This window comes from Escherichia sp. HH41S (assembly GCF_009820115.1).
Taxonomy (GTDB): domain Bacteria; phylum Pseudomonadota; class Gammaproteobacteria; order Enterobacterales; family Enterobacteriaceae; genus Escherichia; species Escherichia coli_F.
Genome location: NZ_VNXE01000033.1, coordinates 115,002 through 230,344 on the forward strand (window position 1 = coordinate 115,002; position 115,343 = coordinate 230,344).

At 50.8% G+C, this 115,343-nt stretch carries 107 protein-coding genes and 2 tRNA genes (2 of these 109 cut by a window edge); 46 read left to right on the forward strand and 63 right to left on the reverse strand.

All coding sequences use genetic code 11. The features are described from left to right. From nlpI to FQZ95_RS07100, 9 genes are all read right to left on the reverse strand, one after another. Positions 1–277: the start of a lipoprotein NlpI gene (nlpI, locus tag FQZ95_RS07060; RefSeq protein ID WP_000802080.1), read on the reverse strand. The gene continues 608 nt to the left of window position 1, outside the view; 277 of the gene's 885 nt are visible here — the first part of the coding sequence; it begins with the start codon at positions 275–277; its stop codon lies off the left edge, out of view. Positions 278–385: 108 nt separating this feature from the next. After that, a complete protein-coding gene (gene pnp, locus FQZ95_RS07065; protein ID WP_001296445.1) occupies positions 386–2,521 on the reverse strand; it encodes a polyribonucleotide nucleotidyltransferase in 2,136 nt (711 codons plus the stop codon). A gap of 245 nt (positions 2,522–2,766) precedes the next feature. Next, entirely contained in the window at positions 2,767–3,036 is a 270-nt protein-coding gene (gene rpsO / locus FQZ95_RS07070) for a 30S ribosomal protein S15 (RefSeq protein ID WP_000059466.1), read from the reverse strand. A gap of 148 nt (positions 3,037–3,184) precedes the next feature. Beyond that, positions 3,185–4,129: a tRNA pseudouridine(55) synthase TruB gene (gene truB, locus FQZ95_RS07075; protein ID WP_046081278.1), complete on the reverse strand. Its 945-nt coding sequence runs from the start codon at positions 4,127–4,129 to the stop codon at positions 3,185–3,187. Further along, positions 4,129–4,530 (reverse strand): 30S ribosome-binding factor RbfA, encoded by a 402-nt coding sequence (gene rbfA, locus FQZ95_RS07080; RefSeq protein WP_001040205.1) that lies wholly within the window; start codon positions 4,528–4,530, stop codon positions 4,129–4,131. Before rbfA ends, truB begins: the two co-directional genes overlap by 1 nt. 162 nt (positions 4,531–4,692) lie before the next feature. Continuing rightward, a complete protein-coding gene (gene infB / locus FQZ95_RS07085; protein ID WP_000133052.1) occupies positions 4,693–7,365 on the reverse strand; it encodes a translation initiation factor IF-2 in 2,673 nt (890 codons plus the stop codon). Between the two features lie 24 nt (positions 7,366–7,389). Further along, complete coding sequence (gene nusA, locus FQZ95_RS07090; RefSeq protein ID WP_160530043.1) at positions 7,390–8,877, reverse strand: transcription termination factor NusA; 1,488 nt, start codon at positions 8,875–8,877, stop codon at positions 7,390–7,392. A 27-nt stretch (positions 8,878–8,904) separates the two neighbouring features. Beyond that, complete coding sequence (rimP, locus tag FQZ95_RS07095) at positions 8,905–9,357, reverse strand: ribosome maturation factor RimP (RefSeq protein WP_001300397.1); 453 nt, start codon at positions 9,355–9,357, stop codon at positions 8,905–8,907. A gap of 206 nt (positions 9,358–9,563) precedes the next feature. Then, positions 9,564–9,640, reverse strand: a tRNA-Met gene (locus FQZ95_RS07100). A 347-nt stretch (positions 9,641–9,987) separates the two neighbouring features. Here FQZ95_RS07100 and argG point away from each other — a divergent pair. After that, the gene (gene argG, locus FQZ95_RS07105) at positions 9,988–11,331 is read left to right on the forward strand and encodes an argininosuccinate synthase (RefSeq protein WP_000207675.1); all 1,344 of its coding nucleotides are present in this window, start codon (positions 9,988–9,990) and stop codon (positions 11,329–11,331) included. Between the two features lie 7 nt (positions 11,332–11,338). Here argG and FQZ95_RS07110 read toward each other — a convergent pair whose 3' ends face one another. The 7 genes from FQZ95_RS07110 to rlmE all read right to left on the reverse strand — a co-directional run bounded on the left by FQZ95_RS07110 (position 11,339) and on the right by rlmE (position 19,013). Beyond that, a complete protein-coding gene (locus FQZ95_RS07110) occupies positions 11,339–12,964 on the reverse strand; it encodes a phosphoethanolamine transferase (protein WP_077760079.1) in 1,626 nt (541 codons plus the stop codon). A gap of 456 nt (positions 12,965–13,420) precedes the next feature. Beyond that, positions 13,421–13,507, reverse strand: a tRNA-Leu gene (locus FQZ95_RS07115). A gap of 14 nt (positions 13,508–13,521) precedes the next feature. Next, complete coding sequence (gene secG, locus FQZ95_RS07120) at positions 13,522–13,854, reverse strand: preprotein translocase subunit SecG (protein ID WP_001295556.1); 333 nt, start codon at positions 13,852–13,854, stop codon at positions 13,522–13,524. 227 nt (positions 13,855–14,081) lie between these two features. Beyond that, positions 14,082–15,419, reverse strand: coding sequence for a phosphoglucosamine mutase (gene glmM / locus FQZ95_RS07125; protein WP_000071137.1), 1,338 nt, complete (start codon positions 15,417–15,419; stop codon positions 14,082–14,084). Next, positions 15,412–16,260 carry a dihydropteroate synthase gene (gene folP, locus FQZ95_RS07130; RefSeq protein WP_000764731.1) on the reverse strand — a complete coding sequence of 283 codons (849 nt, stop codon included), beginning with the start codon at positions 16,258–16,260 and terminating at the stop codon, positions 15,412–15,414. Before folP ends, glmM begins: the two co-directional genes overlap by 8 nt. Positions 16,261–16,349: 89 nt before the next feature. Further along, positions 16,350–18,284, reverse strand: a complete 1,935-nt coding sequence (ftsH, locus tag FQZ95_RS07135; RefSeq protein ID WP_001107467.1) for an ATP-dependent zinc metalloprotease FtsH — start codon at positions 18,282–18,284, stop codon at positions 16,350–16,352. Between the two features lie 99 nt (positions 18,285–18,383). Continuing rightward, the gene (gene rlmE, locus FQZ95_RS07140; protein WP_000145975.1) at positions 18,384–19,013 is read right to left on the reverse strand and encodes a 23S rRNA (uridine(2552)-2'-O)-methyltransferase RlmE; all 630 of its coding nucleotides are present in this window, start codon (positions 19,011–19,013) and stop codon (positions 18,384–18,386) included. A gap of 125 nt (positions 19,014–19,138) precedes the next feature. On the opposite strand from rlmE, the gene yhbY reads away from it, so the two are divergent. After that, positions 19,139–19,432: a ribosome assembly RNA-binding protein YhbY gene (yhbY, locus tag FQZ95_RS07145; RefSeq protein ID WP_001054420.1), complete on the forward strand. Its 294-nt coding sequence runs from the start codon at positions 19,139–19,141 to the stop codon at positions 19,430–19,432. Between the two features lie 155 nt (positions 19,433–19,587). Here the strand turns inward: yhbY and greA are convergent, their stop codons facing one another. After that, positions 19,588–20,064 carry a transcription elongation factor GreA gene (greA, locus tag FQZ95_RS07150; protein WP_001148001.1) on the reverse strand — a complete coding sequence of 159 codons (477 nt, stop codon included), beginning with the start codon at positions 20,062–20,064 and terminating at the stop codon, positions 19,588–19,590. A gap of 247 nt (positions 20,065–20,311) precedes the next feature. On the opposite strand from greA, the gene dacB reads away from it, so the two are divergent. Continuing rightward, positions 20,312–21,745, forward strand: coding sequence for a serine-type D-Ala-D-Ala carboxypeptidase (gene dacB, locus FQZ95_RS07155; RefSeq protein WP_001212632.1), 1,434 nt, complete (start codon positions 20,312–20,314; stop codon positions 21,743–21,745). A gap of 40 nt (positions 21,746–21,785) precedes the next feature. On the opposite strand, the gene cgtA is transcribed toward dacB, so the two are convergent. The 4 genes from cgtA to rplU all read right to left on the reverse strand — a co-directional run bounded on the left by cgtA (position 21,786) and on the right by rplU (position 24,655). Then, positions 21,786–22,958, reverse strand: coding sequence for an Obg family GTPase CgtA (gene cgtA / locus FQZ95_RS07160; protein WP_000673561.1), 1,173 nt, complete (start codon positions 22,956–22,958; stop codon positions 21,786–21,788). Between the two features lie 15 nt (positions 22,959–22,973). Then, complete coding sequence (locus FQZ95_RS07165) at positions 22,974–23,939, reverse strand: DMT family transporter (protein WP_000813040.1); 966 nt, start codon at positions 23,937–23,939, stop codon at positions 22,974–22,976. 126 nt (positions 23,940–24,065) lie between these two features. Next, on the reverse strand, positions 24,066–24,323 hold the full coding sequence (gene rpmA / locus FQZ95_RS07170; protein WP_000940595.1) for a 50S ribosomal protein L27: 258 nt from the start codon (positions 24,321–24,323) through the stop codon (positions 24,066–24,068). 20 nt (positions 24,324–24,343) lie between these two features. After that, the gene (rplU, locus tag FQZ95_RS07175) at positions 24,344–24,655 is read right to left on the reverse strand and encodes a 50S ribosomal protein L21 (RefSeq protein ID WP_000271401.1); all 312 of its coding nucleotides are present in this window, start codon (positions 24,653–24,655) and stop codon (positions 24,344–24,346) included. A 258-nt stretch (positions 24,656–24,913) separates the two neighbouring features. On the opposite strand from rplU, the gene ispB reads away from it, so the two are divergent. Continuing rightward, positions 24,914–25,885 (forward strand): octaprenyl diphosphate synthase, encoded by a 972-nt coding sequence (gene ispB, locus FQZ95_RS07180; RefSeq protein ID WP_001047331.1) that lies wholly within the window; start codon positions 24,914–24,916, stop codon positions 25,883–25,885. A gap of 228 nt (positions 25,886–26,113) precedes the next feature. Then, a complete protein-coding gene (gene sfsB / locus FQZ95_RS07185; protein ID WP_000445413.1) occupies positions 26,114–26,392 on the forward strand; it encodes a DNA-binding transcriptional regulator SfsB in 279 nt (92 codons plus the stop codon). A gap of 47 nt (positions 26,393–26,439) precedes the next feature. On the opposite strand, the gene murA is transcribed toward sfsB, so the two are convergent. The 7 genes from murA to mlaF all read right to left on the reverse strand — a co-directional run bounded on the left by murA (position 26,440) and on the right by mlaF (position 31,270). Then, positions 26,440–27,699, reverse strand: coding sequence for a UDP-N-acetylglucosamine 1-carboxyvinyltransferase (gene murA / locus FQZ95_RS07190; protein ID WP_000357278.1), 1,260 nt, complete (start codon positions 27,697–27,699; stop codon positions 26,440–26,442). Positions 27,700–27,753: 54 nt separating this feature from the next. After that, entirely contained in the window at positions 27,754–28,008 is a 255-nt protein-coding gene (gene ibaG, locus FQZ95_RS07195; RefSeq protein WP_000429656.1) for a BolA family iron metabolism protein IbaG, read from the reverse strand. 159 nt (positions 28,009–28,167) lie between these two features. After that, on the reverse strand, positions 28,168–28,461 hold the full coding sequence (gene mlaB, locus FQZ95_RS07200; protein WP_000004488.1) for a lipid asymmetry maintenance protein MlaB: 294 nt from the start codon (positions 28,459–28,461) through the stop codon (positions 28,168–28,170). Further along, a complete protein-coding gene (gene mlaC, locus FQZ95_RS07205; protein WP_000476484.1) occupies positions 28,461–29,096 on the reverse strand; it encodes a phospholipid-binding protein MlaC in 636 nt (211 codons plus the stop codon). Before mlaC ends, mlaB begins: the two co-directional genes overlap by 1 nt. 18 nt (positions 29,097–29,114) lie before the next feature. Beyond that, positions 29,115–29,666: an outer membrane lipid asymmetry maintenance protein MlaD gene (gene mlaD, locus FQZ95_RS07210; protein ID WP_001296448.1), complete on the reverse strand. Its 552-nt coding sequence runs from the start codon at positions 29,664–29,666 to the stop codon at positions 29,115–29,117. A 4-nt stretch (positions 29,667–29,670) separates the two neighbouring features. After that, positions 29,671–30,453, reverse strand: a complete 783-nt coding sequence (gene mlaE, locus FQZ95_RS07215) for a lipid asymmetry maintenance ABC transporter permease subunit MlaE (RefSeq protein WP_000925795.1) — start codon at positions 30,451–30,453, stop codon at positions 29,671–29,673. Between the two features lie 7 nt (positions 30,454–30,460). After that, complete coding sequence (gene mlaF / locus FQZ95_RS07220) at positions 30,461–31,270, reverse strand: phospholipid ABC transporter ATP-binding protein MlaF (RefSeq protein ID WP_000438245.1); 810 nt, start codon at positions 31,268–31,270, stop codon at positions 30,461–30,463. Positions 31,271–31,479: 209 nt separating this feature from the next. On the opposite strand from mlaF, the gene FQZ95_RS07225 reads away from it, so the two are divergent. From FQZ95_RS07225 to yrbL, 12 genes are all read left to right on the forward strand, one after another. After that, a complete protein-coding gene (locus FQZ95_RS07225) occupies positions 31,480–32,457 on the forward strand; it encodes a calcium/sodium antiporter (RefSeq protein WP_032185194.1) in 978 nt (325 codons plus the stop codon). Positions 32,458–32,470: 13 nt separating this feature from the next. Further along, entirely contained in the window at positions 32,471–33,457 is a 987-nt protein-coding gene (gene kdsD / locus FQZ95_RS07230; RefSeq protein WP_001295557.1) for an arabinose-5-phosphate isomerase KdsD, read from the forward strand. A gap of 20 nt (positions 33,458–33,477) precedes the next feature. After that, complete coding sequence (gene kdsC, locus FQZ95_RS07235) at positions 33,478–34,044, forward strand: 3-deoxy-manno-octulosonate-8-phosphatase KdsC (RefSeq protein ID WP_160530044.1); 567 nt, start codon at positions 33,478–33,480, stop codon at positions 34,042–34,044. Then, positions 34,041–34,616, forward strand: a complete 576-nt coding sequence (gene lptC, locus FQZ95_RS07240) for an LPS export ABC transporter periplasmic protein LptC (RefSeq protein WP_160530045.1) — start codon at positions 34,041–34,043, stop codon at positions 34,614–34,616. The genes kdsC and lptC overlap by 4 nt, the downstream gene beginning before the upstream one ends. Continuing rightward, complete coding sequence (gene lptA, locus FQZ95_RS07245) at positions 34,585–35,142, forward strand: lipopolysaccharide ABC transporter substrate-binding protein LptA (protein ID WP_000669785.1); 558 nt, start codon at positions 34,585–34,587, stop codon at positions 35,140–35,142. The genes lptC and lptA overlap by 32 nt, the downstream gene beginning before the upstream one ends. A gap of 6 nt (positions 35,143–35,148) precedes the next feature. Continuing rightward, on the forward strand, positions 35,149–35,874 hold the full coding sequence (lptB, locus tag FQZ95_RS07250) for an LPS export ABC transporter ATP-binding protein (RefSeq protein ID WP_000224099.1): 726 nt from the start codon (positions 35,149–35,151) through the stop codon (positions 35,872–35,874). A gap of 47 nt (positions 35,875–35,921) precedes the next feature. Continuing rightward, the gene (gene rpoN, locus FQZ95_RS07255; protein WP_000809051.1) at positions 35,922–37,355 is read left to right on the forward strand and encodes an RNA polymerase factor sigma-54; all 1,434 of its coding nucleotides are present in this window, start codon (positions 35,922–35,924) and stop codon (positions 37,353–37,355) included. Positions 37,356–37,377: 22 nt separating this feature from the next. Then, positions 37,378–37,665, forward strand: a complete 288-nt coding sequence (hpf, locus tag FQZ95_RS07260; RefSeq protein WP_001176599.1) for a ribosome hibernation promoting factor — start codon at positions 37,378–37,380, stop codon at positions 37,663–37,665. A gap of 117 nt (positions 37,666–37,782) precedes the next feature. Then, positions 37,783–38,274 carry a PTS IIA-like nitrogen regulatory protein PtsN gene (gene ptsN, locus FQZ95_RS07265; RefSeq protein WP_000183679.1) on the forward strand — a complete coding sequence of 164 codons (492 nt, stop codon included), beginning with the start codon at positions 37,783–37,785 and terminating at the stop codon, positions 38,272–38,274. A 45-nt stretch (positions 38,275–38,319) separates the two neighbouring features. After that, positions 38,320–39,174, forward strand: coding sequence for an RNase adapter RapZ (gene rapZ / locus FQZ95_RS07270; protein WP_000243741.1), 855 nt, complete (start codon positions 38,320–38,322; stop codon positions 39,172–39,174). Continuing rightward, positions 39,171–39,443, forward strand: a complete 273-nt coding sequence (gene npr / locus FQZ95_RS07275; protein WP_000216791.1) for a PTS phosphocarrier protein NPr — start codon at positions 39,171–39,173, stop codon at positions 39,441–39,443. Before rapZ ends, npr begins: the two co-directional genes overlap by 4 nt. A 212-nt stretch (positions 39,444–39,655) precedes the next feature. After that, positions 39,656–40,288, forward strand: a complete 633-nt coding sequence (gene yrbL, locus FQZ95_RS07280; protein ID WP_000620388.1) for a PhoP regulatory network protein YrbL — start codon at positions 39,656–39,658, stop codon at positions 40,286–40,288. On the opposite strand, the gene mtgA is transcribed toward yrbL, so the two are convergent. The 4 genes from mtgA to FQZ95_RS07300 form a co-directional block, all read right to left on the reverse strand. Next, a complete protein-coding gene (gene mtgA / locus FQZ95_RS07285) occupies positions 40,285–41,013 on the reverse strand; it encodes a monofunctional biosynthetic peptidoglycan transglycosylase (RefSeq protein ID WP_160530046.1) in 729 nt (242 codons plus the stop codon). The genes yrbL and mtgA overlap by 4 nt on opposite strands. Next, entirely contained in the window at positions 41,010–41,663 is a 654-nt protein-coding gene (gene elbB / locus FQZ95_RS07290) for an isoprenoid biosynthesis glyoxalase ElbB (protein ID WP_001352908.1), read from the reverse strand. The genes mtgA and elbB overlap by 4 nt, the downstream gene beginning before the upstream one ends. Positions 41,664–41,892: 229 nt before the next feature. Beyond that, complete coding sequence (gene arcB, locus FQZ95_RS07295; protein WP_000809772.1) at positions 41,893–44,229, reverse strand: aerobic respiration two-component sensor histidine kinase ArcB; 2,337 nt, start codon at positions 44,227–44,229, stop codon at positions 41,893–41,895. 95 nt (positions 44,230–44,324) lie between these two features. Further along, positions 44,325–45,254, reverse strand: coding sequence for a TIGR01212 family radical SAM protein (locus FQZ95_RS07300; RefSeq protein ID WP_032303877.1), 930 nt, complete (start codon positions 45,252–45,254; stop codon positions 44,325–44,327). A 674-nt stretch (positions 45,255–45,928) separates the two neighbouring features. Between FQZ95_RS07300 and gltB the strand changes: the two genes are divergently transcribed. The 3 genes from gltB (at position 45,929) to FQZ95_RS07315 (ending at position 53,131) form a co-directional block, all read left to right on the forward strand. Next, positions 45,929–50,389, forward strand: a complete 4,461-nt coding sequence (gltB, locus tag FQZ95_RS07305; RefSeq protein WP_160530050.1) for a glutamate synthase large subunit — start codon at positions 45,929–45,931, stop codon at positions 50,387–50,389. A 12-nt stretch (positions 50,390–50,401) separates the two neighbouring features. Further along, positions 50,402–51,820 (forward strand): glutamate synthase subunit GltD, encoded by a 1,419-nt coding sequence (gene gltD, locus FQZ95_RS07310; RefSeq protein ID WP_000081682.1) that lies wholly within the window; start codon positions 50,402–50,404, stop codon positions 51,818–51,820. Positions 51,821–52,003: 183 nt separating this feature from the next. After that, positions 52,004–53,131 carry a PDDEXK nuclease domain-containing protein gene (locus FQZ95_RS07315; RefSeq protein ID WP_160530051.1) on the forward strand — a complete coding sequence of 376 codons (1,128 nt, stop codon included), beginning with the start codon at positions 52,004–52,006 and terminating at the stop codon, positions 53,129–53,131. 59 nt (positions 53,132–53,190) lie between these two features. Here the strand turns inward: FQZ95_RS07315 and nanQ are convergent, their stop codons facing one another. The 6 genes from nanQ to nanR form a co-directional block, all read right to left on the reverse strand. Continuing rightward, positions 53,191–53,655, reverse strand: a complete 465-nt coding sequence (gene nanQ, locus FQZ95_RS07320) for an N-acetylneuraminate anomerase (RefSeq protein WP_160530047.1) — start codon at positions 53,653–53,655, stop codon at positions 53,191–53,193. After that, complete coding sequence (gene nanK, locus FQZ95_RS07325; RefSeq protein WP_001559999.1) at positions 53,652–54,527, reverse strand: N-acetylmannosamine kinase; 876 nt, start codon at positions 54,525–54,527, stop codon at positions 53,652–53,654. Before nanK ends, nanQ begins: the two co-directional genes overlap by 4 nt. Then, entirely contained in the window at positions 54,524–55,213 is a 690-nt protein-coding gene (locus FQZ95_RS07330) for an N-acetylmannosamine-6-phosphate 2-epimerase (protein WP_000054239.1), read from the reverse strand. Before FQZ95_RS07330 ends, nanK begins: the two co-directional genes overlap by 4 nt. Positions 55,214–55,259: 46 nt before the next feature. After that, the gene (gene nanT, locus FQZ95_RS07335; RefSeq protein ID WP_000108455.1) at positions 55,260–56,750 is read right to left on the reverse strand and encodes a sialic acid transporter NanT; all 1,491 of its coding nucleotides are present in this window, start codon (positions 56,748–56,750) and stop codon (positions 55,260–55,262) included. A 108-nt stretch (positions 56,751–56,858) separates the two neighbouring features. Further along, the gene (gene nanA / locus FQZ95_RS07340; RefSeq protein WP_000224714.1) at positions 56,859–57,752 is read right to left on the reverse strand and encodes an N-acetylneuraminate lyase; all 894 of its coding nucleotides are present in this window, start codon (positions 57,750–57,752) and stop codon (positions 56,859–56,861) included. A 121-nt stretch (positions 57,753–57,873) separates the two neighbouring features. After that, the gene (gene nanR / locus FQZ95_RS07345) at positions 57,874–58,665 is read right to left on the reverse strand and encodes a transcriptional regulator NanR (protein ID WP_000523844.1); all 792 of its coding nucleotides are present in this window, start codon (positions 58,663–58,665) and stop codon (positions 57,874–57,876) included. Positions 58,666–59,044: 379 nt separating this feature from the next. On the opposite strand from nanR, the gene dcuC reads away from it, so the two are divergent. Next, positions 59,045–60,412, forward strand: coding sequence for an anaerobic C4-dicarboxylate transporter DcuC (dcuC, locus tag FQZ95_RS07350; RefSeq protein WP_088541789.1), 1,368 nt, complete (start codon positions 59,045–59,047; stop codon positions 60,410–60,412). 43 nt (positions 60,413–60,455) lie between these two features. Here dcuC and sspB read toward each other — a convergent pair whose 3' ends face one another. The 5 genes from sspB to zapE form a co-directional block, all read right to left on the reverse strand. After that, positions 60,456–60,953, reverse strand: coding sequence for a ClpXP protease specificity-enhancing factor (gene sspB, locus FQZ95_RS07355; RefSeq protein ID WP_000366126.1), 498 nt, complete (start codon positions 60,951–60,953; stop codon positions 60,456–60,458). Positions 60,954–60,958: 5 nt separating this feature from the next. Then, positions 60,959–61,597, reverse strand: a complete 639-nt coding sequence (gene sspA, locus FQZ95_RS07360) for a stringent starvation protein SspA (RefSeq protein ID WP_000257293.1) — start codon at positions 61,595–61,597, stop codon at positions 60,959–60,961. A 394-nt stretch (positions 61,598–61,991) separates the two neighbouring features. After that, a complete protein-coding gene (gene rpsI / locus FQZ95_RS07365) occupies positions 61,992–62,384 on the reverse strand; it encodes a 30S ribosomal protein S9 (RefSeq protein ID WP_000829818.1) in 393 nt (130 codons plus the stop codon). A 15-nt stretch (positions 62,385–62,399) separates the two neighbouring features. Further along, entirely contained in the window at positions 62,400–62,828 is a 429-nt protein-coding gene (rplM, locus tag FQZ95_RS07370) for a 50S ribosomal protein L13 (protein ID WP_000847559.1), read from the reverse strand. Between the two features lie 218 nt (positions 62,829–63,046). Further along, positions 63,047–64,174 carry a cell division protein ZapE gene (gene zapE / locus FQZ95_RS07375; protein ID WP_001192355.1) on the reverse strand — a complete coding sequence of 376 codons (1,128 nt, stop codon included), beginning with the start codon at positions 64,172–64,174 and terminating at the stop codon, positions 63,047–63,049. A 193-nt stretch (positions 64,175–64,367) separates the two neighbouring features. On the opposite strand from zapE, the gene zapG reads away from it, so the two are divergent. From zapG to degS, 3 genes are all read left to right on the forward strand, one after another. Continuing rightward, positions 64,368–64,766, forward strand: coding sequence for a Z-ring associated protein ZapG (gene zapG, locus FQZ95_RS07380; protein ID WP_001295270.1), 399 nt, complete (start codon positions 64,368–64,370; stop codon positions 64,764–64,766). Between the two features lie 153 nt (positions 64,767–64,919). Beyond that, positions 64,920–66,287 (forward strand): serine endoprotease DegQ, encoded by a 1,368-nt coding sequence (gene degQ, locus FQZ95_RS07385; RefSeq protein WP_001316675.1) that lies wholly within the window; start codon positions 64,920–64,922, stop codon positions 66,285–66,287. A gap of 89 nt (positions 66,288–66,376) precedes the next feature. Then, positions 66,377–67,444 (forward strand): outer membrane-stress sensor serine endopeptidase DegS, encoded by a 1,068-nt coding sequence (gene degS, locus FQZ95_RS07390; protein WP_000497723.1) that lies wholly within the window; start codon positions 66,377–66,379, stop codon positions 67,442–67,444. 62 nt (positions 67,445–67,506) lie between these two features. Here degS and mdh read toward each other — a convergent pair whose 3' ends face one another. Further along, positions 67,507–68,445 (reverse strand): malate dehydrogenase, encoded by a 939-nt coding sequence (gene mdh / locus FQZ95_RS07395; RefSeq protein ID WP_001352905.1) that lies wholly within the window; start codon positions 68,443–68,445, stop codon positions 67,507–67,509. 434 nt (positions 68,446–68,879) lie between these two features. On the opposite strand from mdh, the gene argR reads away from it, so the two are divergent. Then, positions 68,880–69,350 (forward strand): transcriptional regulator ArgR, encoded by a 471-nt coding sequence (gene argR, locus FQZ95_RS07400; protein WP_001257846.1) that lies wholly within the window; start codon positions 68,880–68,882, stop codon positions 69,348–69,350. Between the two features lie 364 nt (positions 69,351–69,714). Continuing rightward, positions 69,715–69,978: a peroxide/acid stress response protein YhcN gene (yhcN, locus tag FQZ95_RS07405; protein ID WP_000695690.1), complete on the forward strand. Its 264-nt coding sequence runs from the start codon at positions 69,715–69,717 to the stop codon at positions 69,976–69,978. 55 nt (positions 69,979–70,033) lie between these two features. Here the strand turns inward: yhcN and FQZ95_RS07410 are convergent, their stop codons facing one another. The 4 genes from FQZ95_RS07410 to aaeX form a co-directional block, all read right to left on the reverse strand. After that, positions 70,034–70,306, reverse strand: coding sequence for a barstar family protein (locus FQZ95_RS07410; protein WP_001029013.1), 273 nt, complete (start codon positions 70,304–70,306; stop codon positions 70,034–70,036). A 91-nt stretch (positions 70,307–70,397) separates the two neighbouring features. Next, entirely contained in the window at positions 70,398–72,365 is a 1,968-nt protein-coding gene (aaeB, locus tag FQZ95_RS07415; protein WP_000510964.1) for a p-hydroxybenzoic acid efflux pump subunit AaeB, read from the reverse strand. A gap of 5 nt (positions 72,366–72,370) precedes the next feature. Further along, the gene (gene aaeA / locus FQZ95_RS07420; protein ID WP_000854033.1) at positions 72,371–73,303 is read right to left on the reverse strand and encodes a p-hydroxybenzoic acid efflux pump subunit AaeA; all 933 of its coding nucleotides are present in this window, start codon (positions 73,301–73,303) and stop codon (positions 72,371–72,373) included. Between the two features lie 7 nt (positions 73,304–73,310). Then, entirely contained in the window at positions 73,311–73,514 is a 204-nt protein-coding gene (gene aaeX / locus FQZ95_RS07425) for a p-hydroxybenzoic acid efflux pump operon protein AaeX (protein WP_000051841.1), read from the reverse strand. Positions 73,515–73,696: 182 nt separating this feature from the next. On the opposite strand from aaeX, the gene aaeR reads away from it, so the two are divergent. Beyond that, entirely contained in the window at positions 73,697–74,626 is a 930-nt protein-coding gene (aaeR, locus tag FQZ95_RS07430) for an HTH-type transcriptional activator AaeR (protein WP_000440317.1), read from the forward strand. A gap of 127 nt (positions 74,627–74,753) precedes the next feature. On the opposite strand, the gene tldD is transcribed toward aaeR, so the two are convergent. The 8 genes from tldD to csrD all read right to left on the reverse strand — a co-directional run bounded on the left by tldD (position 74,754) and on the right by csrD (position 87,229). Then, entirely contained in the window at positions 74,754–76,199 is a 1,446-nt protein-coding gene (gene tldD / locus FQZ95_RS07435) for a metalloprotease TldD (protein WP_000055909.1), read from the reverse strand. A gap of 155 nt (positions 76,200–76,354) precedes the next feature. Continuing rightward, a complete protein-coding gene (yhdP, locus tag FQZ95_RS07440) occupies positions 76,355–80,155 on the reverse strand; it encodes an AsmA2 domain-containing protein YhdP (RefSeq protein ID WP_160530048.1) in 3,801 nt (1,266 codons plus the stop codon). Positions 80,156–80,222: 67 nt separating this feature from the next. Then, complete coding sequence (gene rng, locus FQZ95_RS07445) at positions 80,223–81,692, reverse strand: ribonuclease G (protein WP_000123197.1); 1,470 nt, start codon at positions 81,690–81,692, stop codon at positions 80,223–80,225. Then, complete coding sequence (gene yhdE, locus FQZ95_RS07450) at positions 81,682–82,275, reverse strand: nucleoside triphosphate pyrophosphatase YhdE (RefSeq protein ID WP_000203101.1); 594 nt, start codon at positions 82,273–82,275, stop codon at positions 81,682–81,684. Before yhdE ends, rng begins: the two co-directional genes overlap by 11 nt. 8 nt (positions 82,276–82,283) lie before the next feature. Further along, positions 82,284–82,772: a rod shape-determining protein MreD gene (mreD, locus tag FQZ95_RS07455; protein WP_000179409.1), complete on the reverse strand. Its 489-nt coding sequence runs from the start codon at positions 82,770–82,772 to the stop codon at positions 82,284–82,286. Further along, positions 82,772–83,875: a rod shape-determining protein MreC gene (gene mreC, locus FQZ95_RS07460; protein ID WP_000802511.1), complete on the reverse strand. Its 1,104-nt coding sequence runs from the start codon at positions 83,873–83,875 to the stop codon at positions 82,772–82,774. The genes mreD and mreC overlap by 1 nt, the downstream gene beginning before the upstream one ends. Before the next feature lie 65 nt (positions 83,876–83,940). Further along, on the reverse strand, positions 83,941–84,984 hold the full coding sequence (mreB, locus tag FQZ95_RS07465; protein WP_000913396.1) for a rod shape-determining protein MreB: 1,044 nt from the start codon (positions 84,982–84,984) through the stop codon (positions 83,941–83,943). 304 nt (positions 84,985–85,288) lie between these two features. Continuing rightward, complete coding sequence (csrD, locus tag FQZ95_RS07470; protein ID WP_001241406.1) at positions 85,289–87,229, reverse strand: RNase E specificity factor CsrD; 1,941 nt, start codon at positions 87,227–87,229, stop codon at positions 85,289–85,291. Positions 87,230–87,380: 151 nt separating this feature from the next. Here csrD and acuI point away from each other — a divergent pair, with 151 nt between their 5' ends. The 3 genes from acuI to accC all read left to right on the forward strand — a co-directional run bounded on the left by acuI (position 87,381) and on the right by accC (position 91,164). After that, positions 87,381–88,355: an acrylyl-CoA reductase (NADPH) gene (gene acuI, locus FQZ95_RS07475; protein ID WP_024247450.1), complete on the forward strand. Its 975-nt coding sequence runs from the start codon at positions 87,381–87,383 to the stop codon at positions 88,353–88,355. 978 nt (positions 88,356–89,333) lie between these two features. Beyond that, positions 89,334–89,804, forward strand: coding sequence for an acetyl-CoA carboxylase biotin carboxyl carrier protein (gene accB / locus FQZ95_RS07480; RefSeq protein WP_000354622.1), 471 nt, complete (start codon positions 89,334–89,336; stop codon positions 89,802–89,804). Between the two features lie 10 nt (positions 89,805–89,814). Then, on the forward strand, positions 89,815–91,164 hold the full coding sequence (gene accC, locus FQZ95_RS07485) for an acetyl-CoA carboxylase biotin carboxylase subunit (RefSeq protein ID WP_000884620.1): 1,350 nt from the start codon (positions 89,815–89,817) through the stop codon (positions 91,162–91,164). A gap of 91 nt (positions 91,165–91,255) precedes the next feature. Here accC and FQZ95_RS07490 read toward each other — a convergent pair whose 3' ends face one another. Genes FQZ95_RS07490 through FQZ95_RS07515 form a run of 6 tightly spaced genes read right to left on the reverse strand, consistent with a single transcriptional unit; the run spans position 91,256 to position 97,613 of the window. Then, positions 91,256–92,302: an aldose 1-epimerase family protein gene (locus tag FQZ95_RS07490; RefSeq protein WP_088541792.1), complete on the reverse strand. Its 1,047-nt coding sequence runs from the start codon at positions 92,300–92,302 to the stop codon at positions 91,256–91,258. Next, on the reverse strand, positions 92,299–93,261 hold the full coding sequence (locus FQZ95_RS07495) for a sugar kinase (RefSeq protein WP_021541366.1): 963 nt from the start codon (positions 93,259–93,261) through the stop codon (positions 92,299–92,301). The genes FQZ95_RS07490 and FQZ95_RS07495 overlap by 4 nt, the downstream gene beginning before the upstream one ends. Before the next feature lie 21 nt (positions 93,262–93,282). Further along, a complete protein-coding gene (locus FQZ95_RS07500) occupies positions 93,283–94,272 on the reverse strand; it encodes an ABC transporter permease (RefSeq protein WP_105287737.1) in 990 nt (329 codons plus the stop codon). Continuing rightward, positions 94,273–95,772: a sugar ABC transporter ATP-binding protein gene (locus FQZ95_RS07505; protein WP_088541794.1), complete on the reverse strand. Its 1,500-nt coding sequence runs from the start codon at positions 95,770–95,772 to the stop codon at positions 94,273–94,275. It abuts the gene before it with no gap. Between the two features lie 60 nt (positions 95,773–95,832). Continuing rightward, positions 95,833–96,723, reverse strand: a complete 891-nt coding sequence (locus FQZ95_RS07510) for a substrate-binding domain-containing protein (protein WP_000789631.1) — start codon at positions 96,721–96,723, stop codon at positions 95,833–95,835. 35 nt (positions 96,724–96,758) lie between these two features. Further along, complete coding sequence (locus tag FQZ95_RS07515; protein WP_160530049.1) at positions 96,759–97,613, reverse strand: tagatose bisphosphate family class II aldolase; 855 nt, start codon at positions 97,611–97,613, stop codon at positions 96,759–96,761. A gap of 340 nt (positions 97,614–97,953) precedes the next feature. Here FQZ95_RS07515 and FQZ95_RS07520 point away from each other — a divergent pair, with 340 nt between their 5' ends. From FQZ95_RS07520 to FQZ95_RS07560, 9 genes are all read left to right on the forward strand, one after another. After that, a complete protein-coding gene (locus FQZ95_RS07520; protein WP_000843960.1) occupies positions 97,954–98,784 on the forward strand; it encodes a DeoR/GlpR family DNA-binding transcription regulator in 831 nt (276 codons plus the stop codon). 31 nt (positions 98,785–98,815) lie between these two features. After that, positions 98,816–99,751: a sugar kinase gene (locus FQZ95_RS07525; protein WP_160530052.1), complete on the forward strand. Its 936-nt coding sequence runs from the start codon at positions 98,816–98,818 to the stop codon at positions 99,749–99,751. Positions 99,752–99,843: 92 nt separating this feature from the next. Then, positions 99,844–100,086, forward strand: a complete 243-nt coding sequence (locus FQZ95_RS07530) for a YhdT family protein (RefSeq protein WP_000381170.1) — start codon at positions 99,844–99,846, stop codon at positions 100,084–100,086. Further along, positions 100,076–101,527, forward strand: coding sequence for a sodium/pantothenate symporter (gene panF / locus FQZ95_RS07535; RefSeq protein WP_001175714.1), 1,452 nt, complete (start codon positions 100,076–100,078; stop codon positions 101,525–101,527). Before FQZ95_RS07530 ends, panF begins: the two co-directional genes overlap by 11 nt. Before the next feature lie 11 nt (positions 101,528–101,538). Next, the gene (prmA, locus tag FQZ95_RS07540) at positions 101,539–102,420 is read left to right on the forward strand and encodes a 50S ribosomal protein L11 methyltransferase (protein ID WP_032185218.1); all 882 of its coding nucleotides are present in this window, start codon (positions 101,539–101,541) and stop codon (positions 102,418–102,420) included. Positions 102,421–102,748: 328 nt separating this feature from the next. Continuing rightward, entirely contained in the window at positions 102,749–103,714 is a 966-nt protein-coding gene (gene dusB, locus FQZ95_RS07545) for a tRNA dihydrouridine synthase DusB (RefSeq protein ID WP_001219652.1), read from the forward strand. A 25-nt stretch (positions 103,715–103,739) separates the two neighbouring features. Next, complete coding sequence (fis, locus tag FQZ95_RS07550) at positions 103,740–104,036, forward strand: DNA-binding transcriptional regulator Fis (protein WP_000462905.1); 297 nt, start codon at positions 103,740–103,742, stop codon at positions 104,034–104,036. An 85-nt stretch (positions 104,037–104,121) separates the two neighbouring features. Continuing rightward, positions 104,122–105,006 carry an adenine-specific DNA-methyltransferase gene (yhdJ, locus tag FQZ95_RS07555; protein WP_088541795.1) on the forward strand — a complete coding sequence of 295 codons (885 nt, stop codon included), beginning with the start codon at positions 104,122–104,124 and terminating at the stop codon, positions 105,004–105,006. An 83-nt stretch (positions 105,007–105,089) separates the two neighbouring features. Further along, positions 105,090–105,269 carry a DUF2556 family protein gene (locus FQZ95_RS07560; RefSeq protein WP_001295275.1) on the forward strand — a complete coding sequence of 60 codons (180 nt, stop codon included), beginning with the start codon at positions 105,090–105,092 and terminating at the stop codon, positions 105,267–105,269. 2 nt (positions 105,270–105,271) lie between these two features. Here the strand turns inward: FQZ95_RS07560 and acrS are convergent, their stop codons facing one another. Then, a complete protein-coding gene (gene acrS, locus FQZ95_RS07565; protein ID WP_001129503.1) occupies positions 105,272–105,934 on the reverse strand; it encodes a multidrug efflux transporter transcriptional repressor AcrS in 663 nt (220 codons plus the stop codon). Between the two features lie 398 nt (positions 105,935–106,332). On the opposite strand from acrS, the gene acrE reads away from it, so the two are divergent. The 7 genes from acrE to FQZ95_RS07600 all read left to right on the forward strand — a co-directional run. Further along, positions 106,333–107,490 carry a multidrug efflux RND transporter periplasmic adaptor subunit AcrE gene (gene acrE, locus FQZ95_RS07570; protein WP_000160362.1) on the forward strand — a complete coding sequence of 386 codons (1,158 nt, stop codon included), beginning with the start codon at positions 106,333–106,335 and terminating at the stop codon, positions 107,488–107,490. An 11-nt stretch (positions 107,491–107,501) separates the two neighbouring features. Further along, positions 107,502–110,606: a multidrug efflux RND transporter permease subunit AcrF gene (acrF, locus tag FQZ95_RS07575; protein ID WP_001273306.1), complete on the forward strand. Its 3,105-nt coding sequence runs from the start codon at positions 107,502–107,504 to the stop codon at positions 110,604–110,606. Positions 110,607–110,858: 252 nt separating this feature from the next. After that, a complete protein-coding gene (locus FQZ95_RS07580) occupies positions 110,859–111,080 on the forward strand; it encodes a membrane protein (RefSeq protein ID WP_000825639.1) in 222 nt (73 codons plus the stop codon). 429 nt (positions 111,081–111,509) lie between these two features. Next, entirely contained in the window at positions 111,510–112,535 is a 1,026-nt protein-coding gene (locus tag FQZ95_RS07585) for an amino acid ABC transporter substrate-binding protein (protein WP_000738584.1), read from the forward strand. A gap of 67 nt (positions 112,536–112,602) precedes the next feature. Continuing rightward, the gene (locus FQZ95_RS07590; RefSeq protein WP_032185226.1) at positions 112,603–113,784 is read left to right on the forward strand and encodes an amino acid ABC transporter permease; all 1,182 of its coding nucleotides are present in this window, start codon (positions 112,603–112,605) and stop codon (positions 113,782–113,784) included. Between the two features lie 9 nt (positions 113,785–113,793). Next, positions 113,794–114,897, forward strand: coding sequence for an amino acid ABC transporter permease (locus FQZ95_RS07595; protein ID WP_088541796.1), 1,104 nt, complete (start codon positions 113,794–113,796; stop codon positions 114,895–114,897). 7 nt (positions 114,898–114,904) lie between these two features. Next, positions 114,905–115,343 carry the 5' portion of an amino acid ABC transporter ATP-binding protein gene (locus tag FQZ95_RS07600; protein WP_088541797.1) on the forward strand. The gene runs 320 nt beyond the window's last position, so the window shows 439 of its 759 coding nt (coding positions 1–439); the start codon lies at positions 114,905–114,907; the stop codon falls past the right edge of the window.

Here is a 115,343-nt window from a genome sequence, read left to right on the forward strand (position 1 = left end):
GTCGGATTGCCAGCGCTTGCGAAAAATCGTTACGCGCTAATGCCCTCAGACCGAGACTATCATACAACACTCCGCGCTCATATAAAAGCTGTGCGCGTTCGTCATCGGTTAAAGCCCGACTGGCAAGGATTTGTTCCATACGTGCCAGAATCACTTCCTGCTGTAAAGTCGGTTGCAATGGTACCGCGAGGACTTCACTTTTACGCCAGGAAGTATTACTGCATCCTGCAAGCGTAAGTGCTGTCGCAACGAAACACCAGCGCAAAAAAGGCTTCATTTCCCACTCCCGAAGACCACGGTTGAATGAACGTCCTGTTCCCGGTTGCTAACAAGGCGTCCTGCCCGGTTAAAAGCCCCCCGCCGCAGCGGAGGGCAAATGGCAACCTTACTCGCCCTGTTCAGCAGCCGGAGCTTCCGGTGCTGCAGCAGGTTGAGACTGCTCAGTCGCTTCTTTAATGCTCAGACGGATACGGCCCTGGCGATCGACTTCCAGAACTTTCACCGGTACTTCCTGACCCATCTGCAGGTAGTCGGTCACTTTCTCAACACGCTTGTCGGCGATTTGAGAGATGTGGACCAGACCTTCTTTACCGCCGCCGATGGCAACAAACGCGCCAAAGTCAACGATACGGGTCACTTTACCATTGTAGACGCGACCCACTTCGATTTCTGCAGTGATCTCTTCGATACGACGAATAGCGTTTTTCGCCTTCTCGCCGTCGGTCGCTGCGATCTTCACAGTACCGTCATCTTCGATTTCGATGGTGGTGCCAGTTTCTTCGGTCAGGGCACGGATAACAGAACCGCCTTTACCGATAACGTCTTTGATCTTGTCCGGATTGATCTTGATGGTATGGATACGCGGTGCAAACTCAGAGATATCACCACGCGGCGCGTTGATCGCCTGCTCCATGACGCCCAGGATATGCAGACGCGCACCTTTAGCTTGGTTCAGCGCAACCTGCATGATCTCTTTGGTGATACCTTCAATTTTGATATCCATCTGCAGTGCAGAGATACCGTCGCGGGAACCCGCAACTTTGAAGTCCATATCGCCCAGGTGATCTTCGTCGCCCAAAATGTCAGACAGTACAACGTAGTTGTCGCCTTCTTTCACCAGACCCATTGCGATACCCGCAACAGCAGCTTTGATTGGCACACCTGCGTCCATCAGCGCCAGAGACGCACCGCACACGGAAGCCATAGAAGAAGAACCGTTGGATTCTGTAATTTCAGACACTACACGTACGGTGTACGGGAATTTGTCCATATCCGGCATTACTGCCAGCACGCCGCGCTTCGCCAGACGACCGTGACCAATTTCACGACGCTTCGGAGAACCGACCATGCCAGTTTCACCTACGGAATACGGAGGGAAGTTGTAGTGGAACAGGAAGGTGTCAGTACGTTCGCCCATCAGTTCATCAAGAACCTGTGCGTCACGTGCAGTACCCAGCGTTGCGGTAACCAGTGCCTGCGTTTCACCACGGGTGAACAACGCAGAACCGTGAGTACGCGGCAGCACGCCAGTACGCACATCCAGACCACGGATCATATCTTTTTCACGACCGTCGATACGCGGTTCGCCTGCCAGTACGCGGCTACGAACAACATTTTTCTCGATAGCGTGCAGAATTTCACCCAGTTCGTTTTCGTCCAGGGTTTCGTCTTCAGCAAGCAGCGTCGCGATGGTTTCAGATTTGATGACATCAACCTGCGCATAACGCTCTTGTTTGTCGGTGATGCGATAAGCATCGCTCAGACGAGCTTCAGCCAGCGCAGCAACGCGCGCGTTCAGCGCTTCGTTTACCGGCTCCGGCTGCCAATCCCAACGCGGTTTACCGGCTTCTTTCACCAGTTCATTGATGTTCTGAATAACAACCTGCTGTTGTTCATGACCGAACACCACTGCGCCCAGCATCTGGTCTTCGCTCAGCAGTTCAGCTTCAGATTCAACCATCAGCACGGCAGCTTCTGTACCGGCAACAACCAGGTCCAGTTTGCTCTCTTTCAGCTCGTCCTGAGTCGGGTTCAGTACGTACTGGTCATTGATGTAACCTACGCGGGCAGCACCAATCGGACCATTGAACGGAATACCAGACAGAGAAAGTGCTGCGGAAGCACCAATCATCGCAACGATATCCGGGTTAACCTGCGGGTTAACAGAAACCACGGTGGCGATAACCTGAACTTCGTTGACGAAGCCTTCCGGGAACAGCGGGCGAATCGGGCGGTCAATCAGACGCGCAATCAAGGTTTCGCCTTCGCTTGGGCGGCCTTCACGACGGAAGAAGCTACCAGGGATACGACCAGCAGCGTAGGTACGCTCCTGATAGTTAACGGTCAGCGGGAAGAAGTCCTGACCTGGTTTGGCTTTTTTCTGACCAACAACGGTAACGAATACCGCGGTGTCATCCATGCTAACCATAACAGCGGCAGTAGCCTGACGAGCCATCATGCCGGTTTCCAGAGTCACGGTGTGTTGGCCGTACTGGAATTTACGAACGATCGGATTAAGCAATGTAATATCCTTTCTCTTTCTTAGACAGCACCTTACGGCACTGGTGTTAATACCCGATCTTCTGCGCATCCTCGCGACTAATGACAACCCTAACCCAGCCCAATGTGGGTAAAGCCTCTCATTAGCCGCGCGAACCTCTGCAACGGAAGATCATTCATAGCAACAATACATTAGTTTCCAGTGAATTGCTGCCGTCAGTTTGAAAAAAGGGGCCACTCAGGCCCCTTTTCTGAAACTCGCAAGAATTAGCGACGCAGACCCAGGCGCTCGATGAGCTGGGTGTAACGTGCTACGTCTTTACGTTTCAGGTAGTCGAGCAATTTACGACGCTGAGAAACCATGCGCAGCAGACCACGACGGCTGTGGTGATCTTTTTTGTGCTCTGCAAAGTGGCCCTGCAGGTGGTTGATCTGTGCAGTCAGCAGTGCTACCTGAACTTCGGTAGAACCGGTGTCGTTTGCGTCACGGCCAAACTCAGAAACGATTTTAGCTGTTGCTTCAGTACTTAGAGACATTTTAAAACTCCAAAGTATATAGAATGAAAGGACGCCGATCTCTAATTCAGCGATCCCAGTGTACGTTACGCAAAGTGTTAAACAATTTACGCGACGTTAAGCGGCAGTATTCTACTCGTAGCGACTTGTTATCGCAAGACGGTTAACATTACGCCGGGTATTCAACCACCAGGCGACGAGGCGCAACGCGGCCTTCATCGTCAATTTCGCCCATACCGATAAACTTGCCGTTCTCACCTTCTGTAACGCGAACCAGTCCTTCCAGCGGCGCACCGGATGTACGAACCGGGTTACCATTTTTGAAGTAAACAGAAGACGTTAACGGAAGATTCACCACCGGATAGTCCGAAGCTGGACTGTCCATTGGCATCAGTAATGGATCAAGTAACTCCGCTGCCGGAATATCCTGCTGTTCGGCTTGCTCAACCCGTTCACGCAGATGTTCCAGAGTCACCATCCGTTCAACCGGATATTTACTTACAGCCAGACGACGCAGGTAAATAACATGCGCGCCACAGCCGAGTTTTTCGCCGAGATCGTCAATGATAGTGCGGATATAGGTGCCTTTTGAGCAGTGAATTTCCAGCTCCAGTTCATTGCCTTCGTGGCGAATAAACAGCAATTCATAAACGGTAATCGGGCGTGCTTCACGCGGGACTTCAATTCCCTGACGCGCATATTCGTACAGTTTTTTGCCCTGGTATTTCAGTGCTGAATACATCGAAGGGATCTGTTCGATATCACCACGGAAAGTATCCAGTGCCGCCGCCAGTTGCTCTGCACTAAAGGTTACCGGACGTTCTTCAACGATTTGTCCGTCAGCGTCAGAAGTATCAGTACGCTGTCCAAGACGCGCAATCACCCGATAGCGTTTGTCGGAGTCCAGCAGATACTGGGAAAACTTCGTCGCTTCTCCGAGGCAAATCGGCAACATGCCGGTCGCCAGCGGGTCCAGCGCACCGGTATGCCCGGCACGATTAGCGTTATAAATCCGTTTCACTTTTTGCAGTGCATCGTTGCTGGACATACCCTGTGGTTTATCCAGCAACAAAACGCCGTTAATGTCGCGACCGCGACGACGAGGACGACTCATTAGTCCTCCTTGCTGTCGTCCGGATTAACACGACGTTCTTCGTCATGTTTGACCACGCTGGTCACCAGGTTTGACATACGCATCCCTTCAACCAGCGAGTTGTCGTAGAAGAAGGTCAGTTCCGGCACGATACGCAGACGCATCGCTTTCCCCAGCAGGCTGCGGATGAAACCAGAGGCTTCTTGTAACGCTTTGATGCCCGCTTTAACCGCATCTTCATCTTTGTCGTTAAGGAACGTCACATATACTTTTGCATACGCCAGGTCACGAGACATTTCGACACCGGAAACGGTGGTCATCATGCCCAGACGAGGATCTTTAATTTCGCGTTGCAGGATGAGAGCGATCTCTTTTTGCATTTCCTGCGCTACGCGCTGCGGGCGACCAAATTCTTTCGCCATAATAAATTCTCCTGACAAAAAAGGGGCTGTTAGCCCCTTTTTAAAATTAATTTCAGGTGGAAGGGCTGTTCACGTAGCCTGATAAGACGCGCCAGCGTCGCATCAGGCAATCCATGCCGGATGCGGCGTAAACGCCTTATCCCGCATAGAACCCTAAAAACCTTAAGCGATGGTACGTTGGATCTCGATGATTTCGAATACTTCGATCACATCGCCAGTGCGGACGTCGTTGTAGTTCTTAACGCCGATACCACATTCCATACCGTTACGGACTTCGTTAACGTCATCTTTGAAGCGGCGCAGGGACTCCAGCTCGCCTTCGTAGATAACCACGTTGTCGCGCAGAACGCGGATCGGGTTGTGACGTTTAACCACACCTTCAGTAACCATACAACCTGCGATGGCACCAAATTTCGGTGATTTGAACACATCACGAACTTCCGCCAGACCGATAATCTGCTGTTTCAGTTCCGGAGACAGCATACCGCTCATCGCCGCTTTCACTTCGTCGATCAGGTTATAGATGACGGAGTAGTAACGCAGATCCAGGCTTTCCGCTTCAATCACTTTACGTGCAGAGGCATCAGCACGTACGTTGAAGCCAACCAGGATGGCGTTGGACGCCGCAGCCAGGGTAGCGTCGGTTTCGGTGATACCACCTACGCCAGAACCGATGATCTTCACTTTAACTTCGTCAGTAGACAGTTTCAGCAAGGAGTCGGAGATCGCTTCCACGGAACCCTGAACGTCTGCCTTCAGAACGATGTTCACTTCGTGAACTTCGCCTTCGGTCATGTTAGCGAACATGTTCTCGAGTTTCGATTTCTGCTGACGTGCCAGTTTAACTTCACGGAATTTGCCCTGACGATACAGTGCAACTTCACGTGCTTTCTTCTCGTCACGCACTACGGTAACTTCGTCACCCGCTGCCGGAACACCGGACAAGCCAAGGATTTCTACTGGAATGGACGGACCTGCTTCCAGCACTTCCTGACCCATTTCGTTACGCATTGCGCGAACACGACCGTATTCGAAACCACACAGAACGATGTCGCCCTTGTGCAGAGTACCTTCACGTACCAGAACAGTAGCAACCGGACCACGACCTTTATCGAGGAAGGATTCGATAACCGCACCGCTCGCCATACCTTTACGTACCGCTTTCAGTTCCAGAACTTCTGCCTGCAACAGGATAGCGTCCAGCAGTTCATCGATACCGGTACCTGCTTTCGCAGACACATGTACGAACTGGCTTTCACCGCCCCACTCTTCCGGCAGGATGCCGTACTGAGAGAGTTCGTTCTTAACGCGATCTGGATCGGCTTCTGGTTTGTCGATCTTGTTCACTGCAACCACAACCGGCACGCCTGCCGCTTTCGCGTGCTGAATTGCTTCGATGGTCTGCGGCATTACGCCGTCGTCGGCAGCAACAACCAGGACTACGATGTCCGTTGCCTGCGCACCACGTGCACGCATTGAAGTAAACGCGGCGTGCCCCGGGGTGTCCAGGAAGGTGATCATGCCGTTTTCAGTTTCAACGTGGTATGCACCAATGTGCTGGGTAATGCCGCCCGCTTCGCCAGAGGCCACTTTCGTTGAACGAATGTAGTCCAGCAAAGAGGTTTTACCGTGGTCAACGTGACCCATGATGGTCACAACCGGCGCGCGCGGTTCAGCCGCAGCACCTGTGTCACGGTCGCTCATTACCGCTTCTTCCAGCTCGTTTTCACGACGCAGGATAACCTTGTGGCCCATCTCTTCAGCAACCAGCTGTGCGGTTTCCTGATCGATAACCTGGTTGATGGTTGCCATTGCGCCCAGTTTCATCATCGCTTTGATGACCTGAGAACCTTTAACCGCCATCTTGTTCGCCAGTTCGCCAACGGTGATGGTTTCGCCAATCACAACGTCACGGTTAACGGCCTGAGCTGGCTTCTGGAAGCCTTGCTGCAGCGAAGAACCTTTACGTTTTCCGCCTTTACCGCCACGTACTGCTGCGCGTGCTTCTTCACGATCAGCTTTTGATTCAGAGTGTTTGTTGCCTTTCTTCGGACGCGCTGCTTTCGCGTTACGACCACGGCCACGGCCGCCTTCGACTTCACGATCGCTTTCGTCTTCTGCCTGGCGAGCATGTTGAGAAGTAGTAACGTGATAATCGCTGGAATCTTCAGTCGGTTCCGCGTTATCAGTCCATTTGTTTTCTTCCGCCATACGACGTGCTTCTTCAGCAACGCGACGTGCTTCTTCTTCGAGTTTACGACGCGCTTCTTCTTCAGCTTTACGCTTGAGCTCTGCAGCTTCCTGCTCACGGCGGGCTTTTTCAGCCTGGGCGTTTTTAGTCATATCGTCTTGTTGATTGCTCACTTTGTCTTTTTCCGCAGCTTCACGTTTCGCTTGTTCAGCGGCTTCACGCTTAGCTTGTTCTGCGGCCTCACGTTCAGCTTTTTGTTGCGCCTCGCGTTTGGCCGATTCTTCTGCCTCACGACGGGCTTGCTCTTCCGCTTCACGCTGCGCCTGCTCTTCCGCAGCAAGGCGTTCAGCCTCTTGCGGATCGCGTTTCACAAAGGTGCGTTTCTTGCGGACTTCGATTTGTACCGATTTGCTTTTTCCACCGGTACCAGGAATGTTAAGGGTGCTGCGGGTTTTACGTTGCAGCGTTAATTTGTCCGGGCCTGAATTTTTCTGATTCAGGTGGTCAATTAAAGTCTGTTTCTCTTGTGCGGACACAGAGTCGTCAGCAGACTTCCGGATACCTGCATCAGCAAATTGCTGTACCAGGCGTTCCACGGAGGTCTGTCGCTCTGCGGCCAGCGTTTTAATCGTTACATCTGTCATGCTGTTCCTTCCTGCTACAGTTTATTACGCTTCGTCACCGAACCAGCAAATATTACGGGCAGCCATAATCAGTGCTCCGGCTTTTTCGTCGGTCAACCCTTCGATATCAGCCAGATCATCAATGCCCTGTTCGGCGAGATCTTCCAGCGTACAAACGCCACGGGCGGCCAGTTTGAATGCCAAATCACGATCTATCCCTTCAAGGTTCAGCAGATCGTCAGCCGGTTTGTTATCACCGAGGCTTTCTTCCTGGGCCTGTGCAATGGTGGCCAGTGCATTTTTAGCACGCTCGCGCAGTGCTTCAACGGTCGGCTCATCAAGGCCTTCGATTTCCAACAGCTCTTTCATCGGCACATAGGCCAGTTCTTCCAGCGTCGAGAAGCCTTCTTCTACCAGGACAGTCGCAAAGTCTTCGTCGATGTCGAGATATTTGGTGAAGGTGTCGATCGCTGCGTGCGCTTCTGCCTGATGCTTAGCCTGCAGGTCGTAAACGGTCATCACGTTGAGTTCCCAACCGCTCAGCTGCGAAGCCAGACGCACGTTCTGACCGTTACGGCCAATCGCCTGCGCCAGATTACCGGCTTCAACGGCGATATCCATGGTGTGTTTATCTTCATCCACCACGATAGAAGCAACATCTGCCGGTGCCATTGCGTTAATCACGAACTGCGCCGGGTTATCATCCCACAGGACGATATCGATACGTTCGCCGCCCAGTTCAGTAGAAACTGCCTGAACACGCGCGCCACGCATACCTACGCAAGCACCTACCGGATCGATACGTTTATCGTTGGTTTTCACCGCGATTTTCGCACGAGAACCCGGGTCGCGAGCCGCTGCTTTAATTTCAATCACTTCTTCGCCGATTTCCGGCACTTCAATGCGGAACAGTTCGATCAGCATTTCCGGCTTGGAACGGGTGACGAACAATTGCGCGCCACGCGCTTCCGGGCGAACGGAATAGAGCACGCCACGAACGCGGTCGCCAGGGCGGAAGTTTTCACGCGGCAGCATATCTTCACGCAGGATCACGGCTTCAGCGTTGTTGCCCAGATCCAGAGAGATGTTGTCGCGGTTCACTTTTTTCACCACGCCGGTGATGATTTCACCTTCGTGTTCACGGAATTGATCAACCACCATCGCACGTTCGGCTTCACGCACTTTCTGCACAATAACCTGTTTTGCCGTCTGGGTGGTGATACGGTCAAAGGTAACAGACTCAATCTGATCTTCAACGTAATCGCCCAGATTCAGGCTTTCATCTTCAAAGCGCGCAGCTTCAAGAGTGATTTCTTTCGTTGGCTGGGTGACTTCATCAACTACCAGCCAGCGACGGAAGGTGTCAAAATCACCGCTTTTGCGATCGATCTGTACGCGAACGTCGATCTCTTGTTCGTATTTTTTCTTGGTTGCTGTAGCCAGCGCGCTTTCCAACGCTTCGAAAATTTTCTCGCGAGGCAGCGCCTTTTCATTGGAGACGGCTTCAACTACAGCCAAAATTTCTTTGTTCATCGCGGGCTTTTCACCTCATCCAGACTATTAAAAGTGGGGAACCAGGTTCGCCTTCTGGATATTACTCAGCGCGAACACTTCATCTTTACCTTCGACGGTAACTGTGATCATTTCACCGTCTACCGCTTTGATAACGCCCTGCCATTTACGACGGTTTTGTACCGCCATACGGAGAACCAGAGTCACCTCTTCTCCGACGAAACGGGCGTAGTGTTCAGCCGTGAACAGTGGGCGATCGAGACCCGGTGAGGAGACTTCCAGGTTATAAGCAACGGTGATGGGATCTTCGACATCCAGCACAGCACTTACCTGGTGGCTCACATCAGCACAATCATCAACATTGATGCCATCTTCACTATCAATATAGATGCGCAGTGTGGATGTGCGACCGCGAATAAACTCGATGCCAACCAGTTCAAAACCCAGGGCCTCAACTGGCGCAGTAATCATCTCTGTTAATTTTTGCTCTAATGTGGACAAGCCCACCCCCAAGACATAAAAAAAGGGCCTAAAGCCCAGTTATTCTGTAGTCAGATAACAAAAAACCCCGATAAATCGGGGCTTTATATAACTGAACCCTATAACCGCAACTGCGGTCTGGAGCACTTTCCAGAAGGATTTTTTCAAATCCCACTACGAAGGCCGAAGTCTTCACAGTATATTTGAAAAAGGACTCTAAGGGAAAGTGGTTGCGGGGGCCGGATTTGAACCGACGACCTTCGGGTTATGAGCCCGACGAGCTACCAGGCTGCTCCACCCCGCGCCTGAAACGTGGCAAATTCTACTCGTTTTGGGTAAAAAATGCAAATACTGCTGGGATTTGGTGTACCGAGACGGGACGTAAAATCTGCAGGCATTATAGTGATCCACGCCACATTTTGTCAACATTTATTGCTAATCGCGTGAATGAATATCCAGTTCACTTTCGTTTGTCGAATACTTTTGCCCTCTACTGCTCCTCCTTAAGCGCATTATTTTACAAAAAACACACTAAACTCTTCCTGTCACCGATAAAAGATGATTAAATGAAAACTCATTTATTTTGCATAAAAATTCAGTGAGAGCGGAAATCCAGGCTCATCATCAGTTAATTAAGCAGGGTGTTATTTTATGACGACGATTCTCAAGCATCTCCCGGTAGGTCAACGTATTGGTATCGCTTTTTCCGGCGGTCTGGACACCAGTGCCGCACTGCTGTGGATGCGACAAAAGGGAGCGGTTCCTTATGCATATACTGCAAACCTGGGCCAGCCAGACGAAGAGGATTATGATGCGATCCCTCGTCGTGCCATGGAATACGGCGCGGAGAACGCACGTCTGATCGACTGCCGCAAACAACTGGTTGCCGAAGGTATTGCCGCTATTCAGTGTGGCGCATTTCATAACACCACCGGCGGCCTGACCTATTTCAATACGACGCCGCTGGGCCGCGCCGTGACCGGCACCATGCTGGTTGCTGCCATGAAAGAAGATGGCGTGAATATCTGGGGTGACGGCAGCACCTATAAAGGAAACGATATCGAACGTTTCTATCGTTACGGTCTGCTGACCAATGCTGAACTGCAGATTTACAAACCGTGGCTTGATACTGACTTTATTGATGAACTGGGCGGTCGTCATGAAATGTCTGAATTTATGATTGCCTGCGGTTTCGACTACAAAATGTCTGTCGAAAAAGCCTACTCCACAGACTCCAACATGCTTGGTGCTACACACGAAGCGAAGGATCTGGAATACCTCAACTCCAGCGTCAAAATCGTCAACCCGATTATGGGCGTGAAGTTCTGGGATGAGAGTGTGAAGATCCCGGCAGAAGAAGTCACAGTACGCTTTGAGCAAGGTCATCCAGTGGCGCTGAACGGTAAAACCTTTAGCGACGACGTAGAAATGATGCTGGAAGCTAACCGCATCGGCGGTCGTCACGGCCTGGGCATGAGCGACCAGATTGAAAACCGTATCATCGAAGCGAAAAGCCGTGGTATTTACGAGGCTCCGGGGATGGCGCTGCTGCACATTGCGTATGAACGTCTGCTTACTGGTATTCACAACGAAGACACCATTGAGCAGTATCATGCACATGGTCGTCAGTTGGGCCGTTTGCTGTACCAGGGACGTTGGTTTGATTCCCAGGCGCTGATGCTGCGTGACTCCCTGCAACGCTGGGTTGCCAGCCAGATCACTGGTGAAGTTACCCTGGAACTGCGCCGCGGGAACGATTACTCCATCCTTAATACCGTCTCTGACAATCTGACCTACAAGCCAGAGCGTCTGACGATGGAAAAAGGCGACTCGGTGTTCTCGCCAGATGATCGTATCGGTCAACTGACCATGCGCAACCTGGATATCACCGATACCCGCGAGAAACTTTTCGGTTATGCCAAAACTGGCCTGCTCTCCTCCTCTGCCGCTTCGGGCGTGCCGCAGGTGGAGAATCTGGAAAATAAAGGCCAGTAATTCGACATCAACCCTGCCCTTCAGGGGTGGGGTTACCTTGCTTATCCTCAGTAAACTCCTTTCTTAGCATCACAAAATCGAAAACATCATGGTTTGCATCTACAACCCGTGAGTCTCCTTTATAGTGTGCAATCACTTCCTCCAGCGTTTGCGGCTGTTCCGGCTTTGTTACCCCCATCCACGCATTAATAAGGTAATTATTGTAAGCAGTGGAAAAGATATCGTTTTCCGTTGTGCGATCCACGCCATCCCCAAGAACGGGGCTATACCAGATAAACATCGGAACATGATATGCCTGCTGGCTGGCCTCCCTGCCTCCATGAAAATAAATGTTCTTCTTCGTCGGGTCGCGTTCCAGGCCATGGTCGGCAAAATACATGACCGAGGCTCGGCGATCTTTTAATAATTCAAAAACCTGACCTAGCAAACTATCTGTGTAATGAATGGAGTTGTCATAGCAGGCATCCTGATCGTCCTGTGGTTGAAACACGGCGCTGGATTGCGGATAGGCGCTACAAGCCGGTTCATGGCTTCCATTTAAATGAAGAACAATCAGTTTCTTTTGCTGCGTCTTTTGCTGTAACGCTTGCGATAAATGCGGCAACAACAATTCATCAAATCCTCTGACATAGACTGTTTCCATGGCGCGCATGGCGATACTGGTAACTGCTGTACCATTCTGCCGAAAAGCGGATTGCGAGCTTAGCCAGAAAGTCTGAAATCCTGCTTGATTAGCCATATTAATAATGTTGTCCGGGTAATTATGAATGTCATGACTCAAAACAGAATCAGCAGTTAAAGAAAGGGGAACCGACAGCGCAGTGTAAGGTGCACCGCTTATTGCTTGATTAAACAGTTTGATCTGTTTTCTTTGTGCTTCGACTTGCGGTGTCGTAGAGCGTGTATATCCATACAAAGACATATTGTCGACACGTACAGACTCCCCCACAATCAACACGTAGGTATCAATACCTGTATCCCTGACTGATAATTGAAAATACGGCACCGTGTTTGCAATTGAGAGTAATCTTTGATGCTCTTTCGCTGCTAAAGCAAAATAATTGAGATTGAAAAACGGTGTATAGGTAGCAAATCGCGACGCTAGTATATATGGACTGAACGCTTTTTTATTTTTTGCATCTTTATAAGCAAATTGACAAGCGGAAAATAAACTGCCCGAAATGACAATCAGCAATAATATTCCTGTCACTTTTTTCGTCGGCAAGGAAACATCATATTTTATTATTACTGCCAAAAAAAGAAGGGATAAAAAGGCAAAAGCACATAGATAAGGGATATACATCCCCAGCATTTTGACAACTTCATCCGGATCACTCTGCAGCACACTAATCGCAAATCCATCATTGAAAGTTGTACCAAAGGTACACCATGAATAGAGGCTAATACTCATGTCTGCCGCTGTCAGTAACACAAATGGTGCGGCAACAAGCAGGCGAAGCGGAAGGGATGATATACGTTTAACAACCAGGATGGTCAGAACGAAGAACAGCAATCGCTGAACCATATGCGCTCCGGAAGAGGCGACTAAGTTCGTAATACCAAAAACAATAACACAAAGATACAACAACCAATGAGATTTAAAACTTCTAACAAATTTGTTGAATACTGTCATCCAGAAATCCAAGTTCACAACCAATATAAACAATTATCAACAATGTTCAATTTTATATCAGACATGTTTTTCAACGCTGATCCATATCAGACCGAAACACTGTTAGTTTTTTCTTTTTAAATGATGCGGCCATTGTTCTCAGTAATTAAATAACATTATCAATGCGTCTCTAAACATTACGCAGAACGTAGCCATCAGTAGTTATACTGACAGGAGCAGGATGGTTTATCGAGAAGTAAACATATCCGTATTCGTACCGGAACTGGAGTTGACACAATAAAGTGCCAATTATGTCAGCAGTAGGGAAAAGTTTATAACTAAGGCGTACCGGCACCATCGTTTCAAAGTACCAGCTACGAGTAAAGCAACTGGACGAGATACAGATACCTGACAACCATTCCTCAGACCAGGACCAAAACGAAAAAAGACGCTTTTCAGCGTCTCTTTTCTGGAATTTGGTACCGAGGACGGGACTTGAACCCGTAAGCCCTATTGGGCACTACCACCTCAAGGTAGCGTGTCTACCAATTCCACCACCTCGGCACGGATACTACTTTTTAGTTCGGGATATCGCTGGTCGGCTTAGCCGGAGCAGCTGGCTGAGTTTGTTCGGTTTTGGCCGGTGCACTCAGATTTTCCCATTCGCTACCTTTATTGGTTTTGTTGCTATTGATGTTACCCAGCACCAGACTGATGATGAAGAATAACGTTGCCAGCAGCGCCGTCATGCGGGTCATGAAGTTACCAGAACCACTTGAACCAAACAGCGTAGCGGAAGCGCCTGCTCCGAAGGAGGCTCCCATATCAGCGCCTTTACCTTGCTGCAGCATGATCAGACCAACAAGGCCAATTGCCACAATAAGGAAAACTACTAAAAGAGCTTCGTACATAATCAACCTGTTCCTTGCGGAGTTGCCGCGTACCAATGCTTCAACCAATAAAGCGGGAGTTTCTAATCTTTCCCACTGAAGCGGGTGTGAATACTAACCAAAGCGAATGACCTTCGCAAGGGCAATTTTATCGCATTGTATCAACTGCGGAAAAAAACAGCAAAACCGATGTGTTCGCTGAGAAAAAAGGCGACAATCGCCGCCTTTTTAGCCAGTTATATAACGCGTTAAACGGCTTTTACTGCATCGGCGATGCGGTGTGCAAATTCAGTCACCTGCGCTTCGTCTTCGCCTTCCACCATCACGCGAATTAACGGTTCGGTGCCGGATTTACGCAACAGCACACGTCCACGGCTACCCAGCGCCGCTTCAACTTCTGCGGTTACAGCTTTGACTGATTCATGCTCCAGCGGATCGCCACTACCTGCGGTGTAACGCACGTTAACCAGAATCTGCGGGAACATTTTCATACCACTGCAAAGGTCGTGCAGGCTCATATGGTTACGCGCCATCGCCGCCAGCACCTGCAAACCAGCAACGATGCCGTCACCGGTTGTGGTTTTATCCAGCAGGATCACATGACCAGAGTTCTCTGCACCGATACGCCAGCCTTTCTCCTGCATTTTTTCCAGTACGTAGCGATCGCCCACTTTCGCACGAGCAAACGGAATTCCTAGCTGTTTCAGGGCGAGTTCCAGCCCCATGTTGCTCATCAATGTACCCACCGCGCCACCACGCAGTTGGCCCTGACGCAGACCTTCGCGCGCGATGATATACATAATCTGGTCGCCATCGACTTTATTGCCTTCATGGTCAACCATAATCACGCGGTCGCCGTCACCGTCAAAGGCGATACCAAGATCTGCTTTTTCAGCCAGTACGCGCGCCTGTAACGCACGAACATCAGTTGCCCCCACTTCGGCATTGATGTTTACGCCGTTCGGCTCACAACCGATAGCGATAACGTTCGCCCCCAGTTCACGCAGTACGTTCGGCGCGATGTGATAAGTCGCGCCATTTGCGCAATCCACCACAATCTTCAGTTCACTGAGGCTAAGTTCGTTCGGGAACGTGGCTTTGCAAAACTCGATATAGCGACCCGCAGCATCAACGATACGGCTGGCTTTACCCAGTTCTGCCGAATCAACACAGCTGATCTCTTTTTCCATTTCCGCTTCGATGGCTTCTTCAACTGCATCCGGCAGCTTAGTACCGTCAATAGAAAAGAATTTAATGCCGTTATCGTAGAATGGGTTATGCGATGCAGAAATTACAATCCCGGCCTCTGCGCGGAAGGTACGCGTCAGATAAGCCACGGCAGGTGTAGGCATCGGGCCTGTAAAGAGTGCGGAAAGGCCCGCAGCCGCCAGACCCGCTTCCAGTGCTGACTCCAGCATATAGCCAGAAATACGCGTGTCTTTACCAATAATGATCTTACGCGAGCCGTGGCGCGCCAGCACTTTACCGGCGGCCCAACCCAACTTAAGTACAAAATCAGGGGTGATCGGCGCATCCCCTACACGACCACGAATCCCATCGGTACCGAAATATTTACGATTACTCATAGCGTTTGTTTTCCTTTGCAGACAGAGTGGCTTCCACCACCCGCATCGCTTCTACGGTTTCTTTGACGTCATGAACACGAATGATGTGCGCACCTTGCATTGCGGCAATGACCGCACAGGCCAAACTACCGCTCAGGCGCTCGGACGGCCCCACGTTAAGCAGCTGCCCAATCATCGATTTTCGTGACATACCCACCAACAGCGGCAGGTTGAAATGGTGAAATTCAGCCAGGCGCGCCAGTAATGAATAGTTATGGGAGAGATTTTTACCGAAACCGAATCCGGGGTCGAGCAACAATTTCTCTTTTGCGATACCCGCCTGCTCACAACGAGCTATCTGCTCAATAAAGTAGCGATTCACTTCCGCAAAGACATCATCATACTTCGGGGCTTCCTGCATGGTTTTTGGATTTCCCTGCATATGCATCAGGCAAACTGGCAAACCGGTTTCTGCAGCAGCTTCCAGAGCGCCAGGTTCGGAAAGAGAGCGAATATCGTTAATAATGTGAGCACCAACTTTCGCTGACTCACGGATGACTTCTGGTTTGGAAGTATCTACCGAGATCCAGACTTCGAAGCGTTGAGCAATTGCCTCAACCACAGGAATAACACGTTGCAACTCTTCTTCAACGCTAACTTCCGCCGCCCCTGGGCGCGTGGACTCGCCACCAACGTCAATGATCGTCGCGCCAGCGTTGATCATCAGATTCGCATGTTTCACCGCATCTATCAGCGAGTTATGCGTGCCACCATCCGAAAAGGAATCAGGCGTAACGTTGAGGATCCCCATTACGTGAGGATGGCTAAGGTCCAGTGAAGTGCCCTGGGCAAAGAGTTTCATGATGTTATCCCTGGTATGAATTGATAAGAAAAAACCCCGGAGCACGCCCCGGGGTTTTCAGTACAAATACAGTCATCTAATGCGGGAACTTACTTGTCGCCTAACTGCTCTGACATGGTGTTACCCGGGTTCGGCGTACGCGGTTCATCAACCGGACGCGGAGCCTTTGGACTACCATTGTCGCCAGAATTGTTAGAAGCGCCTGGTTCTTCCCAGCCCGCTGGCGGACGTACATCGCGACGTGCCATCAGGTCATCAATCTGCGGTGCGTCGATAGTCTCATATTTCATGAGAGCATCTTTCATCGCATGCAGAATATCCATATTGTCGGTCAGAAGCTGACGCGCACGATTATAGTTACGCTCGATCAGTGCTTTCACTTCCTGGTCGATGATACGTGCCGTTTCATCGGACATATGTTTCGCTTTCGCTACGCTACGACCGAGGAACACTTCACCTTCTTCTTCCGCATACAGCAGCGGACCGAGTTTCTCAGAGAAGCCCCACTGGGTAACCATGTTACGAGCCAGGTTGGTCGCAACTTTAATATCGTTGGACGCCCCGGTAGAAACATGTTCTGGCCCGTAGATGATCTCTTCTGCCAGACGACCGCCGTACAGTGTAGAAATCTGGCTTTCCAGTTTCTGACGGCTGGCGCTGATTGCGTCGCCCTCAGGCAAAAAGAAGGTCACACCCAGCGCACGACCGCGCGGGATAATCGTTACTTTGTGCACCGGATCGTGTTCCGGCACCAGGCGACCGATAATCGCGTGACCTGCTTCGTGGTAAGCAGTCGATTCTTTCTGCGCTTCCGTCATCACCATGGAGCGACGTTCCGCACCCATCATGATTTTGTCTTTCGCTTTCTCGAACTCAACCATCGACACAACACGTTTGTTGCCACGAGCAGCGAACAGTGCCGCTTCGTTCACCAGGTTCGCCAGGTCAGCACCGGAGAAACCAGGAGTACCACGGGCAATGATTGCCGCGTCGATATCGGGTGCCAATGGTACGCGACGCATGTGAACTTTCAGAATCTGCTCACGACCGCGAACATCTGGCAAGCCAACCACAACCTGACGGTCGAAACGGCCAGGACGCAGCAGCGCCGGGTCGAGAACGTCCGGACGGTTAGTCGCAGCGATAACGATGATACCTTCGTTACCTTCGAAGCCATCCATCTCAACCAGCATCTGGTTCAGAGTCTGTTCACGTTCATCGTGACCACCGCCCAGACCTGCGCCACGCTGGCGGCCTACGGCGTCGATTTCATCGATAAAGATGATGCACGGAGCCGCTTTCTTCGCCTGTTCGAACATGTCACGAACACGGGATGCACCCACACCGACGAACATTTCTACGAAGTCAGAACCGGAGATAGTAAAGAACGGAACTTTCGCTTCGCCTGCAATCGCTTTCGCCAGCAGCGTTTTACCGGTACCCGGAGGACCGACCATCAGGACGCCTTTCGGGATCTTACCGCCGAGTTTCTGGAAGCGGCTCGGCTCGCGCAGATACTCAACCAGTTCAGCAACTTCTTCTTTTGCTTCGTCGCAGCCCGCAACGTCAGCAAAGGTCGTTTTGATCTGATCTTCCGTCAGCATGCGCGCTTTGCTCTTACCGAACGACATGGCACCTTTGCCACCGCCGCCCTGCATTTGACGCATGAAGAAGATCCAGACACCAATCAGCAACAGCATCGGGAACCAGGAGATGAAGATAGAAGCCAGCAGGCTTGGTTCTTCAGGCGGTTCACCGACAACCTTGACGTTCTTGGTCAACAGGTTATCCAGTAATTTCGGATCCTGAACCGGAATGTAAGTGGTATAACGGTTACTATCTTTCTTGGTAACGTTGATTTCACGTCCGTTGATACGCGCTTCACGAACCTGGTCGTTATTGACCTCTTGTAGGAAGGTAGAGTAATCCACCTTACGGCCATTAGACTCGCTGGGCCCAAAGCTCTGGAATACTGACATCAGCACAACGGCAATGACCAGCCAGAGAATTAGGTTTTTCGCCATGTCACTCAAGGGATTAACCTCTTATTACAACTGTGTTAAAAACAGCGTCAGGATACTCTATATCCAGCATCTTTCAAACTTTCGTCTGAAATCTCCCGGTTAGGGTTTACGCCCGGTCGCTACAATATACACTTCCCGCGAACGTGCACGAGAAGAGTCCGGCTTACGAACTTTGACCTTCGTAAACAGGGAGCGAATTTCCCTTAGATACTCATCGAAACCTTCGCCCTGGAACACCTTCACTACAAAACTGCCACCTGGCGCTAATACATCACGACACATTTCTAACGCCAGTTCCACCAGATACATGGCACGGGGGATATCCACCGCCGGTGTTCCGCTCATGTTTGGTGCCATATCGGACATGACAACCTGGACTTTGCTGTCGCCAACGCGCTCCAGCAGTGCTTTCATCACCAGTTCATCACGAAAATCGCCCTGAAGAAAGTCCACACCAACGATAGGATCCATAGGTAAAAGATCGCAAGCGATGATGCGGCCTTTGCCGCCAATTTGGGTGACCACATATTGTGACCAACCACCCGGAGCAGCACCAAGGTCGACAACCGTCATTCCCGGTTTAAAGAGTTTGTCACTTTGCTGTATTTCATCAAGTTTAAACCAGGCACGGGAACGTAACCCCTTTTTCTGTGCCTGTTGAACATATTTATCGCTAAAGTGTTCCTGAAGCCAGCGGCTGGAGCTGGCAGAACGCTTCTTACCTGTCATTTAACTTTCCCATGGGGATAACTCATCGTAACCAATTGCGTAAATTTTTACGCGCCTATTTGGTGATATATGGGAGATGGCGGTAGAATGACCCGTTTTCAATCCCAACGTAAGCAAAAAATACGATGAATCTGAGTACTAAACAAAAACAGCACCTGAAAGGTCTGGCACATCCGCTCAAGCCAGTTGTTCTGCTTGGCAGTAATGGTTTGACCGAAGGGGTACTGGCCGAGATTGAACAAGCGTTAGAGCACCATGAACTCATCAAGGTGAAAATCGCCACCGAAGATCGCGAAACTAAAACCTTGATCGTGGAAGCTATCGTGCGCGAAACCGGCGCCTGTAATGTACAGGTCATCGGTAAAACGCTGGTGCTTTATCGCCCAACTAAAGAACGTAAAATCTCGTTGCCACGCTAAGATTATCCTAAAGTTACACACATTTGCTGTGTAAAACGAGGGGTTTTCCGCAGGCAGGAGAGCAAAATGCCACGCTCTGTTCGTTGATAAAAGGCCGCATAGCGGCCTTTTTCCTTTCTTTACAATACATCAACATCTTGAGTATTGGGTAATTCTTACAGGTATTCCACCTTAATTACTTCAAATTCTACTTCGCCGCCCGGCGTTTTGATGACCACAACATCATCTTCTTCTTTGCCGATCAGGCCACGGGCAATAGGCGAGTTTACAGAAATCAGGTTCTGTTTAAAGTCAGCTTCGTCATCGCCAACGATGCGATAAGTCTGCTCTTCGTCAGAATCCAGATTCAACACCGTTACGGTAGCACCAAAAATAACGCGCCCATTGTTAGGCATTTTGGTGACATCAATCACCTGGGCGTTCGACAGTTTGGCTTCAATATCTTTGATACGACCTTCGCAGAAACCCTGCTGTTCACGAGCTGCGTGGTATTCGGCGTTTTCTTTCAGGTCGCCATGCTCGCGCGCTTCCGCGATAGCAGCAATAATTTCAGGACGGCGCACAGATTTCAGAAAATCCAGCTCTTCGCGTAATTTTTCAGCGCCGCGTAAGGTCATCGGAATAGCTTGCATTTGTTATACCTCTTGAATATTCCTGATGGGGCGAGTCTCCACCCACCCCAGCTGTTCGGCCTGCCCGGCATAACTCCTCACCGGGACCAGAAGCAAAAAAATACCGACCCGGGTACAAGTCCCAGGTCAGCTGCAATTCACATTTTGATAGTCATTTTACCCTGAAGTTCCCGCAGGGTCATCGTTTACTTTATAGGGCGTTGCGCCGTAGTATGACGGCTCGATTCCAGGTTGTTAGCGCGAGATTATGCGATTTTCCAGATTTATCATCGGATTGACCAGCTGTATAGCGTTCAGTGTTCAGGCCGCGAATGTTGATGAGTACATTACTCAACTCCCCGCTGGTGCCAACCTTGCCCTGATGGTGCAAAAAGTCGGCGCATCGGCCCCCGCTATTGATTACCACAGTCAGCAGATGGCGCTGCCCGCCAGTACGCAGAAAGTGATTACTGCGCTGGCGGCGTTGATTCAACTCGGCCCCGATTTTCGTTTTACTACTACGCTTGAAACCAAAGGCAATGTGGAAAACGGCGTACTCAAGGGTGACTTAGTGGCGCGATTTGGTGCCGATCCGACGTTAAAACGTCAGGATATTCGCAATATGGTCACGACTTTGAAAAAATCTGGCGTCAACCAAATTGATGGTAATGTGTTGATAGACACCTCCATTTTTGCCAGCCACGATAAAGCACCCGGCTGGCCGTGGAATGACATGACACAATGCTTTAGCGCTCCGCCTGCCGCCGCCATAGTTGACCGCAACTGTTTCTCCGTCTCGCTCTACAGTGCCCAAAAACCCGGTGATATGGCCTTTATACGCGTGGCATCTTATTACCCTGTTACGATGTTCAGCCAGGTACGCACCCTCCCCCGTGGTTCTGCCGAAGCGCAATATTGCGAGCTGGATGTGGTGCCAGGCGACCTGAACCGCTTTACGCTGACCGGATGCCTGCCACAACGTTCTGAGCCGCTCCCGTTGGCTTTTGCCATACAGGATGGAGCCAGCTATGCCGGTGCAATTCTGAAAGATGAGTTAAAACAGGCAGGTATCACCTGGAGCGGAACACTGCTGCGCCAGACTCAGGTTAATGAACCCGGAACGGTAGTTGCCAGTAAACAGTCGGCCCCGTTGCACGATCTGCTTAAGATTATGCTGAAAAAGTCAGACAACATGATTGCCGATACGGTTTTCCGCATGATAGGCCATGCGCGCTTCAATGTGCCCGGAACATGGCGGGCCGGATCGGATGCCGTACGTCAGATCCTGCGTCAGCAAGCTGGTATCGATATTGGTAACACGATTATTGCCGATGGTTCAGGGCTTTCGCGGCATAACCTGATTGCACCTGCCACCATGATGCAGGTGCTGCAATACATTGCCCAACATGACAATGAACTTAACTTTATCTCTATGCTGCCGCTGGCAGGCTATGACGGCTCTTTGCAGTACCGTGCGGGCCTGCATCAGGCTGGCGTGGACGGAAAGGTCTCAGCAAAAACCGGCTCTTTGCAGGGGGTATATAACCTGGCGGGATTCATTACCACAGCGAGCGGGCAACGAATGGCGTTTGTACAATATCTTTCTGGCTATGCGGTAGAACCCGCGGATCAGCGTAATCGCCGCATTCCGTTAGTGCGTTTTGAAAGCCGTTTGTATAAAGATATTTATCAGAATAATTAGTCTAAAGAGAAACCCCGGCACATGGCCGGGGTTTAGCTGATTAACGCTTGTAAATGAACTCAACGCCTTCTTCGTCGTCTTCGTCCCAGTCGTCATCCCAGTCTTCATCATCCTCTTCAGCAATCTCTTCAAGCTGCTGACGGTGATAATCATCCCACATGAATTCGACTTTCTCTGGCTGTTTCGCTTCTTCGGCCTGCACAACTGGGTTTTCAATGATAAAAGTCATCACATCCCAGCAGAGATCTTTCACGCCCAGTCCGCTCGCCGCAGAGATCAGATAATATTTATCTTCCCAGCCCAGCGCCTCCGCGATCGCTTTGGCTTTCTCTTCAGCTTCTGCCTTATCCAGCAGGTCGATCTTGTTGAAGACTAACCAACGTGGTTTTGCCGCCAAATCCTGGCTGTATTTTTCCAGCTCGCTGATAATAATACGCGCGTTTTCAACCGGATCGGTACCGTCAATCGGATCGATATCGATGAGGTGCAACAAGACGCGGCAACGTTCCAGGTGTTTCAGGAAGCGAATCCCCAGTCCTGCACCTTCCGCAGCGCCTTCAATTAGCCCTGGAATATCGGCAACAACGAAGCTCTTTTCGTTGTCCATTCGTACCACACCCAGGCTCGGTACCAGAGTGGTAAACGGATAATCCGCCACTTTCGGTTTAGCCGCCGAAACAGCGCGGATAAAGGTCGATTTACCCGCATTCGGCATTCCCAACATACCGACGTCAGCCAGCAACATCAGCTCCAGCAGCAGCTCGCGCTTATCGCCCGGCGTACCGTTAGTTTTCTGCCGTGGCGTACGGTTAACGGACGATTTGAAGCGGGTATTGCCCAGACCGTGCCAGCCCCCCTTGGCAACCAGCAGACGCTGACCGTGTTTGGTCATATCGCCCATGGTTTCACCGGTACCCTGATCGATAACACGCGTACCTACCGGCACTTTAATCGTGACGTCTTTACCGCGCTTACCGGTACAATCGCGGCTTGCACCGTTCTGACCGCGTTCTGCACGGAAAGATTTTTCAAAACGATAATCGATCAGTGTGTTCAGGTTCTCGTCGGCTTCCATCCATACGTCACCACCGTCACCGCCGTCGCCGCCATCCGGGCCGCCTTTCGGAATATATTTTTCGCGGCGGAAACTCACGCAACCATTACCGCCATCACCTGCAACGACCAGAATCGATGCTTCATCAACAAACTTCATTTTATTCTCCGTAAATCATTCGCCTGCGCGGGGTTGCGATACCACCGTTGTATGCTTACGTAATCCGCCCCAAATACGATGACCAATGGCGGAATACATCGCGCCCGCAACCACGACAAACGCACCGAGATAACCTAAAAGGTTTAACATCGGTCTGGCGAAGAAATCGGGCCAGGCCAGTGATAAAAGATCTGAAAAAAACAGCGTAAACAGTGGGGTGAGCGTGATGATCGCGCTCACCTGCGCTGCCTGCCAGCGAGCCATCGCTTCCGCCAGGGCGCCATATCCTACCAATGTATTCAGTCCGCAAAAAATTAAACATGCGAGCTGCCAGTGGCTAAGCTGCGCTATCACTCCAGGATTTGCCAGAGGGAAGAGCGCAATTGTACATAAAGTGTACAGCAAAAACAGGATCTGCGGTGAGGCCAGCCGACGCAATAAAACCTTCTGCGCTACGCCATAACTCACCCAAACCGTCGCCGCACCGACCCCAAAGATAACTCCCCAGGTGTAATCGGTGAGCTTTGTAAATATCTCAACCAGACTGGTGTTAAAAAACATCACCAGGCCGCTCAGGAGCATCAATGCCCCCACGACCTGGGTGCTGCGCATTTTCTCTTTCAGGATAAATACGCTGGCAACCATCATGCCAACTGGCGAGAGTTGCCCAATCACCTGCGAAGCGGTCGGACTCAGGTATTGCAAGGATGAGCTGAACAGGATGAAGTTCCCAAACAGCCCGGCGGTCGCCACTGCCAACAAAATCAACCAGCGTGGCTTACGAAACACGCGTAATGGCGGCAACCTCTTCTTCACCGCAAGAATGGCGCCAAGGCCAATACTCGCCATCAAGAAACGGTAAAACACGATTGTCGGAGGTTCCATCACCTCCAGCACCTGCTTCATTGCAATTGGCAACGCCCCCCAGCAAATTGCTGTGGTGAGCGCCAAAAGAATGCCAATGCCTGCCTGCTGCTTCATACCGTATTCCCTACAAAACGCATTTGCGAGTTAACGCCGCACGATGCGAATTTTTACCGGTTATCGAATGTAAAAAGCCCCGCAACGTGTTGCGGGGCTTTCATCCGTTACCGGGACGCGAAAAACTTATTCAGCTTCGATGCTGATAAATTTACGGTTTTTCGGGCCTTTAACTTCGAATTTCACTTTACCGTCTGCTTTAGCAAACAGAGTGTGGTCACGACCGCAACCTACGTTAGCGCCTGCGTGGAATTTGGTACCACGTTGACGAACGATGATGCTACCCGCCAGAACGGATTCGCCACCGAAACGCTTAACGCCCAGGCGTTTAGCTTCTGAATCGCGACCGTTACGTGTGGAGCCGCCAGCCTTTTTATGTGCCATTTGAAATCTCTCCTCAGGTCTTAGGCGCTGATGCCAGTAATTTTCACATCAGTGAACCACTGACGATGGCCCTGCTGCTTACGATAGTGTTTACGACGACGAAACTTAACGATTTTAACTTTCTCGCCACGACCGTGAGCAACAACTTCAGCTTTGATTACGCCGCCATCAACGAAAGGAACGCCGATTTTGACTTCTTCACCGTTTGCGATCATCAGCACTTCAGCGAACTCAACAGTTTCGCCAGTTGCGATGTCCAGCTTTTCCAGGCGAACGGTCTGACCTTCGCTTACTCGGTGTTGTTTACCACCACTTTGGAAAACCGCGTACATATAAAACTCCGCTTCCGCGCACACCTTTTCAATGATTCAGAGTGCGCTATAAATATTCACAATAGGGCGCGAATATTACGCAAAACGCACGCCTTTGACAAGTGCTACAGTCAATACACGAAGAAAAAAAACACAACTTGTACGGTAACGTTTATCTGTGCCATTTTTTCAGTACAATCACCCTATATTCCTAACCATAAACCCTAAGTTGCCTTTGTTCACAGTAAGGTAATCGGGGCGAAAAGCCCGGCTTTTGCGATGAATTTAGAAAAAATCAATGAGTTAACCGCGCAAGATATGGCGGGTGTTAATGCGGCAATCCTTGAGCAGCTTAATTCCGACGTCCAACTGATCAATCAGTTAGGTTATTACATCGTCAGCGGCGGCGGTAAACGTATTCGTCCGATGATTGCTGTACTGGCTGCACGAGCTGTTGGCTATGAGGGAAATGCGCATGTCACCATTGCTGCCCTGATCGAGTTTATCCACACGGCGACTCTGCTGCACGACGACGTTGTGGATGAATCAGATATGCGCAGGGGTAAAGCTACCGCCAACGCCGCATTTGGCAATGCCGCCAGCGTGCTGGTAGGCGATTTTATTTATACCCGCGCGTTCCAGATGATGACCAGCCTCGGTTCGCTCAAAGTGCTGGAAGTGATGTCTGAAGCCGTAAACGTCATCGCAGAAGGTGAAGTTCTGCAACTGATGAACGTTAACGACCCGGACATCACCGAAGAAAACTACATGCGCGTTATCTACAGCAAGACCGCGCGTCTGTTTGAGGCTGCCGCGCAGTGTTCCGGGATTCTGGCAGGTTGTTCGCCGGAGGAGGAGAAAGGCCTGCAAGATTATGGGCGTTATCTCGGCACCGCTTTCCAGTTGATCGACGATTTGCTCGATTACAATGCCGATGGCGAACAGTTAGGTAAAAACGTCGGCGACGATCTGAACGAAGGTAAACCGACGCTGCCGCTGCTGCATGCAATGCATCATGGCACACCAGAACAGGCACAGATGATTCGTACCGCCATCGAACAGGGTAACGGTCGTCATCTTCTGGAACCGGTTCTGGAAGCAATGAACGCTTGTGGCTCTCTTGAATGGACGCGTCAGCGTGCCGAGGAAGAAGCAGACAAAGCCATCGCAGCGTTACAGGTGCTCCCGGACACCCCGTGGCGAGAGGCACTCATCGGCCTCGCGCACATCGCTGTTCAACGCGATCGTTAATCCCCTCCCCCTCATCCCGCGCAGTGCGCGGGATGATTCCAATAAGTTCCATAAAAACACTTATTCAGCGTAATAACGCCTGAAAAACCAGTGTATGTATCTTTATATATTCTGAATATTCACACTCTTTATAGGAACTTTTTAGAGCAATAGGCCATCAGGAGTATAGTGATGCTCGACAGAAGAAGTGTTCTGAATGAAAGCGACTAACTTAAGGAGTGAGGAAAGATGGAAAGTAATTTCATTGACTGGCATCCCGCTGACATCATTGCGGGTTTACGCAAGAAAGGAACGTCAATGGCGGCGGAATCTCGTAGAAATGGTTTGAGTTCCTCAACGCTGGCGAACGCATTATCGCGCCCATGGCCGAAAGGAGAGATGATTATTGCGAAAGCCCTGGGAACTGACCCCTGGGTTATCTGGCCATCACGCTACCATGATCCGCAGACCCATGAGTTTATCGACAGAACGCAGTTGATGCGTAGCTACACTAAACCGAAAAAATGAGTGGTCTGGCGGTAGCCCCGCGAACGGGGCTGCCAGCTCTCGGACGATTACTCGCCTTTCACACGCTCAATATTTGCACCTAAAGCGCGCAGTTTGTCTTCAATACGTTCGTAGCCACGATCGATGTGATAAATACGATCAACCACCGTTGTCCCTTCCGCAATACAACCAGCCAGCACCAGGCTTGCTGAAGCACGTAGATCGGTTGCCATAACCTGTGCGCCAGAAAGTTTTTCAACACCGTGACAAATAACGGTATTACTTTCAATTTCAGCATGCGCGCCCATACGACTCAGCTCTGGTACGTGCATAAAGCGGTTTTCAAAGACCGTTTCGGTGATGAATCCGGTGCCTTCTGCCACCAGGTTCAGCAGTGTGAACTGGGCCTGCATATCGGTCGGGAATGCCGGATGCGGCGCGGTACGTACGTTAACAGCTTTCGGCCGTTTGCCATGCATATCCAGGCTAATCCAGTCTTCGCCGACTTCAATGTCCGCTCCAGCGTCACGCAATTTCGCCAGCACAGCGTCAAGAGTATCTGGCTGTGCGTTACGGCAGATAATTTTGCCGCGAGAGATCGCCGCAGCCACAAGGAAAGTACCGGTTTCGATACGATCCGGCAGCACGCGATAGACACCGCCGCCTAAACGTTCCACACCTTCGATGATGATACGATCGGTGCCCTGACCGCTAATTTTCGCACCCAGCGTAATCAGGAAGTTCGCGGTATCGACGATTTCCGGTTCACGCGCTGCGTTTTCAATAATCGTGGTGCCTTCCGCCAGGGTTGCAGCACACATGATGGTCACCGTTGCGCCAACGCTGACTTTATCCATCACGATATGTGCGCCTTTCAGACGACCGTCGACGGAAGCTTTAACGTAACCTTCTTCCAGTTTGATGGTCGCGCCTAATTGTTCGAGGCCAGAAATGTGTAGATCAACCGGACGCGCACCGATCGTACAACCGCCAGGCAGTGAAACTTGCCCCTGCCCAAAGCGCGCTACCAGCGGCCCCAGTGCCCAGATAGAAGCACGCATGGTTTTAACCAGATCGTAAGGTGCGCAGAATACATTAACCTCGCGGGCATCAATATGCACAGAACCATTACGCTCTACTTTCGCACCCAGCTGGCTTAGCAGCTTCATTGATGTATCAACGTCTTTCAGTTTCGGGACGTTCTGGATCTCTACCGGTTCTTCCGCCAGTAGTGCGGCAAAAAGAATAGGCAGAGCAGCATTTTTAGCGCCGGAAATTGTGACTTCGCCCTGGAGCTTCGTTGGCCCCTGAACACGAAATTTATCCATTTAGTTTGTTCTCAGTTAACAATTCATATCCGCTACCGGCGAATCGCCCATAGCTCAAAAGCCGTTCAGTTTGCGATCGCGTGCCCACTCCGCAGGGGTATACGCTTTGATCGACACAGCATGAATGCGGTTATCCGCAATATATTCCATCAGCGGGCCATAGACCGTCTGCTGTTTTTTAACCCGACTCATGCCGTCAAACAACTCACCCACGGCAATAACCTGAAAGTGGCTGCCATCGCCGGAAACGTGGACTTCCTGGAGGGAGAGAGCGTTCATCAACACGCTCTGAATTTCATTATTTTCCATGGGATCTTCAATCATCAGTTAATAAACCAGCGAAACATCTTAGAGCAAAGTTGCGCTGGCATAAATAAGCAAAAAGCCTCGCTGATAAATCAGACAAGGCTCGACTTGCAGGCAGGATTGCCGGACAGGCGGTTAACGCCTTATCCGGCCTGAAAAAATTTAACGAGGCAGAACATCAGCAGGCAAATTATACAATTTCGCCAGGGTATACACTTTGTCGTTTACCCCCTGAAGCGTCACATTGTTGCCCTGCTTTTTCGCCAGATCGATAAGATGGAGCAGCAGCGCCAGTCCACCTGTATCAACGCGGGATACACGGCTAAGATCGATGCAGGTAATCCCCTTCACCGCCTCCTCACGCATTTCCCAAAGCGGTAGCAGAACGTCCTGATCCAGCTCTCCGGATAACGCCAGCGTGTCACCCGTCTGCATCCAGCTCAGTGACTCGCTCATTACTTTTTCTCTTCCAGAGTGATTTTCTGTTGAGAAATCGATTTCAGTTGCGCAGTCAGGCCGTCGATACCTTTGGTACGCAGCAGCGTCCCCCACTCATTTTGTTTGGTGGTGATCATGCTGACACCCTCTGCAATCATGTCGTAAGCCTGCCAGTTGCCCGTCTGGGAGTTTTTACGCCACTGGAAGTCCAGACGCACCGGCGGGCGGCCATTCGGGTCAATAATGGTCACGCGAATAGGCACAATGGTTTTATCACCCAGAGGCTGTTCTGGCGCGATCTGATAAGTCTGACCATGATACATCGCCAATGCCTGACCGTAAGCCTGCTTCAGATACTCACGGAAAGCGGCAAAGTAAGCATCACGCTGGGCGGGAGTCGCACTCTTGTAATACTGGCCCAGAACCAGAGCCCCGGCATATTTCACCTGTACATATGGCAGCAGTTCCTGATCAACAATGGTACGCAGATAATCCGGGTTAGCCCGAATTTGCGGTTGCTCATTCTTCAGGCGATCGAACGTTTTCTGCGCCGCCTCGTCCATCAGCTTATACGGATTGGTCTGGTCTGCCGCGGTTGCCGCACTCAGCGGTGCAATCACCAGCAAAGCGACCATCATTAAACGTTTAAACATGCGTCGGTTCTCCTGAAATTATTTCGTTGTACCCACAGGTTCAGTGGTTTCATTATTACCTGGCGCAGCAGCTGGCGCATCGCCACTATTCTTATTGTCATCGCCTTTACTACCGTAAAGGAACTGACCAATGAGATCTTCCAGCACCATCGCAGACTTAGTGTCCTGGATTGTATCGCCATCCTTCAGGATAGCAGTCCCCAGTTCCGGGTCTTCAAAACCGACGTTTAATGCCAGATATTGTTCCCCCAGCAGGCCGGAAGTACGGATGCTCAGCGAACTGGTATCAGGAATGTGGTTATAACGTTGTTCAATTTCCAGCGTTACGCGTGGCAGATAGGTTTTCGGGTCCAGCGTAATATCCGCCACCCGGCCCACAACAACGCCACCAATGCTGACCGGAGAGCGCGCTTTCAGGCCGCCAATGTTATCGAACGTCGCATAAAGCGTATAGGTCGGTTCAGTACGTATGGACGTCACGTTCGCCGCCTTCAGGCAAACAAACAGCGCCGCCAGCAGTGCTGCTAATAAAAAGATACCCACCCAAATTTCATTTTTTTTCGTTTGCATGAACTCAATTCCCAAACATCAATGCGGTCAGCACAAAATCCAGCCCCAGAACAGCCAGAGACGAGTGGACAACGGTGCGAGTGGTTGCCCGGCTAATCCCGGCAGACGTCGGGATGGCGTCGTAGCCGTTAAACAACGAAATCCACGTCACCGTGATGGCGAACACCACGCTCTTAATCAGACAGTTGACCAGATCCATACGCCAGTCGACGGCATTTTGCATTGCCGACCAGAAGAACCCGCTATCAATGCCTTTCCAACTGACGCCGACCAGAGATCCGCCCCAGATCCCCACGGCGACGAAGATAACCGTCAACAGTGGTAATGAAATAACCCCAGCCCAGAAACGGGGAGAAATAACCCGACGCAACGGATCCACCGCCATCATCTCCATACTGGAGAGTTGCTCTGTAGCGCGCATCAGGCCGATTTCTGCGGTTAGCGCCGAACCAGCACGCCCGGCAAACAACAACGCGGCAACCACCGGCCCCAGTTCACGCAGTAGCGATAACGCCACCAGCATACCCAGACTGGTTTCCGCACTATAAGTGGTCAGAACCAGATAACCTTGCAGCCCCAACACCATTCCGATGAACACGCCAGAAACCACAATAATCAGCATCGACAGGACGCCGACATTATAGAGCTGGCGCACCAGCAGCGGCGCATGTTTGCGAAATTCCGGTTTGCCGACCAGCGCATTGAATAACATTAACCCGGCCCGCCCGAACGTTCTCAGGGTTTTAATCCCTTTATGTCCGAGCGACGCCAGCGCATTTAACAGCATGAGTGGCTTAACTCCCTGGTAAAAGATCAGCGTGATAATCGCCGGCAGGATAGCGGAACGGAACAGGCCCGTCAGCTATCCCGTCCAGAAACTGACGTACGCGCGGATCAGGATTCGCCTGCAACGCCTGAGCACTGCCATGAGCGACAATTTTTTTGTCCGCCAGGATCCAGGCGTGATCCGCAATACTTAACACTTCCGGCACATCGTGAGAAACCACCACACAAGTCACGCCCAGCGCGCTGTTCAGCTCAGAAATCAGCTTCACCAGTACGCCCATGGTGATGGGATCTTGCCCAACAAAGGGTTCATCAAACATGATGAGATCCGGCTCCAGCGCAATTGCTCGCGCCAGCGCTGCACGCCGCGCCATCCCTCCGGAAAGTTCAGAAGGCATCAGTTTAGCCGCTCCGCGCAGCCCCACGGCCTCCAGCTTCATCATCACTGTGCTATGCAATAAAGGTGCGGGAAGTTGGGTATGTTCGCGTAGTGGATAGGCAACGTTGTCAAATACGTTCATATCTGTGAACAACGCCCCGGACTGAAACAACATGCTCATCCGTTTGCGCACTGTATACAGGCGCGAACGAGACATCGCCGGAATATTCTCACCATCGAAAAGGATCTCACCATGATCTGGTGCGATTTGCCCGCCAATCAGACGGAGTAGCGTCGTTTTACCGATGCCCGATGGTCCCATGATCGCCGTGATCTTCCCTCGCGGCACGGTCAGGGAAATATTATCGAAGATGCAGCGATTGCCACGCGTAAAACTGACATCGCGCATATCGACTAAATTCGCCACAGACTGCTCCATAATTCACCCTTCGTCTTGCGTTGATTTTCTAAGCATGGCGCTCAATTTAACCTTGAACCCAACATATTTACAGAATATTACCCGCCGTGGTTAGCGAAAGCTGGCATTTGTTTTACTTTTTAGCCGCATAAAGTCAAAATTAAGAATCCGTTACGGCTTTCTGAAAATCTTCAGCGGACCGGCGAGTATACCTGAAGAAAGGACGTTAGATGCTTTTAGCTACGGCACTGTTAATTGTTGGTTTACTTTTGGTCGTTTACAGTGCCGACCGCCTGGTATTTGCCGCGTCCATTCTTTGCCGATCCTTTGGCATACCGCCACTGATCATCGGCATGACGGTGGTCAGTATTGGCACATCGTTACCAGAAATCATCGTTTCGCTTGCCGCATCACTGCACGAACAACGCGATTTAGCCGTTGGTGTAGCCCTCGGATCAAACATTATCAATATTTTGCTGATCCTCGGTCTGGCTGCGCTGGTACGTCCTTTTACCGTCCATTCCGATGTTCTGCGCCGCGAATTACCCTTAATGTTGTTGGTCAGTGTGGTGGCCGGTTCCGTACTCTATGACGGACAACTTAGTCGCAGCGATGGTATCTTTCTCCTCTTTCTGGCTGTGCTATGGCTGCTGTTCATTGTTAAACTTGCACGTCTGGCTGAACGTCAGGGGACTGACAGCCTGACCAGAGAGCAGCTTGCAGAGCTGCCGCGTGAAGGCGGATTGCCCGTCGCGTTTTTATGGCTCGGCATTGCGCTGATCATCATGCCAGTGGCCACGCGGATGGTGGTTGATAACGCCACGGTGCTGGCGAATTACTTTGCCATCAGCGAGTTGACGATGGGTCTGACGGCAATCGCTATCGGAACCAGTCTGCCAGAGCTGGCAACCGCAATCGCGGGGGTTCGCAAAGGTGAAAACGACATTGCTGTCGGGAATATCATTGGCGCAAACATTTTTAATATTGTCATCGTGTTGGGTTTACCCGCGCTGATAACGCCTGGAGAGATTGATCCACTGGCGTACAGCCGTGACTACAGCGTGATGTTGTTGGTGAGCATTATTTTTGCGTTGCTGTGCTGGCGGCGCTCCCCGCAACCGGGCCGTGGTGTAGGGGTATTATTAACTGGCGGATTTATCGTATGGCTGGCGATGTTGTACTGGTTATCGCCAATACTCGTTGAATAACTGGAAACGCATTATGTCGCACGTAGAGTTACAACCGGGTTTTGACTTTCAGCAAGCAGGTAAAGAAGTCCTGGCGATTGAACGTGAATGCCTGGCGGAGCTTGATCAATACATCAATCAGAATTTCACGCTTGCCTGTGAAAAGATGTTCTGGTGTAAAGGGAAAGTTGTCGTCATGGGGATGGGGAAATCGGGGCATATTGGGCGCAAAATGGCGGCAACGTTTGCCAGCACTGGTACACCTTCATTTTTCGTCCATCCAGGTGAAGCTGCTCATGGTGATTTGGGTATGGTCACCCCGCAGGACGTGGTGATTGCTATCTCTAACTCCGGTGAATCCAGCGAAATCACGGCCTTAATTCCAGTGCTTAAGCGTCTTCACGTGCCGTTAATCTGCATCACCGGTCGCCCGGAGAGCAGCATGGCGCGCGCCGCAGATGTGCATCTGTGTGTTAAAGTAGCGAAAGAAGCCTGTCCGTTAGGGCTGGCACCGACCAGCAGCACGACCGCCACGCTGGTTATGGGCGATGCGCTCGCTGTCGCGCTGTTAAAAGCACGCGGCTTTACTGCTGAAGATTTTGCGCTCTCACACCCCGGCGGCGCACTGGGTCGTAAACTTCTGCTGCGCGTAAACGATATTATGCATACGGGCGATGAGATCCCGCATGTTAAGAAAACGGCCAGCCTGCGCGACGCGTTGCTGGAAGTTACCCGCAAAAATCTTGGTATGACGGTCATTTGCGATGACAATATGATGATTGAAGGCATCTTTACCGACGGTGATTTACGCCGTGTCTTCGATATGGGTGTGGATGTTCGTCAGTTAAGTATTGCCGATGTGATGACGCCGGGGGGAATACGTGTACGCCCTGGCATTCTGGCCGTTGAGGCACTGAACTTAATGCAGTCCCGCCATATCACCTCCGTGATGGTTGCCGATGGCGACCATTTACTCGGTGTGTTACATATGCATGATTTACTGCGTGCAGGCGTAGTGTAAAGATTCAAGGATAAACAACAATGAGCAAAGCAGGTGCGTCGCTTGCGACCTGTTACGGCCCTGTCAGCGCCGACGTTATGGCAAAAGCAGAGAACATTCGTCTGCTGATCCTCGACGTTGATGGCGTACTGTCAGATGGCCTGATTTATATGGGCAATAATGGCGAAGAGCTGAAAGCGTTCAACGTTCGTGACGGTTATGGCATTCGTTGTGCGCTCACCTCTGATATTGAAGTCGCTATCATTACCGGGCGAAAGGCTAAACTGGTAGAAGATCGTTGTGCCACATTGGGGATCACTCACTTGTATCAGGGGCAGTCAAACAAACTGATCGCCTTTAGCGATCTGCTGGAAAAACTGGCAATTGCCCCGGAAAATGTGGCTTATGTCGGCGATGATCTCATTGACTGGCCGGTTATGGAAAAAGTGGGTTTAAGCATCGCCGTGGCCGATGCGCATCCACTGTTGCTCCCGCGCGCCGATTACATAACGCGCATTGCTGGCGGTCGTGGCGCAGTGCGAGAAGTTTGCGACTTATTACTCCTGGCGCAGGGCAAACTGGATGAAGCCAAAGGGCAATCGATATGAGTAAAGCCAGACGTTGGGTTATCATTGTGCTATCACTGGCGGTTCTGGTGATGATCGGCATTAATATGGCCGAAAAAGACGATACCGCCCAGGTGGTCGTCAACAGCAATGATCCCACCTATAAAAGCGAGCATACGGACACGCTCGTCTATAACCCAGAAGGGGCACTAAGCTATCGATTGATTGCTCAACACGTTGAATATTATTCCGATCAGGCCGTTTCGTGGTTTACGCAGCCGGTACTTACCACGTTTGATAAGGATAAAATCCCGACATGGTCCGTAAAAGCAGATAAAGCCAAGCTAACCAATGACCGAATGCTCTATTTATATGGACACGTTGAAGTCAACGCACTCGTGCCGGACTCTCAACTTCGCAGAATCACGACGGATAACGCGCAGATCAATCTGGTGACGCAGGATGTTACCTCTGAAGACCTTGTCACGTTATACGGAACAACATTTAACTCCAGCGGTCTGAAAATGCGCGGCAACTTACGCAGCAAGAACGCCGAGCTGATTGAAAAGGTTAGAACATCCTATGAAATTCAAAACAAACAAACTCAGCCTTAATCTTGTGCTTGCCAGCTCACTTCTGGCCGCCAGCATTCCGGCATTTGCCGTAACCGGAGACACTGATCAGCCGATCCACATTGAATCGGACCAGCAATCTCTTGATATGCAAGGCAACGTGGTTACCTTTACCGGTAATGTCATCGTCACCCAGGGCACCATCAAAATTAATGCCGACAAAGTGGTCGTTACCCGTCCGGGCGGCGAACAAGGTAAAGAAGTGATTGACGGCTACGGTAAACCGGCAACGTTCTACCAGATGCAGGACAACGGTAAACCCGTTGAAGGTCACGCTTCCCAGATGCACTACGAATTGGCAAAAGATTTTGTCGTTCTGACGGGTAATGCTTATCTGCAGCAGGTCGATAGCAACATTAAGGGTGATAAGATCACTTACCTGGTGAAAGAGCAGAAAATGCAGGCGTTCAGCGACAAAGGCAAGCGCGTAACCACCGTTCTGGTGCCGTCGCAGCTGCAGGACAAAAACAACAAAGGCCAGACCCCGGCACAGAAGAAGGGTAATTAATTCGTTATGGCAACATTAACTGCAAAGAACCTTGCAAAAGCCTATAAAGGCCGCCGCGTGGTAGAAGACGTTAGCCTGACCGTCAACTCCGGGGAAATTGTCGGTCTGCTGGGGCCAAACGGTGCCGGTAAGACCACCACTTTCTACATGGTTGTTGGCATTGTGCCGCGCGATGCGGGCAATATCATTATTGATGATGACGATATCAGTCTGCTGCCTCTGCATGCGCGCGCGCGCCGCGGTATCGGCTATCTGCCGCAGGAAGCCTCCATTTTTCGTCGCCTCAGCGTTTACGATAACCTGATGGCGGTACTGCAAATTCGTGACGACTTGTCTGCTGAACAACGTGAAGACCGCGCGAACGAGCTGATGGAAGAGTTTCACATCGAACACCTGCGTGACAGCATGGGGCAGTCACTCTCCGGGGGTGAACGTCGCCGTGTAGAAATTGCCCGTGCACTGGCTGCGAATCCGAAATTTATTCTGCTTGATGAACCGTTTGCCGGGGTTGACCCGATCTCGGTTATCGACATCAAACGCATCATTGAGCACTTGCGCGACAGCGGCCTGGGCGTGCTGATCACCGACCATAACGTGCGTGAAACGCTGGCGGTTTGTGAACGCGCTTATATCGTCAGTCAGGGGCATTTGATCGCCCACGGCACGCCTACAGAAATCTTACAAGACGAACATGTTAAGCGTGTATACCTTGGGGAAGACTTCAGACTCTGATAGGGTAGAAGTTTGCGACGTTTTATCAGGAGAGTACGATTCTGAACATGAAGCAAGGTTTGCAACTCAGGCTTAGCCAACAACTGGCGATGACGCCACAGCTCCAACAGGCTATTCGTCTGTTGCAGTTGTCGACGCTGGAACTTCAGCAGGAGCTACAGCAGGCGCTGGAGAGTAATCCGCTGCTTGAGCAAATCGACACTCATGAAGAAATCGACACCCGCGAAACGCAAGACAGTGAAACACTGGACACCGCCGACGCACTCGAACAAAAAGAGATGCCGGAAGAGCTGCCGCTCGATGCCAGTTGGGACACCATTTACACCGCTGGTACACCCTCCGGCACCAGCGGTGACTACATTGACGACGAGCTGCCGGTCTATCAGGGCGAAACAACGCAGACCTTGCAAGATTACCTGATGTGGCAAGTCGAGCTGACACCGTTTTCCGACACAGACCGCGCTATTGCTACCTCTATCGTCGATGCCGTTGATGACACCGGTTATCTGACTGTTCCGCTGGAAGATATTCTCGAAAGTATGGGCGATGAAGAAATCGACATCGATGAAGTTGAAGCCGTCCTGAAGCGGATCCAACGGTTTGATCCGGTCGGCGTAGCGGCGAAAGATCTGCGTGACTGCCTGCTGATCCAACTCTCCCAATTCGATAAAACTACGCCGTGGCTGGAAGAGGCGAGACTGATCATTAGCGATCATCTCGATCTGTTAGCCAATCACGACTTCCGCACCTTAATGCGCGTCACGCGACTGAAAGAAGATGTGCTGAAAGAAGCCGTCAATCTGATCCAGTCGCTCGATCCACGCCCCGGACAGTCGATCCAGACTGGTGAACCGGAGTATGTTATTCCAGATGTACTGGTGCGTAAGCATAACGGTCACTGGACAGTAGAACTCAACAGCGACAGCATTCCGCGTCTGCAAATTAACCAACACTACGCCTCGATGTGCAATAACGCGCGCAACGACGGTGACAGCCAGTTTATCCGCAGCAATCTGCAGGATGCCAAATGGTTGATCAAGAGTCTGGAAAGTCGTAACGATACGCTACTACGCGTGAGTCGCTGTATCGTTGAACAGCAGCAAGCCTTCTTTGAGCAAGGCGAAGAATATATGAAACCGATGGTACTGGCCGATATCGCCCAGGCTGTCGAAATGCATGAATCGACGATATCTCGCGTGACCACGCAAAAATACCTGCATAGTCCACGAGGCATTTTTGAACTGAAGTATTTCTTTTCCAGTCACGTCAATACCGAGGGCGGCGGCGAAGCTTCCTCAACGGCAATTCGTGCGCTGGTGAAGAAATTAATCGCGGCGGAAAACCCAGCGAAACCGTTGAGCGACAGCAAGTTAACCTCTTTGCTGTCGGAACAAGGTATCATGGTGGCACGCCGCACTGTTGCGAAGTACCGAGAGTCTTTATCCATTCCGCCGTCAAACCAGCGTAAACAGCTCGTTTGACCCAACCGATAAGGAAGACACTATGCAGCTCAACATTACCGGAAATAACGTCGAGATCACCGAGGCACTGCGCGAATTTGTTACTGCTAAATTTGCCAAACTTGAGCAATATTTTGACCGAATCAACCAGGTCTATGTTGTTCTGAAAGTGGAGAAAGTCACCCATACCTCAGATGCAACACTGCATGTAAACGGTGGTGAAATTCATGCCAGCGCGGAAGGTCAGGACATGTACGCTGCCATTGATGGCTTAATTGATAAGCTGGCACGCCAGTTGACCAAACATAAAGATAAACTGAAACAACACTAATTGTCCGGGCAATTAGCATGTGCATGGCGGCCTGTTGTGCGGCACAACGGGCCATTTGTACAGTTAATGCTCCGAACCTGTTCCACCGTTTGAGTGAGCAGGTTCTTAGGTGAAATTATGACAAATAATGATACAACTCTACAGCTTAGCACTGTTCTTAACAGGGAATGTACGCGAAGCCGCGTCCACTGTCAGAGCAAAAAACGCGCCCTGGAAATCATCAGCGAGCTGGCGGCGAAACAACTTAGCCTGCCGCCTCAGGTGGTTTTTGAAGCTATCCTGACGCGGGAAAAAATGGGCAGTACCGGTATCGGCAATGGTATAGCCATTCCGCATGGCAAACTGGAAGAAGATACTCTGCGCGCCGTTGGCGTTTTCGTTCAGCTCGAAACGCCCATAGCTTTCGATGCCATTGACAACCAACCGGTAGATTTACTGTTTGCGTTGCTGGTTCCGGCTGACCAAACCAAAACGCACCTGCATACTCTGTCGCTGGTGGCGAAACGTCTGGCGGATAAAACCATCTGCCGCCGTTTACGCGCAGCCCAGAGCGATGAAGAGCTGTATCAAATCATTACGGATACCGAAGGTACTCCGGATGAAGCGTAGTTATTCGGTAATGTCTCTTTTAGACGTTGTGAGGAGAAACAGTACATGGTACTGATGATCGTCAGCGGACGTTCAGGTTCAGGTAAATCTGTCGCCCTTCGTGCGCTGGAAGATATGGGTTTTTACTGCGTGGATAACCTCCCCGTAGTGTTGTTACCCGATCTGGCTCGAACTCTGGCCGATCGCGAGATTTCTGCCGCCGTCAGCATTGATGTTCGTAATATGCCGGAGTCACCAGAAATATTCGAACAGGCGATGAGTAACCTACCTGACGCTTTCTCACCGCAACTCCTGTTCCTGGATGCCGACCGTAATACCTTAATTCGTCGTTACAGTGACACGCGCCGCCTGCATCCGCTTTCCAGCAAAAACCTGTCGCTGGAAAGTGCTATCGACAAAGAAAGCGATCTACTGGAACCACTGCGTTCGCGAGCGGATCTGATTGTCGATACCTCAGAAATGTCCGTTCACGAGCTGGCAGAAATGTTGCGTACCCGTTTACTGGGTAAACGTGAACGCGAACTGACCATGGTCTTTGAGTCTTTCGGCTTCAAACACGGTATCCCTATCGATGCAGATTACGTCTTTGACGTGCGCTTCTTGCCGAACCCGCACTGGGATCCAAAACTGCGTCCGATGACAGGTCTTGATAAGCCTGTCGCCGCGTTCCTCGACCGCCACACAGAAGTACACAATTTTATTTACCAGACGCGAAGCTATCTTGAGCTATGGTTACCTATGCTGGAAACCAACAACCGTAGCTACCTGACGGTCGCCATTGGTTGTACTGGCGGGAAGCACCGTTCGGTGTATATTGCAGAGCAGTTGGCAGACTACTTCCGTTCACGCGGTAAAAACGTCCAGTCACGCCATCGTACGCTGGAAAAACGTAAACCATGACCGTCAAGCAAACTGTTGAAATCACAAACAAGCTGGGCATGCATGCCCGGCCTGCAATGAAGCTGTTTGAATTAATGCAGGGTTTTGACGCTGAAGTGCTGTTACGTAACGATGAAGGCACTGAAGCTGAAGCCAACAGCGTTATTGCGCTGCTGATGCTGGATTCTGCCAAAGGACGGCAGATTGAAGTCGAAGCGACCGGTCCACAGGAAGAGGAAGCACTGGCCGCCGTTATCGCCCTCTTTAACTCTGGTTTTGATGAAGATTAATTTTCATCACTTTGACATACAAATCCCTTCAAGCTCCCCCCGACAATAAAAAAAGCGCGTACTGAAATCGTTATTAATGACGGAAATTGTACATTTTGTGCGCTTTTCACTTTCAGAAGAACCTTAAGAAAACCTTAAGAGGCATTGTTTAGGTTTTGTTTAAGTTATTCGACCATACTGGAGATCGTCAGAAAATATTTCCAGGAGATGGTATGATTCGCTTATCTGAACAAAATCCCCTGGGCACCGGAAGACATCGGAAATGTTATGCGCATCCGGAAGATGCCCAACGCTGTATCAAGATTGTCTACCACCGCGGTGATGGTGGTGATAAAGAGATCCGCCGTGAGTTAAAGTATTACGCGCATCTTGGTCGCCGGTTAAAAGACTGGAGTGGAATACCGCGCTATCACGGTACCGTGGAGACGGATTGCGGAACGGGTTATGTCTACGATGTGATTGCCGATTTCGACGGTAAGCCCTCCGTTACGCTGACCGAATTTGCAGAACAATGCCGTTACGAAGAAGACGTTGCACAGCTGCGCCAGTTACTGAAACAGCTGAAACGTTATTTGCAGGATAACCATATCGTGACGATGTCGTTGAAGCCGCAGAATATCCTCTGTCACCGCATCAGTGAGTCAGAGGTTATCCCCGTCGTCTGCGACAACATTGGTGAAAGCACGTTGATTCCACTGGCGACCTGGTCAAAGTGGTGTTGTCAGCGAAAGCAAGAGCGGTTATGGAAACGGTTTATCGCCCAGCCGGCACTGGCTATTGCCCTACAGAAAGATCTGCAACCACGTGAGAGCAAAACGCTGGCCCTCACTTCGCGCGAAGCTTAATTCAGCTGGTGTTGTTGCATAAACGACTCACCGCCTAACTGATACATCTGCCGTAAAATCCACGCCTGACGGCTACGCACATAGCCCGATGGCGCGGAGACTTTGAAACGCAGTGGATTAGGTAATACGGCAGCCAGTAACGCAGCTTCCGACCGGGTAAGTTTGCTCGCGGGTTTGTGGAAATAACGTTGTGCCGCAGCTTCGACGCCAAACACACCGTCGCCAAATTCGGCGATATTCAGGTAAACTATCAGGATACGCTTTTTGCTCCAGACTGTTTCTATCCCCAGCGTTAATCCGGCTTCCAACCCTTTTCGTACCCAGCTACGTCCATCCCATAAAAAGAGATTTTTGGCTGTTTGCTGAGAAATCGTTGATGCGCCGCGAATACGGTTTTCATTGCGCTCGTTGTGCGCCAGGGCTTGCTCAATGGAAGCGACATCAAAGCCCCAGTGCACAGGAAACTTCTGATCTTCTGCGGCAATCACCGCCAGTCCCATCCACGGCGAGATTTGATCCATACTGACCCAGTCAGAATGTGCCACGTAACGAAAATTGCCATGCAGCCAGGCGCTGACTTGTCGCTCGGCCATTACCGCTGAGAAAGGAACAGGCGCAACGCTAAACAACGCGATGCCCCCGCCCCAGAAAACGGCGAGGACAACCATTAACCGTAGAAGAAAACGGCGAACGAAACTAAACACCGTTAAGCGGCTTTTACTCATTCAGTCAGAACCAGCACGCGGGAAACCAGCTTATCAATGCCGCTCGCCGCTTCTGCAATGTTCTGCGCCAGCATATATGCCGGGGTGGTGACAATCTTATTGTCTTCATCAACCACGATATCATCGACCGGACACGGCACATGCTCTGCGCCCATCTCCTCCAGAACTTCTGCGGTATCGATATCAGTACCGATGGTCAAACGCAGCGGGAAATCGAAAATTTTCGGCAGCATCGCCGGGGCAATACACATAAAACCAAGCGGTTTTCCGGCCTGATGCATCGCTTGTGCCAGCGCCTTTAATTCACGGTCAACGGTGCATTCGCTACCAAGACTGGCAAAATTGCTTAAATTCTTCGCCGCGCCAAACCCCCCCGGCACAATCAACGCATCCAGTTCAGCGGCATCGGCCTGAGCCAGAGGACGGATTTCACCGCGCGTTATTCGTGCCGCTTCAATCAGCACATTGCGCGTTTCCGTCATCGCTTCGCCAGTTAAATGGTTGATAACATCAACCTGCTGCTTATCCGGTGCAAAGCAGACCGCCTGCGCACCGCTGCGTGAAATAGCTAACAACGTCAACACCGCTTCATGAATTTCAGAACCGTCATAGACGCCGCATCCGCTCAGAATTACGCCAATTTTCTTCATTGTGATCATCCTTTCGCAATTGACTGAAACACATTAATTTTTTTAATAAAAATGCTACGCATCACACATTTAACTGATTCATGTAACAAATCATTTAAGTTTTGCTATCTTAACTGCGTGCGGCCTGAAAAACAGTGCTGTGCCCTTGTAACTCATCATAAAAATTTACGGCGCAGCCAAGATTTCCCTGGTGTTGGCGCAGTATTCGCGCACCCCGGTCTAGCCGGGGTCATTTTTTTGTGGCTTTTGCCACCCACGCTTTCAACACGTCTACGTCGTGACGCCACTCTTCTTTCATCTCTTCAATCCATTCACCGACGTTATCTTCCCACGCAGGAAGGTCAGGAGACTGAATTTGCTGACCCAGCTGTTGCAGATGGCGTAACCCCACTGACCCCGCCGCACCTTTAATTTTATGTCCTTCCTCAACAATGCCTTTTTTATCCTGCGCCGTCAGATTCGACTCCAGCACGCTGACATATCCCGGCATCATCTTCTCAAACACCGCTAACCCATCGGTGATCAGCTTCGGTCCTACAAGTTCGAGATACTGTTCCAGCATGGGAATATCGAGCAATGCTTCTGATTTACTGTTCTCTTCTGTCGTCACCGTACTCTCCTCATCATCCTGGGTATCCCAGAATTTCTTGATCATCGCGGTTAGCGCCGGAACAGAAAGCGGCTTACTCAGCACATCATCCATTCCAGCATTGAGGTACTCTTGTTTGTCTTTCAGCACGTTAGCGGTTAAGGCCACCAGCGGCGGTAAATCCTCGCGCGGATAACGCTTCGTCAATTCACGAGAGATATCCAGCCCGGTCATATCTGGCAACTGAATATCCAGCAACACCAGGTCGTATTCACCCGGTTTAAACATCTCCAGCGCCGCCTTGCCGGTCATTGCGACATCAACGCTGTTACCTAATTTTTCCAGCACAGAACGCGCGACAATCACGTTCAGTTCAATGTCCTCCACCAGCAGCACATTCAGCGCCGGTAAAGGCATATCGTCTTCGTCAAACGCATCATCGACCTCTTCAGCCACCGACGGTGCGTGGATCGTCAACGTAAAGGTTGAACCTTTGCCCTGTTCGCTGGTAACCGTAATATCGCCGCCCATATTTTTCGCCAGACGACGAGAAACGGCCAGACCAATACCGGTGCCAGTGGCAGGTTTACCGCCATGACTGTCTTTCACCTGGTAATACATGGCGAAGATTTTATCCAGCTCATCCTGCGGAATGCCGATACCAGAGTCTTCCACTTCAAAATGCAGCATATCGCCTTCATCGTAGCGCACGCGCACGGTAACCTGGCCTTGCTGGGTGAATTTGACGGCGTTACTGATGAGATTCCACAGGATCTGCCGTAAACGCGTCCCGTCGGTAATGACCTGATGCGGTAATGGCAGCGTCGGCTCCAGATTAAAGCGCAATCCTTTCTGTTGCGCCTGCAATGCGGAGAGATTTTCCAGATCGGCAAGGAAGCTGGTGAAATCAACTGGCTGATTATCAAGCTGGACCTTGCGCCGCTCCATCTTATCCATGTCAATAATATCGTTGAAGATATTCCCCAGCGTGACGGCCGAAACATGGATTGTTTTGAGATATTTTTCCTGCTCAGCGGTAAGTTCAGTATCCAGCAGAATGCGGCTCAGGCCGACGATACCGTTCAGCGGTGTACGCAATTCGTGACTGATGGTGGAGATAAACGTCGTTTTGTCGCGGCTGGCGCGTTCAAGCGCATCCTGATACCGCTTACGCTCGGTAATGTCGCGACCAAAGCCCATCAAACCGTGACGTTTACCCACGCGGTCGTAGTACGGCACTTTACGGATTTCAAAGCAGGCTTTGCGTCCGTCGGGATAATCCAGCCACTGCTCATAGGTCAGTGACACATTATGACGGAACACTTTTTCATCGGTTTCAATGACTTTCGCAGCGGCTTCCGGTGAGTAAACATCAGCAGGTTTCAGGTGAACCAGTTGTTTTTCGCTTTTTCCGGTCAGCAGCTCCATCGCGCGGTTACAGCCGGAAAACTCTTTATCTTCGTTACGATAAAAAACCAGGTCGGGTGAAGCATCAAGGAAGGAACGTAAGAATGAGGATTGCTGCTCGAGCTGAATTTGTGTCTCTTCGCGCTCTTTAATTTCAATTTTCAGTTGGCCGAAGGTTTCCTGCAGTTCTGCTTCCGCTTTTTCACGAACGGCGATTTCCTGATTTAGCTGGGCAATATTATCTTTTAACTGAACGTTGAGGCTCAAATCGCGCTCGCGCATCTCCTCCAGTTTTTGCACCAGCCGTGACAGACGTTGTCGTGACTCCTCCAGTTGCTCGACGACCACCGATAGAAAGTAGACCGCCCACGGCGTAATCAGCAGACCAAAGAAGATAGAACGAATAACATCAATGCTTTCGACCTGACCATGCAGCACCATGGTCACTGCCATTTGTACCACAATGGCAAGAACGACGAGGGCCAGCGCCAGCAACATTGAGAAGCGCACCAGACCTAACTTCATCATCAGGTCAACATAATACTGCGCCAGCAGACGAATTTGCTTCATTAGGGAATTCCTTCACGACAACCTGCCCCAATAATACCCAATTCTGACAGTTACGTTATAAATTGTGTGAGAAATGCGGAATTCCCCTCAATGGCCTACGCCGTTGGAGGTAGCCACGGACGTCCCAGCGCCGATCCCTGTACGCCATGTTCATTCAGATAGCGATCCAGCTCGACCATTCCCGTCCATCGATTTTCGCACCACAGCGGAGCAAGCAGCGTCGGGCGACGGGCGCTGGCGGAAATGCGGTGGTAGATCACTTCCGGTGGCGTATGGCGAATCATTTCTCCGGCAGTGAGCGTGTAATCGTCCAGTTCAATACCGTTCAAACGCCCCGCTTCCCAGGCTTTCGCCATAATGCTGCCTTTTACTATATGTAGCGGATGCAGCTTTATGCCGTCCACGCCGGTTTCAACCACTCGCTCCAGCGTTTGCAAACATTCAGCCTGCCCTTCTCCAGGCAGGCCGACAATTAAGTGAGAACACACCTTCAGCCCGCGCTCACGCGCCAGCTGCGTCGTGCGCTGATAGCAGGCAAAATCATGACCGCGATTGATGCGATGCAGCGTTTTGTCGTGGGCGGTTTGTAGCCCCAGCTCCAGCCACACTTCGTAGCCCTGGTCTTTATATTCGCAAAGCAGATCCAGCACCGCATCCGGCACGCAGTCCGGGCGGGTACCAACACACAAACCGACAATATTGGCCTGGCTCACCGCCTGCTGATACATAGAACGCAGCACCTGAACTTCGGCAAAGGTGCTGGTATACGCCTGAAAGTAGGCCAGATAGCGTTTAGCGCGGTTAACTAAATTCGCCTGGTGCGCCAGTTGCTCGGCAATGGAATGATGCTGCTGCGCTTCATCGGCAAACGAGGCAACATTACAGAATGTGCAGCCACCACGCCCGATGGTACCGTCACGGTTAGGGCAGCTAAAACCACCGTGCAGCGTCAGCTTATGCACCTTTTGCCCATAACGACGGGTGAGATCACCACCAAACATATTGACTAATTTCTGTAACTGCATAATCTGATAGACCGCGCCTTGAAAAGAGGCCAAAGCCTGCCATTTTTAGCTCAATTCGGCGATGACCTGGATCAATCGTCCCAGCCTGCTTTTATCAATTGCATAATCAATCAAAATTACCGAAATTTCATGCATAATCACATAAATCACTTTTGCTTATCTTGTGTCAGATTTTTTTATCTCCTTATGGATTTTAGGCAAAAACAGTAGCATGAAACGTCATTACCAATTAATGCAGTATAAAATACTGCCTTTCTCGTCAGTTCAAGGCAGGATAAGGGTTAACACGCCTTTATGACAGTCAGGAATTGACTGTTTCCCTAACGACGCCTCTTTTCAACTTAATTAACAAATCCTTTTTAATTTCAATAAATTAATAAAGAATTTTGCGCTAAAGCACATTTCTGTACCAATAAGCTTGCCATTTGACCTGTATCAGCTTTCCCGATAAGTTGGAAATCCGCTGGAAGCTTTCTGGATGAGCAGCCTGCTCATCATATTTATGCAGTAATTGAGATCCCCTCTTCACCGTATTAATCGATGCGAAAAGGACAACAAGGGGGCGAATGCGAGGCGCGCGTATGAAACGCAAACCCCGTCGCCACGCTCTTTCTGTGCCCGTGCGCAGCGGTTCGGAAGTGGGGTTCCCGCAGAGCCTGGGGGAGGTTCACGATATGTTGTACGATAAATCCCTTGAGAGGGATAACTGTGGTTTCGGCCTGATCGCCCACATAGAAGGCGAACCTAGCCACAAGGTAGTGCGTACTGCAATACACGCACTGGCCCGCATGCAGCACCGTGGCGCGATTCTCGCCGATGGTAAAACCGGTGACGGTTGCGGCTTGCTGTTACAAAAACCGGATCGCTTTTTTCGCATTGTTGCGCAGGAGCGAGGCTGGCGTTTAGCGAAAAACTACGCCGTCGGGATGCTTTTCCTGAATAAAGATCCTGAACTCGCCGCGACCGCACGCCGCATCGTTGAAGAAGAGCTGCAACGCGAAACGTTGTCGATTGTCGGCTGGCGTGATGTCCCCACTAACGAAGGCGTGCTGGGTGAAATCGCCCTCTCCTCTCTGCCACGCATTGAGCAAATTTTTGTGAACGCCCCGGCAGGTTGGCGTCCGCGCGATATGGAGCGCCGTCTGTTTATCGCCCGCCGCCGTATTGAAAAGCGTCTCGAAGCTGACAAAGACTTCTACGTCTGTAGCCTGTCGAATCTGGTGAACATCTATAAAGGTCTGTGTATGCCGGCGGATCTGCCGCGCTTCTACCTGGACCTCGCGGACCTGCGTCTGGAATCGGCCATCTGCCTGTTCCACCAGCGCTTCTCCACTAATACCGTACCGCGCTGGCCGCTGGCGCAGCCGTTCCGCTACCTGGCGCATAACGGTGAAATCAACACCATCACCGGTAACCGCCAATGGGCGCGAGCGCGTACCTATAAATTCCAGACACCGCTGATCCCTGACCTGCACGACGCCGCGCCGTTCGTCAACGAAACCGGCTCTGACTCCAGTTCCATGGATAACATGCTGGAACTGCTGCTGGCGGGCGGGATGGATATCATCCGCGCCATGCGTCTGTTAGTGCCACCCGCCTGGCAGAACAACCCGGATATGGACCCGGAACTGCGTGCCTTCTTTGACTTTAACTCCATGCATATGGAGCCGTGGGATGGCCCGGCGGGCATCGTGATGTCCGATGGTCGTTTTGCTGCCTGTAACCTCGACCGTAACGGTCTGCGTCCGGCGCGCTACGTCATCACCAAAGATAAGCTCATCACCTGCGCCTCTGAAGTCGGTATCTGGGATTATCAGCCTGACGAAGTAGTCGAAAAAGGCCGCGTGGGGCCAGGCGAACTAATGGTTATCGACACCCGCAGTGGGCGTATTCTGCACTCGGCAGAAACCGATGACGATCTGAAAAGCCGCCATCCATATAAAGAGTGGATGGAGAAAAACGTCCGCCGTCTGGTACCGTTTGAAGATCTGCCCGATGAAGAAGTGGGTAGCCGCGAACTGGACGACGACACACTTGCCAGCTACCAGAAACAGTTTAACTACAGCGCGGAAGAGCTGGACTCTGTGATCCGCGTCCTGGGGGAAAACGGCCAGGAAGCCGTCGGTTCGATGGGCGACGACACCCCATTCGCCGTGCTCTCCAGTCAGCCTCGCATTATTTACGATTACTTCCGCCAGCAATTTGCCCAGGTCACCAACCCGCCAATCGACCCACTGCGTGAAGCGCATGTTATGTCGCTCGCCACCAGCATCGGGCGTGAAATGAACGTCTTCTGTGAAGCAGAAGGCCAGGCGCACCGTTTAAGCTTTAAATCGCCGATTCTGCTCTACTCCGATTTCAAACAGCTCACGACGATGAAAGAGGAGCACTACCGCGCAAATACGCTGGATATCACCTTTGACGTCACTAAAACCACGCTCGAAGCGACGGTCAAAGAGCTGTGCGACAAAGCAGAACAGATGGTGCGTAGCGGCACCGTGCTGCTGGTGCTCTCCGACCGGAATATCGCTAAAGATCGCCTGCCGGTTCCGGCCCCAATGGCGGTTGGCGCGATCCAGACTCGTCTGGTCGATCAAAGCCTGCGTTGCGATGCCAATATCATCGTCGAAACCGCCAGCGCCCGCGACCCGCACCACTTCGCCGTGTTGCTGGGCTTCGGCGCGACGGCTATTTATCCGTACCTGGCCTATGAAACGCTGGGCCGCCTGGTAGACACCCACGCGATTGCCAAAGATTATCGTACCGTGATGCTCAACTACCGTAACGGCATCAACAAAGGCTTGTACAAAATCATGTCCAAAATGGGCATCTCCACCATCGCGTCTTACCGCTGCTCGAAACTGTTTGAAGCGGTCGGTCTGCACGATGATGTAGTGGGCCTGTGCTTCCAGGGCGCGGTTAGCCGCATTGGTGGGGCAAGCTTTGAAGACTTCCAGCAGGATCTGCTGAATCTGTCGAAACGTGCCTGGCTGGCGCGTAAGCCCATCAGCCAGGGCGGCTTGCTGAAATACGTGCACGGTGGCGAATACCACGCCTACAACCCGGACGTCGTGCGCACACTGCAACAGGCGGTACAAAGCGGCGAGTACAGCGACTATCAGGAATACGCGAGGCTGGTTAATGAGCGTCCGGCAACCACGCTGCGCGATCTGCTGGCAATTACGCCGGGTGAAAACGCAGTCAACATTGCCGATGTTGAACCGGCAAGCGAACTGTTTAAACGCTTCGATACCGCTGCGATGTCTATCGGCGCGTTAAGCCCGGAAGCCCACGAGGCGCTGGCGGAAGCGATGAATAGCATCGGCGGTAACTCGAACTCCGGTGAAGGTGGTGAAGATCCGGCGCGCTACGGCACTAACAAAGTGTCGCGCATCAAGCAGGTGGCTTCTGGTCGCTTCGGCGTTACTCCGGCGTACCTGGTCAATGCTGACGTCATTCAGATTAAAGTCGCCCAGGGCGCGAAACCGGGCGAAGGCGGTCAGTTGCCGGGCGATAAAGTCACTCCTTACATCGCCAAACTGCGCTATTCGGTGCCCGGAGTGACGCTGATCTCTCCGCCGCCGCACCATGATATCTACTCTATCGAGGACTTAGCGCAGCTCATTTTCGACCTCAAGCAGGTTAACCCGAAAGCGATGATCTCCGTGAAGCTGGTTTCTGAACCGGGCGTTGGCACCATCGCGACTGGCGTGGCGAAAGCTTATGCGGACTTGATCACCATCGCAGGCTATGACGGCGGCACCGGCGCAAGTCCGCTTTCATCGGTGAAATACGCAGGCTGCCCGTGGGAACTGGGGCTTGTTGAAACACAACAGGCGCTGGTTGCCAACGGCTTGCGTCATAAGATCCGTTTGCAGGTCGATGGCGGCCTGAAAACAGGTGTCGATATCATCAAAGCGGCGATTCTCGGCGCAGAAAGCTTCGGCTTCGGCACTGGCCCGATGGTGGCGCTCGGCTGTAAATACCTGCGAATCTGCCATCTGAACAACTGCGCCACCGGTGTAGCAACTCAGGATGACAAGCTGCGTAAGAATCACTATCACGGCCTGCCGTTCAAAGTGACCAATTACTTTGAGTTTATCGCCCGTGAAACCCGCGAGCTGATGGCGCAACTGGGCGTAACGCGCCTGGTGGATCTGATTGGCCGTACCGACCTGCTCAAAGAGCTGGACGGTTTCACCGCCAAACAGCAGAAACTGGCGCTGTCGAAGCTGCTGGAGACTGCCGAGCCGCATCCAGGTAAGGCGCTCTACTGTACCGAAAACAACCCGCCGTTTGATAACGGCCTGCTGAACGCGCAGTTGCTGCAACAGGCGAAACCGTTTGTTGATGAACGCCAGAGCAAAACCTTCTGGTTCGATATTCGCAACACCGACCGTTCTGTTGGCGCGTCGCTTTCAGGCTATATCGCCCAAACGCACGGCGATCAGGGGCTGGCAGCCGATCCGATCAAAGCGTACTTCAACGGTACCGCAGGCCAGAGCTTCGGCGTGTGGAACGCGGGCGGCGTGGAGCTGTATCTGACGGGCGATGCTAACGACTATGTTGGTAAAGGCATGGCGGGCGGCTTAATCGCCATTCGTCCTCCGGTTGGCTCAGCCTTCCGCAGCCATGAAGCAAGCATTATCGGCAACACCTGCCTGTATGGCGCGACCGGTGGTCGTCTGTATGCCGCAGGCCGCGCGGGTGAACGATTCGGCGTGCGTAACTCCGGTGCTATCACCGTGGTAGAAGGCATTGGCGATAACGGCTGTGAATATATGACGGGCGGTATTGTCTGTATTCTGGGTAAAACCGGCGTTAACTTCGGCGCGGGCATGACCGGCGGCTTCGCTTACGTTCTCGATGAAAGCGGCGATTTCCGCAAACGCGTTAACCCGGAACTGGTCGAGGTCTTAAGCGTTGACTCCCTGGCAATCCATGAAGAGCATCTGCGTGGTCTTATCACCGAGCATGTGCAGCATACTGGCTCTCAGCGCGGTGAAGAGATTCTGGCGAACTGGTCAACCTTCGCCACTAAATTTGCGCTGGTTAAACCGAAGTCCAGTGATGTAAAAGCACTGCTGGGTCACCGTAGTCGTAGCGCAGCAGAGCTGCGCGTGCAGGCGCAGTAAGGGGTAGTAACAATGAGTCAGAATGTTTATCAATTTATCGACCTGCAGCGCGTTGATCCGCCAAAGAAACCGCTGAAGATCCGCAAAATTGAGTTTGTTGAAATTTACGAGCCGTTTTCCGAAGGCCAGGCCAAAGCGCAGGCTGACCGCTGCCTGTCGTGCGGCAACCCATACTGCGAGTGGAAATGCCCGGTACACAACTACATCCCGAACTGGCTGAAGCTCGCCAACGAGGGGCGTATTTTTGAAGCGGCAGAACTGTCGCATCAGACCAATACCCTGCCGGAAGTTTGCGGACGTGTCTGCCCGCAGGACCGTCTGTGCGAAGGTTCCTGCACGCTGAACGATGAGTTTGGCGCGGTGACCATCGGCAACATTGAGCGTTATATCAATGATAAAGCGTTCGAAATGGGCTGGCGTCCGGATATGTCCGGCGTGAAGCAAACCGGTAAAAAAGTGGCGATTATCGGCGCAGGCCCGGCGGGTCTGGCGTGTGCGGATGTCCTGACGCGCAACGGCGTAAAAGCGGTCGTCTTCGACCGTCACCCGGAAATTGGCGGCCTGCTGACCTTCGGTATTCCGGCTTTCAAGCTGGAAAAAGAGGTAATGACGCGCCGCCGTGAAATCTTCACCGGCATGGGTATTGAATTCAAACTCAATACCGAAGTGGGCCGCGACGTGCAGCTGGACGATCTGCTGAGTGATTACGATGCGGTGTTCCTTGGCGTCGGGACTTATCAGTCAATGCGCGGCGGACTGGAAAACGAAGACGCCGATGGCGTGTACGCAGCGCTGCCGTTCCTTATCGCCAACACCAAACAGTTAATGGGCTTTGGTGAAACTCGCGAAGAACCGTTCGTCAGCATGGAAGGCAAACGCGTGGTGGTACTTGGCGGTGGCGATACCGCGATGGACTGCGTGCGTACTTCCGTGCGCCAGGGGGCAAAGCACGTTACCTGTGCCTATCGTCGTGATGAAGAGAACATGCCGGGTTCCCGCCGCGAAGTGAAAAACGCGCGGGAAGAAGGTGTTGAGTTCAAATTCAACGTCCAGCCACTGGGTATTGAAGTGAACGGCAACGGCAAAGTCAGCGGCGTAAAAATGGTGCGCACAGAAATGGGCGAACCGGATGCCAAAGGCCGTCGCCGCGCGGAGATCGTTGCAGGTTCCGAACATATCGTTCCGGCAGATGCGGTGATCATGGCGTTTGGTTTCCGTCCACACAGCATGGAATGGCTGGCAAAACACAGCGTCGAGCTGGATTCGCAAGGCCGCATCATCGCCCCGGAAGGCAGCGACAACGCTTTCCAGACCAGCAATCCGAAAATCTTTGCTGGCGGCGATATCGTCCGTGGTTCTGATCTGGTGGTAACCGCCATCGCCGAAGGCCGTAAAGCGGCAGACGGTATTATGAACTGGCTGGAAGTTTAAGCTCTGTCCCAGCGCCGCCTCCTCAGAAAAGAGTCGGCGCTGAAATTCTCCTTTCTTTCTGGAAAGCGCCTCGCATAATCTTAAGAAAACCAATGTAATACGCACATCTGGATTGTTACCGGCAGATGCCCGGCGTATAGCTGATTCCATTATTCAACACTGCGCCATATAAAGGGAAAGATAATAGAATCGCTCTCAGAAGGAACCACAGCAGGCTACCAGCAAATCCACGACGGCATTATTCATCTGGTCGATAGCGCCCGAACGGAAACGGTACGTAGCGTTAACGCGCTGATGACCGCGACATACTGGGAAATTGGCCGACGAATTGTCGAATTTGAACAAGGTGGCGAGGCCAGAGCTGCGTATGGTGCGCAGCTAATCAAGCGACTATCAAAGGATTTAAGTCTAAGGTATAAGCGTGGGTTCTCTGCAAAAAACTTACGCCAAATGAGGCTTTTTTACCTCTTTTTTCAACATGTTGAAATTCGCCAGACAGTGTCTGGCGAATTAACACCATTGGGAATTCCGCAGACACCGTCTGCAGAATTCCCATCGGCAAAGATTTGGCAGACGCTGTCTGCCAAATCGTTCCCCCTGCCCTGGTCCACCTACGTCCGTCTACTTTCCGTTAAAAACGCTGACGCCCGCAGCTTTTATGAAAAAGAGGCGCTCCGCTGTGGTTGGTCTGTCCGCCAGCTAGAGCGGCAAATTGCGACCCAATTTTATGAGCGGACACTACTGTCATATGACAAATCAGCCATGCTGCAACAACACGCCCCTGCCGAGACGCATATTCTTCCGCAACAGGCGATACGCGATCCCTTTGTGCTCGAATTTTTGGAATTGAAATATGAATACTCAGAATCCGATTTTGAGGAGGCGCTGATCAACCACCTGATGGATTTCATGCTGGAACTTGGGGATGATTTTGCCTTTGTTGGTCGGCAGCGAAGGTTACGCATTGATGACAACTGGTTTCGTGTCGATCTGCTGTTTTTCCACCGCCGTTTACGCTGCCTGCTAATCGTCGATCTAAAAGTGGGCAAATTCAGCTATAGCGATGCCGGACAGATGAATATGTATCTCAACTACGCCAAAGAGCACTGGACGCTACCGGATGAAAATCCGCCCATCGGTCTGGTTCTCTGTGCAGAAAAAGGAGTCGGAGAAGCGCATTATGCACTGGCTGGTTTGCCTAACACCGTTCTGGCAAGCGAATATAAGATGCAGCTACCTGATGAAAAAAGACTCGCGGATGAACTCGTTCGAACACAGGCGGTGTTAGAGGAAGGCTATAGACACCGTTAATTTCAGCGGTTTCGAATTCTCCAGACTGGGTCTGGAGAATCTTTAAAACGAACTAAGTTTTAAGACATTAAATCAGCCTTAACCTTCACCACAACCTTTTTAATCTCACCAGGCTCGCTAACAACGCATCCCGGCTTATGCGGTTCTCCAGGCATAAACACGGCGAACATTCCCGGTTTCAGGATGATGGTTTGCTCATTCTCAATGGCGCTGCAAAGCTGGTAATCATCTTCATGGTGGAACTCTTCACACTGACGCGCAGTGCCTGCCATGCCAAACAGGATCCGTTCCTCACCGTTTAATAACAGCTGGATATCAATGTACTGCTCGTGCAATTCCGCTTTTTTCTCGACGGGCGATTGAGTGTTAAACGTCATGACATTTATAAAGATATTATCGCCCTGTAATTCGTAACGACCCGGCGCTTTTTCTTGCGGTCTGGCAGCTAATGCCAGCGTTAACGCGTCCTGTAACGCAGGATGTAATCCGGCAGACGGTAATGACTGTACTTCACCCATCATCATAATTTTTCTCCCTGGGCCAACAGCGCAGCCCCAAGTAAACCTGCATCATGGCGGTAGTGCGCCGCCAGTAAATCAACATGAAATGCCGCTGGCTCCTGCGCCAGATACGTTTCCACCAACGCCAGATACCCTTCTGCCAGACCAACGCTGCCACCGACCACTACGCACTGACAATCAGTTGTGGCTTTAATATCAGCGATCAGCCTTGCCAGCACATGTGCGGAGCGGTGAATCAGTTGCTGCGCCTGCTCATCGCCCTGCCCGGCGTGCGTGAAAATAGTTTTCGCATTCGCACCAGCCAACTCCCCTTGCGCTGCCGCCGCAATGCCGCGACCAGAAGCAATCGCCTCCACGCAACCTGTGCGTCCACAGCCGCAGACTGGACCATGCGGATCGGCAAGCGTATGCCCGATGTGCCCCGCCAGACCTCCAGGGCCGGTAAGCAGTTTGCCGCCGCTCACTACACCGCCACCGACGCCAGTGGAAACAGTGATAAACACCATCTCGGTTATATCGCCTTCCAGCGCCTGATACTCTGCCCATGCTGCGGCCTGCGCGTCGTTAATGGCAATGGTCGGCAAATCGGTAAGCTGCTCCAGTGTTTTGACTAACGGAAAGTGTAGTAATCCACCAAGATTATGCGGATTTAGCGCCAATAAGCTGCCGTCGCGAATAATTCCGGTTGAAGCGATAGCAACTCTCTGCGCATGAGCTTGCAACGGAGAGACTAATGCGGATAAGGCATCACGCAAGGCTTCTGGTGTCTGGCTGGCTGGCGTAGGAAGTTCACGACGATCGCGGATCTGCCCGTCAGCGCCAATCAGCGCGGCGGCAAGTTTAGTACCGCCGATATCAATCGCCAGTGTGGTCATAGCACCGCCTTTTTCATCGCTGTGTTGTACCACTGGCAAATGTGTTCAAGACGTGTGATAGCAGAACCGACCGTCACCGCCCATGCGCCGTGGCGCATCGCATCCGCCGCCTGAGCAGGCGTGTTGTAACGCCCTTCGGCAATCACCCGACATCCGGCGTCGCTCAACGTTTTCACCAGCGCCAGATCCGGCTCTTCTGGCGTTTCAGGTGTGGTATAGCCAGAAAGCGTAGTGCCAATAATTTCGGCTCCCAGCTTTTGGCATGCCAGGCCGTCTTCCGGCGTTGAGCAGTCGGTCATCGCCAGTAAACCGTGATGGTGGATACGTGCCAGTAGCGTTTCAACAGGCACCGGACGCGGTCGGTCGGTGCCGTCAATCGCGATGATATCCGCGCCTGCCTGCGCCAGCGCATCGACATCTTCAATATATGCCGTGATGCGTACCGGAGAATCCTCCAGATCGCGTTTCACAATCCCGATAATCGGCACACTCACCACCGCACGCGTGGCTTGCAGATTTGCCACACCTTCAATACGAATGGCAACCGCTCCCGCCTGCTCTGCCGCTAATGCCATGGCGGCGACGATTTCAGGTTTATCGAGTGGGCTGTCCGGAACCGGCTGGCAGGAGACAATCAGGCCACCGTTAGCAGCGATTTTTTGATCCAGTTGTGCAAGTAACGACATACATCTTCCCTTAGCGAAAGGCCCGGTAGAAGACCGGGCAACAGGATTAACTTTTGGTTTTGACTAAATCGTTTTTAGCGCTGCCAAACGGCACGGCACCGCTAAATGGTTTGCCGTCGATAGCGTCATGAGTACGCAACGCTTCCGGGCGCAACCAACGCTGAACGCGAGAAGGCATATCCAGCCCAATCAGCAGGATCACCACGAACGTCAGGCTAAACGAAAGCGATGCCAGCGCAGTACCCAGATCCAGACGTTGAGCGATCAACGCGCCGATGATTGGGGCCAGTGCGCCGCCCAATGCGCCAACGTTGTAGGTAAAGCCCAGGCCCGCTGCACGCTGGTCGGTATCGAAATAACCGCCAATCAGTTTCGGTAAGATCCCGGCGATCCCTTGTCCAAGCATTTGCTGGAAGAACAGTAACAAACCGAGCACCCAGACGTTTGCGCCACCAATCGCAAATACCGGAATAATCAGCAGTTGCGAGGCCAGCAGGCTACAAACGTACGCTTTGCGGGTTCCCAGCCAGTCACCGAGGAAGCCGCCGACACAGCAACCCACAGCCGCCCCAAAGCCACTAAAGAACAGCACATTGGCGACAGTATGCGGGTCATAAGCAAGATCGGTTTTCAGATACGTTGGCAGCAGTGCCTGAATCGGCCATGAGTAGAGGAAAGCAAATAACACAACCACCATCAGCATTACGCCCGTTGGCCAGCGTTTGCCCGTACTCTGAACCATAAAGCTGATAAAGATTGCGGCACATAACAGCCCGAGAACAGCGACGATTGCGGCATTTTGCAGGTTACCAGCGAAGCAGAACCACAGCGCAGTAGCCGCCGCCAGCGTCATTACGATATTGGCAATGCGATGTTCACCACGGTAAAGAATGTCTACCATCGTGCGTACTGGTGCTTTACCTGCGTGTTTCTCTTTCCAGTCTTCCGCTTCCGGAATGTTTTTACGCAGCCAGAGAGCAAAGATGATTGGCAAAATGCCGATAAAGAACAGCGCTCGCCAGCCCCAGACCGGAACCACCAGGCTGTAGACCTGAGCGGCAACGACGGCACCCACCGAGAAGCCGGAAATCAGAAAGCCACTGGCTTTGTTACGCAGATGTTTTGGCCAGCTTTCAATGACATAGGTGGCGCTGGAGCCGTATTCTCCCGCCATCCCCATGCCGATGACCAGACGAGCAATAAACATGGTGATGTAGCCTGGCGCAAAGCCGCAGGCCAGCGTCCCGGCCGAGAAGAGAACGATACTGGTAACCATTGCCAGACGACGCCCGTAGCGGTCGCCCATAGCGCCAAGCATCAGGCCGCCGAACCAGCGAGAGATAAAGGCTGCGGAGATCAGACTTGCCGCCTGTACCGTCGTCAGCCCGAATTCACCTTGTACTTCGGTGAGTACCAGGGCGATTAAAACGAAATCAAAACCGTCAAGCAGATATCCCAACCAGGCAGCGGAAAATGCGCGCCATTGTGCGCGGTTGAGATGGCGATACCACGGGATATTCTGGGTTGTAGTACTCATTGTGAGTCTCCCGCGGTGGGCGATGCCCACACGCTTTGGTATAAAAATTGTAGGGTACAGATGCGTTTATTTCCCCTCACCCGGTAGGGGCGAGCGAGGGGAAACAACTCACCCGCGCTCTTGCATCAACTGCTGGGCTAGCGCCTTCAGTTCTGGCAGATATTTTTCATCGACCGGACCAAACGGTTTGCGGCACAGCGGCACAGAAACGACATCCATATAGTGCAGGACCGTTTTCAGGCCGCGGAATACGCCCGTTTTGATCAGTAAATCAATGACTTTATTACATTCGGTTTGCAGCTTCTGCGCGGTCTGGATATCGCCTTCTTTCAGCGCCTTCACGATACCCTGATAACGCCAGCCCATAATGTTGTAAGTACTACCGATACCACCATCAGCGCCCGCCAACAAACCAGAAGCAAAGATTTCGTCGTAACCGTTATAGAGCACCAGATCCGGATGTTCACGACGGATCTGCTCCATCTGATAGAGATCGCCAGAGGTCTGTTTCAGCGCGCCGACACCAGGCAACGTAACCAGAGTGTTAATCTGATCCAAGGTCAGTTTAACGCCGCTTAACGCCGGAATGTTGTACACCACCATCGGCAACCCATCCGCCGAATCAATAATTGCCCGATAGTGATCGCAGTGTTCTTCAAAACTGAAAGGATAGTAGAACGGCGTGACAGCGGAGACGGCATCGAAGCCATAACGTTTAGCCGATGCCGCAAGTTGTTGGCTTTCAGCAGTGCTGACGCAACCTACATGAGCGATGAGTTTAATCTTGCCTTTCGCCTCTTCGGCGACGATTTCCAGTACCTGTTCACGCTCGGAAAGGCTTTGTACAAAGGCTTCGCCGGTAGAACCACCCACGTATAAACCGTCGATGCCCTGCTGAATATTGAACTGAACCAGGCGACGCAGACTCGCTTTATCCAGTGCTTGTTGTTGATCAAAAGGAGTCAGGAGTGCGGCCATTACGCCACGTAAATTCGTTGCCATAAATACCTCTGAAGTGATGCTTGTCTGATAAACGATATACCTTTATACCTGTTATACCAGATCAATTAAGCAACACCCCATACAGAAAGCTTATAATGCGATCTGCTTCACTAAAGTGGCATTATTTCTTTTTGTTGGTGGTCTGACCGAAGGCGTGCCAGGTAGCAGAGACGCTGTTGAGATGCGATTGTAACGCGCGATCGGCTTCGTCAGGATCATGACGACGGATCGCGTCAACGATCGCAATATGCTGTTGATAGCTAACGTTGTTATGCTCGTGCAGAGCCTGATCAGCTACGGTTGGGCGCGCGGCGATCAGCCAATCGAGCAGGGCAACATGGATCGCCATGAAGATTGGGTTACCGGGGATCTCCGCCAGCACGCGGTGGAAATCAACGTCTGAACGAATGAATGCCGCGTTGTTATCCAGCGACTGACTGTTGATTTCCAGTGCTTTTGCCAGCAAATCGATTTGCTCATCGGTGGCGTGTTCAGCCGCATAGCGCACCAGGCTGGATTCAAAGAACAGACGTAATTGTTCGAAATGGGCAATTCCGCCAGGATGAGAAAGGAAATCTTTCGCCATGCCGGAAAGCTCGCCGATGATGGTGTCCGCTGAAGGACGCGAGACGCGGGCACGTTCGCCGTTGTTTATTTGCACCAGACCTTTGCGTTTTAACGCTGCCAGCGCTTCGCGCACAGAAGGACGCCCGACGTTAAAGAACGCCATCAGTTCGCGTTCAGACGGTAATTGTTCACCTTCGCCAAATTCACGGCGGCGGATCATCTGTTCCAGCTCTTCTTCCACCATTTCGGAGAGTTTCTTACGCGCCAGCGGGCGGCTACGCAAGTTGCGACCAATTGCAGGTGAAGAATCTTCGGTTTGCGAATCAAATGCGTTCATAAGGCCCATTCTGTAAGGTCAGTGTGATTAACATCATCAGTGACATCCTATCACAGGATTGAAAGTAGGGGGAAATGGCGGTTTTTTCTCTTTGTGTCTCATTATTATCATAATTAACGTAATAATTAACTATTGCGAAAATTAGTGTAACGCCGATAAAAACATCCTGAATGAATTATTCATAAGACTATTCACAAGCATTATGAATATTACGAATATGTTCTTACAAAATAATCATAAATGCATATTTTATAATGAAAAATTGCCTCATCCAGAATTAAAAAATACGACACCAACACCATAAATAGCCTTGCAAAAAATATAACATCACTGTTTTCAATCTGCCGTTTATGGGATTGACCGTTTTCTTTTGACACGGAGTTCAACAATGTTCGGCATAATTATATCTGTCATCGTATTAATGACGATGGGCTATTTGATCCTGAAAAACTACAAACCTCAAGTGGTGCTGGCTGCCGCAGGTATCTTCCTGATGATGTGCGGTGTCTGGTTAGGGTTCGGTGGAGTACTCGATCCCGCCAAAAGCAGCGGCTACTTGATCGTCGATATTTATAATGAAATCCTGCGCATGCTGTCCAACCGCATTGCCGGGTTAGGGTTGTCGATTATGGCGGTGGGCGGGTATGCCCGCTACATGGAGCGCATAGGAGCCAGTCGGGCGATGGTGAGCTTGTTAAGCCGCCCGTTAAAACTCATTCGCTCGCCGTATCTTATTCTGTCGGCAACTTACGTTATCGGCCAAATCATGGCGCAGTTTATTACCAGCGCCTCCGGTCTGGGTATGTTGCTGATGGTCACCTTATTTCCAACACTAGTGAGTCTGGGAGTAAGTCGACTCTCTGCGGTGGCAGTTATCGCAACCACGATGTCCATTGAGTGGGGGATTCTGGAAACGAACTCTATTTTTGCGGCCCAGGTGGCAGGAATGAAAATTGCCACTTACTTCTTCCACTACCAGCTTCCGGTCGCCTCTTGCGTCATTATCTCGGTAGCGATCTCTCACTTTTTCGTGCAACGCGCTTTTGACAAAAAAGATAAAAATATCAATCACGAGCAGGCGGAGCAAAAAGCTCTCGATAATGTCCCACCGCTCTATTACGCCATTTTACCGGTGATGCCGTTAATCCTGATGCTCGGCTCGCTGTTCCTCGCCCACGCTGGACTGATGCAGTCAGAACTGCATCTGGTGGTGGTGATGTTACTGAGTTTGACGGTGACGATGTTTGTTGAGTTTTTCCGCAAGCATAATTTGCGCGAAACAATGGACGATGTGCAGGCGTTTTTTGACGGCATGGGTACGCAGTTTGCCAACGTGGTAACGCTGGTGGTCGCGGGTGAAATATTTGCGAAGGGCTTAACGACAATTGGCACTGTCGATGCGGTTATCAGGGGTGCGGAGCATTCTGGTCTGGGCGGTATTGGCGTGATGATTATTATGGCGCTGGTCATTGCCATTTGTGCCATTGTGATGGGCTCAGGCAATGCGCCATTTATGTCATTTGCCAGTCTTATTCCGAATATCGCAGCCGGACTACATGTACCAGCGGTTGTAATGATTATGCCGATGCATTTTGCCACGACGCTAGCGCGCGCTGTTTCGCCGATTACTGCGGTGGTGGTCGTTACATCAGGAATTGCAGGTGTTTCGCCTTTTGCAGTGGTGAAGCGGACAGCGATCCCCATGGCAGTCGGTTTCGTGGTGAATATGATTGCCACAATCACGCTATTTTATTAAGCGATAAAGAAGACAAAACAGGCCGCCAGGGCCTGTTTTCATTTTACTTCACAACGCGTAATGCCGGTCGACCACCGCGTGGTGGCTGCGGTGGTTCATCGTCAGGATGAGTGTCATCATCGTGATCTGGCTTGTCGCCATCAATAACCGACATAACGGTTTCGTTGTCTGCCGATGCCTCTTCATCATTCATGATGCTGGCATCTTCATCGTAGGCAGCTTCAGGTTCAAACATCGTGCCTGCGCCATTTTCACGGGCGTAGATAGCCAGCACGGCAGCCAGCGGCACAGAAACCTGACGCGGAATGCCACCAAAGCGCGCGTTAAAGCGCACCTCATCATTCGCCAGTTCCAGATTGCCGACAGCACGCGGCGCAATGTTGAGTACGATTTGCCCGTCACGCGCATATTCCATAGGAACCTGCACGCCAGGGAGCGTCACATCCACCACCAGGTGCGGCGTGAGCTGGTTATCCAGCAACCACTCATAGAATGCACGCAGCAGATAGGGACGACGTGGTGTTAGCTGTGACAAATCCATACAGATTAACTCCGGCCCAGACGCATTTCACGTTCTGCTTCAGTTAAAGAAGCAAGGAAAGAGTCACGTTCAAAGACGCGGGTCATATAGCCTTTCAGCTCTTTCGCACCCGGACCGCTGAACTCGATGCCCAGTTGCGGCAGACGCCACAGCAGCGGAGCAAGGTAGCAATCGACCAGGCTGAACTCATCGCTCAGGAAGTACGGCTTCTGACCGAAGACCGGCGCAATCGCCAGCAGTTCTTCGCGCAGTTGCTTACGTGCGGCATCTGCTTCAGAAGCTGAACCGTTGATGATGGTGTTCATCAGCGTGTACCAGTCTTTTTCGATGCGATGCATGTACAGACGGCTTTCACCGCGAGCTACCGGGTAAACAGGCATCAGTGGCGGATGCGGGAAACGCTCATCCAGATATTCCATAATGATGCGAGATTCCCACAGGGTCAGCTCACGATCCACCAGGGTCGGAACGCTCTGATTCGGGTTGAGGTCAATCAGATCCTGAGGCGGATTGTCCTTTTCCACGTGTTCGATCTCGAAACTTACACCTTTCTCAGCCAGCACAATGCGGACCTGATGGCTATAGATGTCAGTAGGACCGGAAAACAGCGTCATTACCGAACGTTTGTTGGCAGCGACAGCCATGAAAACCTCCAGGTATAGTCAGAATTTTTACTGCTACCAGCCACCAGGTGGCCAGTCAGAAGTTGTGTTACCCAGTAAGGAACGACTCTCTTTGTTCGAAAATCAAACAAAAAATGAGCAATACCCGACATTTGGGCAGAAAATTGGATGATAGTTTACCAGATTTTGTGACCTTTGTGGTGAGTCGATGCCGGAAATGGGGAAAAAGAGATGCGCTTTAGTCTGAAATGGTTGACTTAGTCCCTTATCGGCGATGTGGTTTTTGTTTTCCTGTCTGTCAGGCGATAGCAAAAATCAACATTCCTTTTTTTACGCTGATTCAGATTTTAGCCATAAAAAAACCCGCCGAAGCGGGTTTTTTTCGCAAATTGTTTTCTGCCGGAGCAGAAGCCAATTAACGTTTGGAGAACTGCGGACGACGACGTGCTTTACGCAGACCGACTTTCTTACGTTCAACCTGACGAGCGTCACGAGTAACGAAGCCAGCTTTACGCAGTTCAGAACGCAGGGACTCGTCGTATTCCATCAGAGCGCGGGTGATACCGTGACGGATCGCACCAGCCTGACCAGAGATACCACCACCTTTAACGGTGATGTACAGGTCCAGTTTCTCAACCATGTCGACCAGTTCCAGCGGCTGACGAACTACCATGCGGGCAGTTTCACGACCGAAGTACTGTTCCAGAGAACGTTGGTTGATTACGATTTTACCGTTGCCCGGTTTGATGAAAACGCGAGCTGCGGAACTTTTGCGGCGACCAGTGCCGTAGTATTGATTTTCAGCCATTGCCTATAATCCCGATTAGATGTCAAGAACTTGCGGTTGCTGTGCCGCGTGGTTGTGCTCGTTACCCGCGTAAACTTTCAGTTTACGGAACATAGCACGACCCAGCGGGCCTTTTGGCAACATGCCTTTAACCGCGATTTCAATCACACGCTCAGGACGGCGAGCAATCATCTCTTCAAAGGTCGCTTGTTTGATACCACCGATGTGGCCGGTGTGGTGATAGTACACTTTGTCAGTACGCTTGTTGCCGGTTACAGCAACTTTATCAGCGTTCAGAACGATGATGTAATCACCGGTATCTACGTGCGGAGTGTATTCCGCTTTGTGCTTACCGCGCAGGCGACGAGCCAGTTCAGTAGCCAGACGGCCCAGAGTTTTACCGGTCGCGTCAACAACATACCAGTCGCGTTTTACGGTTTCTGGTTTAGCTGTAAAAGTTTTCATTAAAAGCTTACCCAATAAATAGTTACACGTTGGTGAACACCCAAACGTCTTCAATTGTTGAGGTTCACACGACAAAGTCCGGCAAACCTACCCCTTCGAATAGCCTATGCCAGCACACAAAAAGTTTTGGGAAAAAAACTTTCTTGTAACGTGGGGTCGCAGGATTATAGAGAAGTCGGGGTCAAAGATCGACCCCTTTTTGTGATTTGTGGCAGGTTTTAACCCGCCAAATGCTCGCGCTTCAGATACTCTTCGCTTTGCATCTCTTGCAGACGTGACAGGCAACGCTGGAACTCAAACTTCAGCCGATCGCCCTGATAAATTTCATACAGCGGCACTTCTGCACTCACCACTAATTTGACATGGCGCTCGTAAAACTCATCCACCAGCGCAATAAAGCGCCGCGCTTCGCTCTCCATCAACCGCGTCATAACTGGTACATCAAACAACATGACCGTGTGAAAGAGGCGCGAGAGCGCAATATAGTCATGCTGACTGCGGGCGTCGACGCACAGCGTAGTAAAAGAGACCGCCAGCGTCTGGTTCTCGACGCCCATTGTCGCCAATGGCCGATGGTTGATTTCTAACGTCGGTGAATTTTCTCGTTTCGCCCCCGCCAGCGCCAACCATAGTTTGTCCATTTGCGTCCGGGTTTCATCGTTGAGTGGCGAAAGCCACAGGTGCGCCTGAGTGAGCGTACGCAGTCGATAATCAACACCGGCGTCCACGTTCATTACATCACAATGCTGTTTAATGGCATCGATTGCAGGCAAAAAACGCGCACGTTGCAGGCCATTTCGATAAAGTTCGTCCGGCGGAATATTTGACGTCGCTACCAGGGTAATACCGCGGGCGAACAGGGCTTTCATCAGGCCGCCAAGTAGCATGGCATCGGTAATATCAGAAACAAAAAATTCGTCAAAACAGAGCACGTCAGTTTCTGCTTTAAAGCGATCGGCAATAATTTCCAGCGGATCGGTCTGCCCCTGCAAAGCAGTTAGCTCTTCATGTACCCGCAGCATAAAACGGTGAAAGTGCAGACGCTGTTTCCGCTCTCCCGGCAGGCTTTGATAGAAAAGGTCCATCAGCCAGGTTTTCCCGCGTCCTACCCCGCCCCACATATATAAGCCACGCACTGGCGTATGCTGTGTGTCTTCGCGTTTACCCCACAGCTTACCGACCCGCGCCATTAGCCCACTCGTCCTGGGGGCTGGAGGCGTGCTATTGATGAGTTCCTGATAAATAATTTCCAGGCGGCTGACGGCCTCTTTTTGAACGTCGTCGGGTTGATGGCTGCCTTCATTGAGCGCCTTCAGGTATTGCGATGTTGGGGTAACGCTTTGCATGATCTTATTGTTATTCCTTGAATAATCGGTGCGCCGTTGTTCACGGTTGACGAAAAAAAGGCCGTTCTACACTACGCGATATGCAGTCGGGATTCCACTTCTGTGGAATTAACGGTTATAGTGGCATAATCAGCCGCAGGCATGGAGCCTGAAGCCAACACCCTACGGAAACAAAAGACAACGGGAGATGTTCATGACCTGGGAATATGCGCTAATTGGGTTAGTCGTCGGCATCATTATTGGTGCTGTGGCCATGCGTTTTGGTAATCGTAAACTACGCCAGCAACAGGCGTTGCAGTACGAACTGGAAAAGAATAAAGCTGAACTGGACGAGTATCGCGAAGAGCTGGTTAGCCACTTTGCCCGCAGCGCGGAATTACTGGATACCATGGCGCACGACTATCGCCAGCTGTATCAACACATGGCGAAAAGCTCCAGCAGCCTGCTGCCGGAACTGTCTGCTGAAGCAAACCCGTTCCGTAATCGTCTGGCTGAGTCTGAAGCCAGCAACGATCAGGCACCGGTGCAAATGCCACGCGACTATTCTGAAGGCGCATCCGGCCTGCTGCGTACTGGCGCGAAGCGCGACTAATTTATTTTTCGGGCGCAGTCATTGCGCCCTCCTCTTCCCTACCTCCCCGACTATCATTTAATCTGGTGTCTCATTGTTAGCCGTCTGAAAATTCAATAACATCAAACTGTTTTGAATCTCTTTTCTTATCATTCAGGTACGAGAGCAGGAATAATGAAAAAACAAACCCAGCTGTTGAGTGCATTAGCGTTAAGTGTCGGGTTAACTCTCTCGGCGTCATTTCAGGCCGTCGCGTCGATTCCAGGCCAGGTTGCCGATCAGGCCCCCCTCCCCAGTCTGGCTCCAATGCTGGAAAAAGTGCTTCCGGCAGTGGTGAGCGTACGGGTGGAGGGAACGGCCAGTCAGGGACAGAAAATCCCGGAAGAATTCAAAAAGTTTTTTGGTGATGATTTACCGGATCAACCTGCACAACCCTTCGAAGGTTTAGGCTCCGGTGTCATCATCAACGCCAGTAAAGGCTATGTGCTGACTAACAACCATGTGATTAATCAGGCACAGAAAATCAGTATTCAGCTCAATGATGGGCGCGAGTTTGATGCAAAACTGATTGGTAGCGATGACCAGAGCGATATCGCCCTGTTGCAAATTCAAAACCCGAGCAAATTAACGCAAATCGCTATTGCCGACTCCGATAAATTGCGCGTCGGTGATTTTGCCGTGGCGGTCGGTAACCCATTTGGCCTTGGGCAAACCGCCACCTCTGGCATTGTTTCCGCATTAGGCCGCAGCGGGTTGAATCTTGAAGGTCTTGAAAACTTTATCCAGACAGATGCTTCCATTAACCGCGGTAACTCCGGCGGTGCACTGTTAAACCTTAACGGTGAGTTAATTGGCATCAACACTGCAATCCTTGCGCCTGGCGGTGGGAGCGTCGGGATTGGATTTGCCATCCCCAGTAATATGGCGCGAACACTGGCGCAGCAGCTTATCGACTTTGGTGAAATCAAACGCGGTCTGTTAGGCATCAAAGGCACCGAGATGAGTGCCGATATCGCCAAAGCCTTCAACCTTGACGTGCAGCGTGGCGCGTTTGTCAGCGAAGTGTTGCCAGGTTCTGGCTCGGCAAAAGCGGGCATCAAAGCGGGCGATATTATTACCAGCCTCAACGGCAAACCGCTGAATAGCTTTGCTGAGTTGCGCTCTCGTATCGCAACCACCGAGCCGGGCACGAAAGTGAAGCTTGGCCTGCTGCGTAACGGCAAACCACTGGAAGTAGAAGTGACGCTCGATACCAGCACCTCTTCGTCGGCCAGCGCTGAAATGATTACGCCAGCGCTTGAAGGTGCAACGTTGAGCGATGGTCAGCTAAAAGATGGCGGCAAAGGTATTAAGATCGATGAGGTTGTCAAAGGAAGCCCAGCTGCTCAGGCAGGCTTGCAAAAAGACGATGTGATCATTGGCGTCAACCGCGATCGGGTGAACTCGATTGCTGAAATGCGTAAAGTGCTGGCGGCAAAACCGGCCATCATCGCCCTGCAAATTGTACGCGGCAATGAAAGCATCTATTTGCTGATGCGTTAATGTCGTAAACCGGGCATCAGGCTGACGTGTGATGTCCGGTTAACTCGTGGTATGCTGCTGCCGTTCCCTTTTTTAATGACGCCTCCATCATGTTTGTGAAGCTCTTACGTTCCGTTGCGATTGGATTAATTGTCGGCGCTATTCTGCTGGTTGCCATGCCTTCGCTGCGCAGCCTTAACCCGCTTTCCACTCCGCAATTTGACAGTACCGATGAGACGCCTGCCAGCTATAATCTGGCGGTTCGCCGCGCCGCGCCAGCGGTGGTTAACGTTTACAACCGTGGTTTGAACACCAACTCTCACAACCAGCTTGAGATCCGCACCCTGGGATCCGGTGTAATCATGGATCAACGCGGTTATATCATCACCAATAAACACGTCATCAACGACGCCGATCAGATCATCGTCGCCTTACAAGATGGACGTGTATTTGAAGCATTGCTGGTGGGATCTGACTCTCTAACCGATCTGGCGGTACTTAAAATTAATGCCACTGGCGGTTTACCTACCATTCCAATCAATGCACGTCGCGTACCGCACATCGGCGATGTGGTACTGGCGATCGGTAACCCGTACAACCTCGGGCAGACCATTACCCAGGGGATTATTAGTGCCACGGGTCGAATCGGTCTGAACCCGACCGGGCGGCAAAACTTCCTGCAAACCGATGCTTCCATTAACCACGGTAACTCTGGCGGCGCACTGGTGAACTCGCTGGGCGAACTGATGGGCATTAACACGCTGTCGTTTGATAAGAGTAACGATGGCGAAACGCCGGAAGGTATCGGCTTTGCGATTCCTTTCCAGTTAGCAACCAAAATTATGGATAAGCTGATCCGCGATGGTCGCGTGATCCGCGGCTACATTGGTATCGGCGGACGTGAGATCGCACCACTGCATGCGCAGGGCGGTGGTATAGATCAACTGCAAGGGATCGTGGTTAATGAAGTGTCACCTGACGGCCCGGCGGCGAATGCGGGTATTCAGGTCAATGATTTGATTATTTCGGTGGATAACAAACCGGCCATCTCTGCTCTGGAGACGATGGATCAGGTGGCGGAAATTCGCCCTGGCTCGGTGATCCCGGTTGTAGTGATGCGTGATGATAAGCAGTTAACGCTGCAGGTCACCATTCAGGAATATCCGGCAACCAATTAAGTCGTGCGCTCAAAACAAAAAACCGGAGTCTGTGCTCCGGTTTTTTATTATCCGCTAATCAATTACTTATTAACGAACTCTTCGCCCAGGGCGATATCTTTCTTCAGCGTATCCAGCATACCTTCCAGCGCGTTCTGTTCAAATGCGCTCAGGGTGCCGATAGATTTACGCTCTTCCACGCCGTTTTTACCCAGCAGCAGCGGTTGAGAGAAGAAACGTGCGTACTGACCGTCGCCTTCAACGTAGGCACATTCGACAACGCCTTGTTCGCCCTGTAGTGCGCGAACCAGAGACAGACCAAAACGTGCAGCTGCCTGGCCCATAGACAGGGTTGCAGACCCGCCACCGGCTTTCGCTTCAACCACCTCAGTACCCGCGTTCTGGATACGTTTGGTCAGTTCAGCCACTTCCTGCTCGGTAAAGCTAACGCCAGGAACCTGTGACAGCAGCGGCAGAATGGTAACACCAGAGTGACCGCCAATTACCGGCACTTCAACTTCGCCCGGCTGTTTGCCTTTCAGTTCCGCAACAAAGGTGTTGGAACGAATGATATCCAGCGTAGTAACGCCGAACAGTTTGTTTTTGTCATAAACTCCGGCTTTTTTCAGCACTTCAGCAGCAATCGCAACTGTGGTGTTAACCGGGTTAGTGATAATACCAATGCACGCTTTTGGGCAGGTTTTCGCAACTTGCTGTACCAGATTTTTCACGATGCCGGCGTTAACGTTAAACAGGTCGGAACGATCCATACCCGGTTTACGCGCTACACCTGCAGAGATAAGAACGACATCTGCGCCTTCCAGCGCCGGAGTCGCATCTTCACCAGAAAAACCTTTGATTTTCACAGCAGTAGGGATATGGCTCAAATCGACAGCCACACCGGGAGTCACTGGAGCGATATCATACAGAGAGAGTTCTGAACCTGAAGGCAGTTGGGTTTTTAACAGTAGTGCAAGCGCCTGGCCAATACCGCCAGCAGCGCCGAGGACTGCGACTTTCATCCTAAACTCCTTATTATATTGATAAACTAAGATATGTTGCTCCGCTGCCGCGACCTTAATCCACAAAAATGCCGTTTACAATGACCACATCTCAAGAATGTGTAGTCACGCAAGTTTAGCGTTTATGCATTTAATTGCCGTAATCAGGAACCTAACTTACGTAATTAACAGTCGCTTATGCATTAGCGCAACATTCCAACAGGTGGTGACAATATACCCTACCGTTCAGCCAAAACAACATCAATTTGATAACAATTAATTTACTTTTAAGCAGAATTTGCATGCCGTGACGCAGGCATGTTTCTCAATAACGAAATTTGATAAAATCCCGCTCTTTCATAACATTATTTCAGCCTTCTTCAGGGCTGACTGTTTGCATAAAAATTCATCTGTATGCACAATAATGTTGTATCAACCACCATATCGGGTGACTTATGCGAAGCTCGGCTAAGCAAGAAGAACTAGTTAAAGCATTTAAAGCATTACTTAAAGAAGAGAAATTTAGCTCCCAGGGCGAAATCGTCGCCGCGTTGCAGGAGCAAGGCTTTGACAATATTAATCAGTCTAAAGTCTCGCGGATGTTGACCAAGTTTGGTGCTGTACGTACACGCAATGCCAAAATGGAAATGGTTTACTGCCTGCCAGCTGAACTGGGTGTACCAACTACCTCCAGTCCATTGAAGAATCTGGTGCTGGATATAGACTACAACGATGCAGTTGTCGTGATTCATACCAGCCCTGGCGCGGCGCAGTTAATTGCTCGCCTGCTGGACTCACTGGGCAAAGCAGAAGGTATTCTGGGCACCATCGCTGGCGATGACACCATCTTTACTACCCCTGCTAACGGTTTCACCGTCAAAGACCTGTACGAAGCGATTTTAGAGCTGTTCGACCAGGAGCTTTAATCTCTGCCCCGTCGCTTCTGGCGGCGGGGAAAATGTTGCTTTTCCCTCTTATCCCCCTGCTTTCTCCTACGATTCATTTAACGAATAGTGCGTTTTAGCGCGACACATCATTCACATAATGAATACATGAGTTAAAAAAAGCACATTATGCAAAATTCATTATCTAATTGAAAATAATAGAATTAATAATAAATAACCGTGTTTTTAATTCTTTTTTGTTATTAAAACTCACACTTTTAACACTTAGTATCAACTGAAACAGTTAGCGTGGTATTAATTAGTTCAATAATTAGTGTATACTTGATTTTGTGATATGGGTCACGAAACAAAGGCCCAGCTAAAAGATTATGTCGAGGTAAAAATCATGAAAATCAAAACCACTGTTGCTGCATTAAGCGTACTTTCTGTTCTCTCTTTCGGTGCATTCGCTGCCGACTCCATTGATGCTGCACAAGCACAAAATCGTGAAGCAATCGGGACCGTATCCGTAAGTGGTGTGGCGTCTTCGCCAATGGATATGCGTGAAATGCTGAACAAAAAAGCGGAAGAGAAAGGCGCAACGGCCTACCAGATTACTGAAGCTCGTAGCGGTGACACCTGGCACGCTACGGCTGAACTGTACAAATAAACCCTCATCGTCTTGTCCGACGATATTGCCCCCGGTTCGGGGGCTTTTTTTTGCGCTAATGACGAACATTAAAACGCAAATGCCCTTCCAGCTCTTCCTCTGCCTCATCAAACAGCAATATTAATGCGCCAAAACGGCGACGCGTTTTCTCTCCCAGATGAACAAATTCAATCTCAAGTGGTAGCGGCAGGACATCGTTCATTAACACATCCCATAGAGAGTCGAGATCGCGTACTTTATCTTTTGCCAGACCAAAGGTTTGGCTAAAGTCGCGATAAAAATCCTCCTGACTCTCAATCTCATCAAAATCAAAGGTATAAATATTCATCTGTTGCCACCGTCACGTTTCGCGGCGAGTTCTGCCGTTCATTGCTAAGTATAGCCATGAAAAAACCGACGCTTTTGGCGTCGGTTTTGACTTAACTATCGGTCAATGCATGTTGATACTTATGGAGCATACCCGTAAGCCGATGTACTGGTTCCGTCACCTGCGGTGGTGCTTGCCAGATGCGTAGCTTTTCCTGGTAGATTTCCAGTTCTTCCAGCAACTGGCCAAAGTACCGACGACGTTTATCATCGCTACGGGCAGATATCACATGGTCTGCTGTGCGGCGCATTTGCCGGTGAAACGCCGATAAATCCTCGTTAACCGGGATCGGCGCATCACGCAGGCGCTGGTGCGCGATAATCATCGTCAGTGCCAGGCGAAATTTCGGCAAATCCCCTGGGAACTTATTCATCAGCAAAAACAGCTGCTGATAAAGTGCCGGGAGGTGATTCTCTTTACGACGTGCCACATTGGTAGTCATCGCGGAAACAGCGGCAGAAACAAACTGATTAAGCAGTACACGTCCAGTCCTGTCGCGCGATTTATCCCGCACCAGCAAAATAACGGTGAACGCGAGCACACAGCCGACGATTTGCCCTAATGCGCTGTCGAGAAACTGACTGAAATGGAAAGTCATCGGGTTATCCAGCACGATAATGTTTATGGTGCTGGCCAGCGCCCCCATCGAGCCCAATCGCCGTTTCTGTACTTCAATGCCAAGGAAGAATCCCAGCACTGCCAGGCTAATACACAGCAATAACATGCTTTGTTGGGTATTAGGGATAATCACCAAAAAGTAGAGTAGCCCTAACGGCAGCGCCGCCAGCGTCCCATAAATAAAGTCGATCGCCACCATGCGTGGATTCGGCAAACGCATTGCCAGTGACGTCACTACCGCAATCATCACCATTGCACCACTGCCGGAAGTCCAGCCCGTCCACAGCCAGAAAAGCGTCCCCAGAATGCAGGAAAGTGTGGTTCGCCAGAAGTTAACCATCGCATGATGACGTTCGGCTGACTCTACTTTGACTTCCGGTTCGCCTTGCAGGATCTCTTCTTCAGTAGCGTTGATTTTTGTGTTACTGATAACGCCGCGCTTGAGAAGCTGATAACGCGTTGCCGCCGCGACCCAGCTATAAATGGTGACAGGCGTTTCCCGTTCCCCGGTCCAGGCGATAACTCTCCGCAGGCGTTTGAGCTGCTTGTGGACGTCCTGCGCGGTTTCTACCGGCGTGTCAAAAAATTCGCGGAAAGTATCAGTGATCAATTCCGGGCGCGTATTCTGAATAAGATAAGTTTCGCAGGATTGGGTAATCAGCGTCAGCGATAGCGTGTTGATCGCTTTTAAACGTCGATTGGCCCGCGCCCAGCGGGAAGATTCCATATTCAGGTTGCTGCGCATACCTTGTAACGCCGTGGTGCGTCGCACCAGATCGCCCCAGGCTTTATCGACAACTTCACCATCGCCATGCTTGATACAGAGTTGCATTAATTGATATTGCGCGACCAGCAAACTTTCCAGCTCTCGATCCACTTCTTGTTTGATCGATCGCGGAGAAAAGAGCAAATCCGCCATAATTGCACACACAATACCGATAACGATCTCGCTACAACGTTCGACGGCAAACTGCGGCGTAAGCAATGGTTCCGGCTGAATGGTGATCACAATGATCAGCGCGGTATAACCGGCCAGCCCCCACGCATAGGAGTTTTCTATTCGTACCAGCGAGGATATCCAGGTACAAAAACCGGCCCAGATACAGCACACCAGAATCATCAATAATGGTGCGCGGATCATCGCAATGATGATCACCAGTCCGGCAATACAGCCAATAAATGTGCCGATGATGCGCAAAAAGCCACGATAGCGAATAGCGCCAGAATACGGTTCACCTCCCGCAGCAAAGGCCGGACCGGCGGCAACAATCGCCGCTGTCAGTACCGCCCAGCGTGGCGTTTCCAGCTGGAAGTGAAAGCCAACAAACAGCGCCAGTACAATGGCGGTCGCCAGTTTTACCGCAAAGCGAATATGTTGGTTAGCAATGGAGAAAATACCCATCGTGATTAACCAAACTCACGCAGGCGATGGGCCATTTTACGGAAGAACGAATCCTGGCTTTCGTCGCGATCTTGTTTGCCAGTGACCACCACTGTAGCAGTGGTGCCCGCAGGCCAGATGTTCTCTTGCTGGTTGTCGAGACGAATACGAACCGGAACACGTTGCGCCAAACGCACCCATTCAAGGTTAGAGTCGATGGTCGCCATCCCTTTGTCGTCACGCGTGCTGCTGGCGTTGGTGACCCCAGCGGCAACACTATCAACAGTCCCTTTCAGCACTTTGTTACTGCCAAGCGGCGTGATCTCTGCACGATACCCAGGGCGCACCCCTTCCAGCTTAGTTTCTTCCATATAGGCCAGTACATAGAAGGAGTTCTGTTTCACCAGCGCAACTGCCGTTGATCCACGGGTAATAAACTCACCGGTATAGACGTTGAGGTTGGTCACCCAGCCATCTGCTGGCGCGCGGATCACCGTGCGTTCAAGATCCAGTTTTGCCAGATCGCGGGTCGCCTGCGCTTTCGCTAACTGATGCAGAACCGTTTGTAGTACGTTGTTGGCCTGATCGATCTCTTCGCGAGACATCGCCTGCACACCGAGACGGTTACGACGTCCGGCCTCCTGGCGTTTCTCCTGTGCCAGTACCTGATAATAAGCAACATCGGCTTGCGCTTCCTCAAGCGCCTTTTGATAACGCGGCTGGTCGATGGTGAACAGTACCTGTCCTTTTTTCACCAGCTGGTTATCATGAACATTCACCTGGGTAATGAGTCCAGAAACGTCCGGCGCGATCGCAACGACGTCAGCGCTAAAGCGCGCGTCACGCGTCCACGGGGATTCGGTGTAATAGACCCAGGCATTAAAAATTGCGATGAAGGCCAGAATGACTAATACGACCGTGATGGCCGTACGGGAGAATTTTCTTATTAGTGTTTTCACTTCAACCTCAAACGAACAGTCGCGATATCAAATAAAACAAGCAGCAATAGAGCGCGGTGTTGAACAACGCCGGATGCCAGACAAAGTCGTAGATACCTGTTGGCACAAGTACCCGGCGCACCAGCCAGAAAATCGCCAGTGATAAAAGCAATTCGAAAAATATCGGTGGGAAGGACAGCCCAAACACCACGATAACGGGAAACAGACTCATGTTGACCTTGGTTGTATAGAGAGAGCAGGCGTTATTATTTTCAGCATCTGTCGCCGCAGAGAAGGGCATGGAAAGCCGGGCGAGAGCAACATTGCTGTAGATTGATATTTAATATATTAACGTAACTGTTATGCTGTTATCTATATTATGTGATCTAAATCACTTTTAAGTCAGAGTGAATAATGGAACGACTAAAACGCATGTCGGTGTTTGCCAAAGTAGTTGAATTTGGCTCTTTTACCGCCGCCGCCAGACAGCTACAGATGAGCGTTTCATCCATCAGTCAGACGGTGTCAAAATTGGAAGATGAGTTGCAGGTAAAGCTGTTAAACCGTAGCACACGCAGCATTGGCCTGACCGAAGCCGGTAGAATTTACTACCAGGGCTGCCGTCGGATGCTTCATGAAGTGCAGGATGTTCATGAGCAACTGTATGCCTTCAATAACACCCCCATCGGGACGCTGCGCATTGGCTGTTCTTCAACTATGGCACAAAATGTTCTCGCCGGGCTAACAGCCAAAATGCTGAAAGAATACCCAGGTTTGAGCGTTAATCTGGTTACCGGAATTCCTGCCCCCGACCTGATTGCCGACGGTCTGGATGTGGTGATCCGCGTCGGCGCGTTGCAAGATTCCAGCCTGTTTTCCCGCCGTCTGGGCGCGATGCCAATGGTGGTGTGCGCCGCAAAAAGCTATCTCACACAATACGGCATACCGGAAAAACCCGCCGATTTAAGTAGCCATTCATGGCTTGAATACAGCGTGCGGCCCGACAATGAATTTGAACTGATCGCACCGGAAGGGATCTCGACTCGCCTGATCCCGCAAGGGAGATTTGTGACTAATGATCCGATGACGCTGGTGCGCTGGCTGACGGCAGGTGCCGGGATTGCCTACGTGCCACTGATGTGGGTGATCAACGAGATCAATCGAGGTGAGCTTGAGATCCTGCTGCCGCGTTACCAGTCAGATCCACGCCCGGTTTATGCGTTGTATACTGAAAAAGATAAACTGCCGCTGAAGGTGCAGGTCGTGATCAACTCCCTGACGGATTATTTTGTTGAGGTTGGTAAGCTGTTTCAGGAGATGCACGGTCGCGGGAAAGAGAAGTAATTCATATTGTACTGTTACGTTGTACAAACCTGTGCCAACGGGTTCCCCTAACCTTCTCCACAGAGGGGCAAGGGGACCGTTCGTACACGGAGAAGGATTAATTATCCTTCTGAAAATACTGAAATTATTACGCGGTACCGCCAACAGTCAGGTTATCAACTTTCAGCGTTGGCTGGCCCACGCCAACCGGCAAACTTTGCCCTTCTTTACCGCAGACACCCACGCCGTTATCCAGTTTCAGGTCGTTGCCCACCATCGAAATCTGCTGCATGGTTTCGATACCGGAACCAATCAACGTCGCGCCTTTCACCGGCTTCGTTACTTTACCGTTTTCAATCAGATACGCTTCTGAAGTGGAGAAAACGAATTTGCCGGATGTAATATCCACCTGACCGCCACCAAAGTTCGGTGCATAGATACCGTACTCAACAGATTCAATAATTTCTTGCGGGGTCGATTTACCCGGCAGCATATAGGTGTTGGTCATACGCGGCATCGGCAGATGAGCGTAAGATTCACGGCGACCGTTGCCAGTCGGCGTCATTCCCATCAAACGCGCGTTGAGTTTATCCTGCATGTAGCCTTTCAGGATGCCATTCTCAATCAGCACGTTGTACTGGCCTGGCGTACCTTCGTCATCAATCGCCACCGAACCACGGCGATCGACCATCGTGCCGTCATCAACCACGGTACACAGTTCTGAAGCCACCAACTCCCCGACCTGTCCACTAAATACTGAAGTGCCACGGCGGTTGAAGTCGCCTTCCAGACCGTGACCCACCGCTTCATGCAACAGCACGCCCGGCCAACCTGCGCCAAGTACTACCGGCATGGTGCCTGCTGGTGCAGCAACGGCAGAAAGATTGACCAACGCCATACGCACTGCTTCTTTTGCCCACGCATCCGCACGGACTTCACCGTCGAGATCGGCAAGGAAGAACTCATAACCAAAACGACCGCCGCCGCCACTGGCACCGCGTTCGCGTTTGCCATCTTCTTCGACCAGAACGCTCACGGAAAGACGCACCAGCGGACGAACATCCGCCGCCAGCGTGCCGTCGGTGGCCGCAACCAGAATTAATTCATAAACGCCGCTGAGGCTGGCAGTCACTTCCTGTACGCGCTTGTCCGCTTCGCGGGCAACCTTATCGACGCGACGCAGGATATCCAGCTTCTCTTCACGGCTCATGCTTTGCAGCGGATCTACCGAGGTATACAACGGGCTATGCTCTACCGCGCCCAGCGTCTGTACTTTGCCATCACCACTATCACGGACGATGGTGCGCGCCGCTTGCGCACTCTGTTCCAGCGCCAGCAGGCTGATTTGGTCTGCGTAAGCAAATCCGGTTTTTTCACCGCTGATTGCACGCACACCAACACCCTGATCGATGTTGTAAGAACCATCTTTAATAATGCGGTCTTCTAAAACCCAGGATTCGTGATAGCTCGACTGAAAATAGAGATCGCCATAATCAAGGCGACGTTCGGCCAGTTGACCGAGGATCGCGAACAAGTCCTGATGTTTCAGGCCGTTCGCCGCTAGCAATTGTTCACTTACCAGGTTCAGACTCATCGTTTTTGCTACTCGTTAGTTACTGCAGTAGAGGATTTTTTACGGCTGCCGGATGCGGCGTGAACGCCCTATCCGGCCTACGGTTATGTTCCGGCTCGTTGGCCTTTGGCAACGATTATCATATGAGATTGGGGCAATTACGCGCCCTCGTCAAATCATTGCGCTTTTTCTTTACGCGGTTGGCGCAACACTTCGTTGATTTGCGGATCGTCCAGCGGACCCGAAATGTGATAGCGCAAAATGGAGACTTTGCTCCACAGCGGCCCCAGCACTTTACTGGCTGCAAATACTGCCGCTCCAACAATGGGGTTAACCGCAAAAGCCGCAGCCACGCCCACCGTCGCAGAAATCTCTGGTGCGACAACCGCTTCCATATTCAGGTCGCGACGTACCAGATTTACCGACCCTTTCATGGCGATATCCGCCTCCAGGCCATCCACCAGCGTGTCGTCGGTGTGCATAACGCCGTCTTTAATCCACGCGGTGCTGCGAATGGAGTCAAAATAGAACCCTTCGCCAAAAGTGTCTCTGAAATCAAAACGCAGCTTACGCATCAGGGCATCTACGCTCAATAAGCGCAGCAATTGCCCGGCATGTCCGGTATTGATTTCGGTAATTTCGCCTTTACCCAGTTGAGTATGAATGATGCCATTCAACGTCGCCTCATCTGGCTGCCACGGTGCTTTACGCCAGTGTAAATCGTAATCCACATTAAATGACGACTGGCGTATGGGCGTCGTGACACCAAAAAATTCTGCGGCGGCATCAATTTTCTGCCCGCGCAGTTTTCCTTTCAGCGAGGTACGTTCATTCCCCGGATTATTAACCCATTCACCATCGGCAGTGAGCCGCGAGAAACCGGTATCAATCAGTCCATTGGTCAGCGTTAATGTATCGCCAGAAATGGTGAGATCACTGTCAATACGACCGAATTTTTGCCCCCAGAACCAGCACTCTGCGCATCGTATTTGTGCGTCCGGCCAGCCACGGAAGTTAATGCGCTCCGTTGTCGGGAAAGGTGATGACGGCGTTGAATCACCACGAGTTTTCGCCTCGCTCGGGTTGTAATAAAGATATTTGATATTCGCCAGCCACGGCGCGTTATTACGCATCGCCAGCGTGGCGTTGATTTCACGCCCTTGCGCCTCAACCTGGGTGCCATTTGCCGTCGGTTGCGAAACAATACTCAGGTTATTCCATTGCTGATTTCCCAGCGACAACATAGGCGTACGTAACGTTATGTGTTGTGGGAAACTCGCTGCACCACCGACACTCTCCGCCGCACCTTTCTGGAACAGGGCCAGCCACTCGGCACCATTCATCGGCGGCATATTGAGTTCAACGCCACTTTGTTCCGGCAACGGCGGGAGCGTTTTACTGTCTGCCGCCCAAATAGCACGATCGAGCGTCAGCTTTTGACCAAGCAACCAGCGGCTATTGAAATGGTTATCCGCACCAGCCTGTCCGGTTAAATCAAAACTGTTGAGATTGCCATCAACCTTAACGTTTACCGGCAGTGGTTCACCCGCAGGTTTGGCTAACGGTGAAGGTAAGTGACTGCTCACATTCTTCAAATCGCCGTTTAGCTCTACGTTATACGTCGCGCCAGCTTGATAAGGCAGCTCAATGCCCACTTTACCATCCCACGCCACGCTGCCACTTAATGCTTCGTTCACCGCTGCAGGCAGAACGCCGGTTTTCGCTGGTTGCCAGTTACCGTTGAGATTCAACGCGACCTGGTAGGCTTTTGCCCCTTCTTTGGTGGAGAAATCCACGTTCAACGGCTGATTAAACCAGCTTGCTGTCAGTGGTTCACTTTGCAGATCGCCATTGATAAAGCTGAATTTACCGCTCAAATTTTTCAGGGTGCTGTCGAGTGGTTTGATAAACAGACTGTTATTACGCAGCGTCACTTCCCCTTTCGCGGTTACCAACTCGCCGTTCAGCGGGATATCAAGATGTAAGCGAGCATTCACATCGCCGTCGAGCTGGAGTTCTTGCAGGGTCGCACCCAGGGAATCTTTCAGCGGTGTCTCATCAAAGTAAGGGCCAACGGCTTTACCCGGACCTTTAATGTCAGCGTCAATCAGCAGTTTTTCTTTTGAGTAGTCAGGGATCACTGCGGTGAGATTACTCGCGCGCACGCCGCCCAGATTAACGCCATCGGTTTTCATCCATAAGCCGTCGTTAATAAAATCCAGTTCAATATCAAGGTTAGTTAATGCAGGCCAGTCCGGCTGGAAGGCAAACTTCGCGTTGCGTAGCGGCACCAGCACTTCAAACTGACCTTCGTTGTGTTTATAGGGGAAGAGTTGCGGATTGCCACCATAAACCAGCGTCGCGTTATCCGCTTCACCGCCCTGAATCGCGCCACTTAAGTAATCAACCAGGTCTTTACCCATCAGGTTTTCCGGGAAATAGCGCCAGGCTTGTGAACCATCATCGGTACTGATGCCAGCCAGAATACCCAGCCAGGGTTCATCGTTAGCAGGTTGCAGGTAACGAAAACCGCCGCGCGCATGGACGGCTTTAGCTTTAACGTCAATATTACGCCCATCCAGCTGGAAACCTTTGTCATTGTTCAGCCAGCTTATCGTAGCCTGGCCGTCGGCGATTTCCAGTGGCGCACGGAATACCGTTTCGTAAGGCATCTTTGCCTGCTTCATCGACGCGGTAAGCAAACCATTTTCTACGCTGCCGGAAAGCGTCCCGGAGAAGTGTTCCGCACCCGGTAATAATTTCCATTGCTTCCAGGCCAGATCGCTCCACGATGCCTGAAAACGGGTCTTGTCTGCCGCCTGAAGCGGGATATCCAGCGCCAGCGTGTTTATCTTGCCGCTCGGTTGTGTGGAGCGCCAAACATCACCAAGTGCAGGTGAAAGTTTCGCGGCCAGCGGGCGTACGCCCTCCAGGCCTGCCAGCTCCAGATTACTGGCGCGAATCCGGAGTTCGTCACTGCGTTTATTGTCTTTGCCGCCAACGTTCTGTTCCGGTATCCAGGCCAGCGTCAATGCTCCGCTCGGCCAGGGTTTGCCGTCCATCGTGATCCGTGTGTCGGGAATAGAGAACTGCCAGCCCGGGTTTTCACGCGTAATATGCGCGGTCAGATTATCCACCGACAGCGTATGCGTTTGCTTCTCGCCCAACCAGCTGGCACCGCCCTGTTTCAGCCAGACGTCACCGCCGGTTACATCGCCTTTGTCGATCGTCATCCAGCCTTCAAGGGAGAACTGTGCCGTTTCCAGCGCAATATTGTCCTGCATCCATTTACCGAGCCACGGCTTCAGGTCGATGTCATCCGCCTGGAGCCAGACGCGACCATTGCTTAACAACCCCTCATCATCGCGCAAATCCATGCGCACCTGCATCACGCCGTGCTGTCCGGTAAGGCTGGAGAGGCTTACCAGGCCTTCCGCACGGTGTCGACGTGGATCGTTCAGCCAGGTGAGTTGTGGGATCGCCAGCTCGGCGCGCTGACCGGATGGCGTCAGGAAACTGACTTCACTGTCGCGGAGATCGAAATGGTCGAATTGACGAAGAAACAGATCGCTGATGTGACTGGCTTCCAGGCTATCATTACCACCACCGCTGGTGATAGGAGTGTTGGTGCGAAAGCGCAGCTGCCAGAAAGTGAGATCACGAAACTGCCAGCGCATATGTAACAGGCTTTGCCAGACATCCAGCGCCAGAGTAACGCGTTTAACCGAAAATTCGCCGCCATCTTTTAGTTCTGCACGGATGTCGTGCGCTTCAAGCGTCGGGCCAAAATTCTGCCAGCTGGCTGAGAGCTGACTGGCTTCAACCAGCATGCCAGTCGCGGATTCTATTTTGTTGAGGATTTCCGGACGCCAGGCGTCAAGATGCGGTAAAGCAATACGCAGGCCGCTAACCAGCAGGGCAGCGATCACAACGAGCGCGGCTCCAGTAAGCAGTAAAATCCCCGGCAATCGCCTCACCCGTCACTCCTTGTCTGCTAAAAATGTGACTCAAAAACCCTTTGCCGGATGGCGGCCCAGCATCTGTTTACATCATTACGACGTCAAACTGCTCCTGGTTATAGAGCGGTTCAATTTGTACTTTAACCTGTTTGCCAACGAAAATTTCCACTTCCGCCAGCGAGTGTGACTCTTCGCCTTTCAAGGCTTCGGCTACTGCCGGAGAAGCATAGACCAGGAAACGGTCGGAATCGTAAGCATGGTGTACACGAACAATCTCGCGCATGATTTCATAGCATACCGTTTCCACGGTTTTCACCGTTCCGCGACCGTGACAGGTTGGGCATTCGTTACATAGTACGTGCTCAATGCTTTCGCGAGTGCGTTTACGCGTCATCTCCACCAGCCCCAGCGCCGAAAAACCATTAACGCTGGTTTTCACCCGGTCTTTGCTCAACGCCTGCTCCAGCGAATGCAACACGCGGCGACGGTGATCTTCATTATTCATGTCGATGAAATCAATAATGATGATCCCGCCCAGGTTACGCAACCGTAACTGGCGAGCAATAGCCTGCGTCGCTTCAATATTGGTATTGAAGATGGTGTCGTCCAGATTGCGATGACCGACAAACGCCCCGGTATTGATGTCCACGGTGGTCATCGCTTCGGTCTGGTCGATAATCAGATAGCCACCGGATTTTAGTTCAACTTTGCGTTCCAGCGCCCGCTGGATTTCGTTTTCAACATCAAAGAGATCGAAAATCGGCTGGCGGCCTGTGTAATGCTCCAGCTTGCTGGTCATCTCGGGAATGTACTCCGAGGTAAACTCCAGCAATGCTTCGTAAGTCAGGCGCGAGTCAACGCGAATGCGGTCCAGCTCGGCGTCGGCGAAATCACGCAGAACACGCTGCGCCAACGCCAGTTCGCCGTATAGCTGATAACGGGTCTGCGGGCGCTTTTTACGCTCCATGACTTTGGTCCAGACACGTTTCAGATAAGCGGCATCGGAGGCCAGTTCAGCCTCACCAACACCTTCCGCTGCAGTACGGATGATAAACCCGCCCTGCTCGTCGCAATACTCCGCGACCACTTTTTTCAGGCGCTCACGTTCGGATTCGCTTTCGATACGTTGGGAAACCCCAACATGAGAAGCACCTGGCATAAAAACCAGATAGCGAGATGGCAGAGTGATATCGGTGGTCAGGCGCGCACCTTTAGTACCAAGCGGATCTTTCACCACCTGCACCATCAGATCTTGCCCCTGACGGACCAGTTCCGAGATGTCGCGCACCGTGAATTGCTTTTGCTCTTCACCCGCCACACACTCAGTATGCGGCATGATGTCGGATGCATGAAGAAACGCGGCTTTATCCAGCCCAATATCTACAAAAGCCGCCTGCATACCCGGAAGTACACGACTTACACGACCCTTGTAGATATTGCCTACTATTCCGCGTCGCGCCTCACGTTCAATATGAATTTCCTGCAGAATACCGCCATCAATATACGCCACTCGCGTTTCCGAAGGCGTTACGTTTACCAACAATTCAGCCGTCATGTTTATCCCTTTTCTCACGCAGTGCGTTAAAATTACTTAATAATTCATACGTTTCAACCAGCGGTAAGCCGACTACGGCGTGATAGCTGCCATTTATCTTCCTGACAAAACAGCCACCCAACCCCTGAATACCGTATGCACCTGCTTTATCTAACGGTTCTCCGCTGGCGACATAGCCCGCGATGTCTTCGTCTGTTAACGTTCTGAACGTCACATCGGTGACCACCAGGCAATCGAGAATGTGCTGACTGTCGGCCAACGCCACTGCCGTCATCACCTGATGGGTCTGACCCGATAGTTTGCGCAACATCTGCGCCGCATGATCTGCGTCGCGCGGTTTCTCCAGCACTTCTCCATTCAGGATAACGATAGTATCCGCACCCAGCACCGGGAGATCCTGCGCCGTGTGCGTGACACCCGCCTGTGCTTTCTCGCGCGCCAGACGCACAACATACTGTTGCGCGCTCTCCTGCGGCTGACGCTGCTCCTCAATGCCCGTAACAATACGTTCAAAGGTCACGCCAAGTTGCGCAAGTAACTCCTGACGACGCGGAGAACCGGAAGCTAAATACAGAGAAGTCATAGAAACCTTTATTGCACTGCAAACTGCTGACGGACTTTACGCATCAGCAAGAAAATCCACGGCCAGAGCACTCCATTGACTACACTACTCCAGAACACTTCCGGTCTGAAAGAGACGTTAATCACTAAAAACTCTGCCCAGAAAACAATAATATCCACCACCAGCGAAAGCAACATGACGACCAGCGCCTGCTGCCATAATGCGAGGTTGCGGAAAAGCTGGTATTTCAGCGCCACCAGGTAAGCAATGATGCTCATCGCCAATACGCGTACGCCAAGCGTCGAGCCGCTGATCAGATCCAGTATGGCACCCATCACAAAACCTGTGCCCACATTTACGCGATGAGGCAAGGCCAGGATCCAATACAACAAGATGAGTAACACCCAGTTTGGCCGGAAAACAATCAGGTTATCCGGCCAGGGCATGATTTGCAGCAACAGCGCAATGAGGAAAGAGAGCCAGATTACCCAGCGTCCCTGGCTACGATAGCTCGCCACTATTGCCCTCCCGGCGCACGCGCAGGCGGTTGAGCACCACTTTGCGGCGGCGTAGCCCTTTGTGGAGAGCGATTAGCAGCAGGCTGTGTCGGCGCAGCAGGCGCAGTAGCTGCATTTCCTGTCGCCGGTTGCTGCGGAGTCGGCTGAGCGATCCCCGTTGCCGGTTCGGGTAACTTTGGCCCCATCGCGTCTGGCGAAGGCAATACCTGCGGCATCATCTGCATCAGACGTTCATTAGCAACACGATGCACCTCTTCCGGCGTCATCGGGTTAGCGCCGTTACGATCCGCGCCCCACAGCAGCAGCAGATAACGCAAACGTTGCAGTCCCGCAGTCGGACGCGCCTGAATCACAGTATAAGCGCGCTGGGTATCAAGTTTTACGGAAGAGACAACCGCGACCGGATAGCCTTCCGGGAAACGACCTCCCAGACCGGAAGTCACCAGCACATCACCAACACGAATATCCGTATTCGCTGGCAGATGCTCAAGCTGCAAATCATCCGTACAACCGTTACCGGCTGCAATTACACGGATATCGTTGCGCAGTACCTGGATTGGCAGCGCGTGGGTCGCATCACAAATCAGCAGCACGCGACTGGTCAATTTAGCGACGGCCACCACCTGACCAACAACACCTTTGTCGCTGATGACCGGCTGGCCTTCATAAACGCCATTAACGCTACCTTTATCGATAACAACTTGATCGCTATAAGGATCGTTAACCGTAGAGATAACCTGAGTCACCATTTTCTGCTCATCCTGACGCAGCGGGGAACCCAGCAGCTCGCGCAGACGCGCGTTCTCCTGTTTGTATTGTCCAAGCATCAGCAGTTCACTGTTTTTCAGCAACAGTTCCTGACGTAACGCCCGGTTTTCAAGTTCTAGTTGGTCACGCGAGGCCAGCGTCTGCGATACGCCATCCAGCAATTCACGAGGAGCATTGGAAACAAAGTAGAAAGGACTGACGGCGGTATCCATATAAGTACGGATTTGACTGAACGTCCCCAGGCGGCTGTCGGCAATAATAATGCCGAGCGCCACCAGCACCGCCAGAATAAGGCGAATCTGTAGCGACGGGCCACGGCTAAAAATTGGCTTCATAAGTTATGCGTATTCTCGTATCAGACCAGGCAGGGTAAACAGACGCTTCCCCTGCCTGTATCCGATTACTCTTCGCTGAACAGGTCGCCGCCGTGCATGTCGATCATTTCCAGTGCTTTGCCGCCACCGCGCGCCACACAGGTCAGCGGGTCTTCAGCAACAACGACTGGAATGCCGGTTTCTTCCATTAACAAACGGTCAAGGTTACGCAGCAGTGCGCCACCACCGGTGAGCACCATGCCGCGCTCGGAGATGTCGGAAGCCAGTTCCGGCGGACACTGTTCCAGTGCAACCATTACTGCGCTCACAATACCGGTCAGCGGTTCCTGCAGTGCTTCGAGGATTTCGTTGGAGTTCAGGGTAAAACCGCGTGGAACACCTTCTGCCAGGTTACGGCCACGAACTTCGATTTCACGGACTTCATCGCCCGGGTAAGCCGAACCGATTTCATGCTTGATACGTTCTGCGGTGGCTTCACCGATCAGAGAACCGTAATTACGACGCACATAGTTGATGATAGCTTCATCAAAACGGTCACCACCAATGCGCACGGAAGAGGAGTAAACCACGCCGTTCAAGGAGATAACAGCAACTTCAGTGGTACCACCACCGATATCAACCACCATAGAACCGGTCGCTTCAGAAACCGGGAGGCCAGCACCAATTGCGGCAGCCATCGGTTCTTCAATGAGGAAGACTTCACGGGCACCAGCGCCCTGCGCGGATTCACGAATTGCGCGGCGTTCAACCTGGGTTGCGCCAACCGGCACACAAACCAGAACGCGTGGGCTTGGACGCATAAAGCTGTTGCTGTGCACTTGTTTGATGAAGTGCTGGAGCATTTTTTCAGTCACGAAGAAGTCGGCGATAACGCCGTCTTTCATTGGGCGAATGGCAGCAATATTGCCCGGCGTACGGCCCAGCATCTGCTTCGCGTCATGACCTACTGCAGCTACGCTTTTCGGTGAACCGGCACGATCCTGACGAATGGCCACCACGGAAGGCTCATTCAATACGATGCCTTGTCCTTTTACATAAATGAGGGTATTCGCAGTACCCAGGTCAATGGACAAGTCATTGGAAAACATGCCACGAAATTTTTTCAACATACTAAGGGATAATCCTGAAAGCTGGGGCGGAAAAGAAAATCCGCTTACTTTACCAACCACACGCAGCAGCGACAAGGCGCAAAAATCATCTGCTACGGTGAAAATTAGTGCAGTTCGTTTCCTTTGTTACAAATCTCTGCCTGAGTCCAGAAAGGCTTAATGCATCAGCAGCATTCCTCGCCTGTTTGCAACCGCGTAAGGTCATTCATCTGCATATGTGCTGCAACAATCTGGCGAGCAGACAAGCACACTCCCATGAGACGCAGCGCGCGTTATTCTACGTGAAAACGGATTAAACGGCAGGTTAAACCGAGTATCTTTGTGAATATTTTTTCACGTTAGTATCAAGTGGCTGTGAGGACGCGAAAAAATCCCCTTGCCCACCTGTAACACCGCGCTGAATCAGGGTCTGCCACTCGCTTCGCGAACGCACGCCGGTGGCGTAAACCTGGGTGCTGGTCCCGGAGCAGGCTTCCACCAGGCTTTGAACCAGCAGCTGATTCTCCGTTCGCTTCTCAATGTTTCTGACCAGCCCCGGATGGAGCTTGAGTAACTCAACATTAAGTTCTTTGATCCAACTGGTGCTTACCAGCGTCAAACCAGCCTGGTTGACGGCTACCCGTACCCCTAAAGCATTCACTAAACGAATAACAGGTTGTAAACGACTGATATGTTGACCTACATCGGCCTCTGCAAGTTCAATAATTATGCGTTTTCGTTGCGATCTTTCACATTGCATTAACGTATCGCGCAGCCAACGCTGAAAACGCGGGCGAATCAGCGACTCAACGGTAACCTGAATCGCCAGATTTTCCTCCGGCCAGTAACGCAATAGTGGAATAAGACGGCTGATTTGCAGGCGGTCATACTCTTCCGATAAGCCAAATTGTAAGACCATCGGCATATACTCCGCCGAGCTAACCTCTTCATTACCATCGAAGATGCGGCACATGAGTTCTCGATGATGAACCTGACCTTCGCGAGTAACCGCCGGTTTTTGATAAAGGCGCGGGCCGCCGCGACTCAGCATTTGCTCGATAAGCGTACGCCAGCGAACATTACCACGTCCTTTTTCAGGCAACGAGTCATCGTAAATAGCCCAGCTATTGCCGCCCTGCAATCCCGCATTACGCGTGGCAGACTCTGCATGTTCCATTACCTGCTCGGTATCCTGACCACTACGCCAGGCACAGATACCAATGTGGATCATATCGTCGCGATCGAGCATTTTATTGTTCGGCAAGGTATCGACGGCTTTGATTAACTGACTGGCTATGCTCTCAGCCTCTTTTAACGTCCGGTGCGGCAACAGCGCAGCAAAATCACTGCGGTGGTAACGCGCCAGCAGTGCGCCAGGGTAGCGCATCATAAATGTCGACAGCAGATTCGTCAGAGTGAAGAACTGTTCTTCAACCTGGCTGTGCCCCCAGGTATCGCTCAACATATTGAAATCCGGTAGACGAATCATCATCACGATCCCGTGGGTACCTACTTTCTCCTGATCTTCCAGTAACGTTGCTAACTGATTATCGAAGAAGAGTCGGTTATTGAGGCCGGTTTTCATGTCCTGGGCGGCATAAGAGCGGATCAGCGTATCAAGACGGCTGTGTTGTTCGCGTGCGTTCTGAATTTCACGAAGCAGCGTATCCAGCGCACTGCTGGTTCTGGGCGGCCATTCATAGATGGTTCCCAACACATTAGAGCCACGCTCACCGTTTAAGATACGAGTAGCCCGGGTTTCCAGCAATTCTTGCCCGGCAAGTTGCCGTTGTAACCAGCGTACCGCCAGGAAGAGCATAAGAATGATAAAGCCAATCGCCCCCGTGAGCGGCGCGGTGGTCATCAACGAATGGAAATAGTTGCCCATCGGATCCTGATAAACCAGACGCAGCGACATCCCCGGATGCTTTATCAACGGAACGCTCAGTTCGCGAAACAGATCGCTGGTGCCAACCGGACGATAACTACCATTTCTGGCGAGGGTATAAACCTGTTTATCACCATGTAGCAGGTCTACACGAACGATATCTGCTGACATCATTAATTCGGTAATTTGTGGCCTTAATGCGCTGAAGTCATTCGACACAAGGTGGGTATCAATCGCCGTCGCCACCGCCTGAACGCGATGACTAAACTTATACTGAATGGCGTTGTAGAAACTTAGCGAACAGCCCAACAAAGTCACAAAAATTGTTAACCCGGTGAGCAGCGTAACAAAGGCCGAAAATTTCGTCGTTAATCTCATCCTTGTGTTAACTCCGATAGTGAGGAAGCGGGCATACTAGCAAATCAGATTTATCTCGCAATTTATTGCGCTTCATCGGCTTTGCTTTTCCATTAGCGAGTATAGTCTTCAGAAATTATTTTCCAATCCATCATGCACATGAGGACCACTTATGCAGGCGTTACTTTTAGAACAGCAGGACGGCAAAACTCTCGCATCGGTACAGACTCTGGACGAAAGTCGCCTGCCGGAGGGCGATGTCACGGTTGATGTTCACTGGTCGAGCCTGAACTACAAAGATGCGCTGGCAATTACCGGTAAGGGAAAAATCATCCGTAATTTTCCGATGATTCCTGGGATCGATTTTGCCGGAACTGTACGCACCAGCGAAGATCCGCGTTTTCATGCCGGTCAGGACGTATTACTCACTGGCTGGGGCGTTGGTGAAAACCACTGGGGTGGGCTGGCGGAGCAGGCGCGAGTGAAAGGTGACTGGCTGGTTGCCATGCCGCAAGGGCTGGACGCGCGTAAAGCAATGATTATCGGTACTGCCGGTTTTACCGCCATGCTGTGTGTGATGGCGCTGGAAGATGCCGGTGTTCGCCCGCAGGACGGCGAGATTGTCGTGACGGGTGCCAGTGGTGGCGTCGGTAGTACCGCTGTGGCGCTGCTGCATAAATTGGGTTATCAGGTCGTTGCCGTTTCTGGTCGCGAAAGTACCCATGAATATCTGAAAAGTTTAGGAGCCAGCCGTATTCTTCCTCGCGATGAGTTTGCCGAATCCCGTCCTCTGGAAAAACAAGTCTGGGCTGGAGCAATTGACACCGTCGGCGACAAAGTGCTGGCGAAAGTGCTGGCGCAAATGAATTACGGCGGCTGCGTGGCGGCTTGTGGTCTGGCGGGTGGTTTTACTCTGCCAACAACGGTCATGCCATTTATTCTGCGTAATGTCCGTTTACAAGGGGTGGATTCAGTGATGACGCCACCAGCACGCCGCGCACAAGCCTGGCAGCGACTGGTCGCCGATTTACCGGAATCATTCTATACCCAGGCGGCAAAAGAGATATCTCTGGCAGAAGCACCGAAATTTGCCGAGGCCATCATTAATAACCAGATCCAGGGTCGCACGCTGGTGAAGGTTAACTAACCATTTAGCAGGGAATAATAAGAGAGGGAACTCATTTTGAAATCATTATTCAATCGATTAACGGGAAAGGCGGTTAGCCGGACAGCTTTCGTCGAACACCTTGGTCAGGAAGTTGTACAACATAATCCAAACTGGAAAGTCATGATTTCGACTGACCATAAATTGATGCGCACTGTTACTCCACTAAACAGCCATTATTGATACGCCTCCGTCGCCTGTTAGGTTTATGGTGCTTTGCCTGGGCGACGCTACGCTTAACCTGTTACTGATTTCTGGTACCATGGGGTGAATAATCTGATTTTATTTGCCTACAAATTAACCACTCGAACGTATTTGATGCTGAGCATTGTCAGTTTGTTGATTTTGCGTGCTTTAGCATTGACGTCTATCCGGACGATGCCGTGAAAATTGAGTAATCACCAGCAACCGCTGCGTAATGTCGTCTATCTTGTCGCGATCCTGGCATCCCTACATTATTTGTGGTCTGTGAGGATCATCTCATTGCAGCCCCTCATCTTCGCAGGGCTGGCTTTACAGCTTTTAGCCTTACGTTATAAGAAGTTCCGTCGACGATAGCGCTAATTTCGTGAATTGTGCGGCTTGTTGCAAATTACACGGTGTTGAAGGTTATTTACATGTTAGCTGTTGATTATCTTCCCTGATAAGACCAGTATTTAGCTGCCAATTGCTACGAAATCGTTATAATGTGCGACCTCGTCCTCCCTGACGCAGTTTTTGCGCTGCGGAAAAGGTGACATTGGCGCAACGAAGGTATATTTTGTTTTTTGCCGGAGGATAGCAGCAGATCGCTGCACAATGTCCGTCAAGTCTAAACATTGACACTCTGGGGCAAAATAGACCGGCGTCCCGGCCTGCTGGAATTTATCGCTATGCATACAGCTGTCGGGGCATACGCTTTACAGACGGCGGTGAAACGCCTGTCACAATCACACTAAACAAAGAGTACGGAACCCACTCATGGATATTCGTAAGATTAAAAAACTGATCGAGCTGGTTGAAGAATCAGGCATCTCCGAACTGGAAATCTCCGAAGGCGAAGAGTCAGTACGCATCAGCCGTGCAGCTCCTGCCGCAAGTTTCCCTGTGATGCAACAAGCTTACGCTGCACCAATGATGCAGCAGCCAGCTCAATCTAACGCAGCCGCTCCGGCGACCGTTCCTTCCATGGAAGCGCCAGCAGCAGCGGAAATCAGTGGTCACATCGTACGTTCCCCGATGGTTGGTACTTTCTACCGCACCCCAAGCCCGGACGCAAAAGCGTTCATCGAAGTGGGTCAGAAAGTCAACGTGGGCGATACCCTGTGCATCGTTGAAGCCATGAAAATGATGAACCAGATCGAAGCGGACAAATCCGGTACCGTGAAAGCAATTCTGGTCGAAAGTGGACAACCGGTAGAATTTGACGAGCCGCTGGTCGTCATCGAGTAACGAGGCGAACATGCTGGATAAAATTGTTATTGCCAACCGCGGCGAGATTGCATTGCGTATTCTTCGTGCCTGTAAAGAACTGGGCATCAAGACTGTCGCTGTGCACTCCAGCGCGGATCGCGATCTAAAACACGTATTATTGGCAGATGAAACGGTCTGTATCGGCCCTGCTCCGTCAGTAAAAAGTTATCTGAACATCCCGGCAATCATCAGCGCCGCTGAAATCACCGGCGCAGTAGCAATCCATCCGGGTTACGGCTTCCTCTCCGAGAACGCCAATTTTGCCGAGCAGGTTGAACGCTCCGGCTTTATCTTCATCGGCCCGAAAGCAGACACCATTCGCCTGATGGGTGACAAAGTATCCGCAATCGCCGCGATGAAAAAAGCTGGCGTTCCTTGCGTACCGGGTTCTGACGGCCCGCTGGGCGACGATATGGATAAAAACCGCGCCATTGCAAAACGCATTGGTTACCCGGTGATTATCAAAGCCTCCGGCGGCGGCGGCGGTCGTGGTATGCGTGTAGTACGCGGCGACGCTGAACTGGCGCAATCCATCTCCATGACCCGTGCGGAAGCGAAAGCCGCTTTCAATAACGACATGGTTTACATGGAGAAATACCTGGAAAATCCTCGCCACGTCGAGATCCAGGTACTGGCGGACGGTCAGGGCAACGCTATCTATCTGGCGGAACGTGACTGCTCTATGCAGCGTCGTCACCAGAAAGTGGTCGAAGAAGCGCCAGCACCGGGCATTACCCCGGAACTGCGTCGCTACATCGGTGAACGTTGTGCTAAAGCGTGTGTTGATATCGGCTATCGCGGTGCAGGTACTTTCGAGTTTCTGTTCGAAAACGGCGAGTTCTATTTCATCGAAATGAACACCCGTATTCAGGTAGAACACCCGGTTACTGAAATGATCACCGGTGTTGACCTGATCAAAGAACAACTGCGTATTGCTGCTGGTCAGCCACTGTCGATCAAGCAAGAAGAAGTTCACGTTCGCGGCCATGCGGTGGAATGCCGTATTAACGCCGAAGATCCGAACACCTTCCTGCCAAGTCCGGGCAAAATCACCCGTTTCCATGCACCTGGCGGTTTTGGCGTGCGTTGGGAGTCTCATATCTACGCGGGCTACACCGTACCGCCGTACTATGACTCAATGATCGGTAAGCTGATTTGCTACGGTGAAAACCGTGACGTAGCGATTGCCCGCATGAAGAATGCGCTGCAGGAGCTGATCATCGATGGTATCAAAACCAACGTTGATCTGCAGATTCGCATCATGAATGACGAGAACTTCCAGCATGGTGGCACTAACATCCACTATCTGGAGAAAAAACTCGGTCTTCAGGAAAAATAATTTGTGTCGCGCGGTGTTTTCATCGCGCTTAGCAAAGAACGTAATTAACGCCGGGCCTGTTAAGGCTGCCCGGCGTTTTTATTACCGTTAACTAACGGTAGCCTGCAATTTCCGCTTTCAACGCGCTAATTTCAGCATCGCCTTCAACAATTCCCAGCTCAAAACAGTATGTCTTTGTTTCACCCGGCTGAATAAAGGGCAGACGTCCCTGCGCTCGTTCTTTATCACGCCCGTCAGGAAAACTATTACTGACCTCCAGCCCCATAACATATTCGCCCGCACCTAAATTTTTCCACTGAATAAAGTTGGGTAGCTGCAAGGTGTCGAATTTTTCGTAAATTCCCCACCCCAGTTCAGCGTTCACCAGCGCAACTTTACTCATCCCGTGACTGTCGCTATTCAACGTGAGATAGTAAACCTGCTCGTCAAAACCGGGCTGCGGAGTACAAATTTCCAGATGACTGGCTAACCCTTCCGCCGCATGTGGGGTCCGTGGCGTTACGCTGTTAGCCGACAGCAAGATTTCTGCCTGTGGCGATAATAAAGGCCAGCCGTAATTAAAGTGATAAAGAATTTGCAGCGGCTGGCGGGTGAAACCATGATTAGTCACCTTGTCTTCAATGCGCAGCACATTTTCGCCATAACGGCAGCGAATGGTCCTTTCCAGCGTCAGATTTTCACCGAACAATCGTGTTTCCCGTACTTTGCCATTGATGACAAATTCAATGCCGTCGTCGGTCCGTTCTGTGCGATACCCCACCTCTTCTGCTGGAGTCGCAGCCAAACGCCCGTGTAACCCCAGCGTTTCTCCGTTATCCTCACAGGGCGTGCCAATGTAGCTAAGTCCGCAGGTAGTCAGTAACCCCGCGTAGAAGCTACGTAAAAACCCGTTGCCCTGAGACTCAAAAAAAGCGGGGGCGACAATGCCGTTGGGGGTGATAAAAGAGAGCGCAGTGTCCTTGTAGCTGGCCCATGCAATATCCAGCGCGCGATCTTTTACCACCGTAAATGCCAATCCCGCACCAGTACGGACATCAAACGCTTCTGTCCCCTTTGATCTGCCACTACGTAACTCATAGTGTTTAATTCCGGCAACCTGCGAGAGATCGCCAATCCACGACCAAATTTCGTTTTTCATTGTGCTGCTTCCCGAATGGACATGTCATGGCGCTGGATGAACGCTTCGATTTCCGCAAGGCGAGACGTTCCCTCCATTGGGCCACGTCGGGTTACCGCCAGTGCACCGCAGGCGTTGGCATATTGTAATGCCCGATGGGCGTCAAACCCTAGCTGGCGGCAGGCAATCCACGCGCCACCAAAGCAGTCTCCCGCACCGGTCGGGTCAACTTCATCCACCGGATAGCTCTCAACATGAAACTGCTCATTCGCGGAGTAGTAACTGGCACCTTGATTGCCGCGCTTCACAATCACCTCTTTAACACCTTCTTCAAGAAAACCAGCGATTGCACGCTCCGGTGTCGAGTGTGGCGACAAGAGCAACACTTCTCCCTCGCTGGGCATATAGATATCTGTTAACTCAAGAACAAAGTGGAGGGCGTCACGCATTTCTGGAATATCGAGCATCTCTTTCCGAATATTAGGGTCGAAAGAAATAACGCCACCATTCTCCTTTACAATGGTTACCGCTTTCTTTACTGCGTCTACCATATGGAATGAAAACAGGGATGAACCCATAATATGAAAATGGGTACAGTCCTTCAGAATATTTTCATCAACATGCTGCGCCGATAATTTACCGCAAGCGGCATTCTTGATATTAAAAATAAAATCACGATCGCCAGAGTTATGATAAGTAACAAAGGCGCTACCGGTGGCTTCCAGAGGTAAGACTGAAATCCCCCTGATATCCACACCATCAGCAGCCAAACGATGTATATTAATATCACCAAAGCCATCATTCCCCACACAGCTAATGATGCCGCACGGAACGCCAAGACGTGTCACCTGGTCGATAAAAATAGCGGGCGCACCACTGGGATAAGGGCCGTTCCAGATACCTGGTTGATCAAATGGCTGGCCGATTTTACTCGCCATAATTTCAACCAGAATTTCTCCAATTGTGAAGACCTTACTCATATGATTAATTCCTTGAAATGATTAGCTGCGTTTTCTTTTATTTCTTACGTCAAAATAAACGGCTACAAGAATGACTAATCCTTTAACCACCATCTGGTAAAAATAGGGAACATTCATTAAGTTCATGCCATTATTAATAACGCCGATGGTTAATGCGCCGATCACCGTCCCCACCACGGTTCCATAGCCGCCGTTCAGGCTGGTGCCTCCCAGTACAGCCGCGGCAATAGCATCCAGTTCGTAGCTCAACGCGGAATTCGGTTGCCCGGAATAGAGGCGTGAGGCGAGGATCATCCCGCTGATACCTGCCAGCACGGCTGTAATCATAAAGACTTTAATTTTCAAGCGGGTGACATTTATCCCTGAATAGACTGCCGCTTCTTTATTACCACCAGTGATATAAATTTTTCGTCCAAAGGTTGTTTTAGTAAGAATGAAGTGGTTAATCAGCAATAAGATGATTAATATCCAGATAGGAATCGGTATATAGAGAAATTCTCCATTCCCCAGCGCCAGAAAGGCATCATCTTTAATCATGATGGGCATACCATCGGTCACTATATAAGCGATACCACGGAAGATCCCCATTGTAGCAACGGTGACAATAAACGAAGGGATACCCGCTATAGCCGTCAAGCCACCATTTATCATCCCCAGAGCCAGGGCTACAATAATGGATAATGGGACCAATAAAATAAATGGAATTCCCCATGAAGCCCCAAGCGCAGCAAATGTGCCAATCAATGCAATGGTTGAACCGACCGATAAATCAATATCGCCAAGCAAAAGTACATAAGTCATTCCATAGGCGGTAATTGCAATTATCGAAACCTGAAGAATAATATTAGTAATGTTATTGGCAGTAAAAAAACTGTCATTAATAAAACTGAACAGAATGATTAACACCACCATTCCACTGAGGATACCGCCATATTGCCTGAAGACTTTTTTAAAATTATTTGCAATGGGAATTTCCGAAGGTTTCGGACTGGCAAGAGTTTTCTCTGTCATTTAACGTACTCCTGTTGCAGCGGTCATTACCTGTGTCTGCGTTAAATTTTCACATGAATAAATATCGGCAATCGTTTTATTACGCATTACCACCAGACGATCACTAAGTGCCATGACTTCAGGCAGTTCAGAGGACACCAGAATAATTGCTGTTCCTGCCGCAGCCAGTTGACGTATCACGTTATAGATTTCAAATTTTGCGCCGACATCCACTCCGCGCGTAGGCTCATCGAGCAATAAAATACGTGGAGTTTTCTCCAGCCACTTCGATAACACGATTTTCTGTTGATTACCGCCGCTTAGCGCCCCCACAGCCTGATGTACAGAACTCACTTTAGTATTCATTCTGGCAATAGATTGCAGCGTCTTCGTCTCTTCTTGTCGGTGATTGATGAGTCCCATCCGCGAAGCGTTATATTGAAACGCCACGTGGTGCGTGTTCATATTGACGTCGTGCATCAGCACTAACCCTTCTTCCTTGCGGTTTTCGGTCACAAATGCAATGCCATGATCAATGGCCTGTTTGGGATTAGCGATCCTGACTTCCTTGCCATCGATCAACACTGTCCCGTGATACGAAATGAGACCAAAAAGCGCCTTCATCACATCGGAACGCCCAGCCCCCACCAGGCCGAAAAATCCCAGAACTTCACCCGGACGCACAGCGAAACTGACCTCTTTAAAAAGCGAAGGATGGGAAAGGTTTTTTACTTCCAGTTTTGCAGGAACATTTTCATCCGGCTTTTCCCCAAGACGTGCTGGCCAAATATTTTTCATTTCCCGACCAACCATTTGGGCAATCAAATGCTGGATATCACTGTTTTTCTTTTCATGCGTAGCGATATACTCACCGTCGCGGATCACCGAAATATCATCTGAAATCCGCATAATTTCATCCATGCGATGAGAGATATAAATAACCGCACAACCTCGCTGCTTTAATTTCTCAATAATGTTGAACAGAATCTCTGCTTCATTATCACTTAGCGAAGATGTCGGTTCATCCATAATCACGACATCTGCTGCATAGCTTAAGGCTTTGGCAATTTCTACCAGTTGCCTATGTGCCATCGACATATTGCCGACCATTTCCAGCGGATCCAGTGGGATGCCCAGTTCCGCGAGGAGATTCTGGCAATCTGCGAGCATTTTTTTATCGTTAATAATGCCAAAACGTCGCGGTTCATTATTGGCATAAATATTTTCCGCCACGGTCATATTATTACTCAGGCTCAGTTCCTGAAAAATAATAGCAATCCCTAACTGACGTGAATGCTGCGGATTATTAATTGTGATAGTTTCACCACGTAGTTTTATTGTTCCCTGGGTTGGCGGATAAACACCGGCGAGTATTTTCATTAATGTCGATTTACCGGCACCATTCTCACCTAATAAAGTATGTACCCGCCCTTTACGTAAAGAGAGTGTAATATCTTTTAATGCCTGAACATGACCAAATGTCTTCGCAATATGCGAAACATCAAGAATAACATCCGTCATAATGACCTCGGTGTCACAACAAAACGTCGATAACGTTTTGTTGTGAAATGAAGATGTTTATTATTTACCTGTATAAACGCCGGGTTGTACCGGGATCATTTTCTCTACCGGTTTACCATTGAGGTGATCAACAGCGGCATCAATGGCTTTAGCACCCATTTGATCGGGATATTGCCGAATCACGGCCGCAAACGTTTTTTCACTGTCAACGGCATCACGCGCTTCTTTCATGCCGTCAAAACCAATGATTTTGATGTTGTCGTTATGCGCAGATTTCGCTGCGATAACCGCTGCCAACGCCGCATCATCACCAAAGCCAAACAGACCATTCAGGTTGGCGTTGGCCTGCATAATATTTTGCGCAGTCGTTAACGCTTCAGCGCGCGTAATACCAGGCTGTTCCGCAACAATTTTAATATCCGGCGTATCGCTTAATCCTTTCTTAAAGCCATCAACGCGTGCAACCACCGATTGTAGTGCAGGATAAGAAATAATGGCTACAGTACCTTTACCATTCAAAAGTTTGCCCATTAACTTACCAGCTTCAACGCCTCCCGCGTAATTATCGGTCGCAACATGCGATACGACCGGAACGCCTTCCGCGGCAACGTCAACGGTGATAACGGGAATACCAGCCTTATCGGCTTTAATTATCGCTGCCTGGACACCTTTCGAATCGACCGGAGAGATAATAATGGCATCTACCTTTTTAGTAATAAAATCCTCAACATCAGAAAGCTGTTTGTTTAAATCCTGATTGGCAATAGAGACACTTAAATTGACATTGTCTTTTTTCGCCTCTTCTTTCATTGCATTTGCGAGGTCGATATAAAAAGGGTGTTGCTGTGTTAATAATGAAGCTCCAATTTTATACTCTTTTGCCAATGAACTTTGCGAGAACAATGCCAGGCTCACCAACATAGCTGAACCAAGTAATTTAATATTTTTCATAAACAATCCTCATTGTTTTTGTAGGGTACAACGTATTAAATTTTTCCTTCACTACCACAGACGCCAATAATACGAGTTACGACTTCTTTCATGGCGGCCTTTGCGGGCTGCATATAGTGGCGAGGATCATTTGCCGCAGGATTGTTGTAGAAATATCCTTTTAACGCATCGGCAAACGCAATTTTCAATTCTGTCGCGACATTTACTTTACAAATACCGTGGCGAATACAGAGCTGAACGTCCTGTTCCGATAGGCCTGAAGCTCCATGCAACACCAGCGGAATTTCTACCAGCTGGCGAATTTGTTCCAGCCGCACAATATCCAGACGTGGTTCATGCGCATATAAACCATGTGCAGTGCCTATTGCTACCGCCAGAGAGTCAATTTGGGTACGTTGAACAAACTCTGCAGCTGCGGCTGGTGAGGTATAAGCTGAATCTTTTTCATCCACCAGCAGATCGTCCTCCTGACCGCCAAGACGCCCTAGCTCGGCCTCAACGCTAACATCAAAGCGATGGCAAAAGGCGGTAACTTCTTGCACTCGCGCAATGTTGTCTTCAAATGGCAAATGGGAACCATCAATCATGACAGAACGGATCCCTGCGCGGACCTTGTTAAAAATGTCATCACACTCTTCATGATGATCGAGATGCAGGACTAACGGTAGGTTGTACTCGCGAGCCAGCGATTGTACTAACGAAATCAAACTTCCCACGCCGCCATAACGATAAGTACCCGGTGTTCCCGCCAGCATAACGGGAGAGCGAAGTTGTGCAGCGCTCTCAACAACTACCTGTAAAGTTTCAAGGTTATGAATGTTGAAAGCAGGGACGGCATATCCCTCTGACTGGGCTTTTTTCAGCATGTTTTTGCTTGAAATGATGTACATCGCAGCTCCTGATATTTGTCGTTCACCTTACAAAATGAAGAAAGAGAATCTTCACTTTCATTTTGAAAGCAAACTAGCACAGCAAAAGCGGTAAAAAGCGTGATGCATGTCGAATATCATCAAAATAACTTACAAAAAATAACTTAATTTATTTTTCACTTTGAAAATGAAACCAATGATGCCTTTGGACAGATATGGAAATATTCATTTATTTTCAATGCATTAAGCTATTTTTGCTGCAATTTTTGCCCTATGCTTTTATTTTCGAATTGTCGATATTATTGAAGGGTAACTTTCAAAGAAAAATACAAGGGGCTATAGTGTTACGCATTAAAGGCCAATGAAGAGTGTTAACGTGCCGAGAAAATCGTCTAACCTACTGAAACGCAGATTAAAAATTGCAGAAATTGTTGCCGCCCAGGGTGAAATCAAAGTTGATGACTTATCTGCGCAACTTGGTGTCTCTGGCGTGACGATCCGCGGCGATCTCAGTTATCTGGAGCAACAGGGATATTTAAAGCGATCATTTGGCGGTGCTATTGCGACACCACTCTCCTCTGAACCAGAAGCGATACAACCGATCGCGCCATTGTCTCTGGCACAACAAATGGAAATAGCACGACATTGCGCACGGTTAATTCGCGATCGTGACACGCTATTTCTTGGACATGGGACAATCTGCCGTAAGATCATTCCCTTGCTCAGCGAAGTGAAAAAACTGCGTCTGATCACCAACGATCCCGAACATGCGCTGCTGGCAAATCAGTTTATTGATGGCGAAATAATACTGGCTGGCAGTGAAATGCTGCGCCCCGACACCGCACTGGCCGGAAAACCGCTCGAACAGGCACTTCAGCATTTCACCATTACACACAGCATTCTGGAAATCAGCCATCTGGATGCTGATGGTACTTTAAATATCAACGTTCCCAGACTTGCCGCTGCCTGGCAGCTCTGTTTCGATCATGCCCAGAATAAGACAGTTATCGTTGCCGCCGATCCTGCGCCATCAACGGCTGCTATCGGGCATTTGCATCAGGCAGAAAATGTGATTGTCAGCCGCAGCATTAACGAACAATATCAGCAACAATTGCAGTCGGCTGATTTCGTTATCCTTTATACCAGTAATGAGTGCTTTACCTGGTCCAATCGCGAAAGGCTTCAGGAATGAGAGGGGTTTTGTGACAATAACTATCTGCGCTATGGGCGAATTGCTGGCCGAGTTTTTGTCCCGCAACCCACATCAAAAATTCACTCAGCCTGGGGAGTTTATCGGGCCATTTCCCAGCGGTGCACCAGCAATTTTTGCTGCTCAGGTGGCAAAACTGTCCCATCGGGCCATCTTCTTCGGATGTGTTGGTAATGATGATTTTGGCCGACTCATTATAGAGCGCCTCCGTCATGAAGGTGTCATTACCGATGGGATCCATGTTATGAACAATGCCGTAACAGGTACGGCATTCGTGAGTTATCAAAATCCCCAGCAGCGGGATTTCGTCTTTAATATCCCTAACAGCGCCTGCGGTTTGTTTACTGCCGAGCACATTGATAAGGATCTGCTAAAACAGTGTAACCATCTGCATATTGTGGGCTCATCATTGTTCTCATTTCGCATGATCGATGTCATGCGTAAAGCAATAACGACGATCAAATCGGCTGGCGGCACCGTTTCTTTCGATCCCAATATTCGCAAAGAGATGCTGAGTATTCCTGAAATGGCGCAGGCTCTCGATTATTTGATTGAATATACGGATATTTTTATCCCCAGCGAAAGCGAACTCCCTTTCTTCGCGCGTCACAAAAATCTGTCAGAAGAACAGATTGTTAGCGATCTTCTCCACGGCGGCGTAAAACATGTGGCGATAAAACGCGCCCAGCGTGGGGCCAGCTATTACAAGCTTAAAAACGGAACATTACACGCCAAGCATGTTGCAGGCCACGATATCGAAATAATCGATCCAACGGGTGCAGGCGACTGCTTTGGCGCAACGTTTGTCACTCTTTTCTTATCCGGTATCCCGGCACACAAGGCGCTGCAATATGCAAATGCCAGCGGCGCGCTCGCGGTAATGCGGCAAGGTCCGATGGAAGGGGTATCCTCACTGGCTGACATTGAAGACTTTTTGCAGCAGCACTGAACGGCAATTTTCTGTCAGATTATTTTCCCTGCCTGAAGACTTGCCGTAGAATTGCCCGTTTCTCGTATCCCCCCATGAGGAGGACCCCTTCCGTGGACACTCGTTTTGTTCAGGCCCATAAAGAGGCGCGCTGGGCGCTGGGGCTGACCCTTTTGTATCTGGCGGTATGGTTAGTAGCCGCTTACTTACCTGGCGTTGCCCCCGGTTTTACCGGCTTTCCGCGCTGGTTTGAGATGGCCTGCATCCTGACGCCGCTGCTGTTTATTGGACTGTGCTGGGCGATGGTGAAATTTATCTATCGCGATATCCCACTGGAGGATGACGATGCAGCTTGAAGTGATTCTACCGCTGGTCGCCTATCTGGTGGTGGTGTTCGGTATCTCTGTTTATGCGATGCGTAAACGGAGCACCGGCACCTTCCTTAATGAGTATTTCCTCGGTAGCCGCTCTATGGGCGGTATTGTGCTGGCGATGACGCTCACCGCGACCTATATCAGTGCCAGTTCGTTTATCGGCGGGCCAGGAGCTGCTTATAAATACGGCCTGGGTTGGGTATTGCTGGCAATGATTCAGCTACCTGCGGTCTGGCTTTCGCTCGGTATTCTCGGCAAGAAGTTCGCGATTCTCGCGCGCCGCTACAATGCGGTGACGCTGAACGATATGCTGTTTGCCCGCTACCAGAGTCGCCTGCTGGTGTGGCTGGCGAGTTTGAGTTTGCTGGTTGCGTTCGTTGGTGCGATGACCGTGCAGTTTATCGGCGGTGCGCGCCTGCTGGAAACCGCGGCGGGTATCCCTTATGAAACAGGTTTGCTGATTTTTGGCATCAGCATTGCGCTCTACACCGCATTTGGCGGCTTTCGCGCCAGCGTGCTGAACGACACCATGCAAGGGTTGGTGATGCTGATTGGCACCATTGTGCTGCTTATTGGCGTAGTCCATGCTGCTGGCGGCTTAAGCAATGCAGTAGAGACGCTGCAAACCATCGATCCGCAACTGGTTACGCCACAAGGCGCTGACGATATTCTGTCACCTGCGTTTATGACGTCGTTCTGGGTGCTGGTGTGTTTTGGCGTGATTGGCCTGCCGCATACTGCGGTGCGCTGTATCTCTTATAAAGACAGCAAAGCCGTACATCGGGGGATCATCATCGGTACGATTGTGGTCGCAATCCTGATGTTCGGTATGCACCTGGCCGGAGCGTTAGGTCGGGCGGTGATCCCCGATCTCACCGTACCGGACCTGGTGATCCCGACGTTGATGGTAAAAGTGCTGCCACCGTTTGCTGCCGGGATCTTCCTGGCTGCACCTATGGCTGCGATCATGTCGACGATCAATGCCCAGTTGCTGCAAAGTTCCGCTACGATCATTAAAGATCTCTATCTGAATATCCGTCCGGATCAAATGCAAAACGAGACGCGTCTGAAGCGGATGTCGGCGGTGATCACGTTGGTTCTCGGTGCGTTGCTGCTGCTTGCCGCCTGGAAGCCGCCAGAAATGATCATCTGGCTGAATTTGCTGGCCTTCGGTGGGCTGGAAGCCGTTTTCCTGTGGCCGCTGGTGCTGGGTCTTTACTGGGAACGCGCCAACGCCAAAGGCGCGCTAAGTGCGATGATCGTTGGCGGCGTACTGTATGCCGTACTCGCGACGCTGAATATTCAGTACCTGGGCTTCCACCCTATCGTGCCCTCGTTACTACTAAGTTTGCTGGCTTTCCTGGTCGGAAACCGTTTCGGTACATCCGTCCCGCAAGCTACCGTTTTGACTACTGATAAATAAAGAGTTTTGCCATGCCTTGGATCCAACTGAAACTGAACACTACCGGCGCGAATGCTGAAGAACTTAGCGATGCGCTGATGGAAGCGGGTGCCGTTTCTATCACTTTTCAGGATACCCACGATACGCCTGTATTTGAGCCGCTTCCGGGCGAAACGCGCCTGTGGGGCGACACCGATGTGATTGGTCTGTTCGATGCTGAAACCGACATGAATGAAGTCGTGGCGATTCTGGAGAATCATCCGCTGCTCGGCGCAGGCTTCGCGCACAAAATCGAACAACTGGAAGATAAAGACTGGGAGCGCGAATGGATGGATAATTTCCACCCGATGCGCTTTGGTGAACGACTGTGGATCTGCCCAAGCTGGCGTGATGTGCCGGACGAAAACGCCGTTAACGTGATGTTAGACCCAGGGCTGGCGTTTGGTACAGGGACTCATCCAACCACCTCTCTGTGCCTGCAATGGCTCGACAGCCTCGATTTAACCGGTAAAACAGTCATCGACTTTGGCTGCGGTTCCGGCATTCTGGCTATCGCGGCGCTGAAACTGGGTGCAGCAAAAGCCATTGGTATTGATATTGATCCGCAGGCGATTCAGGCCAGCCGCGACAACGCCGAACGTAATGGCGTTTCTGACCGTCTGGAACTCTACCTACCTAAAGATCAGCCAGAAGAAATGAAAGCCGACGTGGTGGTCGCTAACATCCTTGCAGGCCCATTACGTGAACTGGCACCGTTAATCAGCGTCCTGCCGGTTTCAGGTGGCTTGCTGGGCCTTTCCGGTATTCTGGCAAGCCAGGCAGAGAGCGTTTGTGAAGCTTATGCCGACAGCTTCGCTCTGGACCCGGTCGTGGAAAAAGAAGAGTGGTGCCGCATTACCGGTCGTAAGAATTAACTTTCGCATCACCGTATAGTGATGCAGAGCGAAGTGCGAGCAATATCACAAAAGGCACGTTAATTTGCCGATTATTTACGCAGATTTGCGTGCCAAAATTTTCATTCATAAAGAAAAATTGAGAACTTACTCAAATTTTTTGGAGTGTAAATTTTAGTCACTATTTTCTAATATGATGATTTTTATGAGTAATTATCGCGATACGCTCATTTTAAATGCAATTCTTTGATCCATCTCAGAGGATTGGTCAAAGTTTGGCCTTTCATCTCGTGCAAAAAATGCGTAATATACGCCGCCTTGCAGTCACAGTATGGTCATTTCTTAACTCATGCGCATCGGACAATATCAGCTCAGAAATCGCCTGATCGCAGCGCCCATGGCTGGCATTACAGACAGACCTTTTCGGACGTTGTGCTACGAGATGGGAGCCGGATTGACAGTATCCGAGATGATGTCTTCTAACCCACAGGTTTGGGAAAGCGACAAATCTCGTTTACGGATGGTGCACATTGATGAACCCGGTATTCGCACCGTGCAAATTGCTGGTAGCGATCCGAAAGAAATGGCAGATGCAGCACGTATTAACGTGGAAAGCGGTGCCCAGATTATTGATATCAATATGGGTTGCCCGGCTAAAAAAGTGAATCGCAAGCTCGCAGGTTCAGCCCTCTTGCAGTACCCGGATGTCGTTAAATCGATCCTTACCGAGGTCGTCAATGCAGTGGACGTTCCTGTTACCCTGAAGATTCGCACCGGCTGGGCGCCGGAACACCGTAACTGCGAAGAGATTGCCCAACTGGCTGAAGACTGTGGCATTCAGGCTCTGACCATTCATGGCCGTACACGCGCCTGTTTGTTCAATGGAGAAGCTGAGTACGACAGTATTCGGGCAGTTAAGCAGAAAGTTTCCATTCCGGTTATCGCGAATGGCGACATTACTGACCCGCTTAAAGCCAGAGCTGTGCTCGACTATACAGGGGCGGATGCCCTGATGATAGGCCGCGCAGCTCAGGGAAGACCCTGGATCTTTCGGGAAATCCAGCATTATCTGGACACTGGGGAGTTGCTGCCCCCGCTGCCTTTGGCAGAGGTTAAGCGCTTGCTTTGCGCGCACGTTCGGGAACTGCATGACTTTTATGGTCCGGCAAAAGGGTACCGAATTGCACGTAAACACGTTTCCTGGTATCTCCAGGAACACGCTCCAAATGACCAGTTTCGGCGCACATTCAACGCCATTGAGGATGCCAGCGAACAGCTGGAGGCGTTGGAGGCATACTTCGAAAATTTTGCGTAAACAGAAATAAAGAGCTGACAGAACTATGTTCGAACAACGCGTAAATTCTGACGTACTGACCGTTTCTACCGTTAACTCTCAGGATCAGGTAACCCAAAAACCCCTGCGTGACTCGGTTAAACAGGCACTGAAGAACTATTTTGCTCAACTGAACGGTCAGGATGTGAATGACCTCTATGAGCTGGTACTGGCTGAAGTAGAACAGCCCCTGTTGGACATGGTGATGCAATACACCCGTGGTAACCAAACCCGTGCTGCGCTGATGATGGGCATCAACCGTGGTACGCTGCGTAAAAAATTGAAAAAATACGGCATGAACTAATTCAGGTTAGCTAAATGCTTGATTAAAAAGGCGCTACTCGGCATGGGGAAGCGCCTTTTTTATAGGTGTCACAAAGGGAGTGACCATGAGAACAGGATGTGAACCGACCCGATTTGGTAATGAAGCAAAGACCATCATCCAGGGTGATGCATTAACCGAACTTAAAAAGATCCCCTCCGAAAGTGTAGATCTAATCTTTGCCGACCCACCGTATAACATCGGTAAAAATTTTGATGGTCTGATCGAAGCCTGGAAAGAAGGTCTGTTTATCGACTGGCTGTTTGAAGTGATTGCAGAGTGCCACCGCGTTCTGAAAAAGCAGGGCAGCATGTACATCATGAACAGCACGGAAAACATGCCCTTTATCGATCTCCAGTGCCGCAAACTTTTTACCATCAAAAGTCGCATCGTCTGGTCATATGACAGTTCTGGAGTGCAGGCGAAAAAACACTACGGCTCCATGTACGAACCCATCCTGATGATGGTGAAAGACGCAAAGAACTACACATTCAACGGTGATGCTATTTTGGTTGAAGCCAAAACCGGAGCGCAGCGCGCGTTGATCGATTATCGCAAAAATCCTCCACAGCCTTACAATCACCAAAAAGTGCCAGGTAACGTCTGGGATTTTCCGCGCGTGCGTTATTTGATGGATGAATATGAGAACCACCCGACGCAAAAACCGGAAGCCTTACTGAAACGCATTATTCTCGCCTCTTCCAACCCTGGCGATATTGTTCTCGACCCGTTTGCTGGTAGCTTCACCACCGGTGCCGTCGCCGTCGCGACCGGGCGAAAATTTATTGGTATTGAGATTAACAGTGAGTACATCAAGATGGGGCTACGCCGGCTGGATGTCGCGTCACATTACTCCACGGAAGAGCTGGCGAAAGTGAAAAAAAGAAAGACCAGTAACCTGTCAAAACGAAGCCGGATCAGCGAAGTTGACCCCGATCTCATTGCAAAGTAAAGGAAGTGTAAGCCTGGTTTTCAGATTATTCATTTCGTGTATATTTCCTGCCAGACTTGGTTAAACATGCACAGGCTCAGGTAATGATTCGCAAGTATTGGTGGCTCGTCGTTTTCGCTGTCTTCGTTTTTCTGTTTGATACTTTACTGATGCAGTGGATTGAACTGCTGGCAACAGAAACAGACAAATGCCGCAATATGAACTCAGTTAATCCACTAAAACTGGTTAACTGTGACGAACTGAATTTTCAGGACAGAATGTGAATTTATATGACACTTAATTCATTCGTTTGATGAATTAATTTCGTTATGTTTTCATCTGGCATGAACATTCTTAATACGTTATCGACCAGCGCGGGTGCTTGTTTATAAAGATCATAACCCGCCATATTCATTAACCAGTTTTGAACAATTCCGCTGAAGGCACCATCAATAATAATCATCACAACATCTAAATCGAGATTATTTGCTATACAACCTTGTTGCTGACATGCCTGCAATACTTCGCGGAGAGTCTGCGGATTAAAGCCCATCTTTTCGCGTATCACTCCCTCTGCCAGCATCTCATCATTAAATTCACATTTGTGATATAAGATTTTCAGCAACGCCTGCTGGCGGGGAATTTTGGCAATATATTGCAAGCCAACAATCAATTTTTCACGCAATTGCTGAAACGGGTCATGCTCTAACCCAGCAGTCAAGTGATCCTGGATTAACTCCCGCAATGAAGGCTGTTGCAACCACATCTCATTAAACAGTTGGGTCTTGTTCTCGAAGTGCCAGTAGATAGCGCCACGCGTAACGTTAGCGGCGTCGGCAATGTCGTTGAGCGTCGTCTTGCTTACGCCATGCTGCGCAAACTGGGCGATGGCAGTTTCAATCAGTTCTTGCCGGGTCTTCAGGGCTTCAGCTTTGGTTCTTTTTGCCATGATTAATTATTCAGGAAATAAATATATTCGACACAGGATGAGAAAATAGCGAAGGTTAATCTATCACCTAATGTATATTTATACGAGAGACTAATATTGAGTTGCTATAAATCGTCAAATAAATAACGTTTATTATTTACCTAAAATACATTCACTCTATCAATATATATTTCAATTTACGAGGATTTGATTCTACCTCTTTCAACCCGCGTCAAAATAAAACAGTAAAATATTAATCTTTTTTTGTGTTTATGTGCCTTGAGACGCCAGTATTCATAACTATTCCTTACATCGACGAATGATAATTTGTAGGATAGCGAACTGTATTTTTCTTTCTGCGAGTTAACGCGTTGCCTTTTTAGGTAAATAACGCGCTTTTGGTTTTTTGAGGAATAGTAATGACGAAACATGCCAGGTTTTTCCTCCTGCCCTCCTTTATTCTGATCTCCGCGGCTTTAATCGCCGGTTGTAACGATAAGGGAGAAGAGAAAGCTCACGTCGGTGAACCGCAGGTTACCGTTCATATTGTGAAAACGGCCCCGTTAGAAGTTAAGACTGAATTACCAGGCCGCACCAATGCTTACCGTATAGCCGAAGTTCGCCCACAGGTTAGCGGGATCGTACTGAGTCGCAATTTCACTGAAGGCAGCGATGTGCAAGCAGGCCAGTCTCTGTACCAGATCGATCCCGCGACCTATCAGGCAAGTTATGACAGCGCGAAAGGCGAACTGGCGAAAAGTGAAGCCGCCGCCGCCATCGCGCATTTGACGGTAAAACGTTACGTTCCGCTCGTGGGTACGAAATACATCAGTCAGCAGGAGTACGACCAGGCCATTGCTGATGCTCGCCAGGCCGATGCCGCCGTGATTGCCGCAAAAGCCACGGTCGAAAGCGCTCGCATCAATCTCGCTTATACCAAAGTGACTGCGCCAATTAGCGGACGTATCGGCAAATCTACTGTGACCGAAGGCGCTCTTGTCACTAATGGGCAAACGACTGAACTGGCGACTGTCCAGCAGCTCGATCCTATCTACGTTGATGTGACCCAATCCAGCAACGATTTTATGAGGCTGAAGCAATCCGTAGAGCAAGGAAATTTGCATAAGGAGAACGCCACCAGCAACGTAGAGTTGGTCATGGAGAACGGTCAAACCTATCCCCTGAAAGGTACGCTGCAATTCTCCGATGTTACCGTTGATGAAAGCACCGGCTCCATAACCCTACGTGCCGTCTTCCCTAACCCGCAACATACGCTTTTACCTGGTATGTTTGTGCGCGCACGGATTGATGAAGGCGTCCAACCTGATGCCATTCTTATCCCGCAACAAGGCGTTAGCCGCACACCGCGTGGTGATGCAACCGTGCTGATTGTTAACGATAAAAGTCAGGTTGAAGCGCGCCCTGTCGTTGCCAGCCAGGCGATTGGCGATAAATGGTTGATTAGCGAAGGGCTGAAATCTGGCGATCAAGTCATTGTCAGCGGCCTGCAAAAAGCGCGTCCGGGAGAGCAGGTTAAAGCCACTACCGATACCCCCGCAGATACTGCATCGAAGTAAGGCAATCTGACATGGCAAACTTTTTTATTCGACGACCGATATTTGCATGGGTGCTGGCCATTATTCTGATGATGGCGGGTGTACTGGCGATCCTACAATTGCCCGTCGCCCAATACCCAACCATTGCGCCGCCTGCAGTTTCTGTTTCGGCAAACTATCCGGGCGCTGATGCGCAGACCGTGCAGGATACGGTGACGCAGGTTATCGAACAGAATATGAATGGTATCGATAACCTGATGTATATGTCCTCCACCAGCGATTCCGCCGGTAGCGTGACAATTACCCTTACCTTCCAGTCCGGGACCGATCCAGATATCGCGCAAGTGCAGGTGCAGAACAAACTCCAGCTCGCCACGCCGTTGCTGCCGCAAGAGGTTCAGCAGCAGGGGATCAGTGTTGAAAAGTCCAGTAGCAGCTATTTGATGGTGGCGGGCTTTGTCTCTGATAACCCAGGCACCACACAGGACGATATCTCGGATTATGTGGCCTCTAACGTTAAAGATACGCTCAGCCGTCTGAATGGCGTCGGTGACGTACAGCTTTTCGGCGCACAGTATGCGATGCGTATCTGGTTGGACGCCGATCTGCTAAACAAATATAAACTGACGCCGGTTGATGTGATTAACCAGTTGAAGGTACAGAACGATCAGATCGCTGCCGGACAGTTGGGCGGAACGCCAGCGTTACCAGGGCAACAGTTGAACGCCTCGATTATTGCTCAGACGCGGTTAAAAAATCCGGAAGAATTCGGCAAAGTGACCCTGCGCGTAAACAGTGACGGCTCGGTGGTACGCCTGAAAGATGTCGCACGGGTTGAACTTGGCGGTGAAAACTATAACGTTATCGCTCGCATCAACGGTAAACCGGCGGCGGGCCTGGGTATTAAGCTGGCAACCGGCGCGAATGCTCTCGATACCGCGAAAGCCATTAAGGCAAAACTGGCGGAATTACAGCCATTCTTCCCGCAGGGAATGAAGGTTCTCTACCCTTATGACACCACACCATTCGTCCAGCTTTCTATTCACGAAGTGGTAAAAACGCTGTTCGAAGCCATTATGCTGGTGTTCCTGGTGATGTATCTGTTCTTGCAGAATATGCGAGCAACGCTGATCCCCACCATTGCGGTACCCGTGGTGTTGTTAGGGACGTTTGCCATCCTCGCCGCTTTTGGTTACTCCATCAATACACTAACTATGTTCGGGATGGTGCTTGCCATCGGGCTGCTCGTCGATGATGCGATAGTGGTGGTGGAGAACGTCGAGCGCGTGATGATGGAGGATAAGCTCCCGCCAAAAGAAGCGACGGAAAAATCAATGTCGCAAATCCAGGGCGCACTGGTGGGTATCGCGATGGTGCTGTCAGCGGTATTTATTCCAATGGCATTCTTCGGCGGTTCTACTGGGGCAATTTACCGCCAGTTCTCTATCACCATCGTTTCGGCAATGGCGCTTTCTGTTCTGGTGGCATTGATTCTTACCCCAGCGTTATGTGCAACACTGCTCAAACCCGTCTCTGCTGAGCATCACGAAAATAAGGGCGGTTTCTTCGGCTGGTTTAATACCACCTTCGATCATAGCGTTAACCACTACACCAACAGCGTCGGCAAAATCCTCGGTTCCACAGGACGATATTTACTGATCTATGCACTAATTGTTGCTGGAATGGTGGTGTTGTTTTTACGTCTTCCGTCTTCCTTCTTACCTGAAGAGGATCAGGGTGTCTTTCTGACTATGATTCAGTTACCCGCTGGCGCGACGCAAGAGCGGACGCAAAAAGTGTTGGATCAAGTGACGGATTACTATCTGAAGAACGAGAAAGCGAACGTAGAAAGTGTCTTTACGGTTAACGGCTTTAGCTTCAGCGGCCAGGCACAAAATGCCGGTATGGCTTTCGTCAGTCTGAAACCGTGGGAAGAGCGTAGTGGTGACGAAAACAGTGCGGAAGCGGTAATCCATCGTGCCAAAATGGAATTGGGCAAGATCCGCGACGGTTTTGTCATTCCATTCAATATGCCAGCCATTGTTGAACTGGGCACGGCAACGGGTTTCGACTTTGAGTTAATTGATCAGGCTGGGCTGGGTCACGATGCCCTGACCCAGGCCCGTAACCAGTTGCTTGGCATGGCGGCGCAACATCCTGCCAGCTTAGTCAGCGTGCGTCCTAATGGTCTGGAAGACACCGCGCAGTTTAAACTGGAAGTTGACCAGGAAAAGGCGCAGGCATTAGGTGTTTCACTTTCTGACATCAATCAGACCATTTCAACGGCGTTGGGTGGGACTTACGTTAACGACTTCATTGACCGTGGTCGCGTGAAAAAGGTGTATGTTCAGGCGGATGCCAAATTCCGTATGCTGCCAGAAGATGTCGATAAACTTTATGTCCGCAGCGCCAACGGCGAAATGGTGCCATTCTCTGCCTTTACCACTGCACATTGGGTGTATGGCTCTCCGCGACTGGAGCGCTACAACGGTCTGCCGTCAATGGAGATTCAGGGGGAAGCCGCGCCAGGAACCAGTTCCGGCGATGCCATGGCGTTGATGGAAAACCTTGCATCACAATTACCAGCTGGCATTGGTTATGACTGGACGGGTATGTCATATCAGGAACGCTTATCGGGAAACCAAGCTCCCGCTCTGGTAGCAATTTCCTTTGTGGTTGTTTTCCTGTGCCTTGCTGCACTCTATGAAAGCTGGTCAATTCCTGTCTCGGTTATGTTAGTCGTGCCGTTAGGGATTGTCGGCGTGCTACTGGCGGCGACACTCTTTAATCAAAAAAATGATGTCTACTTTATGGTGGGCTTGCTAACGACAATTGGCTTGTCGGCCAAAAACGCTATTTTGATTGTTGAGTTCGCTAAAGATCTCATGGAGAAAGAGGGTAAAGGTGTTGTTGAAGCGACACTGGTGGCAGTACGTATGCGTCTGCGTCCTATCCTGATGACCTCTCTCGCCTTTATTCTCGGCGTATTACCGCTAGCTATCAGTAACGGTGCCGGCAGTGGCGCGCAGAACGCAGTGGGTATCGGGGTAATGGGCGGGATGGTCTCTGCAACGTTGCTGGCAATCTTCTTCGTGCCGGTGTTCTTTGTTGTTATCCGCCGTTGCTTTAAAGGATAAATCAGAAACATAAAGGCGCTTTCGGGTGCCTTTATTATCTTCAGTGAAACCCATAAAAATTAATAAGATATTCTTCTAGTCACTCTTTAAAAACTTTCTATAGTTCCCGCTCCCTTCACTATTTTTACAATTCACATAATTTGTCATTATTCATGCCGCAAGATTTATAACCTCCAGTGATAAAATGGCATTCAGCTCGTTAATAAGAGAGTTAACTTATTAAGCGTTAGCGTTTATTACTGAGGTAACACCATGAAAAGATTAATTCCTGTAGCATTGCTCACCGCATTGCTGGCGGGCTGTGCTCACGATTCGCCCTGCGTTCCGGTTTATGACGATCAGGGTCGACTGGTTCACACCAATACCTGTATGAAAGGCACGACTCAGGATAACTGGGAAACGGCTGGGGCTATTGCTGGCGGGGCAGCAGCTGTTGCTGGCCTGACGATGGGGATCATCGCTCTGTCGAAATAACTGAACAGGGCGCGGAGTACCGCGCTCTGTTTAACGATACAGTATCTCTCCATAAGATAAAATATTGCTATATTCTGCTGGGTAATTCCCTGCTGATTTAGCATGTTATATCGCGTTATTTCGCTGCTTTCGAAATAACGCATCAATTTAATTTTCACACTTCCTACCAGAAATATACTCACGCTAACAATCATTATTCTGCTTAGTAAAAATGCGTAAATATTTTGCGCCAAAATGTGGCGCATGTTTCATTTTCGCACCATTGCGGGGCGCTGTTTTTATTATTTCCTGTCTACACTCAGCTTATTGCGACGCGAAATCGTGCGCAAAAGCTGGCACTACTTTTGCTTATAAGAGGATGGCCACAGACAGGTAAAAGACGTTTCCCAAACGTCCTATAACGATAATTTTCGCCTCACAGGAAGCATTATGAAAAAGATGATGATAGCCACACTGGCTGCCGCCAGCGTGCTGCTTGCCGTTGCAAATCAGGCGCATGCTGGCGCGACGCTTGATGCCGTTCAGAAAAAAGGTTTTGTGCAATGCGGGATCAGTGATGGATTACCTGGGTTCTCTTATGCCGATGCTGACGGTAAGTTTTCAGGTATTGATGTAGATGTTTGTCGTGGTGTTGCGGCAGCTGTATTTGGTGACGACACGAAAGTGAAATATACCCCGCTCACTGCAAAAGAACGCTTCACGGCTTTACAGTCAGGGGAGGTGGATTTGCTCTCCCGTAATACGACCTGGACTTCCTCTCGCGATGCCGGTATGGGAATGGCATTTACTGGCGTCACTTATTATGACGGCATTGGTTTCCTGACGCACGATAAAGCGGGATTAAAAAGCGCGAAAGAACTGGATGGCGCAACAGTCTGTATTCAGGCGGGTACTGATACCGAACTCAACGTCGCCGATTACTTCAAGGCAAACAATATGAAGTACACACCAGTGACTTTCGATCGCTCTGACGAATCCGCGAAGGCACTGGAATCTGGTCGCTGCGATACGCTGGCCTCGGATCAATCACAACTGTATGCCCTGCGCATCAAATTAAGCAACCCAGCTGAATGGATTGTTTTACCGGAAGTTATCTCTAAAGAACCGCTTGGCCCGGTAGTTCGTCGTGGCGATGATGAATGGTTCTCTATAGTGCGCTGGACGCTTTTCGCCATGCTGAATGCTGAAGAGATGGGCGTTAATTCGCAAAACGTTGATGAAAAAGCGGCTAATCCTGCAACGCCTGATATGGCGCATCTGCTGGGTAAAGAGGGCGATTACGGTAAAGATCTGAAGCTGGATAATAAATGGGCTTACAACATCATCAAACAGGTGGGTAATTACTCGGAAATTTTTGAGCGTAACGTAGGTTCAGAAAGCCCCCTGAAGATTAAACGTGGGCAAAATAATCTCTGGAATAACGGCGGTATTCAGTACGCGCCGCCCGTGCGTTAAGTCGGTGTGAGGTAACGAGCGTCGCTACGGCGGCGCTCTCTTCAGCGTTATGCTTTCCGAGGTTTCTATGTCTCATCGCCGCTCAACCGTTAAAGGCTCACTCTCCTTTGCCAACCCTACGGTTCGCGCCTGGTTATTCCAGATCCTTGCCGTTGTTGCTGTTGTCGGCATTGTTGGTTGGCTATTTCACAACACTGTGACGAATCTCAGTAATCGTGGCATTACTTCGGGTTTTGCCTTTCTGGATCGCGGCGCTGGCTTCGGTATTGTCCAGCATTTGATCGATTACCAGCAGGGTGATACCTACGGACGCGTTTTCATTGTTGGCTTACTCAATACGCTGCTGGTTTCTGCATTGTGTATTGTATTCGCTTCTGTTCTGGGCTTCTTTATCGGTCTGGCACGACTTTCGGATAACTGGCTGCTACGAAAGCTTTCCACAATTTATATTGAGATCTTCCGTAATATTCCGCCGCTACTGCAAATCTTCTTCTGGTACTTTGCCGTGTTGCGCAATTTGCCCGGACCACGCCAGGCAGTGAGTGCGTTTGATCTGGCCTTTTTAAGCAATCGTGGGCTTTATATTCCGTCGCCGCAGCTGGGAGACGGGTTCCTTGCATTTATCCTGGCTGTTGTTATGGCTATAGCCCTTTCTGTTGGGCTATATCGCTTTAATAAAAAACACCAGATAAAGACCGGACAACTGCGCCGAACCTGGCCGTTCGCCGTTGGATTAATCATTGGCTTGCCTTTACTGGCGCAATGGCTTTTTGGCGCGGCACTGCACTGGGATGTTCCAGCCCTACAAGGTTTTAATTTCCGCGGCGGGATGGTTTTAATTCCTGAACTGGCAGCCTTAACGCTGGCGCTTTCGGTTTATACCTCTGCATTTATCGCCGAGATTATCCGCGCCGGGATTCAGGCGGTGCCTTATGGTCAACATGAAGCTGCCAGGTCACTGGGATTGCCCAACCCGGTTACGCTACGCCAGGTCATTATTCCTCAGGCACTGCGAGTGATTATTCCTCCATTAACCAGCCAGTATCTCAACATCGTCAAAAACTCCTCTCTTGCCGCCGCTATTGGCTATCCGGATATGGTTTCGCTGTTTGCTGGCACCGTACTAAACCAGACGGGGCAAGCCATCGAGACGATAGCCATGACCATGTCGGTCTATCTGATTATCAGTTTGACTATCTCGCTGCTGATGAATATTTATAACCGCCGCATCGCGATCGTTGAACGCTAAGGAGTCATGATGACAAAAGTATTGCTGTCTCATCCCCCGCGCCCGACGACCCATAATTCAAACCGCGCTATGGTGTGGATGCGTAAAAATCTGTTCTCCAGCTGGAGCAATAGCCTGCTGACTATTGGCTGTCTGTGGCTGATGTGGGAACTGATCCCACCGTTGCTGAACTGGGCATTTTTGCAGGCTAATTGGGTTGGCTCAACGCGTGCCGACTGCACAAAAGCAGGTGCCTGTTGGGTCTTCATCCACGAACGATTTGGTCAGTTTATGTATGGGCTTTACCCACACGACCAACGCTGGCGAATTAACCTGGCATTACTGATTGGCCTTGTTTCTATCGCACCAATGTTCTGGAAAATACTCCCGCATCGCGGTCGCTATATTGCGGTCTGGGCGGTGATTTACCCACTGATTGTCTGGTGGCTGATGTATGGCGGGTTTCTTGGTCTTGAGCGGGTTGAAACCAGGCAATGGGGCGGGCTGACGCTCACTTTAATTATTGCATCAGTTGGGATTGCGGGAGCGCTACCGTGGGGGATTTTACTGGCGTTAGGTCGCCGCTCCCATATGCCAATTGTGCGTATCTTGTCAGTCATTTTTATCGAGTTCTGGCGCGGCGTACCGCTAATCACCGTATTGTTTATGTCTTCGGTCATGCTGCCGCTGTTTATGGCAGAAGGCATCAGCATCGACAAACTGATCCGCGCGCTGGTTGGCGTGATCCTGTTTCAGTCAGCATATGTTGCGGAAGTCGTGCGAGGCGGATTACAGGCGCTGCCTAAAGGGCAATATGAAGCGGCAGAGTCGCTGGCGTTGGGTTACTGGAAAACCCAGGGGCTGGTTATTCTGCCACAGGCGTTGAAGCTGGTGATTCCTGGGCTGGTAAATACCATCATCGCACTCTTCAAAGATACCAGCCTGGTGATCATCATCGGGTTGTTCGATCTTTTCAGTAGCGTTCAGCAGGCAACCGTTGATCCCGCCTGGTTGGGTATGTCGACGGAAGGGTATGTTTTCGCCGCACTGATCTACTGGATCTTCTGTTTCAGCATGTCACGTTATAGCCAACATCTGGAAAAACGTTTTAACACCGGGCGTACACCGCATTGAGGACACTATGAGCCAAATTTTACTGCAACCTGCTAACGCGATGATTACGCTGGAAAACGTCAATAAATGGTATGGGCAATTCCATGTTTTGAAAAATATAAATTTAACCGTGCAACCGGGAGAACGGATCGTTCTGTGTGGCCCTTCTGGTTCCGGTAAATCGACAACCATTCGTTGTATTAATCATCTGGAAGAACATCAACAGGGACGGATCGTGGTGGATGGCATCGAACTTAATGAAGATATCCGCAATATTGAGCGCGTCAGGCAGGAAGTGGGAATGGTCTTTCAGCATTTCAATCTCTTCCCTCATCTGACCGTTCTACAGAACTGTACCCTGGCACCGATTTGGGTACGCAAGATGCCTAAAAAAGAGGCTGAAGCTCTGGCGATGCATTACCTTGAGCGGGTGAGAATTGCCGAACATGCCCAGAAGTTTCCGGGAC

Excerpts from the sequence above, each read along its gene's own strand:
- rpsO (WP_000059466.1), bottom strand. The coding sequence starts at position 3,036 with ATGTCTCTAAGTACTGAAGCAACAGCTAAAATCGTTTCTGAGTTTGGC.
- truB (WP_046081278.1), bottom strand. The coding sequence starts at position 4,129 with ATGAGTCGTCCTCGTCGTCGCGGTCGCGACATTAACGGCGTTTTGTTG.
- rbfA (WP_001040205.1), bottom strand. The coding sequence starts at position 4,530 with ATGGCGAAAGAATTTGGTCGCCCGCAGCGCGTAGCGCAGGAAATGCAA.
- infB (WP_000133052.1), bottom strand. The coding sequence starts at position 7,365 with ATGACAGATGTAACGATTAAAACGCTGGCCGCAGAGCGACAGACCTCC.
- nusA (WP_160530043.1), bottom strand. The coding sequence starts at position 8,877 with ATGAACAAAGAAATTTTGGCTGTAGTTGAAGCCGTCTCCAATGAAAAG.
- argG (WP_000207675.1), top strand. The coding sequence starts at position 9,988 with ATGACGACGATTCTCAAGCATCTCCCGGTAGGTCAACGTATTGGTATC.
- FQZ95_RS07110 (WP_077760079.1), bottom strand. The coding sequence starts at position 12,964 with ATGACAGTATTCAACAAATTTGTTAGAAGTTTTAAATCTCATTGGTTG.
- secG (WP_001295556.1), bottom strand. The coding sequence starts at position 13,854 with ATGTACGAAGCTCTTTTAGTAGTTTTCCTTATTGTGGCAATTGGCCTT.
- glmM (WP_000071137.1), bottom strand. The coding sequence starts at position 15,419 with ATGAGTAATCGTAAATATTTCGGTACCGATGGGATTCGTGGTCGTGTA.
- folP (WP_000764731.1), bottom strand. The coding sequence starts at position 16,260 with ATGAAACTCTTTGCCCAGGGCACTTCACTGGACCTTAGCCATCCTCAC.
- ftsH (WP_001107467.1), bottom strand. The coding sequence starts at position 18,284 with ATGGCGAAAAACCTAATTCTCTGGCTGGTCATTGCCGTTGTGCTGATG.
- rlmE (WP_000145975.1), bottom strand. The coding sequence starts at position 19,013 with ATGACAGGTAAGAAGCGTTCTGCCAGCTCCAGCCGCTGGCTTCAGGAA.
- yhbY (WP_001054420.1), top strand. The coding sequence starts at position 19,139 with ATGAATCTGAGTACTAAACAAAAACAGCACCTGAAAGGTCTGGCACAT.
- greA (WP_001148001.1), bottom strand. The coding sequence starts at position 20,064 with ATGCAAGCTATTCCGATGACCTTACGCGGCGCTGAAAAATTACGCGAA.
- dacB (WP_001212632.1), top strand. The coding sequence starts at position 20,312 with ATGCGATTTTCCAGATTTATCATCGGATTGACCAGCTGTATAGCGTTC.
- cgtA (WP_000673561.1), bottom strand. The coding sequence starts at position 22,958 with ATGAAGTTTGTTGATGAAGCATCGATTCTGGTCGTTGCAGGTGATGGC.
- FQZ95_RS07165 (WP_000813040.1), bottom strand. The coding sequence starts at position 23,939 with ATGAAGCAGCAGGCAGGCATTGGCATTCTTTTGGCGCTCACCACAGCA.
- rpmA (WP_000940595.1), bottom strand. The coding sequence starts at position 24,323 with ATGGCACATAAAAAGGCTGGCGGCTCCACACGTAACGGTCGCGATTCA.
- rplU (WP_000271401.1), bottom strand. The coding sequence starts at position 24,655 with ATGTACGCGGTTTTCCAAAGTGGTGGTAAACAACACCGAGTAAGCGAA.
- ispB (WP_001047331.1), top strand. The coding sequence starts at position 24,914 with ATGAATTTAGAAAAAATCAATGAGTTAACCGCGCAAGATATGGCGGGT.
- sfsB (WP_000445413.1), top strand. The coding sequence starts at position 26,114 with ATGGAAAGTAATTTCATTGACTGGCATCCCGCTGACATCATTGCGGGT.
- murA (WP_000357278.1), bottom strand. The coding sequence starts at position 27,699 with ATGGATAAATTTCGTGTTCAGGGGCCAACGAAGCTCCAGGGCGAAGTC.
- ibaG (WP_000429656.1), bottom strand. The coding sequence starts at position 28,008 with ATGGAAAATAATGAAATTCAGAGCGTGTTGATGAACGCTCTCTCCCTC.
- mlaB (WP_000004488.1), bottom strand. The coding sequence starts at position 28,461 with ATGAGCGAGTCACTGAGCTGGATGCAGACGGGTGACACGCTGGCGTTA.
- mlaC (WP_000476484.1), bottom strand. The coding sequence starts at position 29,096 with ATGTTTAAACGTTTAATGATGGTCGCTTTGCTGGTGATTGCACCGCTG.
- mlaD (WP_001296448.1), bottom strand. The coding sequence starts at position 29,666 with ATGCAAACGAAAAAAAATGAAATTTGGGTGGGTATCTTTTTATTAGCA.
- mlaE (WP_000925795.1), bottom strand. The coding sequence starts at position 30,453 with ATGCTGTTAAATGCGCTGGCGTCGCTCGGACATAAAGGGATTAAAACC.
- mlaF (WP_000438245.1), bottom strand. The coding sequence starts at position 31,270 with ATGGAGCAGTCTGTGGCGAATTTAGTCGATATGCGCGATGTCAGTTTT.
- FQZ95_RS07225 (WP_032185194.1), top strand. The coding sequence starts at position 31,480 with ATGCTTTTAGCTACGGCACTGTTAATTGTTGGTTTACTTTTGGTCGTT.
- kdsD (WP_001295557.1), top strand. The coding sequence starts at position 32,471 with ATGTCGCACGTAGAGTTACAACCGGGTTTTGACTTTCAGCAAGCAGGT.
- kdsC (WP_160530044.1), top strand. The coding sequence starts at position 33,478 with ATGAGCAAAGCAGGTGCGTCGCTTGCGACCTGTTACGGCCCTGTCAGC.
- lptC (WP_160530045.1), top strand. The coding sequence starts at position 34,041 with ATGAGTAAAGCCAGACGTTGGGTTATCATTGTGCTATCACTGGCGGTT.
- lptA (WP_000669785.1), top strand. The coding sequence starts at position 34,585 with ATGAAATTCAAAACAAACAAACTCAGCCTTAATCTTGTGCTTGCCAGC.
- lptB (WP_000224099.1), top strand. The coding sequence starts at position 35,149 with ATGGCAACATTAACTGCAAAGAACCTTGCAAAAGCCTATAAAGGCCGC.
- rpoN (WP_000809051.1), top strand. The coding sequence starts at position 35,922 with ATGAAGCAAGGTTTGCAACTCAGGCTTAGCCAACAACTGGCGATGACG.
- hpf (WP_001176599.1), top strand. The coding sequence starts at position 37,378 with ATGCAGCTCAACATTACCGGAAATAACGTCGAGATCACCGAGGCACTG.
- ptsN (WP_000183679.1), top strand. The coding sequence starts at position 37,783 with ATGACAAATAATGATACAACTCTACAGCTTAGCACTGTTCTTAACAGG.
- rapZ (WP_000243741.1), top strand. The coding sequence starts at position 38,320 with ATGGTACTGATGATCGTCAGCGGACGTTCAGGTTCAGGTAAATCTGTC.
- npr (WP_000216791.1), top strand. The coding sequence starts at position 39,171 with ATGACCGTCAAGCAAACTGTTGAAATCACAAACAAGCTGGGCATGCAT.
- yrbL (WP_000620388.1), top strand. The coding sequence starts at position 39,656 with ATGATTCGCTTATCTGAACAAAATCCCCTGGGCACCGGAAGACATCGG.
- mtgA (WP_160530046.1), bottom strand. The coding sequence starts at position 41,013 with ATGAGTAAAAGCCGCTTAACGGTGTTTAGTTTCGTTCGCCGTTTTCTT.
- elbB (WP_001352908.1), bottom strand. The coding sequence starts at position 41,663 with ATGAAGAAAATTGGCGTAATTCTGAGCGGATGCGGCGTCTATGACGGT.
- arcB (WP_000809772.1), bottom strand. The coding sequence starts at position 44,229 with ATGAAGCAAATTCGTCTGCTGGCGCAGTATTATGTTGACCTGATGATG.
- FQZ95_RS07300 (WP_032303877.1), bottom strand. The coding sequence starts at position 45,254 with ATGCAGTTACAGAAATTAGTCAATATGTTTGGTGGTGATCTCACCCGT.
- gltB (WP_160530050.1), top strand. The coding sequence starts at position 45,929 with ATGTTGTACGATAAATCCCTTGAGAGGGATAACTGTGGTTTCGGCCTG.
- gltD (WP_000081682.1), top strand. The coding sequence starts at position 50,402 with ATGAGTCAGAATGTTTATCAATTTATCGACCTGCAGCGCGTTGATCCG.
- nanQ (WP_160530047.1), bottom strand. The coding sequence starts at position 53,655 with ATGATGATGGGTGAAGTACAGTCATTACCGTCTGCCGGATTACATCCT.
- nanK (WP_001559999.1), bottom strand. The coding sequence starts at position 54,527 with ATGACCACACTGGCGATTGATATCGGCGGTACTAAACTTGCCGCCGCG.
- FQZ95_RS07330 (WP_000054239.1), bottom strand. The coding sequence starts at position 55,213 with ATGTCGTTACTTGCACAACTGGATCAAAAAATCGCTGCTAACGGTGGC.
- nanT (WP_000108455.1), bottom strand. The coding sequence starts at position 56,750 with ATGAGTACTACAACCCAGAATATCCCGTGGTATCGCCATCTCAACCGC.
- nanA (WP_000224714.1), bottom strand. The coding sequence starts at position 57,752 with ATGGCAACGAATTTACGTGGCGTAATGGCCGCACTCCTGACTCCTTTT.
- nanR (WP_000523844.1), bottom strand. The coding sequence starts at position 58,665 with ATGGGCCTTATGAACGCATTTGATTCGCAAACCGAAGATTCTTCACCT.
- dcuC (WP_088541789.1), top strand. The coding sequence starts at position 59,045 with ATGTTCGGCATAATTATATCTGTCATCGTATTAATGACGATGGGCTAT.
- sspB (WP_000366126.1), bottom strand. The coding sequence starts at position 60,953 with ATGGATTTGTCACAGCTAACACCACGTCGTCCCTATCTGCTGCGTGCA.
- sspA (WP_000257293.1), bottom strand. The coding sequence starts at position 61,597 with ATGGCTGTCGCTGCCAACAAACGTTCGGTAATGACGCTGTTTTCCGGT.
- rpsI (WP_000829818.1), bottom strand. The coding sequence starts at position 62,384 with ATGGCTGAAAATCAATACTACGGCACTGGTCGCCGCAAAAGTTCCGCA.
- rplM (WP_000847559.1), bottom strand. The coding sequence starts at position 62,828 with ATGAAAACTTTTACAGCTAAACCAGAAACCGTAAAACGCGACTGGTAT.
- zapE (WP_001192355.1), bottom strand. The coding sequence starts at position 64,174 with ATGCAAAGCGTTACCCCAACATCGCAATACCTGAAGGCGCTCAATGAA.
- zapG (WP_001295270.1), top strand. The coding sequence starts at position 64,368 with ATGACCTGGGAATATGCGCTAATTGGGTTAGTCGTCGGCATCATTATT.
- degQ (WP_001316675.1), top strand. The coding sequence starts at position 64,920 with ATGAAAAAACAAACCCAGCTGTTGAGTGCATTAGCGTTAAGTGTCGGG.
- degS (WP_000497723.1), top strand. The coding sequence starts at position 66,377 with ATGTTTGTGAAGCTCTTACGTTCCGTTGCGATTGGATTAATTGTCGGC.
- mdh (WP_001352905.1), bottom strand. The coding sequence starts at position 68,445 with ATGAAAGTCGCAGTCCTCGGCGCTGCTGGCGGTATTGGCCAGGCGCTT.
- argR (WP_001257846.1), top strand. The coding sequence starts at position 68,880 with ATGCGAAGCTCGGCTAAGCAAGAAGAACTAGTTAAAGCATTTAAAGCA.
- yhcN (WP_000695690.1), top strand. The coding sequence starts at position 69,715 with ATGAAAATCAAAACCACTGTTGCTGCATTAAGCGTACTTTCTGTTCTC.
- FQZ95_RS07410 (WP_001029013.1), bottom strand. The coding sequence starts at position 70,306 with ATGAATATTTATACCTTTGATTTTGATGAGATTGAGAGTCAGGAGGAT.
- aaeB (WP_000510964.1), bottom strand. The coding sequence starts at position 72,365 with ATGGGTATTTTCTCCATTGCTAACCAACATATTCGCTTTGCGGTAAAA.
- aaeX (WP_000051841.1), bottom strand. The coding sequence starts at position 73,514 with ATGAGTCTGTTTCCCGTTATCGTGGTGTTTGGGCTGTCCTTCCCACCG.
- aaeR (WP_000440317.1), top strand. The coding sequence starts at position 73,697 with ATGGAACGACTAAAACGCATGTCGGTGTTTGCCAAAGTAGTTGAATTT.
- tldD (WP_000055909.1), bottom strand. The coding sequence starts at position 76,199 with ATGAGTCTGAACCTGGTAAGTGAACAATTGCTAGCGGCGAACGGCCTG.
- rng (WP_000123197.1), bottom strand. The coding sequence starts at position 81,692 with ATGACGGCTGAATTGTTGGTAAACGTAACGCCTTCGGAAACGCGAGTG.
- yhdE (WP_000203101.1), bottom strand. The coding sequence starts at position 82,275 with ATGACTTCTCTGTATTTAGCTTCCGGTTCTCCGCGTCGTCAGGAGTTA.
- mreC (WP_000802511.1), bottom strand. The coding sequence starts at position 83,875 with ATGAAGCCAATTTTTAGCCGTGGCCCGTCGCTACAGATTCGCCTTATT.
- mreB (WP_000913396.1), bottom strand. The coding sequence starts at position 84,984 with ATGTTGAAAAAATTTCGTGGCATGTTTTCCAATGACTTGTCCATTGAC.
- csrD (WP_001241406.1), bottom strand. The coding sequence starts at position 87,229 with ATGAGATTAACGACGAAATTTTCGGCCTTTGTTACGCTGCTCACCGGG.
- acuI (WP_024247450.1), top strand. The coding sequence starts at position 87,381 with ATGCAGGCGTTACTTTTAGAACAGCAGGACGGCAAAACTCTCGCATCG.
- accB (WP_000354622.1), top strand. The coding sequence starts at position 89,334 with ATGGATATTCGTAAGATTAAAAAACTGATCGAGCTGGTTGAAGAATCA.
- accC (WP_000884620.1), top strand. The coding sequence starts at position 89,815 with ATGCTGGATAAAATTGTTATTGCCAACCGCGGCGAGATTGCATTGCGT.
- FQZ95_RS07490 (WP_088541792.1), bottom strand. The coding sequence starts at position 92,302 with ATGAAAAACGAAATTTGGTCGTGGATTGGCGATCTCTCGCAGGTTGCC.
- FQZ95_RS07495 (WP_021541366.1), bottom strand. The coding sequence starts at position 93,261 with ATGAGTAAGGTCTTCACAATTGGAGAAATTCTGGTTGAAATTATGGCG.
- FQZ95_RS07500 (WP_105287737.1), bottom strand. The coding sequence starts at position 94,272 with ATGACAGAGAAAACTCTTGCCAGTCCGAAACCTTCGGAAATTCCCATT.
- FQZ95_RS07505 (WP_088541794.1), bottom strand. The coding sequence starts at position 95,772 with ATGACGGATGTTATTCTTGATGTTTCGCATATTGCGAAGACATTTGGT.
- FQZ95_RS07510 (WP_000789631.1), bottom strand. The coding sequence starts at position 96,723 with ATGAAAAATATTAAATTACTTGGTTCAGCTATGTTGGTGAGCCTGGCA.
- FQZ95_RS07515 (WP_160530049.1), bottom strand. The coding sequence starts at position 97,613 with ATGTACATCATTTCAAGCAAAAACATGCTGAAAAAAGCCCAGTCAGAG.
- FQZ95_RS07520 (WP_000843960.1), top strand. The coding sequence starts at position 97,954 with ATGAAGAGTGTTAACGTGCCGAGAAAATCGTCTAACCTACTGAAACGC.
- FQZ95_RS07525 (WP_160530052.1), top strand. The coding sequence starts at position 98,816 with ATGGGCGAATTGCTGGCCGAGTTTTTGTCCCGCAACCCACATCAAAAA.
- panF (WP_001175714.1), top strand. The coding sequence starts at position 100,076 with ATGCAGCTTGAAGTGATTCTACCGCTGGTCGCCTATCTGGTGGTGGTG.
- prmA (WP_032185218.1), top strand. The coding sequence starts at position 101,539 with ATGCCTTGGATCCAACTGAAACTGAACACTACCGGCGCGAATGCTGAA.
- dusB (WP_001219652.1), top strand. The coding sequence starts at position 102,749 with ATGCGCATCGGACAATATCAGCTCAGAAATCGCCTGATCGCAGCGCCC.
- fis (WP_000462905.1), top strand. The coding sequence starts at position 103,740 with ATGTTCGAACAACGCGTAAATTCTGACGTACTGACCGTTTCTACCGTT.
- yhdJ (WP_088541795.1), top strand. The coding sequence starts at position 104,122 with ATGAGAACAGGATGTGAACCGACCCGATTTGGTAATGAAGCAAAGACC.
- FQZ95_RS07560 (WP_001295275.1), top strand. The coding sequence starts at position 105,090 with ATGATTCGCAAGTATTGGTGGCTCGTCGTTTTCGCTGTCTTCGTTTTT.
- acrS (WP_001129503.1), bottom strand. The coding sequence starts at position 105,934 with ATGGCAAAAAGAACCAAAGCTGAAGCCCTGAAGACCCGGCAAGAACTG.
- acrE (WP_000160362.1), top strand. The coding sequence starts at position 106,333 with ATGACGAAACATGCCAGGTTTTTCCTCCTGCCCTCCTTTATTCTGATC.
- acrF (WP_001273306.1), top strand. The coding sequence starts at position 107,502 with ATGGCAAACTTTTTTATTCGACGACCGATATTTGCATGGGTGCTGGCC.
- FQZ95_RS07580 (WP_000825639.1), top strand. The coding sequence starts at position 110,859 with ATGAAAAGATTAATTCCTGTAGCATTGCTCACCGCATTGCTGGCGGGC.
- FQZ95_RS07585 (WP_000738584.1), top strand. The coding sequence starts at position 111,510 with ATGAAAAAGATGATGATAGCCACACTGGCTGCCGCCAGCGTGCTGCTT.
- FQZ95_RS07590 (WP_032185226.1), top strand. The coding sequence starts at position 112,603 with ATGTCTCATCGCCGCTCAACCGTTAAAGGCTCACTCTCCTTTGCCAAC.
- FQZ95_RS07595 (WP_088541796.1), top strand. The coding sequence starts at position 113,794 with ATGACAAAAGTATTGCTGTCTCATCCCCCGCGCCCGACGACCCATAAT.